Below are 113,223 nucleotides of genomic sequence, written 5' to 3'. Positions count from 1 at the left end.
TGCGATGACGATCAGCAGAAGGGCGTTGTTTGGTTCGGCCGCCGGGGCGGTGATCTACGCCGTCGGCGCGCGGATAGTCACGCCTGTCGCGGCGGCAGCGGCGACGTATCCGGCACACCCGGTCAAGTGGATCGTGCCCTACGCGGCCGGCGGTGCGACCGACGTGTTGTCGCGCCTGATTTGTCAGCATCTGTCGGAAAAGCTCGGTCAGAGCTTCGTCGTCGAGAACAAACCTGGCGCCGGCAGCACCATCGGCACCCAGGTCGTGATCAACTCGCCGCCCGACGGGTACACGCTGCTGCTCACCAGCACGGCGAATGCGATCAACGCCTCGTTCGACCGCGCGCTGCCGTTCGATTTCGCCAAGAGCATCACGCCGGTCGCGGGCGTCGCCCGGATTCCGCTGGTGCTGGTGATCAACAACGACATTCCGGCGACCAATGTCGCCGAGTTCATCGCCTATGCCAAAGCGCATCCGGGCAAGATCAGCGTCGGCTCGTCCGGCGTCGGCACCTCGCTGCATCTCTCGGGAGAGCTGTTCAAGTCGATGGCCGGGATCGAGATGGTGCATGTGCCGTATCGCGGCTCGGCGCCGGGGCTGACCGATCTGATGAGCGGTCAGATCCAGGCGATGTTCGACAACGTCACCTCGTCGTTCGCGCTGGCGCAGGCCGGCAAGATCCGCGCGCTCGGCGTCACCAGCCGCGAGCGCTCGGCGGTACTGCCGCAAGTGCCGCCGATTGCCGATACGCTTCCAGGCTACGACACCAGCTCGTTCTACGGCGTCGGCGCGCCGCATGGCACGCCGCAGCCGGTCGTGGATCTGCTCAACCGTGAGATCAACGCCGCGCTGGACGAGCCGACGATCAAGCAGCGGATCGCTGATCTCGGCGCCATCCCGCTGCACGGCGACGCCAAGCAGTTCGGCGCAATGCTGGCGGCGGAGACCGAAAGCTGGCGCAAAATCGTGGAAGGGGCGGACGTTCACAAGCAGGGCTGAGACCGAATTGGTCGGCGTTCTCCACCGCGCTGCCTGCGGCGGGGTGCCGCCGGCTTGCAAATCGCGACTGAGGCCCCGATATTTCCGGTTGCACGCGGTGTTGCGCAACAGGAGACGCCGGATGCCTTCACTCCCCGAATGGAACGTCCCGGCCGCGATCCGGCCGCGCTCGGCCGATTTCGGTTTTGATCTCGATCGCGCGCTGTCGGCAGTGGTCGGGCTGCATGCGATCATTCCAGCAGATGCTTACACGGCGGGTACGCTCGGTACAGAGCGCGCCGGCAACGGCGTGCTGATCGACGATGGCCTGGTACTGACGATCGGCTATCTGATCACCGAAGCCGAGACGGTATGGCTGCATCTCGGCGATGGCCGTGTCGTCGAAGGCCATGCGCTCGGTTTCGATCAGGAGAGTGGTTTCGGTCTGGTGCAGGCGCTCGGCCCGATCGACTTGCCGCCGCTCACGCTCGGCCGCTCTGCCTTTGCCAAAGCGGGCGAGCGCGTGATCATCGGCGGCGTCGGCGGTCGCACCCGCTCGGTCGCCGGCCGCATCGCGACGCGTCAGGAATTCGCCGGCTATTGGGAGTATCTGCTCGACGACGCGATTTTCACGGAGCCGTCGCATCCGAATTGGGGTGGCACCGCGCTGTTGTCGGCGTCCGGCGAACTGATCGGCGTTGGCTCGCTGCAGATCGAGCGCAGCGGCTCGAACGATCACTACAATATGAGCGTGCCGATTGATCTGCTGCCGCCGGTGCTCGACGATCTCCGCAAGTTCGGTCGGCCCAACAGGCCGGCGCGGCCGTGGCTCGGGCTGTATTCGACCGAGATCGAGGACAAGGTCGTGGTCGTGGGGATTGCCCCGAAAGGCCCGGCGGCGCGCGCCGAGCTGAAGACCGGCGATGTCGTCCTCGCAGTCGCTGGCGACAAGGTGAGGAGCGAAGCCGAATTTTATCGCAAGGTCTGGTCGCTCGGCGAGGCCGGGGTCGAAGTACCGTTGACGCTGTTCAGCGGCGGCGCCACCTTCGACGTAGTGCTGCATTCGTCCGACCGCGCCAAGTTCCTCAAAGCCCCGCGGCTGCATTGATCTCGCCGGGCCCGCGGTCTGATGCTTCGACATCAAGAGGATTGCCGGGCTTGATCCGGCAATCCATCGTCTTGAAGCGAGTAAGCGCGCTTTCCGCGCGGAATGGATACGCGGGTCAAGCCCGCGTATGACGCCAATATCAGGGCGAGTGCTATGCTCTGTACACCTACGCCTCTGCGCCGTTACTTCCCGGGGATCTTGTCGTCGATGCCTTTGACGTAGAAGTTCATGCCACGGATCTGGGCGTCGTCGAGGTGATCGCCGCCTTTGCATTCGACGTCCTTGCCGTCCTGATCGAGGATCGGGCAGGCGAACGGCTTGATGGTGCCGGCGATGATGCCGGCTTCGGTGTCAGCGGCGAGCTTCTTCACGTCGTCCGGCATGTTGGTGTAGGGCGCCATCTCGATCATCTTGTCTTTCAGGCCTTCCCAGACATCCTGCGACGACCACTTGCCGTCCATCACTGCCTTGACGCGTGAGACGTAGTACGGCGTCCAGTTGTTGACGATGGCGGTGAGCTGCGCCTTCGGGCCGAACTTGATCATGTCGGAATCCTGGCCGAATGCGTGGATGCCGCGCTCGTTGGCGATCTGCATTGCCGCGGCGCTGTCCGTGTGCTGCATGATCACATCGGCGCCCTGGTCGATCAGCGCCTTTGCGGCGTCGGCTTCCTTGCCGGGGTTGAACCAGGAGTTCACCCAGACGATCTTCACCTTGATGTTCGGGTTGATCTTCTGCGCCGCCAGCATGGTGGCGTTGATGCCGGAGATCACTTCGGGCACAGGGAACGAGCCGATATAGCCGATCACGCCCTTCTTGGAGATCTTCGCCGCGATGGTGCCCTCGATGGTGCGGCCTTCGTAGAACCGGCCCGCATAGGTCGACACATTCGGTTCGCGCTTGTAGCCGGTGGCGTGTTCGAACTTCACATCCGGATATTTCTTGGCGACCTTGATCACCGAATCCATGTAGCCGAACGAGGTGGCGAAGATCAGCTTGTTGCCGGCGCGGGCGAGCTGTTCGATCGAGCGCTCGGCGTCCGGTCCTTCGCCGACCTTCTCGAGGAAGGTCGTCTCGACCTTGTCGCCGAATTCCTTGACGATCGCCTGGCGCGCCTGATCGTGCTGATACGACCAGCCGAAGTCACCGACCGGTCCGACATAGACGAAGCCGATCTTCAGCTTGTCCGGCTTGGTCTCCGGCTTGTCCTGGGCGTTGGCCGCCGACAGTGCCGCGCAGCTCGCCGTCAGTACCAGCGTCGCCGCCATGATCGCCTTGTTCATCCGATTCTCCGCTTCGTCGTTCGGGGATCGTCGTGGTTGCGAGCCCCGCGCCCCCGCCGCGCGGCTCCCGACTTAGATCTGGTTCAGCGCTCCGGCACGAAGGTGGTTCCGAGCGCCGCCGGCGCCACCGACCCACCGCGGCGGACGCGCGAGATCAGCACCAACACCAGCACCGTGGCAAGATAGGGCAGAGCCGACATCAATTGCGACGGCACGCCGAGTCCGAACGCCTGGGCGTGCAATTGCAGGATCGACACCGCGCCGAACAGCGCCGCGCCGGCGACCAGTCGGCCCGGCCGCCACGAGGCGAACACCACCAGCGCCAGCGCGATCCAGCCGCGGCCGGCGGTCATGCCCGGCGCGTAGAACGGCGTGTAGGCCAGCGTCAGATAGGCACCGGCGAGGCCGGCACAGCCGCCGCCGAACAGCACCGCCAGCGTCCGGATCGCCGCCACGTTGTAGCCGAGCGCATGCGCCGAGGCCGGATCGTCACCGACTGCGCGCAGGATCAGTCCTGTTCGGGTGCGGGCAAGCACGAAGGCGATTCCGCCGATCAGCCCGATCGCCAGATAGACCAGCGCGTCCTGACCGAACAGCAGCTTGCCGACCAACGGCAGATCCGTGAGCCATGGCAGCCACAGATGCGGCGCGGCGCTGATGTTCTCGCCGACCAGCGGCGCCCCGATCAGGCCGGCCAGACCGGTGCCGAGGATCGTCAGCGCCAGGCCGGCCGCCACCTGATTGATGGCGAATCCGATCGCGGCGAGCGCGAACAGCGCAGCAAGCGCGACGCCGGCCACGATCCCGCAAAGTGCGCCGATCGCGGTCGAGCCGGTCGCCCAGGCGCCGGCAAAACCGCACACCGCGCCGATCAGCATCATGCCTTCGACACCCAGATTGAGCACCCCGGCGCGCTCGGCGACGAGTTCGCCGCTCGCCGCCAGCAGCAGCGGCGTCGAGGCGGTGATGATCGACAGCAGGATGGCTTCAACGAGGCCCATGAACCGCCCTTCGTTGCGGGATGCGCCAGCGGATCCGGTACAGGATCAGCGAGTCGCAGGCGAGCACGTAGAACAGCAGGATGCCCTGGATCACGCCGGTGATGTCCTGCGGCAGTTTCAGGGCGATCTGCGCCTGCTCGCCGCCGATGAAAGTCATCGCCACGAACAGACCGCTGGCAAGGATGCCGAGTGGATTGAGCCGGCCGAGGAACGCCACGATGATCGCGGTGAAGCCATAGCCCGGCGAGATGTCCGGCTGCAGGTGTCCGATCGGTCCGGCGACCTCGATGATGCCGGCGAGGCCGGCCAGCGCGCCGGAGATCGCGAAGGTCGTCAACACCAGACGATCGCCGTCGAAGCCGGCGAACCGTGCTGCGCGTGGGGCGGTACCGACCACCCGGATCTCGAAGCCCTTCAGCGTCCGCCCGAGCAGGATCGCCGCTGCGGCGACCGCGACCAGCGTCAGGATCAGGCCGGCATGGACGCGGCTGCCGGCGATCAGCAGCGGCAATGTCGCGGCCGGATCGAATTCGGCGGTGGTCGGAAAGTTGAAGCCGGCCGGATCGCGCCAGGGCCCGCGCACCAGATAGTCGAGCAGCAGGCCGGCGACATAGACCAGCATCAGGCTGACCAGGATTTCGGAGGCTCCGAACTTCACTTTGCACAGCGCCGGGATCAGCGCGTAGGCGGCGCCGGCCAGCGCGCCCGCCAGCAGCATTGCGGGCAGCAGCCACGGTCCGGGATCGGTGCCGTGCGTCATCACCGCGAGGCCGCTGCCGGCGATCGCGCCGATCAGCAACTGGCCCTCGGCGCCGATGTTCCAGGCGTTGGCACGATAGCACAGCGCCAGCCCCACCGCGATCATCACCAGCGGCGAAGCCTTCACGGCGATTTCCTGCAGCGAATAGCCATCGGTCAACGGCGTGATGAAATACACCGCCAATGCGGTCGCTGGATTCTGGCCGAGCGCAGCGAACACCACTGTCATCGTCACCAGCGTCAGCGCGATCGCCAACAGCGGCGAGGCCAGCGCGATCGCTACCGATCGCTCGCTGCGCCTCTCAAGCACCAGCGCCATCGCGCGCCTCCGTGGTCGGCCATCCGCTGCCGCCCATCAGCAGCCCGAGTTGATCGCGGCCGATCTCGCTGACGGGACGCGGCGGCGACAGCCGGCCGTGAAACATCACTGCGATCCGGTCTGCGATTTCGATCAGCTCGTCGAGATCCTGACTGATCACCAGCACCGCAGAGCCGCGTGCAGCGAGGTCGAGCAGCGCCTGGCGAATCGCGCTGGCGGCCCCAGCGTCGAGCCCCCAGCTCGGCTGATCGACGATCAGCAGCTTGGGCCGCCGCAGGATCTCGCGGCCGACGATGAATTTCTGCAAATTGCCGCCGGACAATCGCGCCGCCTCCGGGTCACGCTTGGCTTTGCGAACGTCGAAGGTTTCGCTGACCCGATCGACCAACGCCAGCGTGGCGCCGCGGTCGACCAGGCCGAAGCGCACCAGCCTGCCTGTGGCGTGGTCGGTGAGGAGTGCGTTGTCGGACAAGCTCATCGTCGGCACGGTGGCGTGGCCGAGCCGCTGCTCCGGCACGAACGCGGCGCCGAGCCGGCGCCGCTGATTGATCGTCAGTCCGCCCGCCGCCGTGCCGACGATGGCGACGGCGTCCTCGCGGTCGATAGCCGTCTCGCCGGATAGCGCCGCGAACAGTTCGTCCTGTCCGTTGCCGGCAACGCCGGCGATGCCGACGATTTCGCCGCCCCGCACCTGGAGTGCGACGTCGCGCAGCGTGACGCCATGCGGATCGTTCGGCCGCAGCGTAAGTCCTGTCACGGTCAGCAGCGGTGCACCGATCGTATGACTCGATTGCTTCGGTGCGATCACGTCGCTGCCGACCATCATGCGGGCCAGCGTGGCGGTGCTTTCCAGGCGCGGATCGCAGCGTCCGACGACGCGGCCTCCGCGCAGAACGGTGGCGGTGCCGGCGAGACGCTTCACCTCGTCCAGCTTGTGCGAGATGTACAGCAGCGCCCTTCCGTCGGCCCGGAGCTGCTCCAGCACCTCGAACAGCCGGTCGGCTTCGGCCGGCGTCAGCACCGCGGTTGGCTCGTCGAGGATCAAAAGCTGCGGGTCTTGCAGCAGCGCGCGGACGATCTCGATCCGTTGCCGCTCACCGACCGACAGCCGCCATACCTCGCGCTTGGGATCGAGCGGCAGGCCGTAGCGCTGTGCGATCTGCTCGAGTTCATCGGACAGCTTCCGCACCGGCGCGCGGGCATCGAGCCCGAGCGCGACGTTCTCCGCGACGGTCAGATTATCGAACAGCGCGAAGTGCTGCGACACCGCGGCGATGCCGCGTGTCCGGGCTTCGGCGGGGCCTGCGAATGCGACGGGCGCGCCGCGCCATCTCATCTGTCCGCTGTCGGGTTGCAGCAGTCCGGTGATCAGCTTCACCAGCGTCGATTTGCCGGCGCCGTTCTCGCCGAGCAGCGCGTGGACTTCGCCGCCGGCGAGGTCGAGATCGATCGCCTCGTTGGCGGTGAAGCCGCCGAATCGCTTGGTCAGCCCGCGGCCCTGGAACAGCGGGGGTAACGGCTCGGTCTGGCCGGGGTCAGAAGGGGGAGCCATTCACCATCACATCGGCGGCGGGTAATTTCGTAAGGCAGCAGGCTGGGTGAAGACGCCCAGGCGCCGATAATGTAGTGGAAATTTCCTGCGGCGGCGATCCGTCATCCGTTCGTCGACTGCACGGCTTAGGTCGTATTCTGTACCTTGGAAACCATCATGGCCGTTCGTTTGATCATTGCGTGGATGCTGCTCGCCGCCGCCGCCGGATGGGGAGCCTGGTTCGTCGCGCGCGCGTCGCGGCGGGCGCTGTGGTTCAGAGTCGCGATCGCCGCCCTCGCTTTGATCGGATTCGCCGCGTCGTTCTGGATGTACGGCGATCATCTCGACAAGACGCTCGGCGCGGTGATTGGCTATTTTCTGTTGTGGGGCTCCGTCTTCGTACTGTCCGGCGTGTGTGCCGGGGTGGTGGTCGGCACGTTGATCGCGCTGCTGCTGGGGTAGGCCGGCGGCGCCGCGGGCCGATGAAACCGATTGCCGCGACGATCGTTATGCCAGACCCCCGCGGCAGGGCTCTGCGCCGCAGGCTGTCGCTCGCCCTTTTCGGAGACCCGTCATGATCGCTCGTCTTGCTGCTCCTGTTCTCGCCGCCGGCTTTGCCGGTGCTCTCCTGCTCGCTCCGACCGCGGGCGTTGCCGCGGGTGCATTCGACGGTCTTGCCGGCTATTGGGCAGGGTCGGGGCGGGTGCAGATGTCCGACGGGTCCGCCGAGCGAATTCGGTGTCAGGCGTCCTATGCGGTCGGCGGCGGCGGCCGGCTGATGCAGCAGAAGCTGACCTGCGCCAGCGACAGCCACAAGTTCGATATCTCGAGCAACGTCGAGGAAACCGGCGGTCGCCTGTCGGGCACCTGGAGCGAATCGACGCGCAACGTCACCGGCAACGTCTCGGGCACGGTGCGGGGCGGCGGCATCTCGGCGCAAGTGGCGGGCCCGGGATTCAATGCGTCATTGTCGGTCGCGACCCGCGGCACGTCGCAATCGGTGACGATCGTGCCGCAAGGCAGCGACGTCCGGCAGATTTCGGTGTCGATGAAGCGGCGCTGATACACGAAAGACGGCGCGTACCGCTGCATGCGCCGTCTGCTCCCTCCTGCCGCCATTTCCATTTGCTGCAGCCAGCGCTCGGCCGCTCGCAGTCGCGTGATAGCATCTTGCCGAACATTAATATCCGGCACAGCTCCCCGTAAGGTCGCCCTCCTATACTTGGTCTCATCGCTTCACGCTCACGACGACCAAATGGAGACCATGTCATGGAAGGCGATCACACCGACCACGTATCAGTTCAAGACGAAGCTCGCATTCGGAAAGTGTTGAGGCCGCGGCGGCTTTCGCTGATGGCTTCCGCTGCGGGTTTGAGCATGGTGGTGGCGCTCGGCGGTGCCGGATTCCTCACCCGCGAGATGCCGTCGCTGACGTCACCGGCCTATGCGGCCGAGAGCGGCACACCGGCGCCGGCCGGATTCGGTGATCTGGTCGCCAGGGTGAAACCCGCGGTGATTTCGGTGCGGGTCAAGATCGACGAGGATCGACAGGTGACGCCGCTGGTGCGCGACGACGGCGAGCAGATGCAGTTGCCGCCTGGCTTCCAGCAGTTCGAGCGTCAGTTCGGTTTCCGTGGCCCTGAAGGCATGCCGAAGCGGCATCAGACGATCACCGGCGAGGGCTCCGGTTTCTTCATCACCGCGGACGGCTACGCGGTCACCAACAATCACGTCGTCGATCACGCCAAATCCGTGCAGGTCACCACCGATGACGGCACCATCTACACCGCCAAGGTCGTCGGGACAGACCCCAAGACCGATCTGGCGCTGATCAAGGTGGACGGCAAGACCGATTTCCCGCACGTCAACTTCGCCGATGCGCCGGCGCGGGTCGGCGATTGGGTGGTCGCGGTCGGCAACCCATTCGGTCTCGGCGGCACGGTGACGGCCGGCATCGTCTCGGCGCGCGGCCGTGATATCGGCTCCGGCCCCTACGACGACTACGTGCAGATCGATGCGCCGATCAACAAGGGTAATTCCGGCGGCCCCGCGTTTGATACCAGCGGCAATGTGATCGGCGTCAACACCGCGATCTACTCGCCGTCGGGTGGCTCGGTCGGCATCGGCTTCGACATTCCGGCCGCCACGGCGAAACTCGTGGTGTCTCAGCTCAAGGACAAGGGCTACGTCACCCGTGGCTGGCTCGGCGTCCAGGTTCAGCCGGTCACGGCGGAAATCGCCGACAGCCTCGGCATGAAGCAGGCGCGCGGTGCGCTGGTCGACACGCCGCAGGACGGCAGCCCGGCCGCAAAGGCGGGTATCCAGGCAGGAGACGTAATCGCGGCCGTCAACGGCAAGGAGGTCAAGGACTCGCGCGCACTGGCGCGGACCATCAGCACGATGGCGCCGGGCTCCTCGGTCAAGCTCGATGTCCTGCACAATGGCGAGTCCAAGACGATCGATCTGACGCTCGCTGAAATGCCGGGTGATCATCAGAAGGTCGCCGACAACAGCGGCGATCACGATGCCAGCCGGCCCTATCTCGGCCTGCGCGTCGCGCCGGCGAGCGACGTCGACGGCGCCGGTCAGAAGGGCGTCGTCGTGACTGGCGTCGATCCGGACGGTCCGGCCGCCGACAAGGGCGTGCGCACCGGCGACGTAATCCTCGCGGTCGGCGGCAAGTCGGTATCGAACACCGGCGATGTCCGCAGTGCGCTGGCCGCGGCCAGCAAGGACGGCAAGAAGACCGTCCTGATGCGGGTCAAGACCGCGGACTCGGCGGCACGCTTCGTCGCGGTCCCGATCGCCAAGGGCTGAGCCGATCTGCTCGTAACTGTCTGCCTTCGACGAGGGACGGCCTGGCGCCGTCCCTCTATTTCTGTGTGTCGGGCTGTGTGACCGAGAATTCATCTTGCGTCCGGCAACCTGAACCACCATCGCCGCGTTGACGACCCAGACGGCTTCGTCCGTTAGCTCCATCTGCTCAGCAAAGGGATCGTTATGATCAGGCGCGACCTCATCGAAACCGTCGTGGTGACCGGCGCCAGCGCCGGTGTCGGCCGGGCCATCGCGGTCGCATTCGGCAGTCGCGGTTGCCGGGTTGGATTAATCGCGCGTGGGCGCGACGGACTGGAAAGTACCAGGCGCGAGATCGTGCGGCTCGGCGGCGAGGCGCTTGTGATCGAGGCCGATGTTGCCGACGCGCAGGCGATGGTTGCGGCTGCGGCGCGTGTGGAGGCCGAACTCGGCCCGATCGATCTATGGGTCAACAATGCGATGGTCACGGTCTACGGCGCGAGCGTCGACCTGTCGCCGGAGGAATTCCTCCAGGTCACGCGTGTGAGCTATCTCGGCCAGGTGCACGGTACGCTGGCTGCGCTGCGCCATATGCGGCCGCGCAATCGCGGCGCCATCATCTCGATCGGATCTGCGCTGGCGTATCGCTCGATCCCGTATCAGGCTCCGTACTGCGCCGCCAAGGCGGCGACACGCGGGTTCATCGATTCGCTGCGCAGCGAGCTCGAAGCCGAGAACAGTGCGATCGCCCTCACCATCGTGCATCTGCCGGCAGTCAACACGCCGCAATTCGATTGGGCCCGCAACAAATTCGACCATAAGCCGGCGCCGGTGGCGCCGATCTACCAGCCGGAAGCGATCGCCGCGGCGGTGGTACGCGCCGCCGAGCGCGCGCCACGAGAATACTGGGTCGGAACCTCAGCGGTGAAGGCGATCGTCGGTCAGATGCTGATGCCTTCCGTCGTGGACCGGATGCTCGCAAATGCCGGGGTTGGTAACGAGACCGGCGACGAGCCGGACGATCCGAATCGCGCCGACAATCTGTTCGCTGCCGGCCACGGCGATCCAGGCGCGCACGGCCGGTTCGATCGATGTTCTTCCGCGGCTGCGTTTCCGTTCAACCCGACGCTGCTGCGCGCCGGCGTCGCATTGGGTGCGGTCGCGGCCGGGATCGCATTGCTGGCCGCGGCCGTTCGCACCGAGCGGCGAGGCTCCGCGCGTCGGTCGTCACCTCGGCTGCTCACGTCTAGCGCACGCTGACGTACCGTTCCCAATCCGGAACCTTTTCGGTGGGCTCGGCTTGTGCTCCCGAGCCGGCCGCCTGCGGACCGGGCTCGGAATGAGGAGCCGGAGTGACCGCACGCCTTCGCAAACTGATCGACGATCTCGCCGAGTCGTTCTGGCTGTTGCCGGCGCTGGTGGTGATTGTCGGCATTGTCGGGGCTTGGGGCCTGGTCGTGGTCGATAGCCGAGAGCTCGTGCCCGCGTGGCTGAACGGCTGGATCTACAATGGCGGCGCCACGGGTGCACGCACCCTGCTCGGGGCGGTCGCCTCCTCGACCATCGGAGTGGCCGGCACCGTATTCTCGATCACCATCGCGGCGTTGTCGCTGGCGGCGGGACAAATGGGGCCGCGGCTCCTCCGCAACTTCACCCGCGACCGCGGTAATCAGATCACGCTCGGCATTTTTCTCGGCACGTTCTGCTACGCTCTGGTGGTTCTGCGCAGCGTCCGAATGCCGGACGAGGGCGCGTTCATCCCGCATCTTGCGGTCAGCGTCGGTATCGCACTGGCCTTCGTCTGCGTCGCCACGCTGGTATATTTCGTCGGCCACATGTCGGGGCGGATCAATGTCGATACGGTGATCGGCCTGGTCAGCGAGGACGTCCGCGATGTAATGCGGACACTAGCGACCGATGAGCAGCAGTCGTCGGCGCCCCCGCCCGCCTTCTGGCACGGCGCAGAACCGGTCGCGGACGATCGTCGCGGCTATCTGCATCAGTTCGACGAGGGCGGGCTTGCGAATTGGGCCTGTGAGCACGACACCTCGATCCGGATGCTGGTGCGGCCGGGTGATTACGTGTTTCCCGGGGCGCCGATCGCGATGATCAAGCCGCCGCGCGAGGGCGCTGCCGAGGCGATCCGTAACGCCACTGCGCTGAGCCCGCAGCGTAACAGCTCGACCGATCTGCTGTTCGCGATCCGGCAATTGGTCGAGGTCGGTGTGCGCGCGCTGTCGCCCGGCATCAATGACCCGCACACCGCGATCAGCGTGCTCGATCGGCTCGGCTCAGCGCTGTGCGAGATGGAGCCGCTCCGGCTGCAGACCGGCGTATCGGTCAGGGACGATCGCATCGTTCTGGTGGTGCCGCACGTCCGCTACGACGAACTTATCGGCGCGATGTTTCACATGATCCGCCAGAATGCGTCGGGCAAGCCGTCGGTGCTGATCCGGATGATCGAAGTGATGACCTGGGTGGTGAGCTGCGAGCGCGATCCCGAGCGGATGGAAGCGGTGCGCAAGCACGCCGATCTGGTGATGCGCGACGCCGAGCGGGACGTCGGTTCGCCGAGCGACCTGGCCGACATTCGCGTCCGGCATGCCGCCTTCGTCGACATGATCGCCGAAGGCGCGGGGGGACTCCCGAAGGCTTAGCGCGCCCCTCCTGCGAGGTCCAGGATCCGCTGGCGGCGGCGGGAAGCCGCGGCATCGATCAGCATCCGCGCCGCCCAGCGATACACGTTCCACTCCCGGATCTGCTGGCGCATCGCCCGCATCCGTTCCTGCTGCTCGCGGTCGGGCATGCGCAGCGCGGTGTCGAGCGCGGTGGCCATTTCGTGCAGATGATACGGGTTGACGATCAGCGCCGCGGCAAGCTCACGCGAAGCGCCGGTGAAGCTCGACAGCACCAGCACGCCGCGCTCGTCGTCGCGCGCGGCGGCGAATTCCTTAGCCACCAGATTCATGCCGTCGTGCAGGCTGGAGACCACGCAGCAATCGGCGGCCCGGAACAGCTTGAACACTTCGGCCGCGCCGTGATGCCGGATCAGCAGCCGGATCGGCGTGTAGTCGGCCGAGCCGTGGCGGGTGTTGATTTCGTCGGCGAGCGCGACCGCGTCGTCCTGCAGCGACGAATAGCTCGACAGCTTACTGCGGGTCGGCGCCGCGACCTGGACGAACACCAGCCGTCCCTTCCAATATGGCTGCCGCGTGAGCAGATCGTCGACCGCGCGCATCCGGTCCAGGATGCCCTTGGTGTAGTCGAACCGTTCGATGCCGACAGCGATCCGCGTGTCGGGAGTGAGGCCCAGCGTCTCGCGCACCTCGATGCGGCAGGTGTCGACCGGCGGCTGGCCTTCGAGCGCGGCCGGTGGCCATTCGATCGAGATCGGATAGGCGCGGACCATGGTCTCGTGGCCGCCGAGCGTGACGGTGGCGTGCTCGCGATCGATCCGGCTCTCGATGAAACGGTCGACCGTCTCGAAGAAGTTGTTGCAGTGGAACTGGGTGTGGAAGCCCAGTATGGTCGAGCCGAGCATACCGTCGATGATCTGCTCCTTCCACGGACAGATGCTGAAGGTCTCGGCGTTCGGCCACGGAATATGCCAGAAGGTGATGATCGTCGCCTTCGGCAGCTTGTTGCGGATCATTCGCGGCGCGAGCGCGAAATGATAGTCCTGCACCAGCACGATCGGATCGTCAGTCTTGGCCTCCTGCACTACGGCATCGGCGAACCGCTCGTTGATCGCCTGATACAAGCGCCAGTCGTTTTCGCGGAAGGTGGGGCGCACGAAGGCGATATGGCACAGTGGCCAGAGCCCCTCATTGGCAAAGCCGTAATAGAAACCCTCCTGCTCCTCGTCGGTGATCCAGATCCGCCGCAGGCTGTAGGCAGGGCGATCCGGCGGAACCTCGATCCGGTCGTGGCGGTCGACCGTCTCGCGATCGGCGCTGCCGCTGCCGTGCGCGATCCAGGTGCCGCCGCAAGCGCGGATCACCGGCTCCAGCGCCGACACCAGACCGCTGGCCGGCACCTGCACCGAGACGGTGTCGCCGTCGCGATTGTGGATGTAGGGCTCGCGGTTGGAGACGATCAGCACCTCCGCTTCGGGCAGCGAGTCGCGCAGCAATTGCTGCAGCGTCGTCGGTGACCATTCGATCTGCGTCGCGTTGATCGCGCTACGGCCGACCTCGACCTCGCTGAGCAGCTTCTTGATCTGCAGATCGATCGCGCTCTGGTCGCGAGCCGCGGCGAGCGAGCCTGTGCCGGTGCGGACGTCTTCGACGGCGCGGCGCAGCGATTCCATCCAGCCGCGCAGCGTCACGAGCACGAAGATAATTGCGCCGCCCGCCATGGCGACGGCGACGCCGAGCAGCGCCGCGATGATGAAGGCGCGCGCCTCGCCGGAGCGTTTGTCGATGAAGCTCAGATCGTGCAGAATGACCAGATAGGATTTCGTGTCGCCGTGCGAGATCGGAAACGCGCCGACCATGATGCGGTGACCGTCGATCGCGATCGTCGAGAAGCTCTCGGCATCCGAGCGCGCGACCTTCTCACATGAGAAGGTCGAGGGCATCATTTTGGTCGGTGCAATCAGCCGCCCTTGCGGCGCGCACAGGCCGACCGCCAGAATACGCTGATCCAGCGCGATGGCGCTGAACAATAGGGAGAGCTGCACGTCGTCGTGCTCGGCCATCGCGGTGACTACCTGGGACTGCACCGCGTTGTAGACCAGCCGCGAGCGCGCCTCGACGTCGTTGCGCGACCATTGTTCGATCAGCCGCTTCGAGAACGGCGCGATCGCCAGCCCGAGCATCACGGTCACGGCGATTCCGAGGCCGAGATATTTGAGGGCTGCTTTGGTACGCTGCATCTGCGGCCGATCTCCCCTTGCGGTCCGCAGGCTGTTTACACCACTGGGCGCGATGCGTCAGGCCGTTTCTGCACGAAGAGGGAAGCGCCGATTCGCGCCGTGGTCGAGGAGAATGAAGGAGCGCCGCGAATCACTCTGCGGCATGCTGCGGAATCGCCGAGATGCTGACCCCGGCATCGGCCGCGCGAATCGCGACCGGCTTGGTTTCCACCACCTGTTGCCGGCTGCGCGGCAGCGCGCGTGTCATCTCTTCTCTCACAAAGGTGATCAGTTGCTCGCGAACTGCGCAACGCAGGTCCCACAGCGCCGACGCGGTTGCGGCGCTGACCAGCGCACGCAATTCGATCGACCGATCGGTGGCATCGGTCACCTGCATGCTCACGACCTTTTTGTCCCACAACGGATGATCCTGGACGATCTGCTCCAGCTTGCTCCGAATTCGCTCGACATCGGCGGAATAGTCGACGTTGAACGTGACCGCGCCGATCAGCTCCGAGCTGTCGCGCGTCCAGTTCTGAAACGGCTTTTCGATGAAGTAGCTGAGCGGAATCACCATCCGCCGCCAATCCCACAGCTTGACCACCACGTAGGTCGAGGTGATTTCTTCCACCGTGCCGTACTCGCCCTCCACAATCACCACGTCCTGCAGTCGGATCGGCTGGGTCAGCGCGATCTGGATGCCGGCGATCATGCTCGATAGCAGAGGGCGCGCCGCGAGGCCGATCGCGAGGCCGGCGACGCCGGCGGAGGCGAACAGGCTGACGCCATACTGCCGCACCGATTCGAACGTCATCAGCGCCGCGGCGACGCCGATCACCGTGATCACGGTGGCGGCGGCGCGTTTGAGGATGCGGATCTGCGTCACCTGCTTGCGAGCGGTGAAGTTGTCCGTGGTGTCCTTCTGGAAGTTGCGCAAATACACCGCGCCGAGAATGTCCGTCACGCGTGTCGCGATCCAGGTCAGCAGCGCGATCACGGTGATCTGCAGAATGCGAATTAGGGTTTGGGCGAGGTCGGCTTCCAGCGGCATCAGCCGCAACACCGCGACGGCCGCGAACAAGACCACGGCAAGCGCCGAGGGGCCGCGTGATTTCTGCAGGATCAGCAGCCATGCGAACCGCTCCGAGCGCTTCAGACGGCGTTCGAGAAGCGCATAGACCAGCCGATGCAGCAGCAGCGCGACGAACGCAACTGCGGTGACGATCAGCGTCACCGTGAGCCAGGGAGGCATGACATTCAGCCGGGCGGAGAGGTCGGAAATCACGCGCTGAAACAACGGAGCCTCGAATGCTGTGACGACATCGTGCGCGTTGCACACGTGGTGCTGATGCGTTGCGGCGTGATTGGTTCCGTACCTCGCGCATTTCCGTTCTGCTCGAATCAGGACGCAACTCCACGACGTCGTGCCTGCGGCGGACGCCTCCGAATCCCGGTGATAAGAGAGTTTGTACGATAGCCGACGGAATATTGGTCGCACCCGGTCGTGCGGAACGCTCGATGGTATTTCCCGTTGTCGCAGCAGATCGTCCGGCGGCGCGCGTGTGCCGTGGACGGCGTCGATCGAAACAACAAGGAGAATGTCGATGATGATTTCGCGTGCGCTACCTGCCGCTGCGTTGCTGATGGGCTCGCTGGCGCTGGCGTCGACCCCGGCTGCAGCAGCGCCGATGATGGCTGGTGCGGCGACTCAGCAGGCGCCGTCTGCCGTGCAGCAGGTGCAATGGCGTCATCACGGTTATCACGGCCACCACGGCTGGCACGGCCACCGTGGCTGGGGTCACCGCGGTTACTATCGCCACGGCGGGGGCTATGGCTGGGGTCCGGCGATCGGCGGGCTCGCGGCCGGCGCGATCATCGGTGGCGCGATCGCCAACAGCCAGGCGCAGGCTCGCGGGGCTGATGCCGACGCCTACTGCTCGCAGCGCTTCAAGTCCTACGATCCGTCCTCGGGCACCTACCTCGGCTACGACGGCCGACGGCATGCTTGCCCGTAACGGCAGCCTGATCTGGGAGAACGAGCCGCGCGGTCCTGCCGTGCGGCTCTTTTTGTTGGTCCGCTAGCGCGCTGCCGGACTCCGCGGTCGCCTCGCACTGAGGCGGTTGCTACTCCGGCGACGGCTTGGATCGCCCGACGCCGAGCCGGCGCGTGACCCAGCCCAGGCTCAGCCCCTGCACCACGATCGTGAACAGCGCCACCGTGTAGGTGGCCGCGGCGAGCGCCGGTCTGTACTCGTTGGGGGAGATCGCCAGCACCAGCGCCACCGAAATGCCGCCGCGCACCCCGCCCCAAGTCAGAATCGCGACCGTTCCGCGCTCGAAGTGGTGGCGGAGGCTCAGCAGCCCGATCGGAGCCGCGACCGAGATCAGCCGTCCCACCATCACGATCGGGATCGCTACGAGAGCCAACGGAGCCAGCGATCGGTCGAAGCCGAGCACCAGCACTTCGATGCCGATCAGCAAGAACAGCACCGAGTTGAGAATCTCGTCGATCAACGTCCAGAACCCGAACAGATAGCGCCGGGTCTGTTCGCTCATCGCCAAAGCGGCGCCGCGATTGCCGATCAGCACGCCGGAGACCACCACCGCGATCGGGCCGCTGACGTGGAGGCGCAAGGCCAGGGCGTAGGTGCCGGTCGCCAGCGCGATCGAGATCAGAACTTCGATCGGATAGTCGTCGATGGCGCGCATCGCCCGATAGGCGACGTAGCCGGTGAGCAGTCCGAGCAGCGCGCCGCCGCCGGCCTCCACCGCGAACAATTCGCCGAAATGCACGAGCTCGAATTCGCCGCTCGCCGTCGTTGCCGCGGTCAGCAGCAACGTGAACAGGACGACGCCGACACCGTCGTTGAACAGCGACTCGCCGGAGATGTCCATCTCCAGGGTCTCCGGGATGCTGATCATTTTCAGCGTCGACAGCACCGCGATCGGGTCGGTCGGACTGATCAGCGCGCCGAACACCAGTGCCCAGGCGAACGGCATCGGCACGTTGAACAGCTGTGCCGCGTACCAAAATCCGGCTGCGATCAGAATTGTGGAGATGAATACGCCGATCGTTGCCATGGTGGCGACGATCCATTTGCGGGCACGCAGCCGCGACAGATCGATCTGCAGCGCGCCGGCGAACAGCAGAAAGCCGAGCATACCGTTGAGCAGCGTCTCGGAGAAGTCGATACGCCGCAACAGGTCGGAGATCTCGTGGAAGATCGGCGCGTTCGGAAACAGCAGTTCAGATCCGACCAGCACCAGCGAGGCGGCTAGCGCCATGACCAGCAGGCCGATCTGGTTGGGCAGACCGAACAGCACATGGTTGAGCCACGCGAATGTGGCGGTCAGCGCCAGCAGGACCGCGACGATTTCGAACAGAGACAGCATCGCAGCTCCCAACACCCCTAGCCGGACGGGGACCGCCGGCTTTGCGGCCTAAACGTCTACATCTTCTCTTTGATGCCCCGGCGCAACAGCCACCAGTTGACCGGATAGCTGGTGGCGAATCCCCGGGCGCGTTCCAGGCAGGGACGTCTGCTGGTCCGGGCCGGGAACAAGCGGCGGCCTGCTTCGTCATTCCTGGCGCCCTGTGGGCACGGACGAAGGCAACGAGGGAAGCGGACAACGGTATGTCGCACGCGTCGTCGAAGAAAGTGATCTATGCGGCGCTCGTCGGCAACCTCGCGATCGCCGTTACCAAGATGGCCGCGGCGGCATGGACCGGCAGTTCGGCCATGCTCAGCGAAGCGGTTCACTCGCTCGTCGATACCGGCAACGAAATGTTGCTGTTGTACGGATTGCATCGTGCCGCCAAGCCGGCCGATGCCGCCCATCCGCTCGGTCACGGACGCGAGCTGTATTTCTGGAGCTTCATCGTGGCGCTGCTGATCTTCTCGATCGGCGCCGGCGTCTCGTTCTATGAGGGCGTGGTGCATGTGCTCGATCCGAAGCCGATCAGCGACGTGCGGGTCAGCTATATCGTGCTCGGACTCGCTTTCGTGTTCGAGCTGGGCTCCTGGTACGTCGCCTGGAAGGGATTTCGTGAGGTCGCCCCGGCGCTGGGATACGTGCCAGATGCTGAATATGTCGAGGCGGCGATCCGCAGCAAGGACCCGACGTCGTTCATGGTGCTGTTCGAGGACACCGCGGCGCTGCTCGGCATCCTGATCGCATTGGCCGGCACCGCGGCTGCGGACTGGCTTCAGATGCCGGTGCTCGACGGCGTCGCCTCGATCGCGATCGGACTATTGCTCGGGCTGACCGGCGCATTCCTGGCGCGCGAGAGCAAGGGGCTCTTGATGGGTGAGCCAGCCGATCCCGCGCTCCGGGACCGGATCTTGCAGATCGCCCGGAGCCATGGGCGCATCGCTGGCGTCGAGCCGGTGTTCACGGTGCACCTCGCGCCCTGGCAGATCGTGGTGGCGCTGACATTGGATTTTCCGGACGACAGCCGCGCAGTCGACGTCGAACGCAGCTTCGCTTCGCTGGAGGCCGAGATCAAACGCCGTTGCCCGCAAGTGGTCGGCGTTTTCATCCGGCCTCAATTGCAGCGATAGAGCGTATTCGAGCGAAGTGGAAAACCGGTTCGCGTGAAGAAGACGCTTCAAGACCGAATGCAGGACCTCCGATCTGATTCAATCAGAACGGAGCGGTCGTGCTGGAGGATCTCAGTTCGCGGTATCGTCGTCGGTTCCGCGGCGGCCGTTCCTGAGATACGCGACCGCGGCGATCATTGCCGTGAAGGTCGCGATCCATACGATCCGCGATCCATAGCGATCGTGCGGACCGGAGATAATGCCGCAGACCATGGCGTTGCCGAGCAGCGCCAGCGTCACAGTGCCGGCGAGCAGGGTGACGTCGTCGAGCCGGCGCCGCCATGCCGCCGAGCCGAGGATCGCCAGCATCAGCACCATCGACCCCAGCGCCACCGGGACGTGGACCACATTCACCGCGTCGAAATTGATGTCCCAATGCTGCTGCTTGGCGGCCCGCATCGCCTTGCTCTGCTCGGGCAGATAGCGCTCGATGATGCCGTAGGTGTGCGGCAGCCAGCCATTGGTGCCTTCGCCGGTGGCGACGTGGACGAGCTGGTCCCAGGTCGCCTTGGCGGCGGCCTTGGCCTGTATCCACGGATAGGCGATCAAGGCCTGCTTCGAGATGAACTCCATCTCGTCGCTCATGCCGTCGAAGCGGCCGAGCTTGTCGAACATGTTGTTGCCACCCCACAGGAAGTCGTCGCCGGTCGGCGGCAGTTCGTCCTTGTAGGGGCACAGCTTGAGCTGTTGCTGCGGGCAATGATCGTCGAGATAGCGCTTGACGATGCCGTCCTGCAGCATCCGGCCGAATGCGACGCCGGAGCCGCCCGGCGTCCAGGTCAGCTTGCCGGACAGCGCGTAGTTGCAGCCCAGCACCAGCAGTGCACCGAGCACCAGCGCCGAGCTGGCCTGGGTCAGGCCGGAGGCCGTGATCCGGCCGCGCAGCCAGGGCAGCAGTACCCAGCCGGCGGCGCACACACCGGAGAGAACGATCATGGTGGCGCTGTGGGTCGAGGCCGCGAAGGCGGTGAAGGCGAACAGCAGGATCTTTTCCAGCGTCGTGGTCTGGTTGCGATAGGCGATCAGCAGGAACAGCGTCAGCACCGACAGACCGGCGAAGATGTCGGTCAGCAACATGCTGGTAATCCAGGGCAGCGCCGTGATGGCGATCAGGCCGACGCCGATTGCGGCGAGCCGGAACGGACCCGTGATACCGAACACCCGCAAGGTCAGCTGGATGATCCACAGCGAGACGATCGCCTGGAACGCGAGGTTGAGCCAGAACTGGGTCTGCTCGCCGAGATGCAGGTAGATGCCGTAGGAGGTCGACCGGTTGATGACCAGATAGCCCTCGTACCAGCGGGCGAGGTAACCGCCAGTGTCGTATTGCAGCAGCGGGTAGCCGTTCCAGATCGCCGGCGCCAGCATCAGCAGCGGCAAAACGAACAGCGCGATCCGCGCCGCATTGCTTCGGCGCGCCTGCGCGACGAGAACCTTACCGGGAATAGAAGTTTCCATCTCGACCGCTCTTACCCGCGCTGGGACCGTCGGAGCCGACGGGGCCTCTCGAAAAGGCCACCGAGGCCGTCCGAGGCGGCCTGCACCATAGTGATTTCCGTTGACTACACAAGCGCTTCGCGCCGCCAGGTAAGCCCGGCGGCCGGGCGCAGATGAAGTACAAATGAGGTTGCTTTATGTCGGTTGTGCACCTTGCGGCGCCCATGCCCGACCGGCTGCAACTCTAAGGCGCCGATGATGAACGAAGCCTGACTGAGTTCAGGGTTCGGGAGGGGCGGTGGTGGCGCCGCCCCGGAGGTGGTTATAATTCCCCTGATGAGCGGGAGACGGCCGGGCGGCGGCCGGCCGGTCCCGCGGTCACGACCCCGAAAGGACGGATATGAAGATCAAGACCAAGCAGTTTCGGGTCGAGGAGGGCGAAAAAGTCGACCTCGGCAAACGGCCCACCAAGGTCGATCCGTTCTACGAATCCAAGGAGCACTATCACGAGCTGCTCCGCAGCCAGGTCGAGCGGCTCAGCGATCTGCAGCAACTGCTCTACGCCAGTAATCGCCACGCCGTGCTGCTGATCTTCCAGGCAATGGACGCCGCCGGCAAGGACGGGGTGATCCGGCATGTGATGTCGGGGGTCAATCCGCAGGGCTGCCAGGTGTTCAGCTTCAAGCACCCCAGCGCCACCGAGTTGCAGCACGATTTCTTGTGGCGGACCACCCGGGACCTGCCGGAGCGCGGCCGGATCGGTGTCTTCAACCGCTCTTACTATGAAGAGGTGCTGATCGTCCGGGTTCACCCGGACATCCTTCAGAGCGAGGCCGTGCCGAACGGCGAAAATTTCGGCAAATCGTTCTGGCACAAACGCTACCGCTCGATCCGCGATCTGGAGCAGCATCTGCACGCCAACGGCACCCGGATCGTCAAATTCTTCCTGCACCTGTCGAAGGATGAGCAGCGCAAGCGTTTCCTGGCGCGGATCGACGAGCCGGAGAAGAACTGGAAGTTCAGCTCAGCCGACCTCGAAGAGCGTCAATATTGGGACGACTATATGGAGGCCTATGAGAAGTGCCTCAGCGAGACCTCCAGCGAAGACTCGCCGTGGTACGCCGTTCCGGCCGATGACAAGGAGAATGCGCGGCTGATCGTCTCGCAGGTGATCGCCGAGACCATGGAATCGCTCAAAATGAGCTATCCGGAAACCACGCCCGCTCGGCGCAAAGAACTGCTACGAATGCGTGACCAACTGCTGAAGTGAAGCGACGGCGTCCGGCAACGCCCGGAGGTGGGTCGCAGGCGCCTGTCATGGTGATGACACGGTGCTGAGGTTACGGAGACCACATGACATTGCAAGGTAAGAAGGGCCTGGTCGTCGGCATCGCCAACGACCAGAGCATCGCATTTGGTTGCGCGCGCGCGTTTCGCGACGCCGGAGCCGAACTCGCCGTCACCTATCTCAACGACAAGGCTGCGCCGCACGTCGTACCGCTCGCCGAGCAGCTCGGCTGTCCGATCGTGGTGCCGTGCGACGTGCGCGAGCCCGGCCAGCTCGAAGCCGTGTTCGAACGGATCACCCAGCAATGGGGAAGGCTCGACTTCCTGCTGCATTCGATCGCGTTCGCGCCGAAGGAAGATCTGCACGGTCGCGTGGTCGACTGCTCCCAGGCCGGCTTTGCGATGGCGATGGACGTGTCGTGCCACTCCTTTATTCGCATGGCGAAGCTGGCCGAGCCGCTGATGCCGGATGGCGGCTGCCTGCTCACCGTGTCGTTCTACGGCTCGGAGAAAGTGGTCGAAGACTACAATCTGATGGGGCCGGTAAAGGCGGCGCTGGAAAGCTCGGTGCGCTACATGGCGGCCGAACTGGCGCCGAAGCAGATCCGAGTCCACGCGCTGTCACCGGGGCCGTTGATGACCCGTGCGGCTTCCGGCATCGCGCGGTTCGACGAACTTCTGGAGCGCACCCGCGCCCGGCTGCCGGCGCATCAGCTCGTCAGCATCGAGGACGTCGGCGCCGTCGCCGCATTCCTGGTCGGTGACGGCGCAAGGTCACTGACCGGCAACATCGAATACATCGACGCCGGCTATCATGTGATCGGCTGACGTCGTTCCTGCTGGAGTACGAGATGGAACAGATTCAGAACCGCACCTTCGACGAGATCGAGGTCGGTGACAGCGCCAGTCTGGCGCGCACGCTGACCTATCGCGACATCGAGGTGTTCGCGGTGATGTCGGGCGACGTCAATCCGATGCACGTCGATGCCGCCTTCGCCAAGAGCGACATGTTCCATCAGGTGGTGGCGCACGGGATGTGGGGCGGGGCCCTGATCTCGACCCTGCTCGGCACGCAACTGCCGGGCCCGGGCACGATCTATCTCGATCAGTCGCTGCGCTTCACCAGGCCGGTCCTGCTCGGTGACACGGTGACCGTCACCGTCACGGTCAAGGAAAAGAACGCCGCCAAGAAGCGGCTGCTGCTGGATTGCCGTGCCACCAATCAGCGCGGCGAAGACGTCATCACCGGTCTCGCCGAAGTGATCGCGCCGGTCGAGAAGATTTCGCGGCCGCGGGTTCTGCTGCCGGAAATCGATCTGCATCCCACCGCGCGCCGCTACGAGCGGATGATCGAGATGACGCGCGGGCTGGAGCCGATCCGCACCGCGGTGGTGCATCCGGTCGACTCCGCCTCGCTGCTCGGCGCCGTCGAAGCGGCGCGCGAGCGGCTGATCGTACCGGTCCTGGTCGGGCCGGAAGCGAAGATCCGCGCTGCCGCCGCACAGGCTGCGCTCGACCTGACGGGCTACGAGATCGTCGCCGTCGAGCACAGCGCCGCTGCCGCCGAAGCTGCGGTGGCGATGGCGCGGTCCGGTGAGGTGGAGGCGCTGATGAAGGGCGCGCTGCACACCGACGAACTGATGCACGCGGTGGTCGACGGCGCCCATGGCTTGCGCACCGCGCGGCGGATCAGTCACGTCTATGCGATCGACGCGCCGAACTATCCGCGCGCGCTGCTGGTCACCGACGCGGCGATCAACATCTATCCGTCGCTCGCCGATAAGCGCGACATCATCCAGAACGCGATCGATCTGGCGCACGCGCTCGGTATCGGCGAGCCGCGGGTGGCGATCCTGTCGGCGGTCGAGACCGTCACCGAGAGCATCCGCTCCACGCTCGATGCCGCGGCGCTGTGCAAGATGGCCGAACGCGGCCAGATCACCGGCGGCATCCTCGACGGGCCGCTGGCGTTCGACAACGCAGTGTCGGCGGAGGCCGCCAAGACCAAGGGCATCGTCTCGCCGGTCGCCGGCCGCGCCGACATCTTCGTGGTGCCGGATCTCGAAGCCGGCAACATGCTGGCCAAGCAGCTCGAATATCTCGCCCACGCCCACGTCGCCGGGATCGTGCTCGGGGCGCGGGTTCCGATCATCCTCACCAGCCGGGCCGACAAAACGCTGGCGCGGCTCGGCTCCTGCGCGATCGCGCTGCTGCTCGCCCGGCACAAGGCCGCGGCGCTGACGAATTTTTCCGGAGGTGCTGCGTGAGCGATGTGCTGCTGGTCCTCAATGCCGGTTCCTCGAGCATCAAATTCGCCCTTTATGAAGCCCACACCGAACCGACGGCCGAACATCTGATCTGCGAAGGCGGCATCGGCAGTCTCGGCCATCGCCCACATTTCAAGGTTGTGAATCCCGACGGCGCGACGCGGCCCGACGACTATCTGCCCGAGGGTGCCAGTCACGATGATGCGATGGCGGTGCTGATCGGCTGGATCGAAAGCTCGTTCCCGGACCAGCGGCTGAGCGCGGTCGGCCATCGCGTCGTCCATGGCGGCGCATTGTTCGACGGCCCGGTGCATGTCACTTCGGAGGTGATCGTCCAGCTTCGTTCCTTCGACAGGTTGGCGCCGCTGCATCAGCCGCACAATGTTGCGGCGATCGAAGCGCTGGCGAAGCTGCACCCGAAGCTGCCGCAGATCGCGTGTTTCGACACGGCTTTTCATCATCGCCTGCCGGAGGTGGCCACCGCTTTCGCGCTGCCGCGCAAGCTGACCGAACAGGGCGTTCGCCGTTACGGCTTTCACGGCCTGTCCTACGAATACATCGCAGGCCGCCTGCCGGACGTTGCCGGACAGGCGGTCGCCGATGGCCGGGTGGTGGTGGCGCATCTCGGCGCCGGCGCCAGCATGTGCGCGATGCTGAGTTGCCGCAGCATCGCCACCACGATGGGCTTCACCGCGCTCGACGGTCTGATGATGGGTAGCCGCTGCGGCGAGCTCGACCCCGGCGTGGTGCTGTATCTGCTCGAAGAGAAGGGCATGGCTCCGCGCGAGATCGAAGATCTGCTGTATCGCGAGTCCGGCCTGCTCGGCGTCTCCGGCATCAGTGACGACATGCGCACGTTGCTGGCGAGCGACGATCCGCGCGCCTGCGAGGCGATCGAGCTGTTCGTGTACCGGATCGCCCGCGAACTCGGCTCGCTCGCCGCAGCGCTCAGCGGGCTCGACGCGCTGGTATTCACCGGCGGCATCGGCGAACACGCCGCCGAAATCCGGCGGCGGGTTTGTGCTCAGGCAACCTGGCTCGGTGTCGTGCTCGATCCCGACGCCAATGCGAATCTATCCGGGGCGGGGCGGATCAGCGCGCCGGACAGCAAAGTTTCGGTCTGGGCGATCCCCACTGACGAAGATCTGATGATCGCACGGCATGTGTGGCGACTCGCGGACGGCGGCAGTTCGACGAAGGGATAAGGAACCGTTCGGGCCTCCGATCGATTGCGATAGCGGGTCGGGGGCGCTGCACCCAAGTGGTGAGAGACTGACATGCAGAGCTGCCTGCGCGAGGCAGGCGACAGCAATTCACGACGGGGACCGCGGGGCGGCGAGATCTCTCGACAATCGGAGGGCACGCGATGCCCGACACCACGACTTCGTCCTCTTCCTCCCTGCAGCCAACGATCGATCACGCGATCCCATCAGGTCCCGGTGCGTTGCCGCCGGGTGATCCCGGTGGCCTCACCGAGCAGGAGGCCGCCGAGCGGCTGAAGCGCGACGGCGACAACGCGCTCGCCGAACATCATGTCGGCGTGATGGAGCGGCTGCTGCACTTCTTCTGGGGGCCGATCCCGTGGATGATCGAGATCGCCGCCATTCTATCGGCGGCGCTGCGGCACTGGGCCGATCTCGCCATCATTCTGACCATGCTGATCATCAATGCCGGCGTCGGGTTTTGGCAGGAGTTCAAGGCCGACAACGCCGTGGCGCTGCTCAAGCAAAGGCTGGCGCTGAAGGCGCGGGTCCGCCGCGGTGGCGTGTGGAAGGACGTCGAGGCGCGGACGCTGGTGCCCGGCGATCTGGTCCTGGTCAAGCTCGGCAACATCGTGCCGGCCGACCTCGAGCTGACGCAGGGGGCCTATCTCACCGTCGATCAGTCGGCGCTGACCGGTGAATCCCTGCCGGTCGACAAGAAAGTCGGCGACGAGGTGTATTCCGGCTCGATCGCCCGGCAGGGGGAAATGAGCGGCATCGTCACCGCCACCGGGATGAACACTTATTTCGGCAAGACCGCAGGGCTGGTGCAGCAGGCCAGTTCGGTGTCGCACTTTCAGCGCGCCGTGCTGCGGATCGGCAATTTCCTGATCCTGACCACGATCGGCCTAGTCCTGGTGATCGCGCTGGCCGCGCTGTTCCGGCGCGACCCCTGGGTCGAGACGCTGGAATTCGCACTCATCCTCACCATCGCGTCGATCCCCGTGGCGCTGCCGGCGGTACTGTCGGTGACGATGGCGGTCGGCGCCGAGCGGCTGGCGCGATTGAAAGCGATCGTGTCGCGGCTGGTGTCGATCGAAGAAATGGCCGGCATGAACGTGCTGTGCAGCGACAAGACCGGCACCATGACCAAGAACGAGCTCACGCTCGGCGATCCCGAACCGACGCCGGGCGTCACCCGCGACGAATTGCTGCTCGCTGCGGCGCTGGCGTCGCGGCGCGATGCGCCCGACGCGATCGACACCGCGATTCTGGCGGCGGCACCGACGGCCGAGCAGCTCGCGGGCTATCGCGTCGTGGATTTCCACCCGTTCGATCCGGTTGCCAAGCGAGCCGAGGCCGAGATCGAACACGACGGCCAGCGCTTCCGCGTCGCCAAGGGCGCGCCGCAGGCGATCGCCGCGCTGTGCACGCCGAGCGAGTCCCAGGCCGACACGGTTGCGGCGGCGGTCGAGCGCGACGCTGCTCGCGGCTATCGCACGCTGGCCGCGGCTCGCCGCGATGCCGAAGGCCACTGGCGCTTCCTCGGGCTGCTGCCGATGTTCGATCCGCCGCGCGACGATTGCGCCGCGACCATCGCGGCGATCCGGAACATGGGCGTCGATGTCAAGATGGTCACCGGCGACCACGAGGCGATCGCGCGTGAGATCGCCGGACAACTGAATCTGGGCCGCAACATCGTCGTCGCCGACAGCGTCTTTGCGAAAGGTGATGGGCCGGAGCAATCGGCGCGGATCGTCGCCGCCGACGGTTTCGCGCGGGTGTTTCCCGAACATAAGTTCAAGATCGTCAAGGCGCTGCAAGACGCCGGGGCGATCGTGGGCATGACCGGCGACGGCGTCAACGACGCCCCGGCGCTGAAGCAGGCCGACGCCGGCATCGCCGTCAGCGGCGCCACCGATGCGGCGCGCGCCGCTGCCGATCTGGTGCTGACCGCGCCCGGCCTGTCGGTGATCGCGACCGCGATCGAGGAGGCGCGGCAGATCTTCGAACGGATGAACAGCTACGCGATCTACCGGATCGCCGAGACCATCCGGTTGCTGCTGTTCATGACCGCCAGCATCCTGGTGTTTAACTTCTACCCCGTCACCGCGGTGATGGTGGTGCTGTTGGCGCTGCTCAACGACCTGCCGATCATGATGATCGCCTACGACAACGCCCCGATCGCGGCGAAGCCGGTGCGCTGGGACATGACGCGGGTGCTGACGGTCGCTTCGGTGCTCGGCGTCTACGGCGTGATCGAGAGTTTCGGCCTGTTCTGGATCGCCCGCGATTATCTGAAGCTCGAACCGTCACTGATCCAGCCGCTGATCTTCCTCAAACTGCTGGTGTCCGGCCATATGACGATCTACCTCACCCGCAACACCGGCGCGGTGTGGCAGCGGCCATGGCCGAGCTGGAAGCTGGTGGTGCCCGCCGAGGCGACGCAACTGATCGGCACGCTGGTCGTGGTCTACGGCTGGGCGATGACCCCGACCGGGTGGCAACTCGCCCTGATGGTGTGGGCCTATGCGCTGACCTCGTTCGCGGTGGCGAGCATCGTCAAGGTCGCGACCTATCGGTTGCTCGACCATCGCGGCGCGCGCCAGGCCCGGCATCTGCGCCGTGTCGAAGCTCACGTCACATCGGCCTGATAGACGGATCATTTCTCGGGAGACAGCAGATGCAACAGGAATCACCGGTCAAGTCCGAGGAGCTGTCGCTCGCCAGCGTGCCGGCGCTGTGGCCGATGGCGATGGCGGCGAAGCTGATGCAGAGCGGCGGCGAGTTGTACGCCCGCAATCTGAAATTCCTCGAAGAGGAGGTTCGTATCCACGGCAATCTCCGACCGGAGCTGGCGACGTCCAATCAGGTCCGGATCGAGCTGCGCACCATGGCGTTGCGCGACTACGGAACGGCGGGCGGGATTCCGACGCTGGTTAACGCGCCTTTTGCCGGCCACACCGCGATGATCGCCGACTATCACCGTGGCCAGAGCCTGGTCGAAACGCTCCTCGACGCCGGCATTGCCCATGTCGCGTTGACCGACTGGAAATCGGCGACAGAGGATATGAAAGACCTCGAGGTCGACAACTACCTCGCCGACATGGTGGTGGCGATCGACGACCTCGGCGGCAAGGTCGATCTGGTCGGACTGTGCCAGGGCGGCTGGGTGTCGGCGATGATTGCGGCGCGGTTTCCGGACAAGGTGAATTCGCTGGTGCTGGCTGGCGCGCCGATCGACACCGATGCAGGCGACGGCCCCATCAAGCGGATGGCCCATCGCTCTCCGCTGTCGTTCTACCAGGAATTGGTCGGGCTCGGCGGCGGGCTGATGAAAGGCCGCTTCATGCTGAGCGGTTGGAAGAATATGCATCCGGAGCAGCATTACATCCAGGATCACGTCGATCTCTACGAGCACATCGACGATCCGGCCTATATCGCCAAGGAGGAGACGTTCGAGCGCTGGTACGAGAACCCGATCGATCTGCCGGGGCGCTGGTATCTTCAGGTGATCGAGCAGTTGTTCAAGCAGAACCGGCTTGCCAAGGGTGAGTTCGTGGGACTCGGCCGCAAGCTCGACCTGCGCGCGATCACCTGTCCGGTGTATCTGCTCGCCGGTGCGCAGGATGATATCACCACGCCGGAACAGGTGCTGGACGCGGCGAAATATATCGGAACGCCGCAGGACAAGATCGTCAAGCAGACGGTGCCCGGCGGCCATATCGGCCTGTTCATGGGCGCACGGACGCTGAAGGACTATTGGCCGGGGATCGGCCGCTGGATCGCGGCGCAATCGCGCTGACCGGATGCCGCCGCGCTATTCGTCCGGCGTTGCGGTCGAGCGCAGCTTGAAGTGACCGTAGCACGACGCGATCGGCTCGGCCGGATCACGCTGATAGGCCTGTGCTTCGAACGCCACCACGCGTCGGCCCTGCTTGACGATCGAGACCTTGGCGAAAGTGTCGAGCGGACGGCCGGAGCGCAGGTAGTTCACCGTCAGCCCGATCGGCTTCGGCGCAGTGGCGAGCCCCATCTCGCGGCGCACGCTGACGATTGCGGCAGTCTCCAGGAACGCGCCGATCACCCCGCCGTGCAGCGCCGGCAGGATCGGATTGCCGACCAGCTTCGGATCGTAAGGCATCATCGCCTGCGCCTCGTCGTCGACGCGGATGCCGAGGAAGCGCGGATAGGGGCTGATCGCCAGCGGTCCGTCCGGGTCGTCCGGCGCGACCAGCGCGGGGACGGAGTCCATCGTCACTTTGGGCTTCTGCCGCAGCATGTCGCTCCGGTTCGCACCGAGCATGAACATCGCGGTGGCGGTGGCGATCGGGACGTCTTCGGCATCCTGATAGGCGGTGGCGCGGACGAATGCGATCGAGCGAGTGAGGTGATAGCAATGCGCGTGCGCCCGCATCACCTGTCCGGGCGTCGCCGGCCGCAAATAGTCGATCCGCAAATCGAGCGTGGCGATCGCGGTGGTGCCGGGCAGTGCGAGCTGCACCGCCATGCCGCAGCTTTCGTCGAGCATCGCGGTGACGACGCCGCCGTGGATCACGCCGGTCGAAACGTCGCCGACGAACACCGGGTGATAGGGCAGGCTGCTCCATGCCTCCGCGGGGGCGTAGCGGTCGAGCTGCAAACCGATGATGGCGCCGTGGATCGAGCGGCGGTTCTTGATCATCCGCACTTTGTCGTCGAACGACGGCGCCGGATCGGGAGTGGTTTGATCGGACATGGCGGTGGTTCTAGCAAGCGTATCCGCGCTCGCAAAGCGATCCAGCCTCGCAGAGGGCGGGCGGCAGCCCTGCACCGCCGGTCCTTCCTATGCGGCGCGGACCTGGTGCAGGAATTTCGCAGGAAGCTAACGAATTTGTGCCATGCGGCTCGGACGGCCGAGACAGAGGCCGCGCGGCGGCATCACGGCTGGCTTTCTGACGATTTTCGCATGACTTTCCGGATCACGGGGAGGCGCAGATGCTCGACGGCGGGTCAATTTCAGGGCTTGTATGAATATCAGCCGGCTTTGACGGCCGGAGAAGCAGCGGACGGAAGGTGACGGAATGCGTCTGGTGATTGCGGTGATGATGGCGCTCGCGGCGGCGCCGGCCTTGGCGGCGGAAGCGGTGGTGAAGGACGGCGACACGCTACAGCTCGGCGGCAAGACCTTTCGGCTGGAGGGCATCGATGCGCCCGAGCTTGATCAGCGCTGCGTGAGCCAGTTCGCGGATCCGTCGGCCTGCGGCCTCGAAGCCCGCGACGCGCTGGTCAAGCTGGTCGGCGGGCGCAGCGTCACCTGTCGCGATCTCGGCCCCGATCCCGTGTTCAAGGGACGCCGGCTCGGCACCTGCACGGTCGCCGGCGAGACCGAGAGCCTCAGCCGCCGCCTCGTCCAGGACGGGTTTGCACTCAATGCCGCTGCCGGTGGCAAGGACCGTTTCGCCGGCGACGAGGCCAAGGCCAAGGACGAACGCAAGGGCCTGTGGCAAGGCTGCTTCGTCGCGCCGAACGATTTCCGGCGCTGGAACAAGGATGCCCCGCTGCGTGGCGCGGCCTGCCGGGACGACAAGCACGCCGAGCTGGCCGAGGTGATGTTTCCGGACACGCCGGCAATGCTGCCGGGCTGCAGCATCAAGGGCAAGCTGGCGCGCCGCGCCCGCCTCACCGGGAATGTCGGGGTGTATCAGCTCCGCGGCTGCCCGAGCTATGCCAGCCTGACCAAGCCGAACCGCTGGTTCTGCTCGGAGGACGATGCTCGCGCCGCCGGCTTCCGCAAGGCCTACAACTGCCGCATCAAGCTGACGCCTTAACTCCCGATCTGCCGACGCCGCGGCGGCTCTCGATCAGCTTGACCATCACGGTCAGCGCCAGATTGGTCGGGGTCGGCACACCATGGGCGGCGCCGAGCCGCGCGACCGTGCCGTTGAGAAAGTCGATCTCGCTCGGCTTGCCGCGCGCCAGATCCTGTGCGGTCGACGACTTCTGGCTTGGCATCGCTCCCGGCAGCGCCAGCGTCTTGGCCATCGCGTCGTCCGGAATGCCGACGCCGCAGGCGCGCGCCACCGCGATGCATTCGTCGATCACGTTGCGGACGACCTGCTCGGTGCCGCCGACCGCCAGCAGCGCGCCGTAAGGCAGGTCGGCGACGGCCGACAGCGCGTTGTAGGCGCAGTTCAGCATCAGCTTCGACCACAGCGCCTGATCGATATCGGCCGCAACCGTGGTCGGAATCCTAGCGGCGATCAGAGCCGACGCGATCGCCTCGCTTTGCGCCGAGGCGCCGATCAGCAATTCGCCGCGGCCGTGATGGCGGACATGGCCCGGTCCCGCCATCTCGGTGCCGACATAGACCACCGATGCGATCACCGGATGGTCGATCGCTGCCTGCAGCCGGGAGGCGTTGTCGACTCCGTTCTGCAGGCTGAGGATCACGCTGTCCGGCTTCAGCCGCGCTTGCAGCGCGCGTCCTGCGCTCTCGGTGTCGGCCGACTTGACGCAGAACAGCACCAGATCGGGAGGGGCGATTGCGCTCGGTTCGGTGACGGCCCGCACCGGGACCGGCTGGATACCGTCCTTGGTGTCGAGCAGCAGGCCGTTCGCTTCGATCGCATCGACGTGGGTCTGCCGCCCGATCAGCGTCACGTCGTGGCCGGCCAGCGACAGCAGTCCGCCGAAATAGCATCCGACCGCGCCGGCCCCCATCACTGCCACTTGCATATCGATCTCCCTTCCCGTGCGCCAACCAATGCGCAATGTTTCCTTTTTAAGGTCGGCGTTCGGCCGATGAAACCGGGAGTGGCGTGCGTGCACATCGATTTGAACCCCAAGCTCGACTTTCGCGATGTGCTGATCCGGCCCAAGCGCTCGGTGCTGTCGTCGCGGTTCGAGGCCAACATCAAGCGCAGCTTCCGCTTCCGCCATTCCAGCCGCGCCTGGACAGGATTTCCGCTGATCGCGTCCAATATGGACACTGTCGGTACGCTGGAGATGGCCCGCGCGTTCAAGCCGTTCGGCGCGCTGGTCGCCCTGCACAAGTTCCATCATCCGGACCGGCTGGCCGAGTATCTCGCCGGCGACGAGGAGGCCAACGTGTTCGTCACGGTCGGCACCGGCGCGGCCGATTGGGAGCGGCTCGCCGCGGTGAAGGCCAAGGTCAAGGTGCCGATGCTGAACATCGATGTCGCCAACGGCTACACTGAAGCCTTCGTGCGCGCGGTGGCCAAGCTGCGCGACGAGAATCCGGACGCGATCATCATGGCCGGCACCGTGGTGACCGCCGAGATGACCGAAGCGCTGGTGATCGCCGGCGCCGACATCGTCCGCGTCGGCATCGGCTCCGGCTCGGTGTGTACGACGCGCGATCTCACCGGCGTCGGCTATCCGCAGCTCTCGGCCGTGATCGAATGCGCCGACGCGGCACACGGGCTCAAGGGCCATGTCTGTTCGGATGGCGGCTGCGTCGTGCCGGGCGATCTCGCCAAGGCGTATGGCGGCGGTGCCGATTTTGTCATGCTCGGCGGCATGCTGGCCGGCCACGACGAATGCGGCGGCGAACGGAAATACGTGGAGCAGGACGGACAAAAGACACCGACCAGCATGGTGTTCTACGGCATGTCGTCGGAGACCGCGATGAACAAGTACCACGGCGGCGTCGCGGACTATCGCGCGGCCGAAGGCAAGACCGTCGAGGTGCCGTATCGCGGCGACGTGCGTGGCACGGTCGAGAAGATCGCCGGCGGCCTGCGTTCGGCGATGACTTATATCGGTGCGGAGAACCTGAAGGAGATCCCGAAACGGACCACCTTCATTCTGGTCAATGCTCAGCGCAACACGGTGTTCGACCGCTGAGTTTCGTTGTGCATTTTGCCGTGGCTCGGAATACGCGCCGCGGCGAGGTTGGATTGCGCTTGCGCGCGTGAGCGCAGATGGCATTGTGCGGCCCGCGCGCGTGCGTTCACGCGAGCGCGCGGGGAAACGCGCCACCGCCAACCAACAAGAGCCAATCCATGGACTTCGCACTTACCGATCAGCAGGAAGCCATTCGCGACGCGATCGCCAAGATTTGCGCCGGCTTCGATGACGCCTATTGGCTGAAGAAGGATCGCGAGGGCGGCTTTCCGCACGACTTCCACAAGGCGCTCGCCGACGCCGGCTGGCTCGGCATCTGCGTGCCGGAGGCCTATGGCGGTTCCGGTCTCGGCATCACCGAGGCGGCGATCATGATGCGCACGATCTCGGAGTCCGGTGGTGGCATGTCGGGCGCCTCGGCGGTGCACATCAACGTGTTCGGACTCAATCCCGTCGTCGTCTTCGGCACCGACGAGCAGCGCCAGCGGATGCTGCCGCCGATGGTCGACGGTCGCGACAAGGCCTGCTTCGCGGTGACCGAGCCCAACACCGGCCTCAACACCACGCAGCTCAAGACCCGCGCGGTGCGCAAGGGTGACCGCTACGTCGTCAACGGTCAGAAAGTGTGGATCTCGACCGCGCAGGTCGCCAACAAGATCCTGCTGCTCGCGCGCACCACTCCGCTGGAGGAGGTGAAGTCACCGACTCACGGACTCAGCCTGTTCTATGCGGATCTCGATCGCACCAAGATCAAGGTGCACGAGATCGAGAAGATGGGGCGCAAGATCGTCGACTCCAACGAATTGTTCTTCGAGGATTTCGAGATCCCGGTCGACGATCGGATCGGCGAGGAAGGCAAGGGCTTTCACTACATCCTCGAAGGCATGAACCCGGAACGCATCCTGATCGCCGCCGAAGCGGTCGGGCTCGGCAAGCTGGCGCTGTCGCGCGCGGCCGACTACGCCAAGACCCGGATCGTGTTCAACCGCCCGATCGGCCAGAACCAGGCGATCCAGCATCCCTTGGCGAAGAACTGGGTCGAGCTCGAAGCGGCGTGGCTGATGGTGATGTCGGCCGCCTGGCAATACGATCAGGGCATGGCCTGCGGCGCCGCCGCCAATGCGGCGAAGTATCTGGCCGGCGAGGCCGGCTTTCAGGCGTGCGAGCAGGCGGTCATGACCCATGGCGGCTTCGGTTACGCCAAGGAGTATCATGTCGAGCGCTATTTGCGCGAAGTGATGATCCCGCGGATCGCGCCGGTCAGCCCGCAGCTCGCGCTCAGCTTCATCGCCGAAAAAGTGCTCGGACTGGCGAAATCGTACTGACCGTCTAGCACCAGGCGGGGTGGGGCACGGCACTGACGAGATCGGCCTGATCGCGCAGGCATAGCCTTCGGGACCAGCAGTCCGCCGGCCGCGCTGATAAGGCTACAAGGCGTCTATTTGGTGGCCCCGTGGCCGAGCGCGATGCCGATGGTGCGGGCGGCTTCCACGACGTGGACGGAGTATTCCTTGATCTGCTTGCGCTTGACGCGGATGTCCGGGCCGGACATCCCGATCGCGCCGATCAGTTCGCCGGAGCGGCCGATGATGGCGCAGGCGCAGGCGGCGATGCCTTCGCGCCATTCGCCGTGCAGCACCGACGCATAGCCCTGCGCCCGAATGGTGCGGATGTCCTCGCGCAGATCCTCGATCGTGGTGCGGGTCGAATCCGTATAGCGCTTCAGATGCGGGCGCAGGATCTCGAGATAGTCGTCGGGCATCCGCGCCAGCATCGCCTTGCCGGTCGCGACCGTGAAAGCCGGCGCGCGCATCCCGACACTGGTGTGGGCGCGGATGTGATGGGCGCTTTCGATCTTGTCGACGTACAGAACCTCGGTGCCGTCGAGCACCGACAGATGAACAGTCTCGCCGGTGACCTCGGCGAGCCTGGTCATTGCCGGACGCGCGATCCGGACCAGATCCATGCGCTGGATGACGTGATGGCCGAGCTCCCACAGCTTGGTGGTCAGCTCGTAGGTGCTGTGCGGTGGGATCTGGCGGACGTAACCCTGAGATTGCAAGGTCACGAGTAGCCGGTGCACGTTGCTCTTGGTGAATTGGAGCTGGTTGGCGAGGTCGGTGACGCCGCGCGGCTGCTCGCTGAGCGCAAGGGTCTCGAGCAGTCGAAGTCCCTTGATGAAAGCTTTGTCCATTCAGGCGGCCGGGCAATATCTCTTTGCTGGAAATGACGACCGGCAGTCGTAACTGCCGGTCCGAGTTTGCAGTGCGCCGGCTTACTGGGCCAGCATCGCGTTCAGCTTTTCTTGTCCGTATTCTTCATTGGTGGAATTCCCCGCCGGTGACTTCGCACCCCAGAAGTCCGGGCTCCATTCGATCGCCTTGGCGACGTTGTCGGGGTTGTTGGCCCAATATCGCGCGATGTTCTTGTCGGTCGCCGCATCGAACACGACCTTCGACGGCAGCGCCACCGGGAAGGTGGAGGTCAGTTGCGCGGCGCGCTTCGGATCGAGCCGCCACGACAGCAGCTTCAGCGCATTGTCGTAGTTCGGCGCGCCCTTGGGAATCGAGAAAAAGTCGTAATAGACAAAGCCCTGGTTGAAGGTGAGGTCGATCGGCGCGCCTTCGAGCGCCAGCTTGCTCATCGAGCCGGTGTAGGCCAGGCACATATCGGCTTCACCGTCGAGCAGGAGCTGTGGCGGCTGCGCGGCAGTGGTCCACCACTTGACGACGTAGGGCTTGATTTCCTTCAGCTTCTTCAGCGCCCGATCCATGTCGATCGGGTACAGCTTGTCCTTGCTGACGCCGTCGGCCATCAGCGCGGCCTCGAAGGTGAAGCGCGGCCACGCCGGCATGCAGCGGCGGCCCGGAAACTTCTTCACGTCCCAGAAGTCGGCCCAGGTCTGCGGAGCTTTGTCGCCCTTGAACTTGTCCTTGTTGTAGACGAGGCCGACGCCGATCACCTGCAGCGCGACGCCCTTCTTGCGCTTCAGATTGTCCGGCATCGCAGCCAGAGTCTTGTGGGCGGATTCCGACAGCTTCGAGTAGTCGATGTCGGCCAGGCAGCAATCGCCGAGCAGCTTGGTTTCCTGGTCGAAGATGAAGGTCAGGTCCCACTGCGCCTTGCCGGCTTCGGCCTGGGCCTTGATGCGCGGGCCGCTGCGGGCCTCCTGCACGGTGACGACCTTGATGCCGGTTTCCTTCTCGAACGGATCGTACATCACCTTGCGCAGCGCATCGCCGTAGCCGCCGCCCGGATCCTGCATGATCACGACATTGCTCTGGGCCGTGGCGGTCGCCGCCCCCAGGGCGATGACGGCCGCCGAAGCCAAGGCCGGCAGCGTGAATCGTTTCAATCCCAACATTCTGCGTTTCCCTCGTGGTTTGATTTGTCGTCAGCTCGCTTTTTGCGAGGTTGCAAGCACCGGCCGGGCGAGGAACAGCCCTCCCACGACCAGCAGCACTTCCAGCGTCGAGACCACCGCCAGCACCGGATTGAGTCGGTAGTTGATGTCGCCCCACAGCATCAGCGGCAGCGTCTTGAGCTGCGCGCTCGACAGAAACAGCGTGAGCACCAGTTCGTCGAACGAATGCAGGAAGGCGAAGAACGTCGCCGCCGCGAGACCCGGCGCGATTGCCGGCAGCGTCACCAGCCGCAGCACGGTCAGCGATGAGGCTCCGTGCACCGCGGCGGCCTGTTCGAGCCGCTTGTCGACGCCCTGCAGCGCGGCCGCCAGGATCACCACCACGATCGGCAGGCCGCCGATCGCGTGGGCGGCGGCGAGGCCGAACACCGAGCCGATCAGATCGAACTTCAGGAACAGCGTGTACAGCGACAGGCCGAGCACCACCGGCGGCACGATGATCGGGCTGACCAGCAGCAGCATGATGGCGGACTTGCCGCGGACATCGCCGCGGACGATGCCGAGCGCCGCACAGGTGCCGAGACCGACCGCGATGATGGCCGAGACCGAGGCGATCATCGCCGAAGTCCAGAACGCCCGCATCCAGTTGGTGTCGGAGAAGAACTGCTCGTACCAGCGCAGCGAAAAGCCGGGCGGCGGGAAGGTCAGGTAGCTGGCGCTGCTGAACGAGATCACCATCACCACGACAATGGGGAGGATCAGCACGGCGACGACGAGGCCGCCCATCAGTCGCACCGTCCAGGTGCCGAAACTGGCCGGCAGCATGCCGAGCAGCCGCAGCAGCGGCCAACCGATCGCGTCCGCGACGCTGCTGCCGATGGTGCGGCGGGCCGGATCGTTCGCTGCCTTCCGCGTCGCGCCCGCGGCGGTCGACTCGGTCAGCTTGCGTCCGCCCCAGATGAATTCCAGGCCGAGGAAGCGTCCGGCGATCGCCACTACCGCCAGGGTGATCAGCAGCAGCACCACGCCGAGCGCCTGCAGGAAGCCTTCGGACGTCACCGAATCCGCCTGCTGGGTGATGTGCATGGCGAACATCTGATCGCCCGGCCCGCCGAGCAGGGTGGGGGTGATGAAGAAGCCGATCGCCGCGACGAACACCAGCAGGAAGCCGGCGCCGATGCCGGGCAGCGTCAGCGGCAGCAGCACCCGCCAGAACACCGCAATCGGGCCGGCGCCGGAGGCGAGCGCCGCGCGGGTCAGGCCGGGATCGAGCCGCGACACGCTGGAATAGATCGTCAGCACCATCAGCGGCAGCAGCACCGCGGTCATGCCGAGCAGCACGGTGCCGCGATGAAACAGCAGTTGCACCGGCTCGCCCAGCACGCCGATCGCCACCAGCAGCTTGTTGATCGGTCCGGTGCGGCCGAGCAGCACCATCCAGGCGTAGGTGCGGATCAGGATCGCGATGAAGTAGGGTAGCACGATCGCGGTGGCGATCAGCGCACGCGTCAGACCACGGGTGCGATGAATCAGCAGCGCGGTCGGATAGCCGAACAGCAGGCACAGGAACGCCACCGTGACCGAGATCTGCATGGTCCGGACCAGCGATTCCCAGTACAGCGGCACGGCGAACACGCGCTCGAAATAGGTCAGCCAGCTCGGGCCGCTGATGCTGATGCGGATCAGGTCGATCAACGGCAGCAGATAGATGAAGCCCAAAAATGCCACCGCCGGCAGCAGCAGCAGCGCCGGGTTCTTCAGCTTCATCGCCAGGCTGGAGGTCGGCTGCCGCCGTGGCTCGTCGGTCAGCGAAAGCGTCGTCATGCCAGCACCCAGCAGTCTTCCGGGCCCCAGCTGACGTGCAGACGATCGCCGATATTCGGCAGCGGCCGCTTGGCGCTGTCGGGGCAGCGCACCAGCAGCGTCTCGCCGCTTTCCATCTCCGCCTCGATGCGTAGGGTCTCGCCGAGAAAGATCGCCGAGGTCACCGTCACCGGCGTCGAATTCGCGGTGGCTTCGTCCGCAATCGCGATCCGCTCCGGCCGCACCAGCACGGTGACGCGGCCGACGTCGATGGCGTCGCGGCTTTCGGCATCGAACACGTAGCCGGACCGGTTCTTGAGCGTCACCGTGGTGCCGCGCTTCTGCATGATCTCGGCTTCGATCAGATTGCTCTCGCCGACGAACGAGGCCACGAAGCGATTGGCGGGATGACGATAGATGTCGAGCGGCCGGCCGATCTGCACGATCTTGCCGGCATCGAGCACAGCAATGCGATCGCTCATGGTCAGCGCCTCGCCCTGATCATGCGTGACGAACAGGATGGTGCTGCCGATGGTCTGATGCAGATCGCGGATTTCGATCTGGATCGATTCGCGCAGGCGGCGGTCGAGCGCGCTGAGCGGCTCGTCCATCAGCACCACCTTCGGCCGCATCACGATGGCGCGCGCGATCGCGACGCGCTGCTGTTGGCCGCCGGACATTTCCGACGGCGCCTTGTCGGCGTGCGCCGACAGCCGCATGATTTCCAGCGTCTCGGCGACGCGACGTGCGGTGGTGGCGCGATCGACGCCGGCCATCCGCATCGGAAACGCGACGTTCTGCGTCACCGTCATGTTGGGGAACAGCGCGTAGCTCTGAAACACCATGCCGAAGCCGCGCTTGTGCGTGGGCACGTTGTGCACCGGCTTGCCGTCGACGAGGATTTCGCCGCCGTCGAGAGACTGAAAGCCGGCGAGCAGATTGAGCAGCGTGGTCTTGCCGCTGCCGGAGGGGCCGAGCAGGGTGATGAATTCGCCGGGCTCGATGTCGAGATTGATGCGGTCGACCGCGTGAAACTGGCCGTAGCGCTTCTCGGCCTCGCGCACCGCGATGCTGGAGCCGATGACCTGCCGCGTCTGCGCGGCCTGCAATGCTGCACCTCGCGCGCCGAAACTCCCTGCGCGCAGAGCCACTGGCTCGGCCATCGTTCCCTCCCTGATCAGTTCCGACTTCGTCGTTCTATATTATGAAACGCTATTCCAATTATTCTTGGCGGCCGTCTCCGCGTTGTCAAGTCGGGGGACCGCGTGCTGTGACGCGGTGGTGCGAGCCGGCGGCCGCATCCTGCAGCGCGGCGGCACGATCGGCATTGACAGACGCTCGGCAGCGCGACTAATTTTATTTGGAAAGACGTTCTACAATATAGAACAACAAATCGGGAGGTGGATCGTGGCGAGCGATCTTCGCGGACTGGCGAAGTATGTGGAGCCGGGAATCCGGCTGGGGCTGCCGGTCGATTATGCCGGCGTCTCGATGGCGATGACCCGCCCGATCATCGAACGTAACACCGGCAACCTCCATCTCATCTGCGTGCCGACCGGCGGCCTTCAGGTCGATCAGCTGATCGGCTCCGGCCTGGTCCGCACCGTCGAGACCAGCGCGGTGACGCTCGGCGAGGCCGGCGGCGCGCCGCGGTTCAACGCCGCCGTCAAGGACGGCTCGATCAAGCTGATGGACGCGACCTGCCCGGCGATCCACGCCGGTCTGATGGCGGCGCAGAAGGGCAGCCCGTTCATGCCGATGCGCGGGCTGATCGGCAGCGACATCCTGCGGCATCGCAAGGACTGGCGCGTGATCGACAATCCGCTGGCGGATGGCGGCGATCCGGTGGTGCTGATCCCCGCGATCAAGCCGGACGTCACCATTTTCCACGCCCCGATGGCCGACCGCTTCGGCAATGTCTGGATCGGCCGGCGCCGCGAGCTTGCCGCGATGGCCTATGCGTCGGCGATCACGCTGGTGACCGTCGAGCGAATCGTGGACGAGAGCCTGCTCGCCAACGAGATCACCGCAGCCGGCGTGCTGCCGGCGATTTACGTCACCGAAGTTGCGCACGCTCCGAAGGGCGCCCGGCCCTACGGGCTGTGGGGCGAATATCCGGCCGACACCCAAGAACTCGTCCGCTACGCCCGCGCGGCGCGCACCGCCGAAGGTTTTGCCGACTATATGGCGACGACGCAGATGGAGCCCGCCTGATGACCGACATTCATCCGCGCGAGATCCTGATCTGCACCATCGCCAAACTGCTCGACGGCGTCCGCCACGTTGCGGTCGGCGCCTCCTCGCCGATCCCGGCCTCGGGCGCAATGCTGCTGCGGGCGCTGAAGCAGCAGGCCGGCGAGACCGGACCACGGATCTCGATCCTCGGTTCGGTCGAGCACAACTTCTTCACCAACGGCTCGGCCGAACTGTTCGACTGCGCCGGCCAGGGCCGCATCGACGCGTTCTTCCTCGGCGGCGGCCAGATCGACGGCCAGGGCAACATCAACCTGGTCGGGGCCGGCGAGTATCCGCAGTCGCAGGTGCGCTGGCCGGGCTCGTTCGGGTCGGCCTATCTGTACTACGTGGTGCCGCGGGTGATCCTGTTCCGCGAGGAGCATACCCCGCGCGCAATGGTCGAGAAGGTCGACTTCATCAGCGCGCCCGGCCTCAGCGACGAGGGCGTGTATCGCCCCGGCGGCCCGATCGCGCTGCTCACCAGCAAGGCGCTGTTCCGTTTCGACAAGGACCGCCGCGGCTTCGACCTACAGAGCGTTCACCCCGGCTATGATCTTGCTGCGATCAAAGAGGCGACCGGATTCAAGTTCGCCCACGATGAGACGCCGGCGCAGACCGCGCTGCCGGATCCGCAGGTCCTGAAGCTGCTGCGCGAGCGCGTCTATGACGAGGTCGCGGAGACCTATCCGGACTTCGCCGCCCAGATGCGGCGCGAGATCGCTCAGCCGCTGTCCCATGCGTCCTGAGCCGATCGGCGAGCAATCCCACGGAGATGGCGTGTGAGTGAGATCAAGCGTATCCCGCATTGCAGCCACTGGGGCGCCTATACGCTGCTGGTGCAGGACGGGAGCATCGTCGGCGTCGAGCCGTTCGCGCACGATCCGGCGCCGTCGCCGATCATTCATTCGGTGCCGGAATGGGCCAATCCGAAGCGCCGGGTGCCGCGGCCGCTGGTGCGCGCCGGCTGGCTCGACAAGCGCGAGCACAGCGACCGGCGCAAGCGCGGCGCCGAGAAGTTCGTACCAGTCAGTTGGGACGAAGCCACCACGCTGGTGGCGGATGAAATCCGCCGTGTCTCGACGACTTACGGCAACGCCTCGATTTTCGCCGGCTCCTATGGCTGGACCAATTCGGGCCGGCTGCATCACGCTTCGTCGCTCTTGAAGCGAATGCTCAATCTGGTCGGCGGCTTCACCCGCCACGTCGATACCTATTCGATCGCCGCCGGCCCGGTGATCCTGCGCCATACGCTCGGCAGTTCGGATGCCTGCGACGGCCGCGCCAACACGCTCGACACCATCGCCGACCACACCGAAACGCTGGTGGTGTTCGGCGCGCTGTCGCCGCGCACCGCGCAGACCGAAGCCGGCGGCATCGGGGTGCATCGGGTCGAGTCGTATTTGCGCAAGATCGTCGATCGCGGCATCCGCATCGTGCACGTCTCGCCGCTGAAGGACGATATGCCGGAGTGGGTTGGCGCCGAGTGGTGGCCGATCCGTCCGAACACCGATGCGGCGCTGATGCTCGGCCTCGCCGGCGAGATCGTGCTGGCGGACCGCCACGCCCGCGCCTTTCTCGATCGCTGCACCAGCGGCGCCGAACAACTGCTGGCCTATCTCGACGGCTCGGCCGACGGCGTCCGCAAGGACGCGGCCTGGGCAGCGGAGATCTGCGGCCTCGATGCCGAGGCCATCCGCAAGCTGGCGCGCCGTCTGGTCGAGACCCGCAGCATGCTGACCGCGAGCTGGAGCTTGCAGCGCGCCCATCATGGCGAACAGCCCTTTTGGGCGGCGATCGGGCTCGCCTCGATCATCGGCCAGATCGGCCTGCCGGGCGGCGGGGTCGGCTTCGGTTACGGATCGCTCGGGGGCGTCGGTTCGCCGTTCAACATCGGCAAGTCGCCGGCGATCTCGCAACTGACGCGGCCGATCGACAGCTTCATCCCGGTGGCGCGGATCAGCGACATGCTGCTCAATCCGGGCGGCACCTTCACCTACGAAGGCAAGACGCAGACCTATCCGGATACGCGGCTGGTGTATTGGGCCGGCGGCAATCCGTATCACCACCATCAGGATCTGAACCGGCTCGCCGAAGCGTGGACGCGGCCGGAAACCATCATCGTCCAGGATCCGATGTTCACCGCGACGGCGCAGCGCGCCGACATCGTGCTGCCGGCGACGACGTCGATCGAACGCAACGATCTCGCCGGCAACCGCCGCTCCGACTTCGTCATCGCGATGAAGCGGGCGATCGCGCCGGTCGGCGAGTCGCTGCCGGATTTCGAGATCTTCGATCGCATCGCCGACAAGCTCGGCGTCGCCGACAGCTTCAACGAAGGCCGCGACGAGATCGGCTGGGTGCGGCATCTCTACGAAGAGGTGCGGCAGGACGCGGTCGGACGCCACGGATTTGAGATGCCCGACTTCGACAGCTTCTGGGAGCGCGGCTACGCCCGCTGCCCGGTGCGCGCCGAGCACACCTTCCTGGCCGAGTTCCGCGCCAACCCTGCGGCTCACCCGCTCGCCACCGAGAGCGGCAAGATCGTGCTCGGCAGCCGCACGCTCGCCGGGCTCGGCTATGACGATTGCCCGCCGCACCCGGCGTGGCTCGAGCCGGCCGAATGGCTCGGCAAGGGCGAAGCTCCGGACCTGCATTTGATTTCGCATCAGCCGGTCGGACGGCTGCACAGCCAGATCGAAACCGGCGTCGCCAGCGTGGCGGCCAAGCGCAACGGCCGTGAACAGGCTAAGCTCAATCCGCAGGACGCGGCGGAGCGGGGCATCGAGGACGGCCAGACCATCCGGATCTGGAACGCCCGCGGCGCCTGTCTGGCGACCGCGACCGTCACCGACGCGGTCCGCCCCGGCGTACTTGTGCTGCCGACCGGCGCCTGGTTCACGCCGCGCGACGAGAACGGCCTCGAAGTCGCCGGCAATCCCAACGTGCTGACGCTCGACATCGGCACATCGCAATTCGGCCAGGGCTGCTCGGCACATACTTGCCTGGTCCGCGCCGAGCCGCACATCGCAGATCAACGCGACGCTTTCGACGAATATCAGGACAAGCTGGTCGCCCTCGCGACCGCCTAAAGAGAGACAGCGCCATGACCAAGCCCGCCATCAGCCGCTTCCCGGTTCCGGAGATCGCCAGCCTGCCGGAGGACATCCGCACCCGCATTCTGGCGGTGCAGGAGAAGTCCGGCTTCGTGCCCAACGTGTTTCTCACGCTGGCGCATCGCCCCGACGAATTCCGCGCCTTCTTCGCCTATCACGATGCGCTGATGGACAAGCCGGGCCCGATCACCAAGGCCGAGCGCGAGATGATCGTGGTCGCCACCAGCAACGCCAACCAGTGCCAGTATTGCGTGATCGCGCACGGCGCCATCCTGCGCATCCGCGCCAAGAACCCGCTGCTCGCCGACCAGATCGCGGTGAACTATCGGAAAGCCGATATCACCCCGCGGCAGCGCGCGATGCTCGACTTTGCCATGAAGGTCTCGGCTCAGGCCTACGAAGTCGGCGATGCAGATATCGAAGCGCTGAAGCGCCACGACTTCACCGAGGAAGACATCTGGGACATTGCGGCGATCGCCGCGTTCTTCGGCATGTCGAACCGCCTCGCCAACGTCACCAGCATGCGGCCGAACGACGAGTTCTATGCGATGGGGCGCTGAGGCGCCTCGTTCGAGCTTCCGCGACGATGCGCAGCGGCCGGCAAGAGCCGCAGCGGCCAACCTTTGAGGAACCCCCCCATGACGCTTCCCGGCGCTGCAGACGTTGCGACCCGGCAATCCATCATCGACGCCTGCCGCGAGATGACGGCCCTCGGTATCAACCAGGGCACCTCCGGCAATATCAGCGTCCGCACCGAGGACGGCATCCTGGTGACGCCGTCCGGCGTGCCCTACGAGTTGATGCAGCCCGAAGACATCGTGGCGATGAAGTGGGACGGCTCGTGGACCGCGCCGGAGGGGCGGGTGCCCTCGACCGAGTGGCGCTTCCATCTCGACATTCTGCGCGAGAAGCCGGAAGCCCATGCGGTGGTGCACGCGCATCCGATCTTCTGCACCATCATCGCGATCATGAACCGGGCGATTCCGGCGATCCACTACATGATCGCAGCCGGCGGCGGCAACGACATCCCCTGCGCGCCTTACGCGCAGTACGGCACCGCCGAGCTGTCGCAGACCGTGCTGGAAGCGCTGCGCTATCGCCGCGCCTGCCTGATGGCGCATCACGGCCTGATCGCGATCGGTCCGAACCTGCGCCGGGCGCTGTGGCTCGCCGGCACCGTCGAGGTGCTGGCCAAGCAGTATCACGGCTGCCTGCAGATCGGCACGCCGCCGCTGCTCTCCGACGACGAGGTCGACAGCATCCTGAAGCGTTGGGGCCAGTACGGCCTGCGCGACAGCGACCGCGCTCCGAAGACCTCCAACTGACAACAACCAAACCTGCGCAAGGCTTGCTCCATGGCCCATCCCCACGACGTCAGCGTCTGCGGCACCTACATCCTCGACATTCTCGGCGTGCCGGTCACCGAAATCCCGGTCGGCGGCGGCCGCGCGCTGATCGATGAAATACGTCTCACCGTCGCCGGCACGGCGGGCGGCACGGTGGTGCCTTGCGCCCGGCTTGGCCTGAAGGCCCTCGCAGTCGGCGCGGTCGGCACCGACGAGAAGGCCGATTGGGTGCTGGACGCGATGGCGCGCGAGGGCATCGACATCTCGGTGATGGAGAAGATCGCCGGCGCGCCGACCTCGGCCACCATCCTGCCGATCCGGCCCGATGGCTCGCGGCCGGTGCTGCACGCGCGCGGCGCTTCGGCGCGCTGGAAGATTTCGCCCGAAGCCCAGAAGGTCGCCTGCGGCAGCAAAGTGCTGCATCTCGGCGGCGTCGGCTCGCTGCTGGCGATGGACGGGGAACCGACGGTGTCGCTGCTGCGCGACGCCAAGGCGGCCGGCTGCATCACCACGGTCGATCTGATTCAGGCGCGCAGCGAAACTCTGCCTCTGCTCGAGCCGCTGATGCCCTATACCGACTTCTTCATGCCGAGCATCGACGAAACCCACGCGCTGATCGGCAGCGACGATCCTGCGACCTGCGCGGGCTACTTCATCGGCAAGGGCGCCGGCGCCTGCGCGATCTCGCTCGGCGAGCACGGCTCGTTCGTGATGACGCGCGACGGCCGGCAGTTCACCGTGCCGGCGTTCGACATCACCGTGCGCGACACTTCGGGCTGCGGCGATTCTTACACCGGCGGCTTCATCGCCGGCCTGGTCCGCGACTGGGATCTCGAGGACTGCGCCAGGCTGGCGACCGCCACGGCCGCGATCGTCGCCACCGGCCTCGGCTCCGGCGCCAACCTCGTGTCGTTCGAGGAGACCGTGAAGGCGATGAACACGCTGCCGGTGCGCGGCGCCCGCGCCCACTGACAATCAATCCGGATCGGAACGTTTCGAGGACCCCTCATGACCAGACATGCCATCGTCACCGGAGCCAGCCGCGGCATCGGCCGCGCCATCGCGCTCGGCCTTGCTCAGCGCGGCTACGATCTTGCGCTCACCGATATCGCCGCACAAGAAAGCGTGCTGCGCGAGACCGTCGAGGAGGTGAAGCAGCTCGGCCGCAAGTGCCTTCCGATCCTTGCCGACGTCAGCAAGATCGAAGATTGCCAGCGCTCGGTGACTGAGGCGGTCGCCGGACTCGGCCATGTCGACGTGCTGGTCAACAATGCCGGCATCCTGCGCCTCGCCATGATCGACGACACCACGCCGGAGCATTGGGATCAGACCTTTGCGGTGAACGTCCGCGGCGTGTTCCAGATGACTCAGGCGGTGGTGGTGCACATGAAGGAGCGGCGCTACGGCCGCATCGTCAACATCGCGTCGCTGGCGGCGCGCACCGGCGGCCCCGGCCAGTCGCACTACGCGGCGTCGAAATCGGCGGTGGTCGGCTTCACCCGCGTCTCGTCGATGGAATTCGGCGGCCACGGCATCACTGTGAACGCGGTCTGCCCCGGCATCATCCAGACCGAGATGGGCCGCAACAATTTGCGCGATCCGGAGCGGGTGACGTATTTCGAGAAGATCACCGACCTGCACCGTCTCGGCGAGCCGGAAGACGTCGTCGGCCCGGTGGCCTTCTTCGCCTCCGACGATTCCGCCTTCGTCACCGGCCAGGCGCTGAACGTCGACGGCGGCATTTTCTATAGCTGATGGCTCAACAGACTTGCGCTGCGCGGCCCCCGCGCAGCGTTGAGCATCCTGCGGGCGGCGCGACGACCAGAGTACTGTGCCTCGCGTGTTCGACGGCGCGTCGCGACAGCTTGCGCGCCTCCGCGCGGCAACTGTCCGCACACTGCAGCTGGGCGATATTATCGTCGCGAACTGCCCGGCTTCCGCAACCCGACCAGCATCTCCGGTATCCGATTGATCTTGGCCGCGACGCGCCCGCCGTGATGCGCAGGTGAGGCATGATGATGGACCGCGACAGCACTCGAGGCCAACGAGTTGAACTCGTGCGCAACCGCTTGCGTTTTCGGGCAGTCTTGCGGAAAGATACGCTGGTGCTGCCGGACAGGATCGAACCGGCGACCTTTCCCTGGGTTGGTCAGCGGACGAGCAAGGCATTACGCTCCCATAGCGGTCGCAAGGATGCTCGGAGAACTTTGAACACCACCAGTAGCCAACAAGGCTAAAATTCTTCCCCCCTCTATCTCTGATTAGGTGACCAGATGGCAAATCAGGAGCCATCCAGTTCCGGAATGTTCGACGATAAATTGAAGGGTCTTGTGATTGATTACCCGGAGGCGGTCGTCAGAATTGCTTCATTGCGGGTAGACCAGGTGCAATATTTTCTATTCGGCCTGGTCGAACTCTACCCTTTTGATATGAAGGCCCCTGGAAGCTGGACGGCCGGAAAACAGCCGTGGTCCGTCCCAGGTCGCTCCGGCTGGTCATGCGGGTTTTCGGCATCTCGGGTGCCCACAGAGCGGGCGCTGAACTGGTACGCTCAAGTCGCTGCGGGCAAAGTGAATATCGCCCCCGAAAATCCTACACCTGTTTGGGCAATGTCACCGAATTTGGCTCCGGAGCCGGCATGGGGTCGTTTCGCAACCTCAGTGGAGGCACCGTTTGCGTTCTGTTGGCACGACGGCCCTAGAGTTCATCGACTCGTACCTATGCGACGGCCACGCCGAGCAATCCACGAACTCAGCGCTATCGAGCCCGCGAGAAACTGGTTACGAGACAATCTCGGCTTTGATTTGTTTCAGTATAATGAATGGTTATGTGCCGCAGCACTACTCGCGCCGGACCCCATCTGCGCATCATTCGAATTATTTCCTTGCGCAAGAACTGTGGCCGGTTCTGAGACACTTGCGATCCATTTAACTCCGAGGCGAACTGCTCAACATACGGCAGACCTTAAGACACTAACTGTCTACGTTGCCGAAAGACGTTCACAAGCCTGGACGGATTTCCGAGCTGTCGCCGTTACTCAAGATGGATTTGCCGCACTTGAGATGCCGCAACCCACCGCTGAGATTGGTTGGGCTTTGGTTTGTCGAGATCGCGGTTTGCTGAGAACTTCGGAGCCTGCCCCGTGGCTCAACCAGACCAAAATCGATATGGCACTTAGCGGCGCCATTGTTGAGGTCCATGTCCCACCCGGTGGTCGACGCAAGCCATTTCAATCTTACAAGGTGCCACAATATAGCTCTTCTCAGATATCGACGATCGGTGACCCCGTTGACGATCGGGGACATGCACGCCTGCTGCGACTAGCTAGGCGACGTCATGCACGAGAACGTATTGTCTCAGCACCGCAATACGTCTTTGGGCTCTGTTCCGCGGCCACGCAGCCGTCCCAGGCCACAGTAGACAAAAAAAGGAAGGAAGCTCAAGAATATGTCGTGAGTCTTATTAGCCGGGCGCGTCGGCGGCTGATATTCGTCGATCCATATTTTGGGCCTCGAGAGATGCGGCTTTTCGCCTTGAGGAACTCTCATCAAGAAGTTGTCCCACGCATCCTTACAGGTCTCCCGTCACTCAAGATGCTGACCGGCAACGTTCTAGGATTTCAGATCCAACAAGGATTTCAATTTGCGCGCGATTTGAAGTACCTCGAAAAGCAGATGGGAGTGCGTACTCCGATTGTCCGTGTCATGCCCGGTCAAGATCAGCCAGCGATACATGATCGTCTTCTGGTCGTCGACGATGAGGTCTGGCATTGTGGCCCAAGCTTCAATGAAATAGGCGAGCGACTTGGGCTCATCACTCGACTGCCAAACCCTATTGAATTACGCGTTATGGTAGCGCGGGTCTGGCTCCGATCGGAATTGCTGGTCGATATGCTCCCGACGCAAGAAGGAGCACCCTAATGGCCGAGTGGGCCGAGGTGAAAGCGGCCGGACTCGCCAGCGCTTCGCAAGTTCTCGAAAGTCGCGCCGATGCAGGCGAGCTTTGCAAACTCGTGGCTGACTGGTTGGTCAAGATCGACGCGCTAGACAAATCCAGTGCCGATAATATCGCGCGTCATCCTGCTACTTTGGCTCTAGTGAAAGAGTTCGAACACAGAGACCTTCCGCAAGTGGCAGAAGCATTGGGCCTGCTAAACCGGAAGGAAGGTGCCATTCCGAAGGGGCGTTGGCTTATTGCCCGCTTGGTCGGTGTTGCGGCCGCCGAGCGCTTTCTGAGCAGTTTGGCCGCAGGCGAGCGCGGCTCGACTTATCTTTCGGGATTAGAGAGTTTTGGGGCGTGGGATACCTTTGAATTGGAAGTTACCAATTGCCTACGTTTGAATGTAGCTGCTCAGAGTGGCTTTTGGAATGAACTAAAAAATCTGGTCGAGAACATCCGAAACGATCCAGGCCGGAGTGCACTAAAGGCTTACGCCGATAGCGCCCGCGCAGGCGCTGATGAATACCAAAAAAAGCCGAATGCCAGCGAGGCTTGGGAAACCCGACTCAATTGCCATGTGCTGTTTGAACAGAGTTTTCTTTTTCACTTTGCCCGGAGGGTTGAACCTGCGCAGTTTCTTGCTCAGCTGGGCCGGTTGCCGCACCCGGTGTTCGTCGAGCAGTGCATTCGTGAGAAGCCCAATGACGATCTTCCAAATCTGATCCGGCTCGCACCTATCGCGTTTGATGAATCTGGAGGTTTCCGGCCCGAGGGTATGGTTCTCTTAGCACTTCTTCGGGCGGCCGGAGCCGAGTGCCGGCGTCGAGCCTGGAACGGCCACGATACAGCCCAACCAGTGGCTGAACCAGATAAAGCAGAACTGGAGCCGGCACTAGCGCATCTTCAGTCGTTCGTGGACGCAATAATGAACGCCGTGTTCGAGCGACCCGATTGCGTTGCTGCTGGCTGGCTCTGGCTTGAGCGCCTCATCTTCGAAGGCGACCACAGAGGCCTTTGGCGCCTCGACCGGAACCAAGCGACGGGTTGGTTCCTCGATCCGCTGATGATGCTGATCAGCAGCCTTTCCATCAAGCTCGAACCGCGTGAAGATGCGGTCTCCTGGATTTTCGGGATTGATGATTTATGGCGAGTTGACCGCATGGCGGCCGTTCTTGCGGTTGCAGCGGCAGAATTTCGCGAAGATGGAGATCATGCGTCAGAAGCCCTGGTAAAGGAGCTCCTGAGAAGAGTGGCGCCACCCTACGCTGGAGCCATCAGCGCCATTCAGCGGTCAGATTCTGTCATTGGGCGGATTGCCGCCCTACACGTATTGGGCGCAGCGGAGCCGGGGCGATTTATTCGAGAGCTGTGGGATGAGCTTCGACCGATCCGAGAGCGTGCTTGGCGAACAGACATTGCCGACTCGGGCAACAACGTTGCGGAATTCTTGGTGCTCTGTGGTATCTGCGCGTTGGAACTTGCCAGTGGCGACACTAAACTCATGCTCTGGTCTTCGCTTCGATCCATTTTAGAGTCTGCTATCCAGACGGATTTTCAATGTACCCGGTCTGAGTTCTGGCCAGCGGCACTTCGACGGCACAGCCGATCGACATGCAAAATCTTGCCCGAGGGCGACCTCGGTCGCCGATTAGACATCCTGTCGGAAGTCGTACGGCCGTACGCTCGCGCAAATCGAGTGCTCTTTGAAATCGTGTTCGCACTTCAGAGTTCTGGAATAGATCTTCGGTCGATAGAGCTGGCCGTTGCACGATGGGGGACCGATTCATCAGTTCTCGCCCGGCGGTACCTAAAGCTAGAGGAGCTCGGCATTAGCCGGGGCCGTCTACCGAGATATTTGCTTGAGCAGGTCCAGTCGTTCGCTCAGCCTAATCCGTCTCTCCCTTTCCATGACGGATCCCCTGAGCAGATCAGGTCCAGCCCGTCCCAAGGATAAGGCGAACATAGGGGTCGAGTTCAGCGCAGATTTGCGCGCTTTGGCCGCATCATCGTGCTTTGTTCTGTCGATTCGAACCTATTGGCCGTCGAGGAGCAAGCTGAGCGACGCGCCCAAGTAGCTGATTTCTCGAAAGATCGCTGGTGCTGCCGGACAGGATTGAACTGTCGACCTCTCCCTTACCAAGGGAGTGCTCTACCACTGAGCTACGGCAGCATCGACCGGGCGGGGAATCGGCCAGTGGGCTCCCGCGCGGCGCGGCCGTTCCTTGCCACAGGGCATCCGCCGGCGCAAGCGCATCGCGCCGGAAGGGCGGGAAAAACCGGCGAAACGCGCGAACGGGTCGCAGCGCGCGGTGACCAATGGTCCTGGGCGCTCTCAAATCTCCTTCGGTCGGGACACGAAGGCGCCGGTCCGCTTGATCTGCATCAGGCGCGGGCCGATTCGGCGGCCGATCTCCTCGCCCAGCGCCGAAAGTGCGCGGAGCGGGCGGACCAGCACCTCGAATTCGACGATCTCGCCGTGGTCGTTGAAGCGCATCAGGTCGACGCCCTTCAGCTCCCAGCCGTCGATCACGGCGCTGAATTCCAGCGCGACGTCGAGCCGGCTGCCGACATAGGTGCGGCGATATTGGAACCGGCGGAAGACGTCGGCCACGGTGGTGAGAACCAGCAGCGTGCCTGGTGCCCCGTGGATCGGCGATTGCACCACCGGGGAGTACAGCACGACATCGCCGGCGAGCAGCTCGCGCATCCGGTCCTGGTTCTTGCCGACGAACACCTCGTGCCAGACGGCCAGCGTCCGCTGGGGTCCCGGAGCCAATGCCGAAGCAATATGGGTCATTGATCTGTCACTCGCGGTGCCATGCCGAAACCATTATGTCGGACGAGGACATCAAGAGTTCAGCGGAATTCACATGGCCGAGATCGATAATCCGCCGCCACCCCGTTCCCGCCGAGATCAACGGCTGGCCGAAGCGCTGCGCGCCAATCTGAAGCGCCGAAAGGCGCAGTCCCGGGGACGTGCCGCACCCGATGCGGGCGGGCCCCAGGAACAAGCGCAAGGCGCGGCGGATCGTTCCGGGGATCAGTCGCCGGCGTCGCGACCGGGCAACGACGAGTGACGCTGGACGGTGTCCCAACGAGAGGCGGTGGATCGTGGCTGACAGAGGCGCTGCAGACGATCGGCCGGGCGATGCCCCGGTCGGGCTGGGGGATCCCCGCCACGACCAGACCTTCCCCGAGCTGACACCGGCCGAAATCGACCGCATCCGCCGGTTCGGCGAGCTCCGGCGCTATGCCGATGGCGCCCGGCTGTTCGAAACCGGCCAGCCGGGGCCCGGGATGTTCGTGGTGTTGTCCGGTCTGGTGGCGATCAGCCAGCGCGATGGGCTCGGCCACATCGCCCCGGTGGCCGAGCAGGGGCCCGGCCAGTTCCTGGCCGAGATCGGCCAATTGTCCGGCCGTGTCGCGATGGTCGATGGTGTTGCCGAGGGCCCGGTCTAATGCCTGCTGATTCCGCCGGACCGGCTCCGCGCCCTCTTGGTCGCGGAGGCTGATCTCGGCGAGCGGATCATGCGGGCGCTGATCCTGCGCCGGGTCAATCTGATCCAGGGCGGCACCGGCGGCCCTGTGCTGATCGGCTCGGCGGTCGCCTCCGATGCGGTGCGGCTGATGGGCTTTCTCACCCGCAACGGCTGGCCGCACCATCTGCTCGATCCGGCGACCGATCACGACGCCGCCGAGTTGGTGGCGCGCTATTCGCCGGCCCCGCGCGAGCTGCCGCTGGTGGTGACGCCGGACGGCACCGTGCTGCGCAACCCGAGCGAGCGGGAACTGGCGCGGGCGATGCGGATGAACGGCCACATCGATCGTTCCAAGCTCTACGACGTCGCGATCGTCGGCTCCGGCCCCGCAGGGCTGGCGACGGCCGTCTATGCCGCGTCCGAAGGGCTGACGGTGGCGGTGTGCGATCAGCGCGCGTTCGGCGGCCAGGCCGGGGCCAGCGCCCGCATCGAGAACTATCTCGGCTCTCCGACCGGCATCTCCGGCATGGCGCTGACCGCGCGCGCCTACAATCAGGCGCAGAAGTTCGGCGCCGACATCCTGATCCCGACCGAAGTGAAGGCGCTGGCCTGCGGCTGCGACGACGGTCCGTTCAAGCTGACGCTCGACGATGGCGGCGAGCTACGTGCGCGCGCCGTCGTGGTTGCCAGCGGCGCGCGCTATCGCCGGCCGCAGATCGACCGGCTCGCCGAGTTCGAGGGCCGCGGCGTGTATTATTGGGCCTCCCCGATCGAAGCGCGGTTGTGCAAGGAGCAGGAGGTGATCCTGGTCGGCGGCGGCAATTCGGCCGGGCAGGCCGCGGTGTTCCTGTCGGGGCATGCGGCGCGGGTGCACATGGTCGTGCGCGGCGGCGGGCTCGCCGCCAGCATGTCGCGCTATCTGATCGAGCGGATCGAATCGACGCCGAACATCGAACTGGTGTTCAACACCGAGATCGCCGCGCTGGATGGTTCACCCGACGCCGGTCTGCAGCAGGTGACGCTACGTAGCCGGCTGTCCGGCGACGACCGGATCATGACGGTCGGCAATCTGTTTCTGTTCGTCGGCGCCGATCCGGCTACCGGCTGGCTCGACGGCTGCGGGGTCACGCTGGATCGCGCCGGCTTCGTCGTCACCGGCGCGCCGTCGGCCGATGAAGCCTTGCGCCCGGCGCAGGCGCTGCAAACCTCGGTGCCGGGCGTGTTCGCGGTCGGCGATGTCCGCTCCGGCTCGGTCAAGCGGGTCGGCGGCGCGATCGGCGAGGGCGCCCAGGTGGTGGCCGCGCTGCACAGCTATCTGGCCGGCTGAAGCTCTGCGCAAAAAAGAGCCCCGGCCGAAGCCAGGGCTCTCGTCGTCCAATCGGTCGTTCCTCAGCGGCCGACGCTGCCGCTCGGCGCACCGGTGGGGTTGGCGCTGCCGCCCGTTCCGACTTCACCCTGGTTTGCGGACGGCGCCGGATGGGTGGGGCTGTTCATGCGCTTGCCGCCCATGCCGGTGGTGGTGCCGGGCGCCATCTTGTTGCCGGGGGCCATCGTGCCCGTGTGCGGCGCGCCGTTGCCGACTTTCTTGGAGCCCATCGCGTTGCCGTGGGAATCGGTCTGGCTTTGCGCGGCGGCCGCCATCGTGGTGGCCAGCAGCGCGGCGGTGGCAAGTCCGGTCAGTCGGGTTACTCGGGATGTCATGGATTCTCCATCGGGTGAATGGTGCGATCGCACCGATGCTGCCCCAACGGACGTCTGCGATGCCCGTTCCGGAATGGCGCGCCGCAGGCCGATAACTTCCGCTGAGCTCCGGTAGCAAATCGTGATCGGTGTCGTTCGGTCCCCAGCGCTGCATGAGTCCCGTGGCACTACGAACCATGTGCGCGAGCGGAACGACCAACCGGACGGCGGGTTGTCGCAACGGATCAAGGAGGAACTAGCAATGCGATCGATGTTGAACAGCTTCGCGACGCCGCGGATCGCCGCGATGGCGCTCGCGTCGGCAGTGGCTGCGGCCGGGCTGCTCGCAGCCGGGTCGGCCGAGGCGCGGGTCTCTTCTTATTGCCTGACCTCGCCGGGCTACGGCTACCCGGGCGATTGCAGCTATGCGTCGTACCGGCAGTGCCGTGTCGCGGCCTCGGGCCGGCAGGCCGACTGCATCGTCAATCCGCGCGCGGCGTTTCGCGAGCCGCGGCATCGCGACTATCGCACCTACGGTCAGGGTTGGTAGCCTAAAGTCGTGATCGTGGGCGGCGGTCACGCCGCCTGCAGCCGCCCGCGTTGCCGCCGTAGCCCTTGAAATCGCCTCAAATTCCACGCTTTTGCCATGGACGGCGCTCCTGCCGTATAATTCCACGGCAAATCAGCGGGAATCGGCATGGATCGCATCAGGATTATCGGCGGCAACGAGCTGCGGGGCACGATCCCGATTTCGGGGGCCAAGAACGCGGCGCTGCCCCTGATGATCGCGGCGCTGCTCACCGACGAAACCCTGATCCTCGACAACGTGCCGCGGCTCGCCGACGTCGCGCTGCTGCAGCGGATTCTCGGCAACCACGGCGTCGACATCATGTCCGCCGGCAAGCGGCCGGGCGACCACGAATATCAGGGCCAGACCCTGCACATCTCCGCCAAGACCATCGTCGACACCACCGCGCCGTATGACCTGGTGTCGAAGATGCGCGCCAGCTTTTGGGTGATCGCGCCGCTGATCGCCCGGATGCACGAGGCCACGGTGTCGCTGCCGGGCGGCTGCGCGATCGGCACCCGTCCGGTCGATCTGCTCATCATGGCGCTGGAAAAGCTCGGCGCCGAGATCTCGATCGACGGCGGCTATGTGATCGCCAAGGCGCCCGGCGGGCTGAAGGGGGCGACGATCGCATTCCCCAAGGTCACCGTCAGCGGCACGCACGTCGCGCTGATGGCGGCGACGCTCGCCAAGGGCACCACCATCATCGACAACGCGGCCTGCGAGCCGGAGATCGTCGATGTCGCCGATTGTCTGGTGAAGATGGGGGCCAAGATCAGCGGCGCCGGTACGCCGCGTATCACCATCGAGGGCGTCGCCAGGCTGCACGGCGCCCGCCACACCGTGCTGCCGGACCGGATCGAGACCGGCACCTATGCGATGGCGGTGGCGATGGCCGGCGGCGAGGTCCAGCTCTCCGGCGCTCGTCCCGAGCTGCTGCAGGCGGCGCTCGACGTGCTGACCGAGGCCGGTGCGACCATCACGGTCAACAACGACGGTATCAAGGTCGCGCGCAACGGCGCCGGCATCAGCCCGGTCACCGTGACCACTGCGCCGTTCCCGGGTTTCCCCACCGATCTGCAGGCGCAGTTGATGGCGCTGATGACCCGCGCCAAGGGCGCCTCGCACATCACCGAGACGATCTTCGAAAACCGTTTCATGCACGTCCAGGAGCTGGCGCGGTTCGGCGCCAAGATCTCGCTCGACGGCGAGACCGCGACCATCGACGGCGTGTCCAAGCTGCGCGGCGCGCCGGTGATGGCGACCGACCTGCGCGCCTCGGTGTCGCTGGTGATCGCCGCGCTCGCGGCCGAAGGCGAGACCATGGTCAACCGCATCTATCATCTCGACCGCGGCTTCGAGCGGCTCGAGGAGAAGCTGTCGGCCTGCGGCGCCAACATCGAGCGCATCAGCGGCTGATGCCGCGAAGGGACCGGCCGTGGGTGATCTCAAGCTGCTTGCCTTCGATGCCGACGATCTTTCGGTGATCTCGGCGCACGTCCAGGACGCTCGCGTCGGGATCGGCGACATCGTCTGGCGCCAGGCCGAGAAGCGCCTGGTGATCGGTCTGCACCGGCTGGATTGGGAGCAGACGCTGTCGGGCGAGCCGGTGCCGGGCCGATTGATCGCGGCGCTGCGGTTCGATCGGGTGCTCGCCTGCAAGTCGCGCGCGATCGACATGACCGCCAAGGACGAGGCGCTCGAATTGATCGGCCTCGAGTTCTATGCCGCGCCGGAGCCGCCCGGCGGCAGCGTGGTGCTGATGTTCTCCCGTGGCGGCATGCTGCGCCTCGACGTCGAATGTCTGGAATGCGCGCTGACCGATCTCGGCCCCGACCCGATCGGCGAAGCCGGTGCGCCGCCGGACGATCTCGGCGGGCTCGGCTGAACCTGCGGCGGGCGCCGCGCTGGCCGTCCGAACCGCGCGGGTTATGAGGGTTGACGGCGGTAAGGCGCCGCGCCATTGAGCAGAGACCGTCCCGCCGCAGCCGCCTGCCGGATCAAATCGATATGCCCATTCGTCTCGATAACACCGCTCCCGATTTCGCTTCCAAGTTCAAAGCCTTCCTGGCGATGAAGCGGGAGGTCGCGGCGGATATCGAGGCCGCCACCCGTGCCATCGTCGACGACGTCGCGCGCCGCGGTGACGCTGCGCTGCTCGAAGCCACCGAGAAATTCGACCGCCTGACGCTGGATGCCGCCGGGATGCGGATCGGCGAGGCCGAAGTCGAGGCTGCGGTCAAGGCGTGCGATTCCGAGACCATCGACGCGCTGAAGCTGGCGCGCGACCGCATCGAGTTCTTCCATCGCCGGCAATTGCCGAAGGACGATCGCTTCACCGATCCGCTCGGCGTCGAGCTGGGCTGGCGCTGGAGCCCGATCGAAGCCGTCGGCCTGTACGTGCCCGGCGGCACCGCGGCCTACCCGTCGTCGGTGCTGATGAACGCCATTCCGGCCAAGGTCGCCGGTGTCGAGCGCGTGGTGATGGTGGTGCCGTCGCCCGGCGGCACGCTCAATCCGCTGGTGCTGGCGGCGGCGCAGCTCGCCGGCGCCACCGAGATCTACCGCATCGGCGGTGCCCAGGCGGTGGCGGCGCTGGCCTATGGTACCGCGACGATTGCGCCGGTCGCCAAGATCGTCGGCCCCGGCAACGCCTACGTCGCCGCCGCCAAACGCCTGGTGTTCGGCCGCGTCGGCATCGACATGATCGCCGGTCCGTCGGAAGTCGTGGTCGTCGCCGACAGGACTGCCAATCCGGATTGGATCGCCGCCGATCTTCTGGCCCAGGCCGAGCACGACGCCAATGCGCAATCGATTCTGATTACCGATAGCGCCGTGCTTGCCGCCGACGTCGAGCGCGCGGTGGCGGCGCAGCTCACCACGCTGCCGCGGGTCAAGATCGCGCGCGCCTCGTGGGACGAGTTCGGCGCCATCATCAAGGTGGCGAAGCTGGAGGAGGCGGTGCCGCTCGCCAACGCGATCGCGGCCGAACATCTCGAGATCATGACCGCCGATCCGGAGGCGTTCGCCGCCGAAATCCGCAATGCCGGTGCGATTTTCCTCGGCGGCCACACGCCGGAAGCGATCGGCGACTATGTCGGTGGCTCCAACCACGTCTTGCCGACCGCGCGGTCGGCACGGTTCTCGTCCGGCCTCGGCGTGCTCGACTTCATGAAGCGGACCTCGATCCTAAAATGCGGCCCCGAGCAGCTCGCCGCGCTCGGGCCGGCCGCGATGGCGCTCGGCAAGGCAGAAGGCTTGGACGCGCATGCGCGATCGGTGGGACTGCGTCTGAATCAGCGATGAGCAACCCGGAACCAGACGATTCCAACAATCGCATCGTCGCGGTGACGCTCGACGAGGAGTCGATCGGGCGCTCGGGACCGGACATCGAACACGAGCGCGCCATCGCGATCTACGATCTGGTCGAGAAGAACCTGTTCGCCCCCGAGGGCGCGGGCGAGGGGCCGTTCACGCTGCATATCGGCATCACCGGCAACCGGCTGATGTTCGACATCCGCCGCGAGGACGGCTCGCCGGTGATCACGCATCTGTTGTCGCTGACGCCGTTCCGCCGCATCGTGAAGGACTACTTCATGATCTGCGACAGCTACTATCAGGCGATCCGCACCGCCACGCCCGACAAGATCGAGGCGATCGACATGGGGCGCCGGGGTATCCACGACGAAGGCTCGCGCACGCTGCAGGAGCGGCTCGCCGGCAAGGTGCGGATCGATTTCGACACCGCGCGGCGGCTGTTCACGCTGATCTCCGTGCTGCACTGGAAGGGCTGACGATGCGCGGCGCGCGCGGGGCAACCTGGCGTGGGCCGAGCGGCGGCGGTGGGCGGCGATGATTGCGCCGTCGCGCACCGGCCTGCCGCACGCCGTGCTGTTCGCCTGCGGTATGAACAGCGTTCGCTCGCCGATGGCGGAAGCTCTGCTCAAGCAGATCGCGCCGCGCACGATGTACGTCCGCTCTGCCGGAGTGAAGACCCAGGAGCTCGATCCGTTCGCAGTGGCGGCGATGGCCGAGCGCGGCCTCGACATCTCCAAGCACAAGCCGACGACGTTCGAAGAGCTCGACGATTACGAAGGGCTGAACTTCGACCTGATCGTCACGCTGTCGCCGGAGGCGCACCACAAGGCGCTGGAGCTCACCCGCACCCACGCGATCGACGTCGAATACTGGCCGACCTTCGACCCCACCGGCGCCGAAGGCAACCGCGAGCAGAAGCTCGACGCCTACCGCGAAGTCGCCGACTCCCTGATGCACCGCATCCGCAAACGCTTCGGTAGGCATGGCGGCGGGAACGAGTAGTCGATAGTTGCCAGGCGCAGCGCAACCTCTCCCCGCGCGCGGGGAGAGGTCGGATCGTCGCGCAGCGATGATCCGGGTGAGGGGGCGTGTCAGCAAGGTCGAGACGCAGTACCCGCGTCTGCCCCTCACCCCAATCCTCTCCCCGCAACGGCGGGGCGAGGGAGCTCGCTGCCGATGGCGTGGGCTCAGTCACCCCGGTCATGTGCATCCATCGCATGCGATGACGCTTCGGTCGTCACGGCGGCGGGAACGAGTAGTTGAGAGCTGGTAATCTGTTTCGGAAAAACGTGACTTGCCTTGCACGCCTTCCCACGGAACGTCATTCCGGGGCGCACCGCTAGGCGCGAGCCCGGAATCCCGAGCTTGTGGAGCGCGCCCCCTTAACATCGAGATTCCGGGTTTGCTCGCTGCGCGAGCGCCCCGGAATGACGTCCCGTGGGAGCGGACGTGAGCATGCAAGAGAGGAGCCCCCACTTCGCAGGCCGCGGCTCCATACTTTGGCCGTTCGCTCCGCATCTGCTATCCATCAAGCGTTAGGACACCGCGAGAATCGCAATGATCACGCGACTTGCTGTTTCGGGCTACCGATCATTGCGCGATGTGCGGCTGTCGCTCGGGCCGCTGAATGTCGTCACCGGTGCCAACGGCGCCGGCAAGTCGAGCCTGTATCGCGCGTTGCGGCTGCTGGCCGAGATCGCGCAGGGGCGGGTGATTCAGTCGCTCGCTGGCGAGGGCGGGTTGCAGTCGACGCTGTGGGCGGGGCCGGAGACGCTGTCACGCGCGATGAAGCGCGGTGTGCAGCCGGTGCAGGGCACGACGCGCAGCAATCGCGTCGCGCTCAAGCTCGGTTTCGCCGGGCCTGATTACGGCTACGCGATCGATCTCGGGCTGCCGCTGCCGGATGCGACCTCGCTGTTCGGACGCGACCCGGAGATCAAGGTCGAGAGCGTGTGGACCGGCGAATTGCTCGGCCGCGCCAATGCGTTTGCCGAACGGCGCGGTCCGCTGGTGCGGGTGCGCGACGACGGCGGGCAGTGGCGCGAGGTGTATCGGTCTCTCAGCGCCTCCGACAGCATGATGACCCATGGCGCCGATCCGCGCGACGCGCTCGAACTGTTGCTGCTGCGCGACCGGATGCGGGACTGGCGATTTTACGATCAGCTCCGCACCGATCGCGACGCCCCGGCGCGGCGGCCGCAGATCGGCACGCACACGCCGGTGCTCGGCGGCGACGGCGCCGATCTGGCGGCGGCGATCCAGACCATCCTGGAGATCGGCGACCGCGAGGCACTCGCGGCCACGATCGATGATGCGTTTCCGCGTGCGCGCCTGGAGGTGGCTGAGGCCGACGGTTATTTCGAACTGGCGATGCAGCAGCACGGCCTGCTGCGTCCGCTGAAGACCGCGGAATTGTCGGACGGCACGCTGCGCTATCTGCTGCTGGTCGCCGCGCTGCTGTCGCCGCGGCCGCCGGAATTGATGATCCTCAACGAGCCCGAGGCCAGCCTGCATCCGGATCTGCTGGCGCCACTCGCCCGGCTGATCGCGGCCGCCGCGACGCGCTCGCAGATCGTCGTGGTTTCGCACGCCGACGGATTGGTGTCGGCGCTGCGCCGGCAGGCCGACAGCCGCGAGATCGTGCTCGAGAAGGAGCTGAGCGAGACACTGGTCCGCGACAGCGAGCAGCCGTCCTGGAACTGGCCGGCGCGTTGAGTGTCCTGCTCTGTGCCGGGCGCCTGTTGTCCCGGCACTCGCCTTCCGATAGGTTCCGCGCGCTCTCCCGCCACCCCGTCGAATCAAAAGTTCCGCATGCTCGGCCGTCCCAAACTCGTTCTCGCCTCCGGCTCGCCGCGACGGCTCGCGCTGCTCAATCAGGCCGGTATCGAGCCAGATGCGCTGCGGCCGGCGGACGTCGATGAGACCCCGATTCGTGGCGAGCTGCCGCGCGCCTGTGCCAACCGGCTGGCCCGCGCCAAGGCCGAGGCGGCGCTGCAGTCGATCCAGCTCGACGACGACCTGCGCGGCTCCTATCTGCTCACCGCCGACACGGTGGTGGCGGTCGGCCGCCGCATCCTGCCGAAGGCCGAGCTGACCGACGAAGCCGCGCAGTGCCTGCGGCTGCTGTCGGGCCGCAACCACCGCGTATACACCGCCGTCTGCCTGGTCACGCCGAAGGAGGCGTTCCGCCAGCGCCTGGTCGAGACGCGGGTGCGGTTCAAGCGCCTGACCGAGGAGGACATCTCCGGCTACGTCGACTCGGGCGAATGGCGCGGCAAGGCCGGAGGTTACGCGGTGCAGGGCATCGCCGGCTCGTTCGTGGTCAAGCTGGTCGGTTCCTACACCAATGTGGTCGGACTGCCGCTGTACGAGACGATCTCACTGCTCGGCGGCGAGGGCTTCCCGATCCGCCAAGGATGGCTCAATGCCGGCTGAATCGGCCCAGCCCAAGCTGCGCGGCGCCAAACCCTGCCCGGTGTGCGGCAAGCCGGCGACCGCCGAATCGCACCCGTTCTGCAGCGAGCGCTGCCGCGACGTCGACCTCAATCGCTGGCTGTCCGGCTCTTATGCCATTCCGGGGCGCCCCGCCGACGACGAAGAGGACTGAGCCGCCCTTCCCGGCGGCAGCCCTGCGACGATCCGGTGAACTTTTCCCCGGCAAAACACCGTCACGACGGGTGGACAGCGCCGTTTTGGCTGACTATAACCCGGCGCTCCCCCGGTTTCGAACCGGGCGGACGACGCCCAGGTAGCTCAGTTGGTAGAGCATGCGACTGAAAATCGCAGTGTCGGTGGTTCGATCCCGCCCCTGGGCACCATTGCTCTGAAGACTTCTTTCCTCTCAATAACTTAAGCCCTTGCATGGAGCTTTGCGCGGCGCACTGTTTAACAACGGTGCACGACAATGCTGTTTTGGGTGGCGTGCAGGATGAAGCGTGAGGGGCTCGCTTCCCCATTAGTCTAGGTACCCCGCATTCCGGTAGGTGTGCGGGGCCAATGGCTCGGTCGGACGCTTCGTCTTCTTGCTGGGCGACTGCAAGTACTGATTCGATATCATGAGCTATCCTCTGTGCTTCATTGAAGACTCCTCGTCTTTGAGAAGATTGAGCGATCAGTCTGATGCGCTTGCCCGACGTTCCCAGGAAGGTGGCTGTTAGTTGCCGCGCGCAAGGCTCGACCATCAGTCGATGGGCAACTCGCGAAGTTGATTACCGCTGGCTTCGTTTCCCTTCCGGAATAAGCAATGTGACAGCCATGCAGGTGGTGAACCAGAGAATTAGATAAGGCGGCAACTGAAAGCCGTCGTAGGTGGCTGACTGGCTGGACACGGCCCAGAAGAGAACGATGAGAAAAGGAGGGACCGCGACGATTCGGCTCTTATATGTCGGCAGAAGCAACGCTGACATGATGAGGGCGGGAGCTCCAAAGATCACTGCCATCAATGCCGCTGTGATGAAGATCCACACGAGATCCTCGCTTTGCCAGACCCCTGCGATAAGCCCTGCAACAGGCCAGCCGGAGCCGACGCAGAGGATAACTTTCCGGGCAGCGCCCCATGGGTCGTGCGGAAAAACGCTCATGCTCTCATTATTCCGTTCAGTGGCTTGAGCAGCATAGTCCGCCCTGATCGAAATGCTCTGTCGGCAATCTTCCGATGTGAAGATATCGAATTCTCAACGCAAAATTGAATCAATCGTCTGTTCGTCGCCAGGAAGCTCCGCGGGTGGTGACGGAAGCTAGCTATTGGATCTCCCGTTATCCGGCGGTCACTTTCTACGCGCCCCTTCAAGCCAACAACGCTGACTGTCGTGCATCGTGGCCCGCGCTCGTAGCGTTACCAGTTGCGCTCGTTTCGTAAACTGCGGCAGTCTGACACCGTCACAGCCGGTCTTTGTTCCGCGTCGCGGCACTCACGGTCCTTACGCCTGCCACGAGATGGTGATGGAGGTCCTGGTCGTCGACGACGAGCCCGCGGTCCGTACCGTGCTTAATCTGTCGCTGGGAAAAGCCGGCCACCGCGTGACGGTGTGCGATAACGGCTCGGCGGCGCTCGATCTTCTGTCCCAGAGCACGCCGGCCATCGCGCTGATCGACCTCAGCCTGCCCAAGGTGCACGGCATGACCGTGCTCGCGGCGGTGCGGGCCGCCAAGCCCGATCTGCCGATCATCGTGATCAGCGGCATGCTGCCGGAATTCGATGCGACGATGCTGGAGCGCGACGGCATGACGGCGGAGAACGGCGTGTACTGCCTGGCCAAACCGTTCAGCGGCAAGCAATTGCAGCGGCTGATGCAGGACGCTCTGGCATGGCGGGGGTGAACGGTTCGACCAGCATCGCAACACGCAGCCCAGCATCGCAACACGCAGCGATGCCCGGACCGGGCAAGGCGGGATGCCTTACTCCTGGACGACGTTATCGCATCCGGCGCAGCGGAACACGGTGCGAGCGGGATGTTGCAGCCGTCGTGGCAACCTGCCGATCAGCTTCATCTCGCCACCGCATTTTTCGCATTTGCGCTTGGCAGAGTAGTCGTGTTCGATTTCAGACATCAGAGCGCTTGATGGTCATTGTAAAGTTTGCTTTACACCCTGCCTAAGTCATTGTCAGGTCCATTTTCTGTCCACTTGCAGGACGACGGGCACGGTATCGGAGCAAATAGGTTTGATGCTACCATCCGCTCTGATCTTCGACGTCGATGGCACCCTTGCTGAGACCGAAGAGCTGCATCGTCAGGCGTTCAACGCCGCCTTCGCCGACGATGGATTACCCTGGCATTGGGATGCGCCGCTGTATCGCCAGCTGCTCGACGTTGCCGGCGGCAAAGAACGGATCGCGCATTTCCTGACTTCGGATCCGCAGGGGGGCGCGCGTGCCGCCGGGCGGATCGCCGAGCTCCACGCCGCCAAGACCGCGCGTTACACCGCCTTGGTCGCGGCCGGTGCGACGCTGCGTCCCGGCGTTGCGCGGCTGATCCATGAGGCCAAAGCGGCTGGGATCAGGCTGGCGATCGCCACCACCACCAGCCTGCCGAATGTCGAGGCGCTGTTGCAATCCTCGCTCGGGCCTGAGGCGATGGCGTTGTTCGACGCGATCGGCGCCGGCGATGTGGTCCCGGCCAAGAAGCCGGCACCGGACGTCTATCTCCATGTGCTCGAGCTGTTGAAGCTGCCGCCCGCCGCTTGCGTCGCGTTCGAGGATTCCACCAACGGCCTTCACGCTGCGCGCGCAGCGGGCTTGCCGACCATCGTGACGCCGGGAATCTACACCGAGGGCGACGACTTTGCCGGCGCGCTTGCGGTGCTCAGTAATCTCGGCGAACCGGACGCGCCGTATCGGCATCTCGCTGGCGCTGGCGCAGATGATCGTCTGGTCACGCTGGAGGCGCTGGCGCGGTGGTGCCGCGCCGGCTGAGCCGCAGCGGCGCCGTCAGCGCGGACGCACGATCTTGAACACGCCGTGCGCCAGGATAATGCAGCGGCGATCGACGCTGACCTCGGTCGAGGTGAAGATCAGGCTGCGCGTACTTCGCACCACCCGCGGCCGTGAGATCAGCACCTCGCCGATCTCGGCGGCATCGACGAAATGGGTGTCCATCTGCACCGTGGCCAAATGCGGAGCGCCGGTCTGATCGCGAGCCGCGATGCCGGAGGTGCGATCGGCCAGCGTCATCATCAGCCCGCCCTGCACCAGTCCGCGCTTGTTGCGGTGCTTGGCCGCGGTCGCAATCGCATATTCGTTGGTGCCGTCGACGCAGCGGTGCCACAGCGGCCCGACCAGATCGATGAAGCCGTCGTCGTGGATCACGCTCCAGCCATCGGCCTTCATGCTGCGGGCGGTGGTGGTCTCGGTCATCGATCGCGTCTCCGTGCGCGCCCGTTCGCTCGGCGCTGCGACGGTTTCCTCAGTCAGGCACGCGGTGTAGTCAAGAACCATGAGCAATGTCCACGACGACACCACCCGCGCCCTGATCGCCGCGCGCTGCGCCGCATTCCCGCGCCACGACGACGGGCTGACGCCGTCCGGCCTGAAGCGCGCCGCCGTCGCAATCGCGCTGGTCGCGGCGGACGATGGCAGCGCGGCGTTCCTGCTGACGCGGCGCTCGCCGCGGCTGCGTTCCCACGCGTACCAATGGGCGCTGCCCGGCGGGCGCTGCGACGACGGCGAGACTGCGCCTGAAACCGCGCTGCGGGAATTGCACGAAGAGCTCGGCCTGGCGTTGGATGCCGGCGACGTGCTCGGCATCCTCGACGACTATCCGACCCGCTCCGGCTATCTGGTGACGCCGGTGGTGGCCTGGGCCGCGGCTGGCGGGGCGCTGGCGCCGAATCCGGACGAGGTCGCGTCGGTGCATCATATTCCGCTGCGCGACATCGCGCCTCCCGACGCGTTCGACTTCACCTCGATTCCGGAGAGCGACCGCCGCGTGGTCCGGTTCCGCTATGATGACGACTTCATCCACGCGCCGACCGCGGCGCTGATCTATCAGTTCCGTGAAGTGCTGGCCGGCCGGGTCACCCGCGTCGCCGATCTCGAACAGCCCGTCTTCGCCTGGAAGTAGTTCCGTTCCGCCCGACGGCGCACGGCTTGGTTAGCCTGTTCGAACAAACAATCGCCGGGTTCACAGCTTGTGATGCCCGGCTCAAGCAGTGAGGAAACGGTTCATTCACCCTATCGGGCGAGGATGCGGCATGGCTTATTCGATCATCCATCTCGCCCGGCTCGCACCGGTCGCGCTGCTCGCCTTCGGATCCCACGCGCTCGCCCAGACCGCGGCGCCGCTGCCGTCGTCGGTGGCGAACGCGATGGCGCAAGCGGCCTCGCCGCAGGCGATCGCCGAATATCGCTATCGGCTGCAACAATATCAGGCCGCGCGCGCCGAATTCGAGCGCGACGCCGGCGCCTATTGGGACGCGATCGCCGACCGGCGCCGCGTCCGCAACGCCAAGCGCCGCACCGGCGAGCAGATCACGCTCGACGATTACGTGCTGGCGCAACCGCCGGTCTATGACGGCCCGAAGCGGCCGATCGATCCGGAGCCGTCGACCGAGCCGCCGCGCGAGCGCAAGTCGCTTCCCGTGGTCGCCGACTTCGTCCGCGCCGCTGCCCAATACTATCAGTTCTCGCCGCAGCGTCCGTCGAGCGAGGCCGAGTTCAAGCGCGCCTACGCCCGCGCCGCCCGCGAGGCCGGGCTTACGCGCGACCAGGCCGTGCGGGTCTATGCGTTCGAGACCGGCGGCAACGGCGATCACGACATGCAGTCCGGGCTCAGCAAGAAGCGGCCCGGGTCGCGGCCGATCTCGACCGCGATCGGTTACAATCAGCTTCTGACCACCAACACCTTGGTGCTGCTCGCCGAGCAGGGCAACCAGATCATCAGGTCGCTGAACGAGCAGGCCGCGACGTTGTCCGGGCCGCGGCGGCACGCGCTTGAACGCAAGATCGCGGTGGTGAAGCGGATGGTGGCGTTCGCACGCTCGATTCCGGGCACCTGGAGCGAGCACGAGAAGCTCGGCCGCACCCCGCAAGGCTGGGGTGTGCACGCTTTGGTGCTGGACGTCGATGTCGGCCCGCTGCTGCAGACCCACAAGCTCTTGACCTCGGTGGTGTTCGCGCAGCGCAAGGGCTATCGCGAGCGGCTCACCGCCGCAGAACTCGAGATGATGAATCTCACCGGCGACAGCACCGGCCTCGACATGGTGACGATGCCGCAGGAGATGCGCGAAGTGGTGCCGACCGCGAACTTCTTCCAGCGTTCCGGCTATGAGCGCAATCCGGTGGCGATCCGCCACAACACGGTGGCGAAGCTGCTCGCCGTCACCGACGCGCGGATGGACGCCAACAGCAACAATCCCGGCGCGCGCGAACTGTTCGCCGCGTTCGAGACCACCGCGCAGCGCTGATCGCGGTCGCGTTCGGCGCTACTGATCGGCGCCGAACTTGAAGTTGCCGTCGCTTTCCAGGAACGGCCCCGAGCGCATGTAGAGCTGGCCGTTGGCGCCGACGAAGAACAGCGTCTCGCGCGGCACTTTCTTGGCGCCCTTGAACAGCTCCTTGGCGTTGCTGGTGCCCATCTTGAACGCCAGCGTCTTGCCGTCGCGGGTGTAGCCGTAGCCCATGTCCGGCGACAGCACCCAGGGTTCGCCGCCGCCTGCGTGGGCCATCGAGGTCAGCGCGGCGAGGGCGGCGACCGTCAGCAGGGTGATAGGAGAGGCCGTCATCGCGAGGGCTCCGAAGGAAGGGATGGCGACGGCGCAAGCGATTCGAACGAAAGCCATCTCGGCGCCGCGGTGCTTGAACAAATCACGAACGTGAATCGCGCGTCAACAATGCCGCGGTCAGATGTCGGTCGCGTGTCAGGGGCGATCGGTTCGACTTTGTGATTTTACCCGATTGTCCTCGCCGCTATGGTTCGGCCGCCGAGTCGCCGTTCACGCAGGGGCGGCCGCAGCGGGAGGACGACGATGCACAAGCGCGCGATGCAGGCCTGTTGGATCGGCGCGATGGTGGCGACCGGACTGGGCGCGCTCGCCGCATCGGCGCCGGCCGCGGCCGACGAATACCGGCTCAGCAACAATCAGCGCATCGCCTGCAGCCGCGGCATGAGCCCGGGCAGGCTGGTGACCGCCACCTGCAGGTCCTACGCGTATCTGTTCAACGTCAAGACCTCCGAATATTTCCGCTGCGTCGTCAGCCTCGCGATGACGCGGGACAACAAGGAAGTCATCAACGTCCAGACCGACGGCGGCTGCTTTCGCCGTCCGCGGATCTTCGATACCGACGGCGATTATCAGTTCGATGGCGCCGAGACCGAGCCGGCCAACACCAACGCGTTCTTCGGTCCCGGCGGCTATGTGGTCTGGGCTGCCGACACCAAGCAGCGCCGGGTGCGCGGCTGCGTCACCATTGCCTCGGGACTCGGCGACGACGTCTCCAAATGCGTGGACATGACGTTCGATTAGGGCAATGCGGTCCTGATGGAGTCAGGCTGCGCTCCGGCGCTCACACCAGGCACAACCTTATGGTGAGCAACCATTAGATTTCGACGTTGGTGGAGGTCGAGCCGTTGCGCCAGATCGAGGTGCTGGCGGATGGTAGCCAGGGGAAGGTAAGGCGGTTGATCGGGTAGGCGAGCCGTTCGATGACCAGTTCAGCCAGTCGGTTGCTCAGGTTCCAATTTGAAGTGGTGCTTCCATTTTGCGCAGCAACGCAATGGCCGACAGTGCGGTGATCATTCCAGTCTTTGGATTGTCCGAGGGCACGTTCTCGATGGCCATCGAGAACCGTGCGGAATCAGCCTCCACATCAATTCGGTGAGTATTGTGGGTGACGCCTGGATCGGCCCAGATTTCCACCATCGTGCGATCAGGACCGATCCCGGCCAATGACAGCGCCACCGCTACGTTCAGGTTCGCCGGAAATCCTTTGCCGGCCTCGCGGGCTGTGCCTTCGAACAGCTTCAGTGGCGCGTCGACCCGGTCGAGGTCGATGCCGTTGTCGATGATGAACGGGGCGCCGCGGAAGCCGTCGACCGGCTTGCGGGTGATCATGCGCACCGAGTGGATGGTACCGACCGCGGCCGCGGTGACGGCGTCGAGGCCGATCAGCGCGCCGGTTGGCACGATGATCTGGCCGCCACGCGCCTTCGCGATGTCGATCAGGTCCGGATTGTTGAGAAGCGCGGCGGCGCTCATCACGATCGCGGTCTTGCCGCGGCTGACGAATGGCTCGACGATCTCACGCAGCAGCCGGCTCGGTGCGGCCTCGATCACGAGGTCGGCCTCCTCCCACAGCCGGTCGAGCGTCCGCACCCGCGGCAGCGTCTGCAGCGACTGCAGGAAACCGCGGTGCTTGGCCGGTTCGGCGGAGGCGACTGCCTCCAGCGCCATGCCGTCGATGCCGCCTCGATCGAGCTCGCGCGCGATCGCCTTGCCGATCGCGCCGAGCCCGGCAATGGCGACACGCCGACGCGGACGAGGCTGAGTGGTCACGCGGCTCTCCCTATACTACCCGCTCGCGATGCACGCAGCGGCAATCCATCTCGTAGTCGAGACCTTCGACCGGCGGGCGGTTGAAGTGCCAGGTCAGGCCGTGGCGGAACACGCCGCGCTGGCCGAGTTCGCTCTCCAGGAACGGGTGGACATCGTGCACGGTGTAGAGCTGCGCGCCGGTGATGTCGGCCCAGGTGCCGCCGAACGCACTCATCCGCCGCTCCATCTCACCGAGCACGAACTGCGCCTTCTTCTGCAGGCCGGCCGCGCTGGTGTCGCCGAGCGCCACGGTGTGGTCGCGATAATTGCCTTTGCCCTCGGGCGCCTCGCCGCTGCCGGCGATCACGAAGGAGGGCGGCGCGTTCTCGGTCGGCACCGTGTAGGAGAACGCGTAGAAGCTCGGCTCCGCTGGCGGATCGATCTGCGGGCAGACGTTGCTGCGGGCGATCGGGTTGACGCCGTCCTTCATGATGCCCCAGTCGACCAGCGTCTTGATGTAGATCTCGTTGAACGCCTTGAAGCCGTCCTCGGTGAACGGCGCGGGCGAGCGCAGCTCGCAGGCGCCGAATGCGGTCAGCGGCCGGCCGGCTTCCTTCAGGATCTCGTCGATCTTCGCAAAGCCCTGCTTCAGCGGCACCAGATTGGCGAAGCGCACGCGCTCGATCGCGAAGCCCGGCAGCGCGGCGATGCCGCAGGAATACTGGAACACGCCCGGCATGTAGCGGTAGCCGCTGTTCGGGGCTTCGACGGTCTCGATCATGATTCCTCTTTCGATCAGGCAGTGAAATTGGGGGGTGTTATTCCTGCAGCACGCCCAGATAGGCGTCGCGGACGATCGGGTCGGCGAGCAGCTCCTCGCCGGAGCCCTCGCGGACGATGCGGCCCATATCCATCACGAAGGCGCGGTCGCACAGGTCGAGCGCGATGGTGACGTCCTGCTCGACCAGCAGAATGGACGTGCCGTCCTTGTTGAGCACGCGCAGCGCGTCGACCAGCTGCTCGACCAGCAGCGGCGACAGGCCGAGCGACAGTTCGTCGATCATCAAGAGCAGCGGCGCGCTCATCAGGCCGCGGCCGATCGCGCACATCTGCTGCTCGCCGCCCGACAGCGTCGCGGCCTGCTGGTTGCGGCGCTCGCGCAGCCGTGGGAACGTGGTGTAGATCTGGTCGAGAGCCTGCTTGATCTCGGCGCGGCTAGCGCTGCGCAAGTAAGCACCCATCAGCAAATTCTCTTCGACGCTCATCGCGCCGAACAGCCGCCGGCCTTCCGGGACATGGACGATGCCGTGCGACAGGATCTCGGCGGCGCTGCGGCCGGCGAGGTCGTGGCCCTCCGAGCGATAGGCGCCGCCGCGCACCGCGACGAGGCCGGACAGCGTCCGCATCAGCGTGGTCTTGCCGGCGCCGTTGGAGCCGATCAGCGCGGTGATCTCGCCGCGGCGCACCGCGAGGTCGACGCCCCATAGCACCTGGATCTCGCCGTAGCCGGCGTCCAGCTCCTTGGCTTCGAGGATCAGGTTCTCAACCATGACGGGCAGTCCGTTGCGCGTATTGCTGGCCGAGATAGGCCTCGACCACGGCCGGATTGCTGATCACCTCGCGCGGCGCGCCGTCGGCGATCGGATGGCCGTTGTGCAGCACGACGATGCGGGTGCAGACGTTCAGCACCACCTTCATCAGATGTTCGATCATCACGATGGTGATGCCGTCGGCGGCGAGCTGATGGATCAGTTTGGTGGCACGCTCGACCTCGGCGCTGTTGAGGCCGGCATTGACCTCGTCGAGGAACAACAGCTTCGGCTTCATCGCCAGGGCTTTGGCGAGTTCGAGTCGCTTGCGCATTGCCAACGTCAGCGTCGCGGCGGACTGTTCGGCCTGCGCCTCGAGGCCGACGAACACGAGATGCTCTCGTGCGGCCTCGCGCGCCGATTTCAGGCTGGCGCCCGGCTGCGAGAACAGCGCCGCGGCCGCGACGTTGTCGAGCGCCGAGAATTCGGCGAACGGCTGCACGATCTGGAAGGTGCGCGACAGGCCGAGCCGGGCAGCCTGGTAGGTCCTGATCCGGGTGATGTCACGGCCGTCGAACACGACGCTACCGGTGTTCGCTGGGGTGACGCCGCAGATGGTGTTCACAAGGGTGGTCTTGCCGGCGCCGTTCGGCCCGATCAGGCCGAGCACTTCGCCGCGCGCGACCGACAAATTGACGTCGCGCAGCGCCTGCAGGCCGGAGAAGCGGCGCGATACGCCGGTGAGGTGGAGCAGCTCAGACATGCTTGGTCCTCCGCCACAGCCGGTCGGCGCGCAGCGAGGTCAGCCCGTGCGGCAGGAACAAGAGCAGCAGCACGATCAGCACGCCGAGCACGCCGGTGTGGATGTGGGTGTAGTTGCGCCACACCACTTCCTCGAGGCCGAGATACAGGAACGCGCCGCAGGCCACCCCGAGCGGCGAGCCGAGCCCGCCCATCAGCGCCATCACGATCGGCTTCACCGAGTACAGAATGTCGAACACGTCCGACGGATCGATGTAGTGCACCCAGGCGGCGTAGATGCCGCCGGCGACCGCCACGAAGCAGGCCGACAGGCCGAACGCCGCCGCCTTGGCCAGCGTGGTGTTGAGGCCGACCATGCTGGAGGCGGTTTCGTTCTGGCGGATGCAGTTCAGCGCGAAGCCGAGCTTGGAATTGGCCACCGCGATCACCATCAGGGCGGTGAGCAGCATCACGCCCCACATCGTGTAGAAGTAGTACGTCGCTTCCGCCATCACGCCGGCGCCGGAAGCGAGCGGGATGTTCAGCCCCATGCCGCCGCCGGTGAGGTCGGTGGCGTTGTTGACCAGTTCGCGCAGCACTTCGGCGAGCGACAGGCTGGCGATCGCGAAGTAATGCCCGCGCAGCCGCAGCAGGATCGCCCCGAGCAGGCTCGCGGCGGTCAGCGCCAGCACGCCGGCGATGATCAGCGCCAGCCACATCGGAAAGCCCTTGCCCATCAGCACGCCGGTGCAATAGGCGCCGAAGCCGAAGAACGCCGCGGTGGCGAAGGACGGATAGCCGGCGAAGCCGCCGACGATGTTCCAGGACAGCGCCAGCACTGCATACATGCAGGCGATGGTGCCGAGCCGCAGTGCGTAGGCGCCGCCGAACAGCGGCAACGCCGCCACGCACGCGATCAGGATCAGGAGAGCGAAATGGCTACGGGTCATTCGAAGCCCTTTCGGCCAAGCAGGCCCTGTGGGCGCAGGATCAGGAACACAATCAGCAACAGGAACGACAGCGTGGTGGCGTGCGCCGGTCCGAGATAGGTGGCGCCGACGCTCTCGACCAGCGCCAGCAGCAGCCCGCCCGCCAGTGCGCCCGATACGCTGCCGAGGCCGCCGAGCACGCAGACCACGAAGGCCTTGCCGAGGAAAGTCGAAGACGTCAGCGGCGAGATCGGGAAGATCAGCGCCATCAGCACGCCGGCGCAGCCGGCGAGCGCGGCGCCGAGGCCGAACGCCACCGCGTAGATCGACGGCACATGCACGCCCATCAGCACCGCGGCGTCACGGTCGAGCCGCACCGCCACGATGGCGCGGCCGACCTTGGAGCGGCGCAGCAACAGATACAGCAGCCCGGTCAGCGCCAGCGCGGTCGCGGTGGCGATCAGCCGGTCGACCGGCACCACCACGCCGCCGAACGCCAGCGAGCCGAGCGGCGGGGTCAGGATCAGCTTGCGATAGTCGGCGGTGAAGAAATAGATCATCGCGTTGTTCAGGATCAGATCGAGCCCGAAGGTCAGCGTCAGCGTCACCAGCACTGGCGCGGTGATCACCCGGTTGAGGATCAGCCGCTGGATCACATAGCCGAACGCGAAGAACAGCGGCGCCGCGACGAAGATCGCGTACCACGGCGACAGATGCAGCGACTGGTACAGCATGAACGCCAGATAGCCGCCGAGCACGATGAACGAGCCGTGGATCAGGTTGATGACGTTGAGCACGCCCCAGACCAGCGAGAACCCGATCGCGATGCAGGCATAGAGACTGCCCAGCACCAGCGCGTTGATCAGGATCTGGATGGCTTGCATGAGCGCGGCTTTGCTTGGTTGGAGGCGAGGGGCGGTCGCTAGGAAGAAGCGGCGCCAGGGCGCCGGGTCAGTTGGTTTAACGAGGCATTTGCCCCGTCATTGCGAGCGTAGCGAATCAATCCAGAGAACCCCATGCGTGGCATGGATTGCTTCGTCGCTTCGCTCCTCGCAATGACGGGGGGAGGCAGTGGATGGACGGGCTACTTACTCGACGCCGATCTTGAGGTCGCCCTGCTTGATCGCTTGCGGGAACAGCACCACCGGCTTGCCGCCCTGGATCTGGAAGACCGGCGGATCGAGCGAGTTGATCTGGCCGTTGGCGCCGAACTTCACCGGACCGAAGAAGGTGACGACGTCCATCTTGGCGAGTTCGTCGCGGACCTTCTCGCGGTCGGTCGAGCCGGCCTTCTCGATGGCGGTCTGGAACAGCGCGCCGCACAGCGCCGCCGAGGCGTGCGCGTAGTCCGGCTCGCTGTTGTATTTCTCCCTGAACAGCTTCACGAAATTCGCGGTCGAGCCGAAGATGTCCTTGCCTTCATATTGCGTGGCCGGGTGCCACCAAGCGGCGGACGAGACGTTCTCGGCGCCCTTGCCGAGCGCGTCGATGAACTCCTGATAGGCCGGGCCGGCGATCATCGACACCACCGGTGCCTTGATCTGCTGGTCGGACATCTGCTTGCGCACCAGCAGAAGGTCGTTGGTGTAGCCGGTGACGAAGATCCACTGCGGCGCCAGCGCCTTGATCGACGACAGCGTCGCCGAATGGTCGAGCGTGCCGATTGCGTATTTCTCGAAATACGCCACCTCGAAGCCGGCGGCCTTGGCGGACTTTTCCATTTCCTGCGCGATCGCCAGCGGGAACAGATCGTTGCGGGCGAGGATGGCGATCTTCTTCACTTCCGGCACCTTGGCCTTGACCATCTCGGTCAGCGGCGTGGTCAGGGTGTCGTTGGGCGTGAAGGTGCCGAACAGATATTTGTAGTTCTGGTCGTAGACCTGCACCGACGACGCGGTCGCCGCCAGCGTCGGCATCTTGTACTTCTCCGACACGGTGCTCGCGGCCTTGGCGGCGCCGGAGCCGAACGGCGCGAACAGGAAGTTGACGTTGTTCTGGGTGATCAGTTGCTCGCTCGCCTGCACGGCGCGCGGCGTGTTCGACTGATAGTCGGTGTAGACGATCTCGACCTTGTATTTCTTGCCGCCGACATTGATGCCACCGGCCTTGTTGGCCTGCTCGGCCCACAGATTGTAGCCCTGCTGCTGCTTGATCGCTTCGGGCGCCAACGGCCCGGTGATCGGCAGCGGGGCGCCGATCTTGATCACGTCGTCGGCCGACGCTGCGGCGATATGAGCTCCGGACGCCAGCGCGGCGAGGCCGAGCGGGACGGAGAGGCGAACGCAGCGAGCAACCCACGTGTGAAGCATGCGGAAGTCTCCAAGGGTGATGGCTGGTCACAACAGTGCCAAACCACCTGTTCGAATAAAAGCATTGAATTTCGAGGTCTCAGATCGAATAATTCGAACACTAGCCAATCGCTGCCGGAATCTTCGGCAGGCGAAAGACAAGGAAATACAGCGATGATCGAGTCCGCGGCGATCCGCTATTTCCGCGAGGTGACAGAAGCCGGCTCGATCAAACAGGCCGCCGCGGCGCTGCGGATCGCGCCGAGCGCGATCAGCCGCCAGGTGCAGGCGATCGAGGAGGAACTTTCGGTGAAGCTGTTCGATCGGGGCGCCCGCGGCATGGTGCTGACAGACGCCGGGCGGCTGCTGTATCGCTATGCAGTCGACAACCGCAGCCAGCTCGACGGCATCCGCGCCAAGGTGCAGGAATTCGAGACCATGCGCCGCGGCCAGATCAAGTTCGCGACCGTGGAGGGCATGCTCTCGAACTTCCTGTCGAATTTTCTGATCGGGCTGTCGCGCGACTACCCGGGGATTTCGGTGTCGACCACTGTGATGGGCTCGCGTGCGGTCGCCGAGATGGTGGGCCGCAACGAGGTCGATCTCGGCCTGGTGTTCGGCCGAGCACCGCGCCGCGACCTGATCGAGCTGGCGCGGATGCGGCAGTCGCTGTGCCTGATCGTGTCGCCGCGCCATCCGTTGGCGGACCACCGCAGTTGCGCCGTCAAGGAACTCGCCGGTCTTCGGACGGTGATGCCCGATCCGTCGTTCGGCATTCGCCAGGAGATCGACCGCGCCTGCGCCAACGCCAAGGTCCGGCTCGAGATCTGCAGCGAGACGAATTCGCTGGCGTTCGCGCAGATGATGGCGTCGCGCACCGATCTGGCGACGTTCCTGCCGCGCGACACCACGATGCCGGCTATCGAGGCCGGCAGGCTGGTTGCAGTGCCGCTGCGGGACAAGCGGCTGGAAGCGACCCAGGTGACGCTGGTGCGGCTCGCGTCTCGCAATATGTCGCCGTCATGCCGAATGGTCGCCGACCTGCTCGTCACGCGGATGAAGGCACGGATGGACTGAAGATCCGGTTGGGCTCCGGAGCTGATATATCAATCGTGCATCGCCACCGGTCGCGCATGCGAAGCGCGGGCGAACTTCTTCAGCCCCATCGGTCTGCCGAACAGATAGCCCTGCATTTTGTCGAAGCCGAGTTCGTGCGCGGCCTGGAAGTCGGCTCGGGTTTCGATCCCGGTCGCGGTGCAGCGCGCGCCGTAATCGCCGGCCAGTTCGACGATCCGTTTGCACACCGAGCGCTTCAACCGATCGTCGGCGCAGCCGGTGACGAACGAGCGGTCGACCTTCAATTCGACGAAAGGAAAATTGTCGAGATACATCAGGGCTGGCCAATCGGCGCCGACCTTGTCGATTGCGATCGCGATGTTGCGCAGCCGCAGCCGGCGGCCGACTTCCGCCATCTCGGGCAGATGATCGACTATTTCCGAGGCGTTGACCTCGACGATCAGGCCCCCGAATGCCGGATGCTGCGGAATCCAGCCGGCGAGGTCGTCGAGTGCGTCGTCGTGGTGGAGAAATCTCACCGGCAGGTTGATCGACAGATCGATCGGGCCCTGATGGTCGAGCAGATAGTGCCAGTCGGCGACCGCGCGCCGCACCACGAATTCCGACAGCGCGCGGAAATGCGGATCGTTGCCGTCCGGCGCGAAGGCCGACGGCGATACCACGCCCCAGTTCGGATGCCGCATCCGCAACAGAGCCTCGGCGCCGTGCGGAGTCAGCGAATGCGCGTCGACGCAGCGCTGATACCAGAGCTCGAGCCAGCCGGCCTTCAGCGCCTCGGCAACGTCGATCTCCGGCTCCGGCGCCGGTTCCTGCGGCAGCAGCGGCGTCAGGCTCAGGTTCAGCGTCTGGGCGCTGAACGGCGTCGCCAGCGGCGGCAGCATCTTCAATCCGCGCTCTGCGCCGTGGCGGCGGATCGCGTCCGACATGATCGTCTCGCGCGGCGCGATCGTCAGCACGCAGCCCGCAAAGCCGGCCGCAGCCAGCGCGTCGAGAATCGCTTCGGCTTCAATGCCGTCGACGGACGAGCCGATCACCAGCAGGTCGGGCTGATGCTCGGCGAGCCGCGCCGGCAGTTCCAGCGCCCCGGCGCATTCGCTGGTGACGAAGCGATGTTCCTCCAGCGCGTCGGCCAGGAAAGCCCGCAAATGCGGTTTGCGATCGACGATGCACGCGCGTGGCGCCACCTTGCGGCGGCCGAAGCCTCCCGCAGGCACGCACGCTTCGGCTTCCGTCGTTGCTCTCATTGATCCACCCCCCGAAATAACGCACCAAACTTTAGGGGTTGGAGAGAGATCAAAATGTGGAATTAATCCGTAACCCACACTAAGTCCCCGGTAGGGTTAAACGGATGCCTATGATTCAAATGCGATGTTTTGAAACGCGCGAGATTTGATGAGTTTAAGGTTCCATGCAATCGTCGTGATCGGATCCGTAAACGGACTGATCAGTGGACGATTCTGCGCCGAGGACCGCGCTCGCTGCGGTTACAGCGGCACCAGTCCGGCGGTCTTCGCCACTTTCTCCCACCGCTCGGTCTCGGCGCGGATGTGATTCCGCATCTCCTCTGGCGAGCCGCCGCCGGGTTCGGCGCCGATCCGACGTAGTTGCGCAGCGCCGCTCTCGCTGCCGAGAAACGCTGCGACGGTGGTGTTGAGGCTGCTCACGATCTCAGGCGGCGTCGCGCGCGGAGCAGCGATGGTGAACCAGGATGCGGTGTCGTAGCCGGGCAGGCCGGATTCGGCGATGGTCGGCAGTTGGCGCATCGGTGCCCAGCGCTTCGCCGTCGTGAGCGCCAGCGCACGGATCGCGCCGGCTTCGACGAACGGCTTGGAGGCCGGCAGATTGTCGATGGTGAGATGCACGCGGCCGTCGGCGAGATCGCGCAGCATCGGCGCCGATCCCTTGAACGGCAGCGGCGTGATCTCGATGCCGGTCATCGCTTTGAACATCTCGGTCGACAGATGGCCGGTCGAGCCCAGCGCCGAGACGCCGTAGACCAGTTCGCGTGGACGCTGGCGCGCGTAGTCGATCAGCTCGGAGACGCTGGTCACCGGCAGCGTCTTGGTCACCGACAGCAGATTGGGAACGCGGGCGATCAGGATCACCGGTGCGAAGTCGGCGGCCGGGTCGTAGTCCATGCTGCGATAGACGAGCCGGTTGGTGGCGTGAATGCCGGGCGTGCCGATGAGAAAGGTGTATCCGTCGGGCGGGGCGTTCGCCACGAAGGCTGCGGCGATGTTGCCGCTCGCGCCGGTCGTGTTGGCGATGAGAAAGGGCTGTCGGTAGTGCTTGGTCAGCGCCTCGGCGAGGAGGCGGGCGAGCATGTCGGTGGTGCCGCCGGGCGCGAACGGTACGACCAGCGTCACGGGACGGTCGGGCCAGTCGCCCGCGCGTGCGACACGCGTCAACAGCGGCAGCGCGAGCGCCGCGGCGGCGCCGCGCAGCAGGCTGCGCCGGCCGATGCGCGACCGCGGATGGACGGGTTCGATCATCGATTCCCTTGGGCGTTATCGGCGCTGCCGGGCAGCGCGGCCAGCTTCGTCGAGCGACCAGCATGATCCTATGCGGGCGATTCGGCGAGGACCAGCGCTGCGGTCGGTGGCCTGGGCGCCTTGTCCGATCGTCGTTAGCGAGTGATGAGTCCGGGACGGCCGGATTCAATCGCGAACGATCGGATGGTGTGCGCCGGATGACCGGGGGCGGCGATGCTGTCGACCGCCCGATAATCGGCTTGCCAGTGCTGCGGTGTCACGGTGTGGCGGGTGTAACCGCGCTGATCGCTGAAAAACTTGAGCTGCGGATTGTTGCGATACATCTCGGCCAGCGCCGCGTCGCTCGCCGGTGCACCGCCGACCGACGAAATCGAGGTCGAGAGAAATTCCACGCCGACGCACGGCGAGTTGGGATTGCGCCCGTCGCGATGCAGCTCGAGCGCCAACGCCCGGTGCAGATCGCCGCTCAGCACCACCGCGTTGATGGCCTTGGCCTCGTCCAGCATCGCGATCACCCGGTCGCGTGCCGCGGTCGCGCCGCTCCAGGTATCGACATCGAAGACCGGAGCACCGGCATCTTCGACCCAGGGGAAGCCGCGCCAGTCGAACGGCGCGAACAGCACCTGCTGCGCCAGCACCCGCCAGGTGGCGTCGCTTTGCTTCAGCCTTGCGGCGAGCCATTGCTCCTGCGCGGCGCCGAGCATGGTGCGGTCGGCCGCGTCGGCTTCAGCGCAGCCCGCCAGGAAGCCGTCGCCGCAAGGCTGGCGCGACCGGTATTGCCGGGTGTCGAGCACCGTAAGGTCGGCCAGGGCGCCGAACCGGAAGCCGCGATACGCCGTCACGTCTGGTCCGCGCGGCCGCTGCGCGCGGCGCACCGGCATGTGTTCGTACCAGGCCTGCAGCGCCATCGCCCGGCGAAACAGGAACGCATCCGGCGGGGTGTGCTTCGGGTCGCTGTCGCCGGCCCAGTTGTTGGCGATCTCGTGATCGTCGAAGCTCGGCAGGAACGGGCAGGCGGCGTGCGCAGCCTTGAGATCTGGGTCGGATTTGTACAGCGCATAGCGTCGCCGATAGTCGGTCAGCGTGTAGCAGGTCGGAAAGTCCTTCGGCATCGTTCGCGGCCACGCTGTCCCGTCCTTATCGGCGGTGACGAAGCCGTATTCGTAGATGTAATCGCCGTAGTGGAACACGAAATCGAGCTGATCCTCGGCGATCGCACGCCATGCCGAATAGTAGCCGCCCTCCCAGCGCTGGCAGCCGGCCGCGGCGAAGCGGAGTTGCGGCGGCTGCGCGTCGGGCGCCGGCAGGGTGCGGGCGCGGCCGATCGGGCTGTCGGCGCCTCCGGCGCGGAAGCGGTAGAAGTAATCGCGCCCGGACTCCAGCCCTTCGATTTCGACGTGCACCGAATGCGCCAGCTCGAGATGGGCGGTTGTCCGCTCGCTGCGCAGGATGCGGGTCATTGCCGGATCGTCGGCGATCTCGACCGTTACCTCGACCGGCTGGGCGCTCATACCGCCGCGGGCCTTCAGCGGCTCCGGCGCCAGCCGGGTCCACAGCACGAAGCCGTCCGGCGCAGGTTCGCCGGACGCGACTCCGAGCGTGAACGGATCGGAGCTGAATGAGACGGGGGCGGTCGCGCCGGTACTGACCGGCACGATGCCGGCCAGCCTCGCGCCGAGCGCGCCGCGCATCAGGGTCCGGCGATCGAGCCAGTGCGAGGTTGGTGAGGAGGGCATCGATTTCTAACCATAGCCGGCACGGCCAAGCCGCCGCGGGCTGTATTTTGGTCGAGATTAGCGCAGTTGTGTGACGTCCGGCAAAGCGCTGTCGCGCGCCCTCGATCGGCGTGGCGCAGGGGCGAGGGCGCGTTCAGTTGGCCGGGGTGGGGGAAACAGGTGCTGAAACCCGCGCGGGGGCTGTGTCGGGCCGCGTCTCCGGCATCAGCAGCGCAAACAATACGAGCCCGACTGCCGCGATCGCCGCCAATGCGAGGAAGGCGGCGCTGTAGCCGGCGCTGACCACGATCAACCCTGCAAAGCCGGTCGACAGCGCCGCACCGAAGCCGGCCGCGGTCGCGATCGCGCCCTGGCTGACGTTGAAGTGGCCGGTGCCGTGGGTCAGGTCGGCCACCACGAGCGGAAACAGCGCGCCGAAAATGCCGGCGCCGACGCCGTCGAGCAGTTGCACTCCGACCAGCCAATACGGATCGTCGGACAGCGGATACAGCGCGCCGCGCAGCGCCAGCACGCCGAGCGCCACCGCGAAGATCGGTTTACGGCCCCAGACGTCGGCCTTGTGGCCGACCAGTGCCGCCACCGGCACCATCACCACCTGGGCGGCGACGATGCACACCGACATCAGGGTGGTGCCGAGATTCTTGTTCACGAGGGCCAGCTTCTGCCCGACCAGCGGCAGCATCGCGGCATTGGCGAAGTGAAACAGCACGGTAGCGCCGGCGAAGATCAACAGCGGTCGGCAGGTCAGCAGCACCTTGAAGCCGGACGGCTGGTCGTGGTGCGCGCCGGGGTCGCGGTCATCGCCGAGGCCGCGCGCGACGTGGTCGTCGATGGCTGCCGCGGGGATCGACAGCGTGGCGAGGATGCTGGCGAGAGCCATCGCGGCCATCAGCCAGAACACCACGCCCGGACCGAACGCATAGGCGAACGCGCCGGCGAGCATCGCCGCCACCGCATTGCCGGCGTGGTTGAAGGCTTCGTTGCGGCCGGTCCGGCGCGCAAAGGCGCGGGGGCCGACGATGCCGAGCGTCAGCGCCGCCACCGCAGGCGCAAAGATCGCGCCGGCCGCCGCCGCCACCGCCTGGGTCGCCGCGACCAGCACGAAGCTGTCCAGCCACGGCAGAACCACCGACGCGAGCGTTACCAGCAGTGCCGCCGCAATGATCAGCCCGCGCTTGGCGGTGGAGCGATCGATCAGCGCGCCGGCCGGGGTCTGCGCCAGGATGCCGGCCGCCGCCGCGATCGACATCACCAGGCCGATCGAGGCCTCGTTCCAGTTCTGCACCGCCAGCAGATAGATCGCCAGATACGGCCCGAGGCCGTCGCGGACGTCTGCAAGGAAAAAATTCAGTGCGTCGAGCGGCCGGGCCAACGGCTGGGCAGGGCTGGGCGGCACGCGGACCTCGTCGGCTCGTCGGAACGGAAACGTACAATTCGGCCACCGCCCGCCGGTTCCGTGGCTCCGGCCGAGATCGCCGATTTGACGGGTTGACCGCGGCGTTCCGGCCGGTCAGTTTCTCATTAATAACTTAAGGGAGAGAACTGTTCATGAAGGCCAGATTGTTCGGTGTCGCCGCTGCTGCGGTGGTTTTCCTAGCGGCGCCGCAGGCTCGCGCTCAGCAATTCGTCAACGTGCTGACCGGCGGTACCTCCGGGGTGTACTACCCGCTCGGCGTCGCGATCGCCAAGATCTATGGCGAGAAGATTCCCAACGTGAAGGCGCAGGTGCAGGCCACCAAGGCGTCGGTCGAGAACCTCAATCTGCTGCAGCAGGGCCGCGGCGAGATCGCGTTCAGCCTCGGCGATTCGCTGAAAGCCGCCTGGGATGGCGACACCGAAGCCGGCTTCAAGTCCAAGCTGGACAAGCTGCGGGTGATCGGCGCGATCTATCCGAACTACATCCAGATCGTCGCCACCGCCGATTCCGGGATCAAGACGCTGGCCGATCTGAAGGGCAAGAGCCTGTCGGTCGGCGCGCCGAAATCCGGCACCGAGCTGAACTCGCGCGCGATCCTGAAAGCGGCCGGGATGGACTACAAGGATCTCGGCAAGGTCGAATATCTGCCGTTCGCCGAATCCGTCGACCTGATGAAGAACCGCCAGCTCGCCGCCACCCTGCAGTCGGCGGGGCTCGGGGTCGCGTCGCTGAAGGATCTGTCGAACTCCACCGAGATCAACGTCGTCTCGGTGCCGAAGGAGGTCGTCGACAAGATCGGCCCTCCGTTCGTGGCCGAGACGATCCCGGCCGGCACCTACAAGGGCCAGGACAAGGACGTGCCCACCGCCGCGGTGATCAACTATCTGGTGACCTCGAGCGCGGTGTCGGACGATCTGGCCTATCAGATGACCAAGCTGGTCTATGAATCGCTGCCCGAGCTGGCCACCGCCCATGCCGCCGGCAAGGGCATCAAGCTCGAAACCGCCGCCACCGGCAGCCCGGTCCCGCTGCATCCCGGCGCCGCCAAGTACTTCAAGGAAAAGGGCTTGCTGAAGTAAACGCGACGTCGAATATCGCGTGATAGCGTCATGCGCGGGCTTGACCCGCGCATCCATCGCTCTTCGAAGAAGATGGATGGCCGGGTCGAGCCCGGCCATGACGCGGGGATAACGAACGACAAAACAAACCACGCGGCGGAAACGGTCATCCATGCTGAAGGCTGAGGTTGCGGTCGAACAGGCTCCCGGAGCCGTCAAGGTCGAGTTCGACAATTTCGAGCACGGCTTTCCCGCCGGCTTCGGACCGCGCGGCTGGCGCTATCTGGCCTATGCGGTGGCGATCGCGTTCGCCAGCTTTCAGCTCGTCATCGCCGCCTGGAACGTGCTGCCGAGCCAGGTGGTGCGCGGCGTCCATGTCGGCTTCCTGCTGCTGCTGACCTTCGGGCTGATCGGCAATTTCACCGCTCGCACCAATTTCGGTCGCACCTTCGCCTGGCTCACCGGTGCGCTCGGCTTCTTCTGCGGCCTGTATCAGTGGATCTTCTACGCCGACCTGATCCAGCGCGACGGCGATCCGACCCATCTCGATCTCGCGGTCGGCACGCTGCTGGCGGTGCTGATCTTCGAGGGCACGCGGCGGCTGATGGGCCCGGCGCTGCCGATCATGTGCGGTGTTTGCCTGCTGTACTGGTTCTTCGGTCAGTATCTGCCGGCCCCGTTCAATCACCGCGGCTATGATTTCGATCAGGTCGTCACCCATCTGTCGTTCGGCACCGAGGGCTTCTACGGCGTGCCGATCTACGTGTCGGCGACCTACATTTTCCTGTTCATCCTGTTCGGCTCGTTCCTCGAGCGCGCCGGCATGATCCAACTCTTCACCGACGTCTCGCTCGGCCTGTTCGGCCGCAGCCGCGGCGGTCCCGCCAAGGTCGCGGTGTTCGCCTCGGGCATGATGGGGACGATCTCCGGCTCCGGCGTCGCCAATGTCGTCACCGTCGGCCAGTTCACCATTCCGCTGATGATCAAGTTCGGCTACCGCCGGGCGTTTGCGGCCGGCGTCGAGGCCACCGCCTCGATGGGTGGCCAGATCATGCCGCCGGTGATGGGCGCGGTCGCGTTCATCATGGCCGAGACGCTCGGCGTCGATTACGCGGTGGTCGTCAAGGCCGCGGTGATCCCGGCGATTTTGTACTTCGCGTCCGCGTTCTGGATGGTGCATCTCGAGGCCGGCAAGCACGGTCTGGTCGGGATGAAGGCATCCGAGATCCCGAGCGCGTGGCGCGCGGCGGTCGATCGCTGGTACTTGATCCTGCCGCTGGCGGCGCTGGTGTTCATGCTGTTCGAGGGCTTCACGCCGCTCTATGCCGGCTCGATGGGGCTGGCGCTGACGGTGGCGCTGATTCTCGGCGCCAGCATCGTCCACGGCTTCTCCAACGCCGCGCTGCGCTACGTGTTCTGGATTGGGCTGGCACTGGTGGTCGGCGCGGTGTCCCACGACGGCCTCGACATCATGCGGATCGTGATCATCGTCGCGGCGCTGGTTGCGATCGCGGCGATCACCCGCGGCGGCCGCGCCACGCTGCACGCCTGCCGGGATTCGCTCGCCGACAGCGCCAAGTCTGCGCTCACCGTCGGCATGGCCTGCGCCATCGTCGGCACCATCATCGGCATGATGACCCAGACCGGCGTCGGCACCGTGTTCGGCACCTGGGTGATTGGGCTCGGCGAGCACAGCCTGTTCCTGGCGCTGGTGATGACCATGCTGTTGTCGATCCTGCTCGGCACCGGCATCCCGACGATCCCGACCTACATCATCACCGCGGCGCTGGCGGCGCCGGCGCTCGCCAATCTCGGCGTGCCACTGATCGTCAGCCACATGTTCGCGTTCTACTACGGCATCATGGCCGACCTGTCGCCGCCGGTGGCGCTGGCGGCGCTCGCCGCCGCCCCGATCGCGCGCGAGAACCCCGACAAGATCGGCTGGGAGGCGATGCGGATCGCGCTCGCAGGCTACGTCATTCCGTTCATCGCGGTGTATTCGCCGGCCTTGATGCTGCAGCCCGGCGACGCGATGGCGGCCGAACTCGGCTTCTATGGTGCAGTGGTGTACGCCACGTTGAAGGCGCTGATCGCGATCGGCCTGTTCGGCATGGTGTCGATCGGCTTCCTGTTCACGCGAATGACCGTCATCGAGCGGCTGGTGGCGTTCGCCGCCGCGGTGTGCCTGCTCGGCGAGTTTCCCTACAGTGACTACGTCGGCTTCGTCGTCGCGGCGTTGATCCTGGCGTGGCAATGGCGGCAACGCCCGCGCACTGCGGCGGCGGCGGCGTGAGTCTGTGCCTGGCGTCGGCGGGGGTGATCAAGACGCTGGCGATCGCGGCCTTCACGCTGGCCTGGACCCATTCGATCGAGAAGGTCGAGTGGCAGGAAGACTGGAAGGTGACGCCGCAAGGGCTGCAACTGACCGCCGCGCGGGTGAAGGGGAGCGGCGCCGGCATGGAGCCGGCCCCGGAGGCGCGGCTGATCAACGGCTGGTTCGAATGGCAGGTGAAACGCATCCCGCAGCACGATTTGGTGCTGGGCAATTCGGGCCTCGCCGGCGAGTGGCGGCTGTGTAGCGAAGGAACCTGCCGCAGCCTGTCCGACATCATCGGTCATCGCATCGGCGCGCAGCCGACGACGCTCAGTCGCTGCGACGGATAGTGCTTACCGGCCCTCAGCGCATTGCTGCCGGTTGAATATCAGCCCGCTGCTTCCGATTAATCGCTTGCGGTCGCAACCGAAGCACGGGCACACTGCGCCGCAATGCAGATCGTCCGCTCGACGGGCGTTCGGCCGGTCCCAGGGAAGGGTGTCGCCAATGGTTCCGGTCGCGCACGCGAAGCGGAAGTTTATCTTGTTGCTGATCAAGCCGTCACATTACGACGATGACGGCTATGTGCTGCGCTGGTGGCGCGGGATCATTCCTTCCAACTCACTCGCTACGCTCTACGGCATTGCCGCCGATGTCGCCGAGCGTCAGGTGCTCGGTGCGGACGTCGAGTTCGAGATCGAGGCGATGGACGAGTTCAACACCCGGATCGATATTCCGGCGTTGCTCGATCGCTTCACCCGCAACGGCAGTTTCGGTCTGGTGGCGCTGGTCGGTGTGCAATCCAATCAGTATCCGCGCGCGCTCGACATCGCCCGGCCGTTCCGGGAGAACGGCGTGCCGGTGGTGATGGGCGGCTTTCACGTCTCCGGCTGCCTGGCGATGCTCGACGGCAAGGCGATCGGTCTCGACGACTGTCGCGAGATGGGCGTCGCGATGTTCGCCGGCGAAGCCGAGGGCGGCCGGTTCGACGGCGTGCTGCAGGACGCCGCGGCGGGGCAGTTGCAGCCGGTCTACAACTTCCTCAATGATCTGCCGGGGATCGAAGGCGTGCCGGCGCCGTATCTGCCGCTCGCCACCGTGAAGCGGACGCTCGGCCTGTCGACCAGCGTCGATGCCGGCCGCGGCTGTCCGTACCAGTGCTCGTTCTGCACCATCATCAACGTGCAGGGCCGCAAGTCGCGCTACCGCACCCCGGACGACATCGAGGCGATGGTGCGCCGAAACTGGGCGCAAGGCATCAGCAAGTACTTCATCACCGACGACAACTTCGCCCGCAACAAGGATTGGGAGGCGATCCTCGATCGGCTGATCCAGATCCGCGAGAGCGAGGACATTCCGCTCGGCTTCATGATCCAGGTCGATACGCTGTGTCACAAGATTCCGCGCTTCATCGAGAAGTCCAAGCGCGCCGGTGTGACGCGGGTGTTCATCGGGCTCGAGAACATCAATCCGGCCAATCTGCTCACCGCCAACAAGCGGCAGAACAAGATCACCGAGTATCGCGCGATGCTGCTGGCCTGGAAGGATCACGGCATCATCACCCTGGCCGGCTACATCCTCGGCTTTCCAGCCGATACGCCGGAGTCGATCCGCGCCGACATCGACATCATCAAGCGTGAACTGCCGATCGACGTCATGGAGTTCTTCTGCCTGACGCCGCTGCCCGGCTCGGAGGATCACCAGACGCTGTGGCGCGCCGGCGTGGCGATGGATCCGGACCTGAACAATTACGACGTCGAGCACGTCTGCACCGCGCATCCGTTGATGTCGCGGCCCGAATGGGAGGGGATCTATCGCGAGGCGTGGAGCCGTTACTACACGCCCGATCATATCGAGACGCTGCTCCGGCGCGCGGCGGCGACCGGGATCAAGATCAGCAGCCTGGTCAAGTTGCTGGCAATCTTCTCCACCGCGATCCGGGTGGAGAACGTGCATCCGCTACAATGCGGCCTGTTCCGGCAGCGTCATCCGTCGGAGCGGCGGCCGGGCCTCGCGGCGCCGCACGCGTTGTCGTTCTGGCCACGCTTCGCGTTCGATAGCGTACAAAAAACAGCGGCGATTCTGACCGCGTTCGCGAAAGTCGCGGCGATCGGCGTCCGCGTCGCGCGCGATCCGCAGCGCCATGCCTACACCGACGAGGCGCTGACGCCGGTGTCCGACGACGATGCCGACTCGCTCGGTCTGTTCACCCAGAGCGCCAGCGCCAAGCAAGCCGTGGCCCACCAGAAGAAGGTGTTTGATCTCACGCATGGGACGCCGTAAGCACGCGCTCGTTGCGGGTCCTGCCGCCGGTCGGCCACGTGTCGGCGCGGGTCTGCGCTCGCGACCGGCGTAACGTGTAGTGGAACCAGAAGTATGCAACGTCTGAACGGCAAAACCGCGCTGGTGGTCGGCGCAGGTTCGATCGGTCCCGGCTGGGGCAACGGCAAGGCGACAGCGGTGACCTTTGCGCGCGAGGGTGCGCAGGTGTTTTGCGTCGATCGCAACATCGAGGCCGCCGAGGAAACCGTCGACATCATCAAGGCCGAAGGCGGGCGCGGCATCGCGTTCGCCGCCGACGTCAGCCGCGCCGCCGACGTCGAGGCGATGATCGCGGCCTGCGTCAAGGCGTGGGACGGCATCGACGTGCTCGACAACAATGTCGGCATCGCCGAAACCGGCGGAGTCGTCGATGTCGCGGAGGCCGATTGGGATCGCGTATTCGCGGTCAACCTCAAGAGTGCCTATCTGGCGATGAAGTATGTGATCCCGGTGATGCAGCGGCAGGGCGGCGGATCGATTATCAACATCTCGTCGATCGCGTCGATCCGGCACCTCGGCATCGCTTATGTCAGCTACGCGGCCTCGAAGGCGGCGATGAATGCGCTGACGCGCAATACCGCGGTGGAGTACGCCAAGGACCACATCCGGGTGAACGCGATTCTGCCGGGGCTGATGAAGACGCCGATGGTGGCGCACTCCGCCGGCCTCGCCGCCAGCTATTCGGGCGGCGACGTCGACGCGATGTGGCGCGCCCGCGACGCGCAGGTGCCGATGGGCCACATGGGCGAAGCCTGGGACGTCGCCAACGCCGCACTGTTCCTCGCCAGCGACGAGTCGAAATACGTCACCGGCGTCGAGCTGGTGGTCGACGGCGGCCTGACGCTGAAGGTGAACTGAGCGCAAGCGATTGATTGCGCTGTGCGCTTGCCTCAAGGTCGTCATTGCGAGGAGCACTCGGATCGGCGCTTCACGCCGTCCGAGCACAAGCTCCGCGACGAAGCAATCCAGCGCCGCATTCGGGGCCTCTGGATTGGACCGGGGTCTGACGATACGCCGAGGCCGTTTGCTACGAGACATTTCGATGCGCGCTGTTCTCATTGCCGCGAGTTTACTGATCGCCGTGTCGCCCGCCTTCGCGACCGGCGGTGAGCCGCTGGACGATCCGACCGCCGATCCGGGCGCGTGCCTGGCCGCGGCGAACATGCCCGACGATCGCCGCACCATCGCGCTGTGCAGCCGGGTGATCGACAGTCGCGAGGCTGAAAAGAAGGAGCGCTGCAAGGCGCTGCTGGCGCGGGCCGCAGCCTATGCCCGGGGCGGTCAGGTCGATCGGGCGATCGCGGATTACGACGATGCGCTCCAGGTCGATCCGAAGCGGCCGGATGCGCTCAATGCCCGCGGCGAGCTGTGGCGCGGCAAGGGCGACGCGCGCAAGGCACTGGCCGATTTCGCAGCCGCGCTGAGACTGAATCCCGACCACGTCGCCGCGCGTGCCAATCACAAGGCCCTGGCCCTCGAGGTCGAACGTGCCGGCGTGCAGAAGGCGCTGGCCGGCAAGCCCAGCTTCGACTGCAGCCGTGCCCGCAAGCCTGTGGACAAGGCGATCTGCGCCGATCCGGCGCTGGCGGATCTCGATCGCCGCATCGATGCGCTGTACCGCCGGGCGCTACGGGACAGCGCCGGCCAGGCGGCGGCGCTCCGGACGCTGAAGAAGGCGCATAGCGCGTTCGTGGCCACGCGCGATACCGGCTTTGGCCGCCCCGGATACGATCTGCGCGCCGTGCTGGAGGCGCGGCTGCGGCAATTGTCCGGCGGCTAGACGCGGCTGGTTCTCTCTTGCAACCCGCCGGCCCTCGCCACAATGTCCGCCCGGGCCGGACCAGACCAATGGACGCGGCTTGATTAGGAACAAAGGCGGGGTTGCATGCCGCGCCTAAAAGCCGGACATGGCGGGCAAACCGCCTGAGATCCACGGGAGCGTGACGCCATGACTATCCATGACAAAAGCCGTTACCGCGAGGTTCATGCCCGCTCGCTGGCCGACCCGGAGGGCTTCTGGGGAGAGGTCGCGAAGGAAATCGATTGGATCGAACCGCCGACCAAGGTGTTCGATGCCTCGCTCGGCCTGTACGGCCGCTGGTTTCCCGGCGCCAAGGTCAACACCTGCTACAACGCGCTCGATCGCCACGTCGCGAACGGCCGTGCCGATCAGCTCGCGCTGATCCACGACTCGCCGCTGACCGGCACCACAGCCAAATTCACCTACGCCGAGATGCTGCGCGAAGTGCAGACGCTCGCCGCGATCATGCAGGACTTCGGGGTGCAGAAGGGCGACCGCGTCCTGCTGTACATGCCGATGGTCCCGGAATCGATGGTGGCGATGCTGGCCTGCGCCCGGATCGGCGCGGTGCACTCGGTGGTGTTCGGCGGCTTTGCGGCGAAAGAGCTCGCCACCCGCATCGACGACGCCAAGCCGAAGCTGATCGTATCGGCGAGCTGCGGCATCGAGCCTGGCCGGATCGTCAAGTACAAGCCGCTGCTCGACGAAGCGATCGATCTCGCCTCGATCAAGCCGGAAGCCTGCATCATTCTGAAGCGGCCGCAGCAGGATTGCGAGCTGAAGCCGGGCCGCGATCACGACTGGGCGAGCTTGCGCGAGCAGGCGCTCGCCGCCGGTAAGAAGGCCGACTGCGTCGCGGTCGATGCCACCGATCCGCTCTACATCCTCTACACCTCCGGTACGACCGGCAAGCCGAAGGGCGTGGTCCGCGACAATGGCGGCCACCTCGTCGCGCTGAAATGGTCGATGGAGAATCTCTACGGCGTCAAGCCGGGCGAGGTGTGGTGGTGCGCCTCCGACATCGGCTGGGTGGTCGGTCACAGCTACATCATCTACGGCCCGCTGATCCACGGCGCGACCTCGATCATGTACGAAGGCAAGCCGGTCGGCACCCCGGACGCCGGGGCGTTCTGGCGGGTGATCGCCGAGCACGGCGCGGTGGCGCTGTTCACCGCCCCGACCGCGTTCCGCGCCATCCGCAAGGAGGACGGCAACGGCGACTTCATCCGCAAATACGATCTGTCGAAATTCCGCACCCTGTTCCTGGCCGGCGAGCGTGCCGATCCGCCGACGGTGGAGTGGGCCGAACAGCAGCTCAAGGTGCCGGTGATCGATCACTGGTGGCAGACCGAAACCGGCTGGTGCATCGCCGGCAACCCGGTCGGCCTCGGGCTGTTGCCGGTCAAGCACGGCTCGCCGACGGTGCCGATGCCCGGCTACAAGCTCGAAGTCGTCGATGAAGGCGCCAAGCCGGTGCCGGCCGGAACGATGGGCTCGATCGTGATCAAGCTGCCGCTGCCGCCCGGCAATCTGCCGACGCTGTGGCAGCAGGACGAGCGCTGCCGCGAGAGCTACTTCGCCGACTTCCCCGGCTATTACAAAACCTCCGACGCCGGCTATGTCGACGAAGACGGCTACGTCTTCGTGATGGGCCGCACCGACGACATCATCAACGTCGCCGGTCACCGGCTGTCCACCGGCGGCATGGAAGAGATTCTCGCCTCGCATCCGGACGTCGCCGAATGCGCCGTGCTCGGCATCAACGATCCGATCAAGGGCGAGGTGCCGTGCGGCCTGATCGTGCTGAAGAGCGGCGTCACCCGCGACCCGGCCGAGATCGAAAAGGAGATCGTCAAGCTGGTGCGCGACAAGCTCGGCCCGGTGGCGGCGTTCAAGCTGGCGGTCACCGTGCCGCGGCTGCCCAAGACCCGCTCCGGCAAGATCCTGCGTGGCACCATCAAGAAGATCGCCGACGGCGATGCCTGGACGATGCCGGCCACGATCGAGGATCCGACCGCCCTCGACGACATCTCCTCGGCGCTGAAGAGCCATAGCTGAGGGCGGACCTGACTTGCGGACTTACAAACTCCGCAATTCAGGTTAGACAGAGCCCCGCAACGTCATTCCGGGGCGCTCGCGAAGCGAGCGAACCCGGAATCCCGATGTTGTTGCGACGAGATTCCGGGTTCGCTCGCTTCGCGAGCGCCCCGGAATGACCCGTGCTCTGGGGACCTTGGATGCCGTCAACCTCGAAACGTCTGATCGTCCTGTCGCTCGCCGCGTTCGCGCTAGCCGGCTGCGCCAGCCGCAACGATGCGCCGGCCGATCTCGGCGACGACGATGCCTATTGCCGGCAGAACAGCGGTGCGGTCGGCTCGACCGAATACGTCGCCTGCCGCAAGGACCGCGACGTGCAGCGTTCCAATGCGATCAGCCGCGCCAACCGCGCCCAGCGCAATCTGGGCGAGTATATGATGCGGAATCCGGAGCGGCCGTAGCGGGTTGCATCGGCCGGCGGGTCTGTAGAACGGCGGCTGTGTCGCGGGAATCGGCAGAGCCCTTCGCGCGGCGGTACACAAATCCGTGACCGAAAAGTCACGCGCGTCGCAATGCCGCAGCGGCCTACCTTCGATTTGATCCAAGTCAAACCGCCGCGCCCCGCGGCGGCATCTGTGCACCTTGAGCGTGGGTTTCCCGCTCACGCGACCGAGCTTCAAAAGGGGCACTTATGACCAAGTTTCTGACTGCAGTGTCGGCGCTGGCTTTGGCGGCGGCATTCAATCTCGCGCCGGCGTCCGCCGACGCTGCCGATCTCGCCACCCGGCCGATCTACAAGGCGCCGGTGGTGGCTGAGTCCAGCCCGTGGATGATCCGCTTGCGTGCCCTCGGCGTGGTGCCGCGCGATTCCGGCTATGTCGACCAGGTGCCCGGCTCGTCGCTGAAGACCTCCGATGCGATCGTCCCCGAGCTCGACATCACCTACTTCTTCACCAAGAACATCGCCGCCGAATTGATCCTCGGCGTCACTCGCCACACCGTTGCATTCTCCAGCGCCCCTGGCGTGGATGTCGGCAAGGCTTGGCTGCTGCCGCCGACCCTGACGCTGCAGTATCACTTCACCGACTTCGGCGCGTTCAAGCCCTACGTCGGCGCCGGCGTGAACTACACCTTCTTCTTCAGCCAGAGCGCCGCGGGCGGCGTAGTTACCGAAAGCCATCTCAAGGACGCGTTTGCGCCTGTTGTGCAAATCGGCTTCGACTACATGATCGACCAGCATTGGGGCTGGAACGTCGACGTCAAGAAGCTGTGGCTGCGCCCCGAGTGGAGCGGCGTCGCCGGCGGCACCGCCGTGACCGGCAAGGTCAATCTCGATCCGTGGCTGATCGGCACCGGCATCACCTACCGGTTCTGATCTTTTCAGCCTGCAACACAGCGCGGGGCGGAGCGATCCGCCTCGCGCTTTTCATTTGGATGCGGCCCGCCGCAGCATTGCGCGGGCGCGGCATTCCTGCTTTGGCTTTGCGCCACCGAACAAGGAACCGACCCATGAGCATCGAAGTCAGGGACTGCAACGGCGCGCTGCTCGCCGACGGCGACAACGTCTCCCTCATCAAGGACCTGAAGCTGAAGGGCTCGTCCACCGTGCTGAAGCGCGGCACGATGATCCGCGGCATCCGTCTCACCGACAGCGAAGACGAGATCGAAGGCCGTACCGACAAGATCAAGGGCCTGGTGCTGCGCACCGAGTTTCTGAAAAAGGCGTGAGCCCGGACCGGCGCAACCCGCCGGCCGCTCAGTGCAACGAGCCGGATTCGGCGCTCGGCCGATCGCCGACCGACACGGCGCGCAGCCGCTCCAGCTCGGCCTCGAGACATTCGTTGACCCGCATCAGCGCCCGCAGCGCATCGTGCAGGCTGTCGCCGTTCTCGGCGACGATCCGGTCGATCTTTTGATCAAGTCTGTTGGCCATCGGGTTACTCGCAGATCAGTCCACGCGTCGTAGAACCGAAATCCGATGCCCTGATTGGGGCGGAAATTCTGTTCGAATATGGCGTCTGTGCGATGGCCGATGAGTTGTCTCCGCTGTCCCCAATGCGGAACCCGGGCCGCGGATGATGCATGCCGGGAACGGGTTAGGCGTCAGCGCGTACCGATGCGTTGGTGTCGTGGCCAGAAACCGGCAAAATGAGCCACGTCCGCCATCTCCGTTGCGGCCGGTTGTCACCCGGCATGCGCAGCGACAATGCGCGAGCCGCGTGGGCGTTCCGCTGCGATCCCAACCCGCCTCGACGGCGTTGCGGTCGGGGATGACGTCGGGCGTGACATGGTCACAGACGCTGCCGCGTCACCCGCGTTAGCAAGATGTCAGCGACAGGGGTGGACCCTGTCTTGCTCGCCCCGCGTCATCCCATCCATTGTCGCCTGGTGCCGCCCTTCGAAGGAGCCACGATGCCGCATCGGAAGATCGAGAGCAGAGCCGTCGCGGTGCCGAGTTCGCGGCTGTCGCGGCTCGCCAAGCTCGGCGGACTGGCCTCGTCGATCGCCGGCAACGTCGCCGCCGATGTGGCTGGCCAGCTCGTGCGCGGCCAGCGCCCACGGCTCGACGAACTGCTGCTGACGCCGGCCAATGCGCTGAAGGTCGCCGACCGGCTGGCGCAGATGCGCGGCGCGGCGATGAAGGTCGGCCAACTGATCTCGATGGACGCCGGCGACATGCTGCCGCCCGAACTGGCCGAGATCCTCGGCCGGCTCCGTCAGGAAGCGCATCACATGCCGGTGCCGCAGCTCAGGCGGGTGCTGACCGAGGCGTGGGGCCGCAACTGGCAGCAGCGCTTCGCCGAATTCGACGCCGCGCCGATCGCGGCGGCCTCGATCGGCCAGGTGCATCGGGCGCGGACCAAGGACGGCCGCGATCTGGCGATCAAGGTGCAGTATCCCGGCGTCCGCCGCAGCATCAATTCCGACGTCGACAATGTCGCGGCGCTGATGCGCGTCGCCGGCCTGGTGCCGGGCGGCGTCGATATCGCGCCGATGGTCGTAGAGGCCAAGCGCCAGTTGCACGAAGAGGCCGATTACGAGCGCGAGGGTCGATGCCTGTCGAGATTCGGCGCGCTGCTCGCCGACCGGCCGGAATTCCGCGTGCCCGAGCTTCACGCCGATCTGACGACGCCGAACGTGCTGGCGATGAGCTATGTCGACGGCCGCCCGATCGACGGCCTCGCGGCGGCGGCGCAGCCGGAGCGCGACCGCGTGCTTACGCTGCTGATCGGCCTCTTGTTCCGCGAGCTGTTCGCATTCCGGCTGATGCAGACCGATCCGAACTTCGCCAATTATCGCTACGCGCCGGCGACCGGGCAGGTGTTGCTGCTCGATTTCGGCGCCACCCGCGCCTTTCCGCCGGAGTTCGCCGAGCTGTATCGCCGCCTGCTGCGCGCCGGCCTGAACGGCGATCGCGCCGGCATCCGCGCCGCGGCGCGTGACATCGGCTTCCTCGCCGACGATGGGCCGGCGCGGCTGGAGCAGGCGATGCTCGAGATGTTCGAGATGTCGCTGCAGCCGCTGCGGCAGGATACGCCGTTCGATTTCGGCGGCAGCGATCTGGCGATGCGGATGCGCGACGCCGGCATGGCGATGGCGTCGGACCGCGCGCATTTCCGCATCCCGCCGATGGACACGCTGTTCCTGCAGCGCAAGTTCGGCGGGATCTACATGCTGGCGACGCGGATGCGGGCGCGGGTCGATCTGCGCCGCATCATCGAGCCGTATCTGTAACGACTGGTCGGGAGGAGCCGCCCATGGCCGAGGCCGCCAACGCCAAATTCTGGGACAAGGTCGCCGACCGCTACGCGGCGCGGCCGATCAAGGATCCGGCCGCGTTCGACGCCATGCTGGCCGATGCGGCGGGCCGGCTGCGGCCGACCGACCGGGTGCTGGAGATCGGCTGCGGCACCGGCTCCGCCGCGATCCGGCTGGCGCCGCATGCCGCCGAATGGATCGCCACCGATTTCTCGGCCGAGATGCTGCGGATCGCCCGCGCTAAGCCGGCGCCGGACAATCTGCGCTTCGTCCAGGCCGATGCCGCCACCGCCTTCGACGGCGGCCCGTTCGATGCGATCTGCGCCTTTCAGGTGCTGCATCTGGTGCCGGACATGCCGGGCACGCTGGCGCAGATCCACGCCCACCTGAAGCCCGGCGGCCTGTTGATCAGCAAGACCTGGTGCTTCGCAGAGATGAGTTTCAAGCTGCGCGCGCTGTTCTTCGTCCTCCGCGGCATCGGCCTGTTTCCCCGCGCCCAGGCGCTGACCCGCAACGCGCTACGCCAGGCGATCCGCGACGCCGGCTTCGAGATCGCCGACGAACGGGTATTCGGCACCAACCCCCACGGCCCCTACATCGTGGCGCGCAAGCCGGGGTAACGGGGACGGCTCGCGTGAGTAAGCCGCGCCGACCTGCCAATTAAGCGCCTATGTTCTAATTCAGCCGGAACCCGAAATGATCTAGTCTCCGCGAGACCGAGGCAGGGGGGCGGCTTTGGAGATCGAATTTCCGATCGAGTTCATTGTGGCAGATACGCCGGTTTCGCTGCAGGCCAAACGGCGCCAGTCGCTCGATCAATGGAAGAGCCAGGTGATCGGCGCGAGCCGGGTGGCGCTGCCGGAAGGTCATTTCGCGACCGCCCGCCCGATCTCGGCGACGCTCTTCTACTTTCCTCCGACCGAGATGCCAGGAGACATCGACAATATCGTCAAGCCGATCCTGGATGCTCTCGGAGGCCATATTTACTTGGATGACCGGCAGGTCCATCGCGTCGTCGTCCAGAAATTCGAGCCGGAGGGCATCTTCCCCTTCGCGGCCCCAAGCCCTACCTTAGAAGCGGCGTTACGGGGCGAGAAGCCTGTTCTTTATGTCCGGTTGTCCGACGATCCGTTCGAAGAGTTGAACTGATGACGAGCACAGACGTCGCCGAGCGGGAAGTGATCGAACTGGTGCTCCCTCGCTATCGAGACGAGGGCTACGAGGTCTATGTGCATCCTTCGCCATCTCTGTTGCCGGCATTCATGAAGTCGTATCAGCCTGATGCGATCGCCATGAGAGACGGCAGGAAGGTCGCGATTGAGGTCGTCCGAGGCGATGATGGTGGCCGAAAGGCAGAGAGCCTTCAGTCGCTGTTCGCGGATCAGGACGATTGGGAGCTGCGGATAATCTATGCGCCTCCGCTGTCGCCTCGATCCAATCTGTTGATAGCATCGCGGCCGCTCATCCTCGACGCAATACGCAAGGTCGATTCTCTCAGAGCGGCGGGCGACCGGTTGCCTTCATTGATGATGGCTTGGGCAACGTTCGAAGCGATCGGCAGAGCATTGCTCCCGACGCAGCTCGGCCGGCCCCAGCCCCCGGCGCGCTTGGTCGAAGTGCTGGCGTCTGAAGGGATTGTGACACCGGATGAGGCGCGGATTCTTCGTCGCGCAAGCTCGATCAGAAACGACGTCGCGCATGGCGCGATCGACGCCGTGGTTGATGATGAACTGCTGCAGCAGGTGATCACAATCCTCTCGACATTGGCAGAGATGGCACCGGTCGATGCGTAATCGTCCCCCTTTAGTCTTGGTTGCCTCCTGCCGACCGCCCCTTGACTCCGCCCGGCCGGAGTGATCGTCTGCCGCCCATGCGCACGTTCCGCCCGACCCCTCAGCTCAGACGTCGTTGGTGGCGCACCTCGTAACCAGAGGTGGCCGTGCGATCCCGTTAATTTCCGATCGTCCTGAGGCCGCCACGCGAGGCGGCTTTCGTTTGTCCTGTGTGGCGTTCCTCCGGCAAGTTGCTTAAGAGGATGCCATGAACAGGACCGTTTTTTCGCTTCCCGCGACCAGCGACTACAAGACCGCCGCGGGCCTCGCGGTGACGCGCAGCGCCGAGCCCTTTGCCGGCGGCCAGGCGCTCGACGAGCTGATCGACCTGCTCGATCACCGCCGCGGCGTGATACTGTCGTCCGGCACAACCGTGCCGGGCCGTTACGAGAGTTTCGACCTCGGCTTCGCCGATCCTCCGCTGGCGCTGACCACGAAGGCCGACACCTTCACCATCGAGGCGCTGAATCCGCGCGGCCGGGTGCTGATCGCGTTCCTGTCCGACAGGCTGGAAGAGCCCTGCGTGGTGGTGGAGCAGGCCTGCGCCACCAAGATCAGGGGCCATATCGTCCGCGGCGAGGCGCCGGTCGACGAGGAGCAGCGCACCCGCCGTGCCAGCGCGATCTCGCTGGTGCGCGCCGTCATCGCCGCGTTCGCTTCGCCGGCCGATCCGATGCTCGGCCTGTATGGCGCCTTCGCCTACGATCTGGTGTTCCAGTTCGAGGACCTGAAGCAGAAGCGCGCCCGCGAAGCCGACCAGCGCGACATCGTGCTGTACGTGCCGGATCGCCTTCTGGCCTATGACCGCGCGACCGGCCGCGGTGTCAGCATCGCCTACGAATTCGCCTGGAAGGGGCAGTTCACCGCCGGGCTGCCGAACGAGACCGCCGAGAGCGTCTACACCCAGACCGGCCGGCAGGGCTTCGCCGACCACGCGCCCGGCGACTACCCCAAGGTGGTCGAGAAGGCGCGCGCGGCGTTCGCCCGCGGTGACCTGTTCGAGGCGGTGCCGGGCCAGTTGTTCGGCGAGCCGTGCGAGCGTTCGCCGGCCGAAGTGTTCAAGCGACTGTGCCGGATCAATCCGTCGCCCTATGGCGGTCTGCTCAATCTCGGCGACGGCGAATTCCTGGTGTCGGCCTCGCCCGAGATGTTCGTCCGCTCCGATGGCCGCCGGATCGAGACCTGCCCGATCTCGGGCACCATCGCCCGCGGCGTCGATGCCATCAGCGACGCCGAACAGATCCAGAAGCTCCTGAACTCGGAGAAGGACGAGTTCGAGCTCAACATGTGCACCGACGTCGACCGTAACGACAAGGCGCGGGTCTGCGTCCCGGGCACCATCAAGGTCTTGGCGCGGCGGCAGATTGAGACCTATTCGAAGCTGTTCCACACCGTCGACCACGTCGAGGGCATGCTGCGGCCGGGTTTCGACGCGCTCGACGCCTTCCTCACCCACGCTTGGGCGGTGACGGTCACCGGCGCGCCGAAGCTGTGGGCGATGCAGTTCGTCGAGGACAATGAGCGCAGCCCGCGGCGGTGGTATGCCGGCGCATTCGGGGCGGTCGGGTTCGACGGTTCGATCAACACCGGTCTGACCATCCGCACCATCCGGATGAAGGACGGCCTCGCCGAGGTGCGCGTCGGCGCCACCTGCCTGTTCGATTCCGATCCGGTCGCCGAGGACAAGGAATGCCAGGTCAAGGCCGCGGCGCTGTTCCAGGCGCTGCGCGGCGATCCGGCCAAGCCGTTGTCGGCGGTGGCGCCGGACGCCACCGGCTCGGGCAAGAAGGTGCTGCTGGTCGATCACGACGACAGCTTCGTGCACATGCTGGCGGATTATTTCCGCCAGGTCGGCGCCCAGGTCACCGTGGTGCGCTATATCCACGGCCTGAAGATGCTGGCCGAGAACGCCTACGATCTCTTGGTGCTGTCGCCCGGCCCCGGCCGGCCGGAGGACTTCAAGATCAAGGACACGATCGACGCCGCGCTCGCCAAGAAGCTGCCGATCTTCGGCGTCTGCCTTGGCGTCCAGGCGATGGGCGAATATTTCGGCGGCACGCTCGGCCAGCTCGCGCAGCCGGCGCACGGCCGTCCGTCGCGGATCCAGGTGCGCGGCGGCACGCTGATGCGTGGCCTGCCGAACGAGGTCACCATCGGCCGCTATCACTCGCTCTATGTCGACATGCGCGACATGCCCAAGGATCTGACCGTCACCGCCTCCACCGACGACGGCATCGCGATGGCGATCGAGCACAAGACCCTGCCGGTCGGCGGCGTCCAGTTCCACCCCGAGTCGCTGATGTCGCTCGGCGGCGAGGTCGGGCTGCGGATCGTCGAAAATGCCTTTCGTCTCGGCCAGCCGGCCTAAGCCCAATGGCCGGCATCCGCGATTGATCCAGATCGAAGGCCCGCCGGGGGAGCTCTGCTACCACCCCCGGCGGTAACTCAGCCGAATTGCCCGATTGCGCCGCCCGCCCGCCAATGACGAATTGCGCCATCCGTAACGAAAGACCCGCGCCGATGACCCCCGAGTTCGCCCAAGATTTGAAGGCCAGTGTCCGGGCCATTCCGGACTATCCCAAGCCCGGCATCATTTTCCGCGACATCACCACGCTGCTCGGCGAACCGCGCGCGTTCCGCCGCGCCATCGACGAGCTGGTGCAGCCTTGGGCGGGTTCGAAGATCGACAAGGTGGCGGGCATCGAGGCGCGCGGCTTCATCATCGGCGGCGCGATCGCCCATCAGGTGTCGAGCGGCTTCGTGCCGATCCGCAAGAAGGGCAAGCTGCCGCATACCTGCGTGTCGATGGAGTACGCGCTGGAATACGGTACCGACAAGATCGAGATCCACGTCGACGCCATCGCCCCGGGCGAGCGAGTGGTGCTGGTCGACGACCTGATCGCCACCGGCGGCACCGCCGAGGGCGCCATCAAGCTGCTGCGCCAGATCGGCGCCGAAGTCGTCGCCGCCTGCTTCGTCATCGACCTGCCCGAGCTCGGCGGCGCCGACAAGATCCGCGCCATGGGCGTCCCGGTCCGCACCCTGATCGCGTTCGAAGGGCATTGACTATTTCTACAGCCTTGATCGGGGAGCGGACGTCATGCCTGGCGTTAGACCGGGAAATAGCTGCTCGGAATCCTGTGGTCGGGCGGGGACCGAACCCTCGATTGAAGCACTCGGGGAGGCCTTGAGCTGCGTCTTCGACATCGCGCTCGATATGCAGCCCGCCCGCGGCGTATGACCGCCGAAGACTTCGTAGAGACGATGCGAGAGGCTGAAGAGCGAAGCTTCCTTGATGCCCTTGTCGTCGGTGGATCGCACGGTGACGGTCGCCGTCATCCCGGCGATCAGGGGAATCTCCGGGGGAAGCTCGGTAATCTTGATCCTGACCGGAACACGCTGCGCAAGCCTTACCCAGGTGTAGACCGGGTCGACCCCGGGAAGGCCTTGCGTGCCCGGTGTCGCATTGGTCGTGCTGATTCCGCGCGTGATCGTATCGACGCGTCCGATGATCGGATTGTGGTAGCCCATCAGGCGAGCCTCCACCCGGTCGCCGACGCATATCCGGGACATTTTGGTTTCTTCGAAATAGCCATCGATCCAGTAGCTGTCCGAGTCGATGATCGAAAGTTGGGGCTTGCCCGCCGTCGCGTAGTCGCCGACGCGTAGCAGCAGGTTGGTAACGTAACCGTTGACGGGGCTTTTTACTTCGGTGCGTTGAAGGTTCACGTCCGCCTGGGCGACCTGTACCTGTGCGGCCTCGAACGATGCCTGCGCCTGCTCCGCATTACCCACGTAGATCTGCTTGTTCTCCACGGATGCGGCAAGATCGGAAAGCGATTGCCGACGTTCCGCCTGGACTTTCTTGACCTGAAGGTCTGCGGCTCTGATCTTCTCCTGCGCCTTCGCGGCATTGAGCGCCGCTTTGTAGTCGAAGGGGTCGATCACATAGAGGACGTCGCCTTTCCTGACGAATTGATTGTCCACTACTCGCACCTCGATGATCTGCCCGGAAACTTGTGGAGCGATGCTGGCGACCTGAACGCGGATGCGGCCGTTGCGAGTCCATGGCGACGTCACGTAGTAGTTCCAAATCAGGAGCGCGGCGACGATGGCGACTCCGAAGACCGCCAGCGTTGCCGTCAACTGCGCCGCTCGCCTGATTTTGCCGGATCCGGCCGGGTCGGCCTCGGTGTCGATGTCCAGAACATCATCGTTTTTGTAGGACGCTGCGGCCGGGGGCGGTGAGGCATCGCTCACGGCTGGCTGCTCTGTCTTGCGCGCGGCGCCTTCGTTGCGCTGTTCGTCGTCGCGGCGGGGCGATGCGGATTTTGGTGAAGGCCGATCGATCATGGGATGTTTCCAGGCTCTCAGAAGAACGCGATCAGGGATGCGAGAATGATGATGAAAAGACTGCATTCCGCGACGGGCGGATGGCTGAATACGAGTTCGAAGCCTACCCGGCGTGCGAGCGGCCTGATCAGCAGAAACACGATCAGCGCGACCACAAGGTAGGACACGAAGGGTGCGATCATCACGTCGTCGATGACGAGTTCCTGGAAGGTGCGAGTCATGACAGAGCATCCCTCAGCTTCGCGGTTTCTCCGGGGCTGCGTTCGATGAGACCCGCCAGCCAGACAAGAGCGAGGCCCAGTCTGAGAACGCCGGAGTGATCGCGACTTCGATCGTCCGGACGTCCGCGTATGAAATGATCTCCGGCTAGGCGCAGCGCGGTCGCGTCGAGGCGACCGATCGCGCGTCGCACATCAATAGGGAGTTCGTCATGAGGGCGTTGCCCGATCTGCGCGATCAGTGCTCTGCACCGTCTGGCCGCATAGGATAGGTCCGCAAGACGGCACAGTTTGCCCATGTCGGCTTCCCGTCTGGCGGGGTCCGGCAATTTGAGCCGGCCGAACTGCGCGATCCGGCTAGCGTCCCTAAACGACATCTCCGGGGAGTTGTCGGACTTTCCGCGGCCGGCGAAGGCATCTCGGCAATCTGTTTCCGCAGACTCCAGGAGCCAGCGCCGACGATGACGATCGGTCGTCGGAAGCAGCAACGAAAGCGCGGGCAGCAGAATGAAAAATCCGCCGAGGGTCAGCATGGTGTTCACCAGAAATCCCAGGGCGCTATAGTCCTCAGGATTTTGGGGATTCATCAGGCCCGGCGAGAGGGCGACGGTCAGAAAGCCCAACAGGAAGGCCGACGGCTTGGGGATCGTCAACAACAGCGCACCGGCCATCACCAATGGCGCCATACTGATAGCCAGAAGGGGGAATGCGTCGGCCCCGCTGAGAAGTACGAACTTCGTGATGCCAACGAGCACGGCGGCAAGGACAGCCATGATACAGGCGCCCTTCACGAAGCCCAGGGGATCAGGCGTGCTGCTGGACATGGCCGCCAATGCGGTCGCAGGGATCAGCACTGCGGAAACCGCGGGCCAGTTCGTCAAGGATAGCAATGCTCCGACAACGAGAACGACGCAAAAGACTCTCAAGGCGTTGCGAAGAGCCGACGCTCGGCAGCGGAAGATCGGCAGGTCCGAAGATTCTCTCCGTCCCCGGCCGCTCCGAAGGTCGCTGATCGTCAGTGCGCCTTGCCGCTCACACTCCAGCAGGAGCGTGACGCCGCTGGCTGCAAGCAGATGGCCCGTGGGACTGTCGGGCGCACGCTCGACCGATCTCAGCTTGTTGCGCAGCTCCGTTGCCGCCTGGTGGTCGCTACCCTTCATCGAGGCGACGAGTTTCTCCCGCTGCTCGGCTCCGATGTTGCCGAGATCATCGATGGCTACCGCCACCGCGCGAGCCATGTTCGTTTGCTGAACCAGTGCGGAGACAGCGGCAGCAGCAGCTGCTGCCCGACGCCCGCCTGAGAGTCCTTCGGCGGCGACCGCGTCGATGTCGGTTCGGATGGCTGTCACGGTTTGAAGAAGGTTGCCCACGTCCGAGGCCGTCGTCGTCCCCTTCGTGATGGTGGTCGCGGCGAATTCCGTTACCTGCATCCGCGCGCGCGCCAGTTTCTCGCCAACCAGCGTCGACAGATCCGGCGCGGCCAGGATGTCGTTGATCACCGTCACGACGACGATCGCGACGAAGATGGCCGCGCCGCGGTTCATGCCGGCCATGAACACCTTATCGGGAGCGTCGATCTGTGCGATGGCGACGATCGCAACCGTGTAGCCGCTGAGAACCGCTCCGTAGGCCCGGTTTCCTTCGAAGTGACTGGCGATATAGGTGCAGATGCCGAGCCAAATCGCGTAGGACAGGAACATCAGTTCCCTGATCTCGTTGAACGCACCCGTGATCGCAATCGACACGACCACCCCTACGGCCGTTCCGAACAGCCGCCAGAACGCCTTCTCCAGTGCATGCCCTCGGGTTGGCAAGGCGAGGATTCCGACGCAGGTCGCGGCGGATGCGGCGCCCTCTAGCTGCAGCCAGAATGCGATGTAGAGAGAGATCATCATCGCTGCCCAGATGCGCAGGGCGAATCCCCAGTCACGCAACGCAAATCCTGCGATACGGAACGGCTTGGCAGGCGACATCGTGACGAGCATCGAGGGGAACTCCTGTGTGAAGGGCGCGCGCACGCTCGCCGGACACTTGAGGCCGCTGATAAGCCGTATATGATACGATGCCGTATCTTTTCAAGGGTAGTTTTGACGGCGCGGCCGATGCCCGCCAAATAGCCGGGGCAGGACGATGAAGAACAAAGACCAGAAAGCGCCGCCACGCCGTGGGCGACCACCCAAGGGAACTGAGGACGAGTCGCTCGAGCGCATTCTCGACGCGGCGGCGGCCTCGTTCCTCGAGTACGGCTATGCGGCCACGAGCGTCGACGGTGTCACCGCGTCGGCCGGAGTTTCGAAAACGACGTTCTACGGTCGTTTCGAGAGCAAGGCCGCGTTGTTCGCGGAGGTCGCTCGGCGGTGGATCGGACGCGGGGCGGAAATTCCGGAGCTCGGTGAGGGGAATGACAGCGCAGCCGTCCGGGAGCGCCTGCACGCGATTGCCCTCTCCATGCTCGGCACGGCACTGAAGCCGGAGGTCATCGCATTCGATCGGATCATCTCAACCGAGACGGTGAGGTTTCCCGAACTTGCGCGCATCCATAAGGGGCTCGGGACGGTACACGGCGCGCGGGCGATCGAGGATTGTCTGCGAGCGGGCGTTGAACGCGGCGAACTTGCCCTCGACGACATCGGGTTCGCGGCCGATTTCTTTCTCACTGTGGCAATCCGAGGACCGTTGCGAAAGGCTGTCCTGTCGGTCGAGAATGCCGGACTTTCCCCAAAGCACCGCCGGGACCTCCAGAAGACGATTGAGTTGTTTCTCAACGGTGCCCGAAAGCGCGAAGCAACGTAGCGGCATCGGAGCGCGCAGATGTGAGCGCAGGCTCGGCAATCGGAAATTCGGAAAGGACCTTGTCGGATCAGAGCAGGCCGAGGACTGCTCCTGGCTTGCAGGGACTACCCGCTGGCTTGTCGTCTCCTGATTGAGATCGCTCATCTGGCACTGCCCAACCTCTCCCCACCCTTTTGCGGGGAGAGGTCGGATTGCGCAGCAATCCGGGTGAGGGGCCAGGCACTGCGGACGAGCGAGCCACGGCATTCGGTGAGAGGTCGCGGCCGAGCGAGGGAGCCCGCCGCCTGCAAGGCGAGATCGCGGATGAGCGCTCTAGCTGCAACACTGTCCGCGGTGCGATAGCAGCGCTACCGCCCTTGCGTCAGCTCCAGCTCCAGCGCGCGGAAGGTCGTGTAGTTGGCGCGGATCCACTGGTTGAGTTCGGTGGAGGCGTCGGGCTCGGCGCGCAGGTAGCCGGTGAACGAGAAGCTGACGCGGTCGATGTAGGTTTTCAGGAATGGCGGCAGCCCGCGGATTCGCATCACGCGGCCGTGGGCGTACACCGCCGGCAGTTCGCCGAGCAGGATGTGCTCGTTGTCGATGGTGATGAGTTGCCGCGGTGGCACGATGTCCTGCAGGCGGTCGTAGGCGCGCGCCGAGTTACGGTCGGTGTCGGCGAGGAACAGCACCACCGGCGCTACCCGCCGCCGCGCCGCTTCCTTGATGAAGCCGATCTCTGCAAAGGTGTCGAAGAACTCGTCGAAGGCGTGGAAGCCGAGGTCGACCACCTTGGCGAGGTCGTCGTGGAGGATCAGCCGGTCCATCAGCGCCATCTTGCCGAAGGTGTCGTCGACCTGCGCGGTCTCGGTGACGCGCGGCAGATAGTCGAGCAGCGACGGTTCTTTGACGTTGATGTCGAACGCCAGCACCGCGCCGCGCTGCAGCAGCAGATATTCGGTGAGCACGCGGGCGATCATGGTCTTGCCGACGAACGGCCGCGGCGAACAGACGATGTAAATCGGGGTGCGCGACATCATGCTGTATCGGACGGGGAATGCCGTCCGATATAGCCTGATTTTGCAGCGATGCGAGCTATTTCTCGCCCGGCTCGTCGGTCACCGGGGTGCCGCGGCCGTTCTTGTCCTTGCCGACGATGTCGGTCAGCTTGATCCGGTCGAACTCGCTCCAGACATTGGCGAGCCAGTGCCGGACATAGCCGCGCAGCACGAACGAGTAGTTGGCCGGCTCGCCGCTGACGCCCTTGTTGGCGACGAACTTCAAAAACGGCACCGACGACACTTCGACCTGCTCATAGGCCATTTCGTTGAGCTTCGGGATCGTCAGCTCGGTGGCGTCCTTGATGCGGTGGAAGTACGAGTTGTAGGTCGCCTGGTCCCACTCGAAGAAGCTGGTATTGTTGATGAAGTTCTTCGTCAGGAAGTACTTCGCGCCGATCATGAAGTTGGCGGTCTCGGCGATTTCGTCCAATGAGGCGATCGACGGACCGAGGATGTGGAACACCGCGAAGGTGATCTGGCCGGAGCGCGCCGCGTCGAGGAAGCCGATGTCGCGGAGCGAAGCCAGCGCGGGCGACAACAGGCCGGCGCGGACGTCGATCACGGTGACCGACGGCACCGCCGAGTTCAGCGTGTCGAAGATCTTCATCTGGTCGGCCGTCGACGTCATGTCGACGATCTCGGTGATGTCGGGATGGAAGCGCTTCAGCGTGCCGCGCGGCGACTCGGTGTCGAAGGCGCGGGTCGGGACGTTGTTGGCGCTGAAATAGTCGAGCAGGGTGCGCGACACCGTGGTTTTGCCGACGCCGCCCTTGTCTGCGCCGACGACGATCACTGCTGGCTTCGCCATGAGATTCCTTTTCGGGCCGGTTCGATCCCCCACCGCGGCCGAAGGGCCAAGGTGCAGACCTCTGCTTTGGGCGAGAACATGGCAGAAACAAGGGATAATTCAATCGGGCGGGCGGTGACACCCGGCAATCTCAACAAAATCATTCAGATGCGAAGCGATAGCGCGTGCGCGGCGTCCGATCAGCTCCGCCGGCCCCACGGCCCGCGCAGGAATCCGCCGCGCGGCGCCGGTGGTGGTGTATCGCCCCACGGGCCGTGGTGCGGTTCGGCAGGCACGGTATCGGCGTCGTCATTGCCGTCCGTTGCCGCACCTTCGGCTCCGTTGGACTCGGTTGCGGGCGCCGGCAGCGGCGGCAGATAATGCCCGCCGGCGAACTTCACCAGCGCGTCGACCCGCGACTCCACGGACGGATGGGTGGCGAACAGATCGGCAAAGCCCGAGCGCGGATTGTCCAGGCACATTTCCATTACCGCCGAGGTCGCGCCCGGCAGTTCGCCGCGGTTCTCGATCTTGCGCAGCGCCGAGATCATCGCGTCGGGGTTCTTGGTCAGTTCAACCGAGCCGGCGTCGGCGAGATATTCGCGCGACCGCGACAGCGCCAGCTTCACCACCTGCGACAGCAGCCAGGCCAGCAGGATCAGCACGATCGCCAGGATCACCACGACGATGGCGCCGCCGCCGCTCTTGCGGTCGCCCGACGACGAGGAGGAAGAGGACGACGAGCCGCCGCCGATCCGGATTCCGCCCTGGAAGAACAGCCGGAACATCAGCTCGCCGAAGAACCCGACCACGCCGGCGATGATCACCGCGATCACCATCATCTGCACGTCGCCGTTCTTGATGTGGGTCAGCTCGTGGCCGAGCACCGCCTCGATCTCGGCATCATCGAGCCGCTCGACCAGCCCGGTCGTTACCGTGATGGCGTATTGCCTCGGATTGAGCCCGCTGGCGAAGGCGTTCAGCGCTTCGCTGTCCATGATCTTCAGCTTCGGCATCGGAATGCCGCGCGAGATGCACAGGTTCTCGAGCAGATTGTACAGCCGCGGTTGTTCGGCCCGCGTCACCGCATGGCCGCCCGTGACGGCGTCGATCAGCTTCTGGTGGAAGAAATAGGCGATCACGATCCACAGCGCCGCGCCGATCGTGGCGAACGGCGCCGCCTTGATCAGATCGGCACCCGCCGCGCGCAGATAGTCCGGCACCGCGCGACCGCCGTCGATCATCACCTCGGCGATCAGCGCGCCGGCATAGACCAGCACATACACCAGCAAGAACAGCCCGATCAGCAGCAGCACCGATCGGGTCTTGTTGGCGGCGATGTGGGTGTAGAGACCGTAGGCGGCCATGATGGGTGTCCAATCCTCGCAGCGCCGGCCTGAACCTCCCTCCCCCTTGCGGGGAGGGCGGCCGGCCGTAAGGCCGGTCGGGTGGGGATGGACACGAGTACTGTGCTCGTGGCCCCCCACCCCCGACCCCTCCCCGCAAGGGGGAGGGGAGCGAGAGGCGTTCGAACTAGAACTTCACCTGCGGCACCTGCTCGACCTGGGTGCGGGTTTCGCCGAGGTCGAAGTAATCCTTATGGGTGAAGCCGAGCGGGGCGGCGAACAGCGCGGCGGGCATCTGCTGGATGCCGGTGTTGTATTCCTGCACGGCGTTGTTGAAGAATCGGCGGCTCGCCGCGATCTTGTTCTCGATGTCGGCCAGCTCGCTCTGGAGCTGCTGGAAATTGGCGTTGGCCTTCAGATCCGGATACGCCTCGCCGAGCGCGATCAGCCGGCCGAGCGAGGCGGTGAGCGCGTTTTCGGCCGCGGCCATCTGGCCCGGCCCCTGCGCCGAGATCGCGGCATTGCGCGCCTTGACGACGTCCTCCAGCGTCGAGCGCTCGTGCGTCGCGTAGCCCTTCACGGTCTCGACCAGGTTCGGCACCAGATCGTGCCGCTGCTTGAGCTGCACGTCGATATCGGCGAACGCCTGCCCGACGCGCTGCCGCAGCGCCACCAGGCGGTTGTAGGTCACGAGCGCATACAGCGCGACCGCGGCGACGATGCCGAGAAAAATCCACATACTGGCGGCTCCCATCCAACCAAGACCCTGTGCCGGCGCGCCGACTTGCACGCACGCAGCCAAAGCCGCGCACCCCGCGCGGCGTCTGTTGGTCGTTGCTGCAGGCGCGAATGTTCAATCGATCGTGTCGCCCCAGCCCAGCCGCCGAAACCGCGCATAGGCCGGCTTGTCGCGGCGCGCGGCGACTGCGAGCTCGAGCTTGCCGGCCGGCGTGCAGAGTTTGGCGGTGATCGCCGCTTTGGTCTGTTCGGGCTGGCTCAGCACTCGTGCCGGCCGCTCCGGCAATGCGGTCCGTGTCAGCGCCACGTAGCTGAACTTCTCGTCTTCGAACGGCACGTCGGCGGATTTAAGCTGCAGATGCAGCTTCGAGCGCGGCAGCCGCTGCACGAAGTGGCACCAGTCCGGCGCGGTCACCGGGCAGGCGGCATCGTGCGGGCATGGCGCGATCACGCGGGCGCCTTGGGCGATCAGCCGGTCGCGCAGGTCGAGGATGCGCCGATACCCGGCGGGCGTGCCGGGCTCGACCACCAGCAGCGTATCGGTGGTCTTGCGCCACAGCATGTCGGCGAACGAGGCGCGCGCGGCGTCGCTGAGTTCGTTGATGACGTAGCTGGCGATCACCAGCGCCGCCTCCGGCGCATCGGCCAGCGCCTTGCCGGCGTCGCCGAGCCGGTAGTCGATCGCGGGCAAACGCGTCGCTTCGGCAAGGTGCAGCGCCAGCTTGCGCAGCGCCGGATTGGCGTCGAGCAGGGTGAAGCTTTGCAGCGTCTCGAATGCTTGAGCCGCGGCCCAGCTCGCGGTGCCGGGGCCGGCACCGACGTCGAGCAGCGTCGCCGGCGCGAAGCCGGGGCGGATCGCGGCCATCGCGTTGAGGCAGGCGATCACCGCCGCGTAGGTCGCCGGCATCCGCGCGCCCGCATAGGCCAGCGCATCGGCTTCGCTGGTGATCGGCGCCGAGGTGCCGCCGCCGCGATAGGTGAGCGAAATCCGCTCCGCCCGCGCCGCCGCGTCTCCGCGCGCGAGCCCATGCAGCTTGTGCTCCAGCACGGCTTTGAGTTCGGCGGGGAGGGATGGGGGGATCATGGCAAAGCCGCGCAGCGAGCCGAGTTTCCCCTCCCCCTTGTGGGGAGGGTGCATAGGCGGCCCTCGGCCGCCGTCTTCAAAACAGACGCCGATGCTCTGCATCGGCTTTGCCGTAAGGCCGGTCGGGTGGGGGAGAGCCCCACACTCAGTGCCCGGGGTACCCCCACCCCGGCCTCCGCTTCGCTCGGCCGACCCTCCCCGCAAGGGGGAGGAGGGGGCTAGCAGCGCATCGCGCGATAACAAGAAAGCTCGGTCTCAGCGCGCGTGTTGTCCGCCCAGCGCTCACGCCACGTTCTGATCCAGAATATCCACCGCGCCCTGGAGGTCGACCGAGACGAGCTGGGAGACGCCGCGTTCGGCCATGGTCACGCCGAACAGGCGGTTCATGCGGGCCATGGTGATCGGGTTGTGGGTGATGGTGATGAACCGCGTTTCCGTGGTCTTCGCCATGTCGGTGAGCAGGTCGCAGAACCGTTCGACGTTGTGGTCGTCGAGCGGCGCGTCGACTTCGTCCAGCACGCAGATCGGCGACGGATTGGTCAAGAACACCGCGAAGATCAGCGCCATCGCGGTCAGCGCCTGCTCGCCGCCCGACAGCAGCGACAGCGACTGCGGTTTCTTGCCCGGCGGCTTGGCGATGATGTCGAGGCCGGCTTCAAGCGGGTCGTCGCTTTCGATCAGCTTCAATTCGGCCTCGCCGCCGCCGAACAGCGTGGTGAATAGCCGCTTGAAGTGGCCGTTGACGACGTCGAACGAGGCCAGCAGCCGCTCGCGCGCTTCCTTGTTCAGGCTCTGGATGCCGGTGCGCAGCTTCTTGATCGCCTCGACCAGATCGTCGCGCTCGGCCGCCAGCGAGCCGTGCTGGGTCTCGACCTCGTTGAGCTCTTCTTCGGCGCGCAGGTTGACGGCGCCGAGCCGCTCGCGGTCGCGGCGCAGTTTTTCCAGGCTCTCTTCGATCTCGGCGAGCGGGGGCAGTTCGGTGCCCTCGACGATTTCGGCGAGCTGGGCCGCAGCCTGCGGCTCGACCTCGAGCATGTCGCGGATCTCGCGCTCGACATCTTCGAGCCGGCGGCGCGCGGCTTCCATCCGCTCCTCGGCGCGGGCGCAGGCTTCGCGGGCGCTGGAGAGCTGTTCGAGCGAGGCTTTCGCCAGGCGGTCGGTCTCGCTCATCGCCTGTTCGGCGGCGGCCAGCGCGTCGGCGGCGGCGCGGCGATCGGCCTCGGCGAATTCGATCTCGGTGATCACCGCGCTGCGCTTCTCGGCGAACACTTCCGGTGCGTTGTCGAGTTCGGCGCGTTCGGCGGTGAGTTCGGCGACGCGCTCTTCGACGGTGGCGATCTGCGACGCCGCGCCGGCCTTGCGCTTCTGCCAGTCCATCCGCTCGGCGGCGATCGCCTGCAGCCGCTTGTCGGCGAGCTCGGCTTCGCGCGCCAGCGCCTGGGCTTCGGCGCGGATCTGCGCGGCGATGCGGCGGCGGCCGTCGATGTCGCCGCGCACCGCGGCGAGGCGGCTCTCGGCCTCGGTGTTCGGCTCCAGCTCGGCGATCTGCGCTTCGGCGTTCTCCAGTGCGGCTTCGGCTTCGGCGCGGTCGGTGGCGAGGCGCGACTGCGCTTCGGCCAGCGCCGATTTGCGTGCGGCGTGGCGGTTGACCTCGCGCTCGGCGGCGGAGAAGCGCTCGCGCGCGGCGTCGACTTCGCGGCGGGCGCCGCGCAGGCTCTCGCGAGAGGCGGTCTCGGCGGCGGCCGCCAACTTCAAATCGGCTTCGGCGGTTTCCAGCGCCTGGCGCTTGGCGGTGGCCTCGATCCGGGCCTGCTCCAGCTCGTTCTCGATGTCGATCAGCCGCGCCCGTTCGGCGAGCCGGCGGGCGGCGCCGGTCGGCGCGTGCGCCGAGGCGACAAAGCCGTCCCAGCGCCAGACGTCGCCGTCGAGCGACACCAGCCGCTGGCCGGTCTTGAGCTGTTCGCACAGCTCATTGCCGCGTTCCTTGGTGACGACGCCGATCTGGGCGAGGCGGCGCGCCAGCTCCGGCGGCGCGGTGACGTGCTGGGCCAGCGCCTCGACGCCTTCGGGCAGCGCCGGGTCTTCCGGCTGCACGCCGACATCGGTCCAGCGCATCGGCGCCGAGGGATCGACCGGCGCGTCGAGATCGTCGCCGAGCACGGCGCCGATCGCTTTTTCATAGCCCTTGGCGACGGTGATGCCGTCGATGATCGGCGGCCACAGATTCTTGGTTTCGCCGTTGAGAATCTTGCTGATCGTCTTGGCTTCGGTCTCGAGCCGCTGCACCTTCTTTTCGGCGTCGACCAGCGGGGCGCGCGAGCCGTCCAGCGTCTGCCGCGCGGCGATCTGAGCGGCTTCCGCGGCCTGCACCGCGGCTTCCTGCTCGGCGAGCAGCTCCTGGGCGATCTCGACCGCTTCGGCGAGTTCAGTGAGGTCGCCGGCACCGGAGGTTTCGGCGGCAAGCCGGTCGATCTCGCTCTCGACGTTCTTGATCTCGGTGTCGAGCCGCGCCAGCCGGTCGCGATGGGTGCGGACGCTCTGCTCGAACTGGTTGCGCCGCGCGGTCAGCTCGGCGAGCTGGGTGGTGAGTTCGGCGAACAGCTGCTCGGCCTCGCTCAGCGAGGCATCGGCCTCGGCGACGCGCTCGTCGACGCCGCTGCGTTTCTCGACCCGCTCCAGGATCTCCTCGCGCAGCTCGACGTCTTCGGTGTCGAGCCGTTCCAGCGCGGCGTCGGCGTCGATCGCCAGCCGCTGCTCGCGCTCGACGTCGGAAGAAAACTGCGCCAGCCGCCGCTCCAGTTCGACCACGCGCTCCTTGGCGCGGACCTCTTCGCGGTCGAGCTGCTCGCGGGCGTTGATCAGCCGCTGCAGGCCGGCGGCGGCGCGGGCTTCGGCCTCGCGCAGGCCGGGCAACGTGGAGGCGCGGTCGGCCTGGATGCGGGAAGCTTCGGCCTGCACGCGGGTGCATTCGGCGAGCTGGCGCACGCCGAGATCGTGCACCTCGGCGGCCGCGCCGACCTCGGCCTGCGCGTCGCACCAGCGCAGGTGGTACAGCATCGCCTCGGTCTTGCGGACCTTGGCGGCGACCTCGCGGAACCGGATCGCCTGGCGCGCCTGTTTCTTCAGGCCGTCGACCTGGGTCGAGAGCTGACCGATCACGTCCTCGACGCGGGTGAGGTTGGTTTCGGCCGCCTTCAGCCGCAGCTCCGCTTCATGGCGGCGGGCGTGCAGGCCGGCGACGCCCGCGGCGTCCTCCAGCACGCGGCGGCGCTGCTCGGGCTTGGCCTGGATGATTTCACCGATCTTGCCCTGGTGGACCAGCGCCGGCGAGCGCGCGCCGGTGGCGGCGTCGGCGAACAGCAGTTGCACGTCGCGGGCGCGCACTTCGCGGCCGTTGATGCGATACTGCGAGCCGGCCTCGCGTTCGATCCGGCGCGAGATGTCCAGGGTGTCGGCATCGTTCAGCGCCGCCGGCGCGGTGCGATCGGAATTGTCGATCGACATCACCACTTCGGCGTGGTTGCGCGCCGGGCGGTTGCCGGAGCCGGCGAAGATCACCGCGTCCATGTCGGTCGCGCGCAGCGATTTGTGCGAGGTCTCGCCCATCGCCCAGCGCAGCGCTTCCACCAGATTGGACTTGCCGCAGCCGTTCGGCCCGACCACGCCGGTCAGACCCGGCTCGATCATGAAGTCGGTGGGCTCGACAAACGACTTGAAGCCGTGGAGGCGGAGACGCGTGAGTTTCATCTGGTCCGATGCTCTATGGGCCGCAGGTTCCCGCGGCTGTAGCGAATCTCTCAAGCAGGACAATACCATAGGTTGTCCCGCCCGGTCGCAACTCGCTCGCAGCCATTGGCGGCGTTAGCCGGCGACAATGGCGGCCGATTAAGGCATGAGCAACCACGCCAGCGGGCTTTTCCACGGCGGGATTCGCAGGAAATGCGCGATAAATCTGGGGATTTCGGAACGCCGCCGACTGTGTCGGTCGCAACCAGGTATTGCCCATTCTCTGAAAGGACTTGCTGACGCAACGTTCGTCATTCCGGATTGCGCGCTTTTGCGCGCAATCCGGAATCCATACGCCGTGAGGTCTCGGTTGCGATGATCAGCGGGACGTAAGTTAGGTCGATCAGTAGCGCAGGGGATATGGATTCCGGGCTTGCGCTACGCGCGCCCCGGAATGACGATCTGCTCATTGGCGGCGTTCTGAGTCAGCTTTGCCATGGATGCCACTTACTCCCCTGGGGAGGAGGCGATCAGCATCTCGATAGCGTCGCGTTCAATACTCGCGTGAAAATTGCAAGGATGAGGCTCCGGCTTTTGGTATGCCTCACCTCCCGCGGTCATCGCCCGGCTTGTTGTTCAGCCCGGAGACATAGTCGACACGTGTTCGGAGACATGACCGACACTTTCCCCGCCGGTCAAGTCGTTGGTGGGGAGTGGGGGGCG

Annotated in this window: 100 protein-coding genes, 2 tRNA genes and 1 pseudogene; 62 read left to right on the top strand and 41 right to left on the bottom strand. The window is 65.7% G+C overall.

Going from position 1 to position 113,223, the window contains the following annotated elements; genetic code table 11:
- Positions 1–4 precede the first annotated feature (4 nt).
- Entirely contained in the window at positions 5–1,000 is a 996-nt protein-coding gene (locus M9H71_RS05395) for a Bug family tripartite tricarboxylate transporter substrate binding protein (RefSeq protein WP_455404053.1), read from the top strand.
- Between the two features lie 121 nt (positions 1,001–1,121).
- Entirely contained in the window at positions 1,122–2,087 is a 966-nt protein-coding gene (locus M9H71_RS05390; RefSeq protein ID WP_455404052.1) for a S1C family serine protease, read from the top strand.
- A 182-nt stretch (positions 2,088–2,269) separates the two neighbouring features.
- On the opposite strand, the gene M9H71_RS05385 is transcribed toward M9H71_RS05390, so the two are convergent.
- The 4 genes from M9H71_RS05385 to M9H71_RS05370 all read right to left on the bottom strand — a co-directional run bounded on the left by M9H71_RS05385 (position 2,270) and on the right by M9H71_RS05370 (position 7,001).
- Complete coding sequence (locus M9H71_RS05385; protein WP_455404051.1) at positions 2,270–3,370, bottom strand: BMP family ABC transporter substrate-binding protein; 1,101 nt, start codon at positions 3,368–3,370, stop codon at positions 2,270–2,272.
- 83 nt (positions 3,371–3,453) lie between these two features.
- Positions 3,454–4,371, bottom strand: a complete 918-nt coding sequence (locus M9H71_RS05380; RefSeq protein WP_455404050.1) for an ABC transporter permease — start codon at positions 4,369–4,371, stop codon at positions 3,454–3,456.
- Positions 4,358–5,449 carry an ABC transporter permease gene (locus M9H71_RS05375; protein ID WP_455404049.1) on the bottom strand — a complete coding sequence of 364 codons (1,092 nt, stop codon included), beginning with the start codon at positions 5,447–5,449 and terminating at the stop codon, positions 4,358–4,360. The genes M9H71_RS05380 and M9H71_RS05375 overlap by 14 nt, the downstream gene beginning before the upstream one ends.
- Entirely contained in the window at positions 5,433–7,001 is a 1,569-nt protein-coding gene (locus M9H71_RS05370) for an ABC transporter ATP-binding protein (protein ID WP_455404048.1), read from the bottom strand. The genes M9H71_RS05375 and M9H71_RS05370 overlap by 17 nt, the downstream gene beginning before the upstream one ends.
- 156 nt (positions 7,002–7,157) lie before the next feature.
- Between M9H71_RS05370 and M9H71_RS05365 the strand changes: the two genes are divergently transcribed.
- The 5 genes from M9H71_RS05365 (at position 7,158) to M9H71_RS05345 (ending at position 12,433) form a co-directional block, all read left to right on the top strand.
- Positions 7,158–7,442, top strand: a complete 285-nt coding sequence (locus M9H71_RS05365) for a hypothetical protein (protein WP_455404047.1) — start codon at positions 7,158–7,160, stop codon at positions 7,440–7,442.
- Positions 7,443–7,554: 112 nt separating this feature from the next.
- On the top strand, positions 7,555–8,043 hold the full coding sequence (locus M9H71_RS05360) for a hypothetical protein (RefSeq protein ID WP_455404046.1): 489 nt from the start codon (positions 7,555–7,557) through the stop codon (positions 8,041–8,043).
- A 206-nt stretch (positions 8,044–8,249) separates the two neighbouring features.
- Positions 8,250–9,797, top strand: a complete 1,548-nt coding sequence (locus M9H71_RS05355) for a Do family serine endopeptidase (protein WP_455404045.1) — start codon at positions 8,250–8,252, stop codon at positions 9,795–9,797.
- A gap of 183 nt (positions 9,798–9,980) precedes the next feature.
- Complete coding sequence (locus M9H71_RS05350) at positions 9,981–11,036, top strand: SDR family oxidoreductase (RefSeq protein ID WP_455404044.1); 1,056 nt, start codon at positions 9,981–9,983, stop codon at positions 11,034–11,036.
- A 92-nt stretch (positions 11,037–11,128) separates the two neighbouring features.
- Complete coding sequence (locus M9H71_RS05345) at positions 11,129–12,433, top strand: DUF2254 domain-containing protein (protein ID WP_455404043.1); 1,305 nt, start codon at positions 11,129–11,131, stop codon at positions 12,431–12,433.
- Here M9H71_RS05345 and M9H71_RS05340 read toward each other — a convergent pair.
- Both M9H71_RS05340 and M9H71_RS05335 read right to left on the bottom strand, forming a co-directional pair.
- A complete protein-coding gene (locus M9H71_RS05340; protein WP_455404042.1) occupies positions 12,430–14,652 on the bottom strand; it encodes an alpha,alpha-trehalose-phosphate synthase (UDP-forming) in 2,223 nt (740 codons plus the stop codon). The genes M9H71_RS05345 and M9H71_RS05340 overlap by 4 nt on opposite strands.
- A gap of 130 nt (positions 14,653–14,782) precedes the next feature.
- Positions 14,783–15,883 carry a mechanosensitive ion channel family protein gene (locus M9H71_RS05335; protein ID WP_455404041.1) on the bottom strand — a complete coding sequence of 367 codons (1,101 nt, stop codon included), beginning with the start codon at positions 15,881–15,883 and terminating at the stop codon, positions 14,783–14,785.
- Positions 15,884–16,235: 352 nt separating this feature from the next.
- Here M9H71_RS05335 and M9H71_RS05330 point away from each other — a divergent pair, with 352 nt between their 5' ends.
- A complete protein-coding gene (locus M9H71_RS05330; RefSeq protein ID WP_455404040.1) occupies positions 16,236–16,646 on the top strand; it encodes a BA14K family protein in 411 nt (136 codons plus the stop codon).
- A gap of 109 nt (positions 16,647–16,755) precedes the next feature.
- Here M9H71_RS05330 and M9H71_RS05325 read toward each other — a convergent pair whose 3' ends face one another.
- Positions 16,756–18,024 (bottom strand): cation:proton antiporter, encoded by a 1,269-nt coding sequence (locus M9H71_RS05325; RefSeq protein WP_455404039.1) that lies wholly within the window; start codon positions 18,022–18,024, stop codon positions 16,756–16,758.
- 242 nt (positions 18,025–18,266) lie between these two features.
- Here M9H71_RS05325 and M9H71_RS05320 point away from each other — a divergent pair, with 242 nt between their 5' ends.
- Complete coding sequence (locus tag M9H71_RS05320) at positions 18,267–19,193, top strand: cation diffusion facilitator family transporter (RefSeq protein ID WP_455404038.1); 927 nt, start codon at positions 18,267–18,269, stop codon at positions 19,191–19,193.
- 111 nt (positions 19,194–19,304) lie between these two features.
- Here the strand turns inward: M9H71_RS05320 and M9H71_RS05315 are convergent, their stop codons facing one another.
- The gene (locus tag M9H71_RS05315) at positions 19,305–20,690 is read right to left on the bottom strand and encodes a hypothetical protein (RefSeq protein WP_455404037.1); all 1,386 of its coding nucleotides are present in this window, start codon (positions 20,688–20,690) and stop codon (positions 19,305–19,307) included.
- Positions 20,691–21,069: 379 nt separating this feature from the next.
- Here M9H71_RS05315 and M9H71_RS05310 point away from each other — a divergent pair, with 379 nt between their 5' ends.
- From M9H71_RS05310 to M9H71_RS05285, 6 genes are all read left to right on the top strand, one after another.
- Positions 21,070–21,939, top strand: a complete 870-nt coding sequence (locus M9H71_RS05310; protein WP_455404036.1) for an ADP-polyphosphate phosphotransferase — start codon at positions 21,070–21,072, stop codon at positions 21,937–21,939.
- An 83-nt stretch (positions 21,940–22,022) separates the two neighbouring features.
- A complete protein-coding gene (gene fabI, locus M9H71_RS05305) occupies positions 22,023–22,784 on the top strand; it encodes an enoyl-ACP reductase FabI (protein WP_455404035.1) in 762 nt (253 codons plus the stop codon).
- A 23-nt stretch (positions 22,785–22,807) separates the two neighbouring features.
- Positions 22,808–24,223 carry a bifunctional enoyl-CoA hydratase/phosphate acetyltransferase gene (locus tag M9H71_RS05300; RefSeq protein ID WP_455404034.1) on the top strand — a complete coding sequence of 472 codons (1,416 nt, stop codon included), beginning with the start codon at positions 22,808–22,810 and terminating at the stop codon, positions 24,221–24,223.
- On the top strand, positions 24,220–25,428 hold the full coding sequence (locus M9H71_RS05295; protein WP_455404033.1) for an acetate/propionate family kinase: 1,209 nt from the start codon (positions 24,220–24,222) through the stop codon (positions 25,426–25,428). Before M9H71_RS05300 ends, M9H71_RS05295 begins: the two co-directional genes overlap by 4 nt.
- 161 nt (positions 25,429–25,589) lie before the next feature.
- Positions 25,590–28,079: a plasma-membrane proton-efflux P-type ATPase gene (locus M9H71_RS05290; protein ID WP_455404032.1), complete on the top strand. Its 2,490-nt coding sequence runs from the start codon at positions 25,590–25,592 to the stop codon at positions 28,077–28,079.
- Positions 28,080–28,108: 29 nt separating this feature from the next.
- Complete coding sequence (locus tag M9H71_RS05285) at positions 28,109–29,230, top strand: alpha/beta fold hydrolase (RefSeq protein ID WP_455404031.1); 1,122 nt, start codon at positions 28,109–28,111, stop codon at positions 29,228–29,230.
- A gap of 15 nt (positions 29,231–29,245) precedes the next feature.
- Here the strand turns inward: M9H71_RS05285 and M9H71_RS05280 are convergent, their stop codons facing one another.
- Positions 29,246–30,163, bottom strand: coding sequence for a PaaI family thioesterase (locus tag M9H71_RS05280; protein ID WP_455404030.1), 918 nt, complete (start codon positions 30,161–30,163; stop codon positions 29,246–29,248).
- A 325-nt stretch (positions 30,164–30,488) separates the two neighbouring features.
- Between M9H71_RS05280 and M9H71_RS05275 the strand changes: the two genes are divergently transcribed.
- Positions 30,489–31,235 (top strand): thermonuclease family protein, encoded by a 747-nt coding sequence (locus tag M9H71_RS05275; protein WP_455404029.1) that lies wholly within the window; start codon positions 30,489–30,491, stop codon positions 31,233–31,235.
- Here M9H71_RS05275 and M9H71_RS05270 read toward each other — a convergent pair.
- On the bottom strand, positions 31,219–32,142 hold the full coding sequence (locus M9H71_RS05270) for a ketopantoate reductase family protein (RefSeq protein WP_455404028.1): 924 nt from the start codon (positions 32,140–32,142) through the stop codon (positions 31,219–31,221). The two genes, M9H71_RS05275 and M9H71_RS05270, sit on opposite strands and share 17 nt — an antisense overlap.
- An 87-nt stretch (positions 32,143–32,229) precedes the next feature.
- On the opposite strand from M9H71_RS05270, the gene M9H71_RS05265 reads away from it, so the two are divergent.
- Complete coding sequence (locus tag M9H71_RS05265; RefSeq protein ID WP_455404027.1) at positions 32,230–33,273, top strand: GMP reductase; 1,044 nt, start codon at positions 32,230–32,232, stop codon at positions 33,271–33,273.
- A gap of 158 nt (positions 33,274–33,431) precedes the next feature.
- Positions 33,432–34,598 carry an acyl-CoA dehydrogenase family protein gene (locus M9H71_RS05260; RefSeq protein ID WP_455404026.1) on the top strand — a complete coding sequence of 389 codons (1,167 nt, stop codon included), beginning with the start codon at positions 33,432–33,434 and terminating at the stop codon, positions 34,596–34,598.
- A gap of 113 nt (positions 34,599–34,711) precedes the next feature.
- Here M9H71_RS05260 and M9H71_RS05255 read toward each other — a convergent pair whose 3' ends face one another.
- The 4 genes from M9H71_RS05255 to M9H71_RS05240 all read right to left on the bottom strand — a co-directional run bounded on the left by M9H71_RS05255 (position 34,712) and on the right by M9H71_RS05240 (position 39,603).
- The gene (locus M9H71_RS05255; protein ID WP_455404025.1) at positions 34,712–35,467 is read right to left on the bottom strand and encodes an IclR family transcriptional regulator; all 756 of its coding nucleotides are present in this window, start codon (positions 35,465–35,467) and stop codon (positions 34,712–34,714) included.
- Between the two features lie 81 nt (positions 35,468–35,548).
- Positions 35,549–36,637: an extracellular solute-binding protein gene (locus tag M9H71_RS05250; RefSeq protein ID WP_455404024.1), complete on the bottom strand. Its 1,089-nt coding sequence runs from the start codon at positions 36,635–36,637 to the stop codon at positions 35,549–35,551.
- A 30-nt stretch (positions 36,638–36,667) separates the two neighbouring features.
- Positions 36,668–38,461, bottom strand: a complete 1,794-nt coding sequence (locus M9H71_RS05245; protein ID WP_455404023.1) for an ABC transporter permease subunit — start codon at positions 38,459–38,461, stop codon at positions 36,668–36,670.
- Positions 38,458–39,603: an ABC transporter ATP-binding protein gene (locus tag M9H71_RS05240; RefSeq protein ID WP_455404022.1), complete on the bottom strand. Its 1,146-nt coding sequence runs from the start codon at positions 39,601–39,603 to the stop codon at positions 38,458–38,460. The genes M9H71_RS05245 and M9H71_RS05240 overlap by 4 nt, the downstream gene beginning before the upstream one ends.
- A 244-nt stretch (positions 39,604–39,847) precedes the next feature.
- Between M9H71_RS05240 and M9H71_RS05235 the strand changes: the two genes are divergently transcribed.
- The 9 genes from M9H71_RS05235 to M9H71_RS05195 all read left to right on the top strand — a co-directional run bounded on the left by M9H71_RS05235 (position 39,848) and on the right by M9H71_RS05195 (position 51,027).
- Complete coding sequence (locus M9H71_RS05235) at positions 39,848–40,654, top strand: CoA transferase subunit A (RefSeq protein ID WP_455404021.1); 807 nt, start codon at positions 39,848–39,850, stop codon at positions 40,652–40,654.
- Positions 40,654–41,421 carry a CoA transferase gene (locus M9H71_RS05230; protein ID WP_164606102.1) on the top strand — a complete coding sequence of 256 codons (768 nt, stop codon included), beginning with the start codon at positions 40,654–40,656 and terminating at the stop codon, positions 41,419–41,421. Before M9H71_RS05235 ends, M9H71_RS05230 begins: the two co-directional genes overlap by 1 nt.
- 33 nt (positions 41,422–41,454) lie before the next feature.
- Positions 41,455–43,764, top strand: a complete 2,310-nt coding sequence (locus M9H71_RS05225) for a molybdopterin-dependent oxidoreductase (RefSeq protein WP_455404020.1) — start codon at positions 41,455–41,457, stop codon at positions 43,762–43,764.
- A gap of 14 nt (positions 43,765–43,778) precedes the next feature.
- The gene (locus tag M9H71_RS05220; RefSeq protein WP_455404019.1) at positions 43,779–44,348 is read left to right on the top strand and encodes a peroxidase-related enzyme; all 570 of its coding nucleotides are present in this window, start codon (positions 43,779–43,781) and stop codon (positions 44,346–44,348) included.
- Positions 44,349–44,426: 78 nt separating this feature from the next.
- Positions 44,427–45,113, top strand: coding sequence for an L-fuculose-phosphate aldolase (locus tag M9H71_RS05215; protein WP_110786455.1), 687 nt, complete (start codon positions 44,427–44,429; stop codon positions 45,111–45,113).
- 30 nt (positions 45,114–45,143) lie between these two features.
- Positions 45,144–46,106 (top strand): sugar kinase, encoded by a 963-nt coding sequence (locus M9H71_RS05210; RefSeq protein ID WP_455404018.1) that lies wholly within the window; start codon positions 45,144–45,146, stop codon positions 46,104–46,106.
- Between the two features lie 36 nt (positions 46,107–46,142).
- The gene (locus tag M9H71_RS05205) at positions 46,143–46,889 is read left to right on the top strand and encodes an SDR family NAD(P)-dependent oxidoreductase (RefSeq protein WP_455404017.1); all 747 of its coding nucleotides are present in this window, start codon (positions 46,143–46,145) and stop codon (positions 46,887–46,889) included.
- A gap of 518 nt (positions 46,890–47,407) precedes the next feature.
- Positions 47,408–49,054 carry a VPA1262 family N-terminal domain-containing protein gene (locus M9H71_RS05200; protein ID WP_455404016.1) on the top strand — a complete coding sequence of 549 codons (1,647 nt, stop codon included), beginning with the start codon at positions 47,408–47,410 and terminating at the stop codon, positions 49,052–49,054.
- Entirely contained in the window at positions 49,054–51,027 is a 1,974-nt protein-coding gene (locus M9H71_RS05195) for a hypothetical protein (RefSeq protein WP_455404015.1), read from the top strand. Before M9H71_RS05200 ends, M9H71_RS05195 begins: the two co-directional genes overlap by 1 nt.
- Positions 51,028–51,168: 141 nt before the next feature.
- On the opposite strand, the gene M9H71_RS05190 is transcribed toward M9H71_RS05195, so the two are convergent.
- Positions 51,169–51,243, bottom strand: a tRNA-Thr gene (locus tag M9H71_RS05190).
- Positions 51,244–51,405: 162 nt separating this feature from the next.
- Complete coding sequence (locus M9H71_RS05185) at positions 51,406–51,870, bottom strand: nuclear transport factor 2 family protein (RefSeq protein WP_455404014.1); 465 nt, start codon at positions 51,868–51,870, stop codon at positions 51,406–51,408.
- Between the two features lie 73 nt (positions 51,871–51,943).
- Here M9H71_RS05185 and M9H71_RS05180 point away from each other — a divergent pair, with 73 nt between their 5' ends.
- Entirely contained in the window at positions 51,944–52,150 is a 207-nt protein-coding gene (locus M9H71_RS05180; protein ID WP_455404013.1) for a hypothetical protein, read from the top strand.
- A gap of 85 nt (positions 52,151–52,235) precedes the next feature.
- Positions 52,236–53,879: pseudogene (locus M9H71_RS05175) on the top strand (FAD-dependent oxidoreductase).
- A gap of 62 nt (positions 53,880–53,941) precedes the next feature.
- On the opposite strand, the gene M9H71_RS05170 reads toward M9H71_RS05175, so the two are convergent.
- A complete protein-coding gene (locus M9H71_RS05170) occupies positions 53,942–54,253 on the bottom strand; it encodes a hypothetical protein (RefSeq protein WP_455404012.1) in 312 nt (103 codons plus the stop codon).
- Positions 54,254–54,494: 241 nt separating this feature from the next.
- Here M9H71_RS05170 and M9H71_RS05165 point away from each other — a divergent pair, with 241 nt between their 5' ends.
- The 10 genes from M9H71_RS05165 to M9H71_RS05120 all read left to right on the top strand — a co-directional run bounded on the left by M9H71_RS05165 (position 54,495) and on the right by M9H71_RS05120 (position 61,936).
- Positions 54,495–54,782, top strand: coding sequence for a DUF3551 domain-containing protein (locus tag M9H71_RS05165; protein ID WP_415219129.1), 288 nt, complete (start codon positions 54,495–54,497; stop codon positions 54,780–54,782).
- 147 nt (positions 54,783–54,929) lie between these two features.
- Positions 54,930–56,219 (top strand): UDP-N-acetylglucosamine 1-carboxyvinyltransferase, encoded by a 1,290-nt coding sequence (gene murA / locus M9H71_RS05160; protein ID WP_455404011.1) that lies wholly within the window; start codon positions 54,930–54,932, stop codon positions 56,217–56,219.
- A gap of 19 nt (positions 56,220–56,238) precedes the next feature.
- Positions 56,239–56,688, top strand: coding sequence for a DUF2948 family protein (locus M9H71_RS05155; protein ID WP_455404010.1), 450 nt, complete (start codon positions 56,239–56,241; stop codon positions 56,686–56,688).
- A 122-nt stretch (positions 56,689–56,810) separates the two neighbouring features.
- Positions 56,811–58,106: a histidinol dehydrogenase gene (gene hisD, locus M9H71_RS05150; protein ID WP_455404009.1), complete on the top strand. Its 1,296-nt coding sequence runs from the start codon at positions 56,811–56,813 to the stop codon at positions 58,104–58,106.
- The gene (locus M9H71_RS05145) at positions 58,103–58,594 is read left to right on the top strand and encodes a UPF0262 family protein (protein ID WP_110786444.1); all 492 of its coding nucleotides are present in this window, start codon (positions 58,103–58,105) and stop codon (positions 58,592–58,594) included. The genes hisD and M9H71_RS05145 overlap by 4 nt, the downstream gene beginning before the upstream one ends.
- A 58-nt stretch (positions 58,595–58,652) precedes the next feature.
- The gene (locus tag M9H71_RS05140; RefSeq protein WP_455404008.1) at positions 58,653–59,120 is read left to right on the top strand and encodes an arsenate-mycothiol transferase ArsC; all 468 of its coding nucleotides are present in this window, start codon (positions 58,653–58,655) and stop codon (positions 59,118–59,120) included.
- A gap of 555 nt (positions 59,121–59,675) precedes the next feature.
- Entirely contained in the window at positions 59,676–60,833 is a 1,158-nt protein-coding gene (locus M9H71_RS05135; RefSeq protein ID WP_455404007.1) for an AAA family ATPase, read from the top strand.
- Between the two features lie 96 nt (positions 60,834–60,929).
- Positions 60,930–61,553: a Maf-like protein gene (locus M9H71_RS05130; protein ID WP_455404006.1), complete on the top strand. Its 624-nt coding sequence runs from the start codon at positions 60,930–60,932 to the stop codon at positions 61,551–61,553.
- Positions 61,543–61,725: a DNA gyrase inhibitor YacG gene (gene yacG, locus M9H71_RS05125; protein WP_455404005.1), complete on the top strand. Its 183-nt coding sequence runs from the start codon at positions 61,543–61,545 to the stop codon at positions 61,723–61,725. The genes M9H71_RS05130 and yacG overlap by 11 nt, the downstream gene beginning before the upstream one ends.
- Before the next feature lie 135 nt (positions 61,726–61,860).
- Positions 61,861–61,936, top strand: a tRNA-Phe gene (locus M9H71_RS05120).
- Positions 61,937–62,326: 390 nt separating this feature from the next.
- Here the strand turns inward: M9H71_RS05120 and M9H71_RS05115 are convergent.
- On the bottom strand, positions 62,327–62,698 hold the full coding sequence (locus M9H71_RS05115) for a hypothetical protein (RefSeq protein WP_455404004.1): 372 nt from the start codon (positions 62,696–62,698) through the stop codon (positions 62,327–62,329).
- A 361-nt stretch (positions 62,699–63,059) separates the two neighbouring features.
- Between M9H71_RS05115 and M9H71_RS05110 the strand changes: the two genes are divergently transcribed.
- Both M9H71_RS05110 and M9H71_RS05105 read left to right on the top strand, forming a co-directional pair.
- A complete protein-coding gene (locus M9H71_RS05110; RefSeq protein WP_455404003.1) occupies positions 63,060–63,437 on the top strand; it encodes a response regulator in 378 nt (125 codons plus the stop codon).
- A 346-nt stretch (positions 63,438–63,783) separates the two neighbouring features.
- Positions 63,784–64,530 (top strand): HAD family hydrolase, encoded by a 747-nt coding sequence (locus M9H71_RS05105; protein WP_455404002.1) that lies wholly within the window; start codon positions 63,784–63,786, stop codon positions 64,528–64,530.
- Between the two features lie 15 nt (positions 64,531–64,545).
- Here M9H71_RS05105 and M9H71_RS05100 read toward each other — a convergent pair whose 3' ends face one another.
- Positions 64,546–64,971 carry a PaaI family thioesterase gene (locus M9H71_RS05100; protein ID WP_230762421.1) on the bottom strand — a complete coding sequence of 142 codons (426 nt, stop codon included), beginning with the start codon at positions 64,969–64,971 and terminating at the stop codon, positions 64,546–64,548.
- A 79-nt stretch (positions 64,972–65,050) separates the two neighbouring features.
- Here M9H71_RS05100 and M9H71_RS05095 point away from each other — a divergent pair, with 79 nt between their 5' ends.
- Positions 65,051–65,677, top strand: coding sequence for an NUDIX hydrolase (locus tag M9H71_RS05095; RefSeq protein ID WP_455404001.1), 627 nt, complete (start codon positions 65,051–65,053; stop codon positions 65,675–65,677).
- 130 nt (positions 65,678–65,807) lie between these two features.
- A complete protein-coding gene (locus M9H71_RS05090) occupies positions 65,808–67,019 on the top strand; it encodes a hypothetical protein (RefSeq protein ID WP_455404000.1) in 1,212 nt (403 codons plus the stop codon).
- An 18-nt stretch (positions 67,020–67,037) separates the two neighbouring features.
- On the opposite strand, the gene M9H71_RS05085 is transcribed toward M9H71_RS05090, so the two are convergent.
- Positions 67,038–67,337, bottom strand: coding sequence for a hypothetical protein (locus tag M9H71_RS05085; RefSeq protein WP_455403999.1), 300 nt, complete (start codon positions 67,335–67,337; stop codon positions 67,038–67,040).
- A 282-nt stretch (positions 67,338–67,619) separates the two neighbouring features.
- Here M9H71_RS05085 and M9H71_RS05080 point away from each other — a divergent pair, with 282 nt between their 5' ends.
- Positions 67,620–68,078 (top strand): hypothetical protein, encoded by a 459-nt coding sequence (locus tag M9H71_RS05080; protein WP_455404200.1) that lies wholly within the window; start codon positions 67,620–67,622, stop codon positions 68,076–68,078.
- 204 nt (positions 68,079–68,282) lie between these two features.
- Here the strand turns inward: M9H71_RS05080 and M9H71_RS05075 are convergent, their stop codons facing one another.
- From M9H71_RS05075 to M9H71_RS05045, 7 genes are all read right to left on the bottom strand, one after another.
- The gene (locus M9H71_RS05075; protein ID WP_455403998.1) at positions 68,283–69,107 is read right to left on the bottom strand and encodes an aspartate dehydrogenase; all 825 of its coding nucleotides are present in this window, start codon (positions 69,105–69,107) and stop codon (positions 68,283–68,285) included.
- Positions 69,108–69,117: 10 nt separating this feature from the next.
- On the bottom strand, positions 69,118–69,867 hold the full coding sequence (gene cnbZ, locus M9H71_RS05070) for a 2-amino-5-chloromuconate deaminase CnbZ (protein ID WP_455403997.1): 750 nt from the start codon (positions 69,865–69,867) through the stop codon (positions 69,118–69,120).
- Positions 69,868–69,904: 37 nt separating this feature from the next.
- Positions 69,905–70,636, bottom strand: a complete 732-nt coding sequence (locus M9H71_RS05065) for an ABC transporter ATP-binding protein (RefSeq protein WP_455403996.1) — start codon at positions 70,634–70,636, stop codon at positions 69,905–69,907.
- Positions 70,629–71,378 (bottom strand): ABC transporter ATP-binding protein, encoded by a 750-nt coding sequence (locus tag M9H71_RS05060; protein ID WP_455403995.1) that lies wholly within the window; start codon positions 71,376–71,378, stop codon positions 70,629–70,631. Before M9H71_RS05060 ends, M9H71_RS05065 begins: the two co-directional genes overlap by 8 nt.
- A complete protein-coding gene (locus M9H71_RS05055) occupies positions 71,371–72,306 on the bottom strand; it encodes a branched-chain amino acid ABC transporter permease (protein ID WP_455403994.1) in 936 nt (311 codons plus the stop codon). The genes M9H71_RS05060 and M9H71_RS05055 overlap by 8 nt, the downstream gene beginning before the upstream one ends.
- Positions 72,303–73,169 carry a branched-chain amino acid ABC transporter permease gene (locus M9H71_RS05050; RefSeq protein ID WP_455403993.1) on the bottom strand — a complete coding sequence of 289 codons (867 nt, stop codon included), beginning with the start codon at positions 73,167–73,169 and terminating at the stop codon, positions 72,303–72,305. The genes M9H71_RS05055 and M9H71_RS05050 overlap by 4 nt, the downstream gene beginning before the upstream one ends.
- A 204-nt stretch (positions 73,170–73,373) precedes the next feature.
- Positions 73,374–74,594, bottom strand: coding sequence for an amino acid ABC transporter substrate-binding protein (locus M9H71_RS05045; RefSeq protein WP_455403992.1), 1,221 nt, complete (start codon positions 74,592–74,594; stop codon positions 73,374–73,376).
- Positions 74,595–74,747: 153 nt separating this feature from the next.
- Here M9H71_RS05045 and M9H71_RS05040 point away from each other — a divergent pair, with 153 nt between their 5' ends.
- Positions 74,748–75,650: a LysR family transcriptional regulator gene (locus M9H71_RS05040; protein ID WP_455403991.1), complete on the top strand. Its 903-nt coding sequence runs from the start codon at positions 74,748–74,750 to the stop codon at positions 75,648–75,650.
- 29 nt (positions 75,651–75,679) lie between these two features.
- On the opposite strand, the gene M9H71_RS05035 is transcribed toward M9H71_RS05040, so the two are convergent.
- The 4 genes from M9H71_RS05035 to M9H71_RS05020 all read right to left on the bottom strand — a co-directional run bounded on the left by M9H71_RS05035 (position 75,680) and on the right by M9H71_RS05020 (position 81,274).
- Positions 75,680–76,894: an EAL domain-containing protein gene (locus tag M9H71_RS05035; protein ID WP_455403990.1), complete on the bottom strand. Its 1,215-nt coding sequence runs from the start codon at positions 76,892–76,894 to the stop codon at positions 75,680–75,682.
- Positions 76,895–77,134: 240 nt separating this feature from the next.
- A complete protein-coding gene (locus M9H71_RS05030; protein WP_455403989.1) occupies positions 77,135–78,142 on the bottom strand; it encodes a Bug family tripartite tricarboxylate transporter substrate binding protein in 1,008 nt (335 codons plus the stop codon).
- Between the two features lie 134 nt (positions 78,143–78,276).
- The gene (locus tag M9H71_RS05025; RefSeq protein WP_455403988.1) at positions 78,277–79,878 is read right to left on the bottom strand and encodes an alkaline phosphatase D family protein; all 1,602 of its coding nucleotides are present in this window, start codon (positions 79,876–79,878) and stop codon (positions 78,277–78,279) included.
- A gap of 133 nt (positions 79,879–80,011) precedes the next feature.
- Entirely contained in the window at positions 80,012–81,274 is a 1,263-nt protein-coding gene (locus M9H71_RS05020; RefSeq protein ID WP_455403987.1) for an MFS transporter, read from the bottom strand.
- A 152-nt stretch (positions 81,275–81,426) separates the two neighbouring features.
- Between M9H71_RS05020 and M9H71_RS05015 the strand changes: the two genes are divergently transcribed.
- The 10 genes from M9H71_RS05015 to M9H71_RS04970 all read left to right on the top strand — a co-directional run bounded on the left by M9H71_RS05015 (position 81,427) and on the right by M9H71_RS04970 (position 92,555).
- The gene (locus M9H71_RS05015) at positions 81,427–82,374 is read left to right on the top strand and encodes a TAXI family TRAP transporter solute-binding subunit (protein ID WP_455403986.1); all 948 of its coding nucleotides are present in this window, start codon (positions 81,427–81,429) and stop codon (positions 82,372–82,374) included.
- A gap of 151 nt (positions 82,375–82,525) precedes the next feature.
- On the top strand, positions 82,526–84,646 hold the full coding sequence (locus M9H71_RS05010) for a TRAP transporter permease (protein ID WP_455403985.1): 2,121 nt from the start codon (positions 82,526–82,528) through the stop codon (positions 84,644–84,646).
- The gene (locus tag M9H71_RS05005; RefSeq protein ID WP_455403984.1) at positions 84,607–85,017 is read left to right on the top strand and encodes a DUF1850 domain-containing protein; all 411 of its coding nucleotides are present in this window, start codon (positions 84,607–84,609) and stop codon (positions 85,015–85,017) included. The genes M9H71_RS05010 and M9H71_RS05005 overlap by 40 nt, the downstream gene beginning before the upstream one ends.
- Positions 85,018–85,174: 157 nt before the next feature.
- The gene (locus M9H71_RS05000) at positions 85,175–86,950 is read left to right on the top strand and encodes a B12-binding domain-containing radical SAM protein (RefSeq protein WP_455403983.1); all 1,776 of its coding nucleotides are present in this window, start codon (positions 85,175–85,177) and stop codon (positions 86,948–86,950) included.
- Between the two features lie 93 nt (positions 86,951–87,043).
- Complete coding sequence (locus M9H71_RS04995; protein WP_455403982.1) at positions 87,044–87,847, top strand: SDR family NAD(P)-dependent oxidoreductase; 804 nt, start codon at positions 87,044–87,046, stop codon at positions 87,845–87,847.
- A gap of 184 nt (positions 87,848–88,031) precedes the next feature.
- On the top strand, positions 88,032–88,769 hold the full coding sequence (locus M9H71_RS04990; protein WP_455403981.1) for a tetratricopeptide repeat protein: 738 nt from the start codon (positions 88,032–88,034) through the stop codon (positions 88,767–88,769).
- Between the two features lie 168 nt (positions 88,770–88,937).
- On the top strand, positions 88,938–90,848 hold the full coding sequence (locus M9H71_RS04985) for a propionyl-CoA synthetase (protein WP_164606491.1): 1,911 nt from the start codon (positions 88,938–88,940) through the stop codon (positions 90,846–90,848).
- A 179-nt stretch (positions 90,849–91,027) separates the two neighbouring features.
- Positions 91,028–91,288 (top strand): hypothetical protein, encoded by a 261-nt coding sequence (locus M9H71_RS04980; RefSeq protein WP_455403980.1) that lies wholly within the window; start codon positions 91,028–91,030, stop codon positions 91,286–91,288.
- 230 nt (positions 91,289–91,518) lie between these two features.
- Positions 91,519–92,202 (top strand): OmpW/AlkL family protein, encoded by a 684-nt coding sequence (locus M9H71_RS04975; protein WP_455403979.1) that lies wholly within the window; start codon positions 91,519–91,521, stop codon positions 92,200–92,202.
- 134 nt (positions 92,203–92,336) lie between these two features.
- Positions 92,337–92,555 carry an alkylphosphonate utilization protein gene (locus M9H71_RS04970; protein ID WP_011160033.1) on the top strand — a complete coding sequence of 73 codons (219 nt, stop codon included), beginning with the start codon at positions 92,337–92,339 and terminating at the stop codon, positions 92,553–92,555.
- 28 nt (positions 92,556–92,583) lie between these two features.
- Here M9H71_RS04970 and M9H71_RS04965 read toward each other — a convergent pair whose 3' ends face one another.
- The gene (locus M9H71_RS04965) at positions 92,584–92,760 is read right to left on the bottom strand and encodes a hypothetical protein (protein ID WP_455403978.1); all 177 of its coding nucleotides are present in this window, start codon (positions 92,758–92,760) and stop codon (positions 92,584–92,586) included.
- Between the two features lie 479 nt (positions 92,761–93,239).
- Between M9H71_RS04965 and M9H71_RS04960 the strand changes: the two genes are divergently transcribed.
- From M9H71_RS04960 to M9H71_RS04935, 6 genes are all read left to right on the top strand, one after another.
- The gene (locus tag M9H71_RS04960; RefSeq protein ID WP_455403977.1) at positions 93,240–94,562 is read left to right on the top strand and encodes an ABC1 kinase family protein; all 1,323 of its coding nucleotides are present in this window, start codon (positions 93,240–93,242) and stop codon (positions 94,560–94,562) included.
- 23 nt (positions 94,563–94,585) lie between these two features.
- Positions 94,586–95,206, top strand: a complete 621-nt coding sequence (locus tag M9H71_RS04955) for a class I SAM-dependent methyltransferase (RefSeq protein WP_455403976.1) — start codon at positions 94,586–94,588, stop codon at positions 95,204–95,206.
- A 115-nt stretch (positions 95,207–95,321) separates the two neighbouring features.
- The gene (locus tag M9H71_RS04950; RefSeq protein ID WP_230762406.1) at positions 95,322–95,735 is read left to right on the top strand and encodes a RusA family crossover junction endodeoxyribonuclease; all 414 of its coding nucleotides are present in this window, start codon (positions 95,322–95,324) and stop codon (positions 95,733–95,735) included.
- A complete protein-coding gene (locus M9H71_RS04945; protein WP_455403975.1) occupies positions 95,735–96,379 on the top strand; it encodes a hypothetical protein in 645 nt (214 codons plus the stop codon). The genes M9H71_RS04950 and M9H71_RS04945 overlap by 1 nt, the downstream gene beginning before the upstream one ends.
- A 247-nt stretch (positions 96,380–96,626) precedes the next feature.
- Complete coding sequence (locus M9H71_RS04940; RefSeq protein ID WP_455403974.1) at positions 96,627–98,786, top strand: anthranilate synthase component I; 2,160 nt, start codon at positions 96,627–96,629, stop codon at positions 98,784–98,786.
- A 152-nt stretch (positions 98,787–98,938) separates the two neighbouring features.
- Positions 98,939–99,484 (top strand): adenine phosphoribosyltransferase, encoded by a 546-nt coding sequence (locus M9H71_RS04935; protein ID WP_455403973.1) that lies wholly within the window; start codon positions 98,939–98,941, stop codon positions 99,482–99,484.
- Positions 99,485–99,490: 6 nt separating this feature from the next.
- On the opposite strand, the gene M9H71_RS04930 is transcribed toward M9H71_RS04935, so the two are convergent.
- The 3 genes from M9H71_RS04930 to M9H71_RS04920 are packed head-to-tail and all read right to left on the bottom strand — an operon-like array spanning position 99,491 to position 102,974.
- Positions 99,491–100,771 carry an efflux RND transporter periplasmic adaptor subunit gene (locus M9H71_RS04930; protein ID WP_455403972.1) on the bottom strand — a complete coding sequence of 427 codons (1,281 nt, stop codon included), beginning with the start codon at positions 100,769–100,771 and terminating at the stop codon, positions 99,491–99,493.
- Between the two features lie 17 nt (positions 100,772–100,788).
- Positions 100,789–100,992 carry a DUF1656 domain-containing protein gene (locus M9H71_RS04925; RefSeq protein ID WP_455403971.1) on the bottom strand — a complete coding sequence of 68 codons (204 nt, stop codon included), beginning with the start codon at positions 100,990–100,992 and terminating at the stop codon, positions 100,789–100,791.
- Complete coding sequence (locus M9H71_RS04920; protein ID WP_455403970.1) at positions 100,989–102,974, bottom strand: FUSC family protein; 1,986 nt, start codon at positions 102,972–102,974, stop codon at positions 100,989–100,991. Before M9H71_RS04920 ends, M9H71_RS04925 begins: the two co-directional genes overlap by 4 nt.
- A gap of 145 nt (positions 102,975–103,119) precedes the next feature.
- Between M9H71_RS04920 and M9H71_RS04915 the strand changes: the two genes are divergently transcribed.
- Complete coding sequence (locus M9H71_RS04915; protein ID WP_455403969.1) at positions 103,120–103,782, top strand: TetR/AcrR family transcriptional regulator; 663 nt, start codon at positions 103,120–103,122, stop codon at positions 103,780–103,782.
- Positions 103,783–104,129: 347 nt separating this feature from the next.
- Here M9H71_RS04915 and M9H71_RS04910 read toward each other — a convergent pair whose 3' ends face one another.
- The 6 genes from M9H71_RS04910 to smc all read right to left on the bottom strand — a co-directional run bounded on the left by M9H71_RS04910 (position 104,130) and on the right by smc (position 112,521).
- A complete protein-coding gene (locus tag M9H71_RS04910; RefSeq protein ID WP_455404199.1) occupies positions 104,130–104,795 on the bottom strand; it encodes a hypothetical protein in 666 nt (221 codons plus the stop codon).
- A 58-nt stretch (positions 104,796–104,853) separates the two neighbouring features.
- A complete protein-coding gene (locus tag M9H71_RS04905) occupies positions 104,854–105,627 on the bottom strand; it encodes a P-loop NTPase family protein (protein ID WP_011160028.1) in 774 nt (257 codons plus the stop codon).
- 179 nt (positions 105,628–105,806) lie between these two features.
- Positions 105,807–106,973, bottom strand: coding sequence for a M48 family metallopeptidase (locus tag M9H71_RS04900; RefSeq protein WP_455403968.1), 1,167 nt, complete (start codon positions 106,971–106,973; stop codon positions 105,807–105,809).
- Positions 106,974–107,139: 166 nt separating this feature from the next.
- On the bottom strand, positions 107,140–107,691 hold the full coding sequence (locus M9H71_RS04895; RefSeq protein ID WP_455403967.1) for a LemA family protein: 552 nt from the start codon (positions 107,689–107,691) through the stop codon (positions 107,140–107,142).
- Positions 107,692–107,805: 114 nt separating this feature from the next.
- Positions 107,806–108,774 (bottom strand): small ribosomal subunit Rsm22 family protein, encoded by a 969-nt coding sequence (locus M9H71_RS04890; protein ID WP_455403966.1) that lies wholly within the window; start codon positions 108,772–108,774, stop codon positions 107,806–107,808.
- 282 nt (positions 108,775–109,056) lie between these two features.
- A complete protein-coding gene (smc, locus tag M9H71_RS04885) occupies positions 109,057–112,521 on the bottom strand; it encodes a chromosome segregation protein SMC (RefSeq protein WP_455403965.1) in 3,465 nt (1,154 codons plus the stop codon).
- Between the last annotated feature and the right edge of the window lie 702 nt (positions 112,522–113,223).

Source organism: Rhodopseudomonas parapalustris (assembly GCF_053772255.1).
Note: the sequence above shows the minus strand (reverse complement) of the source record. Positions and strands in the feature narration are given on the sequence as shown.

Excerpts from the sequence above, each read along its gene's own strand:
- M9H71_RS05395 (WP_455404053.1), top strand. The coding sequence starts at position 5 with ATGACGATCAGCAGAAGGGCGTTGTTTGGTTCGGCCGCCGGGGCGGTG.
- M9H71_RS05390 (WP_455404052.1), top strand. The coding sequence starts at position 1,122 with ATGCCTTCACTCCCCGAATGGAACGTCCCGGCCGCGATCCGGCCGCGC.
- M9H71_RS05385 (WP_455404051.1), bottom strand. The coding sequence starts at position 3,370 with ATGAACAAGGCGATCATGGCGGCGACGCTGGTACTGACGGCGAGCTGC.
- M9H71_RS05380 (WP_455404050.1), bottom strand. The coding sequence starts at position 4,371 with ATGGGCCTCGTTGAAGCCATCCTGCTGTCGATCATCACCGCCTCGACG.
- M9H71_RS05375 (WP_455404049.1), bottom strand. The coding sequence starts at position 5,449 with ATGGCGCTGGTGCTTGAGAGGCGCAGCGAGCGATCGGTAGCGATCGCG.
- M9H71_RS05370 (WP_455404048.1), bottom strand. The coding sequence starts at position 7,001 with ATGGCTCCCCCTTCTGACCCCGGCCAGACCGAGCCGTTACCCCCGCTG.
- M9H71_RS05365 (WP_455404047.1), top strand. The coding sequence starts at position 7,158 with ATGGCCGTTCGTTTGATCATTGCGTGGATGCTGCTCGCCGCCGCCGCC.
- M9H71_RS05360 (WP_455404046.1), top strand. The coding sequence starts at position 7,555 with ATGATCGCTCGTCTTGCTGCTCCTGTTCTCGCCGCCGGCTTTGCCGGT.
- M9H71_RS05355 (WP_455404045.1), top strand. The coding sequence starts at position 8,250 with ATGGAAGGCGATCACACCGACCACGTATCAGTTCAAGACGAAGCTCGC.
- M9H71_RS05350 (WP_455404044.1), top strand. The coding sequence starts at position 9,981 with ATGATCAGGCGCGACCTCATCGAAACCGTCGTGGTGACCGGCGCCAGC.
- M9H71_RS05340 (WP_455404042.1), bottom strand. The coding sequence starts at position 14,652 with ATGCAGCGTACCAAAGCAGCCCTCAAATATCTCGGCCTCGGAATCGCC.
- M9H71_RS05335 (WP_455404041.1), bottom strand. The coding sequence starts at position 15,883 with ATGCCTCCCTGGCTCACGGTGACGCTGATCGTCACCGCAGTTGCGTTC.
- M9H71_RS05330 (WP_455404040.1), top strand. The coding sequence starts at position 16,236 with ATGATGATTTCGCGTGCGCTACCTGCCGCTGCGTTGCTGATGGGCTCG.
- M9H71_RS05325 (WP_455404039.1), bottom strand. The coding sequence starts at position 18,024 with ATGCTGTCTCTGTTCGAAATCGTCGCGGTCCTGCTGGCGCTGACCGCC.
- M9H71_RS05320 (WP_455404038.1), top strand. The coding sequence starts at position 18,267 with ATGTCGCACGCGTCGTCGAAGAAAGTGATCTATGCGGCGCTCGTCGGC.
- M9H71_RS05315 (WP_455404037.1), bottom strand. The coding sequence starts at position 20,690 with ATGGAAACTTCTATTCCCGGTAAGGTTCTCGTCGCGCAGGCGCGCCGA.
- M9H71_RS05310 (WP_455404036.1), top strand. The coding sequence starts at position 21,070 with ATGAAGATCAAGACCAAGCAGTTTCGGGTCGAGGAGGGCGAAAAAGTC.
- fabI (WP_455404035.1), top strand. The coding sequence starts at position 22,023 with ATGACATTGCAAGGTAAGAAGGGCCTGGTCGTCGGCATCGCCAACGAC.
- M9H71_RS05300 (WP_455404034.1), top strand. The coding sequence starts at position 22,808 with ATGGAACAGATTCAGAACCGCACCTTCGACGAGATCGAGGTCGGTGAC.
- M9H71_RS05290 (WP_455404032.1), top strand. The coding sequence starts at position 25,590 with ATGCCCGACACCACGACTTCGTCCTCTTCCTCCCTGCAGCCAACGATC.
- M9H71_RS05285 (WP_455404031.1), top strand. The coding sequence starts at position 28,109 with ATGCAACAGGAATCACCGGTCAAGTCCGAGGAGCTGTCGCTCGCCAGC.
- M9H71_RS05280 (WP_455404030.1), bottom strand. The coding sequence starts at position 30,163 with ATGTCCGATCAAACCACTCCCGATCCGGCGCCGTCGTTCGACGACAAA.
- M9H71_RS05275 (WP_455404029.1), top strand. The coding sequence starts at position 30,489 with ATGCGTCTGGTGATTGCGGTGATGATGGCGCTCGCGGCGGCGCCGGCC.
- M9H71_RS05270 (WP_455404028.1), bottom strand. The coding sequence starts at position 32,142 with ATGCAAGTGGCAGTGATGGGGGCCGGCGCGGTCGGATGCTATTTCGGC.
- M9H71_RS05260 (WP_455404026.1), top strand. The coding sequence starts at position 33,432 with ATGGACTTCGCACTTACCGATCAGCAGGAAGCCATTCGCGACGCGATC.
- M9H71_RS05255 (WP_455404025.1), bottom strand. The coding sequence starts at position 35,467 with ATGGACAAAGCTTTCATCAAGGGACTTCGACTGCTCGAGACCCTTGCG.
- M9H71_RS05250 (WP_455404024.1), bottom strand. The coding sequence starts at position 36,637 with ATGTTGGGATTGAAACGATTCACGCTGCCGGCCTTGGCTTCGGCGGCC.
- M9H71_RS05245 (WP_455404023.1), bottom strand. The coding sequence starts at position 38,461 with ATGACGACGCTTTCGCTGACCGACGAGCCACGGCGGCAGCCGACCTCC.
- M9H71_RS05240 (WP_455404022.1), bottom strand. The coding sequence starts at position 39,603 with ATGGCCGAGCCAGTGGCTCTGCGCGCAGGGAGTTTCGGCGCGCGAGGT.
- M9H71_RS05230 (WP_164606102.1), top strand. The coding sequence starts at position 40,654 with ATGACCGACATTCATCCGCGCGAGATCCTGATCTGCACCATCGCCAAA.
- M9H71_RS05220 (WP_455404019.1), top strand. The coding sequence starts at position 43,779 with ATGACCAAGCCCGCCATCAGCCGCTTCCCGGTTCCGGAGATCGCCAGC.
- M9H71_RS05215 (WP_110786455.1), top strand. The coding sequence starts at position 44,427 with ATGACGCTTCCCGGCGCTGCAGACGTTGCGACCCGGCAATCCATCATC.
- M9H71_RS05210 (WP_455404018.1), top strand. The coding sequence starts at position 45,144 with ATGGCCCATCCCCACGACGTCAGCGTCTGCGGCACCTACATCCTCGAC.
- M9H71_RS05205 (WP_455404017.1), top strand. The coding sequence starts at position 46,143 with ATGACCAGACATGCCATCGTCACCGGAGCCAGCCGCGGCATCGGCCGC.
- M9H71_RS05200 (WP_455404016.1), top strand. The coding sequence starts at position 47,408 with ATGGCAAATCAGGAGCCATCCAGTTCCGGAATGTTCGACGATAAATTG.
- M9H71_RS05195 (WP_455404015.1), top strand. The coding sequence starts at position 49,054 with ATGGCCGAGTGGGCCGAGGTGAAAGCGGCCGGACTCGCCAGCGCTTCG.
- M9H71_RS05185 (WP_455404014.1), bottom strand. The coding sequence starts at position 51,870 with ATGACCCATATTGCTTCGGCATTGGCTCCGGGACCCCAGCGGACGCTG.
- M9H71_RS05180 (WP_455404013.1), top strand. The coding sequence starts at position 51,944 with ATGGCCGAGATCGATAATCCGCCGCCACCCCGTTCCCGCCGAGATCAA.
- M9H71_RS05170 (WP_455404012.1), bottom strand. The coding sequence starts at position 54,253 with ATGACATCCCGAGTAACCCGACTGACCGGACTTGCCACCGCCGCGCTG.
- M9H71_RS05165 (WP_415219129.1), top strand. The coding sequence starts at position 54,495 with ATGCGATCGATGTTGAACAGCTTCGCGACGCCGCGGATCGCCGCGATG.
- murA (WP_455404011.1), top strand. The coding sequence starts at position 54,930 with ATGGATCGCATCAGGATTATCGGCGGCAACGAGCTGCGGGGCACGATC.
- hisD (WP_455404009.1), top strand. The coding sequence starts at position 56,811 with ATGCCCATTCGTCTCGATAACACCGCTCCCGATTTCGCTTCCAAGTTC.
- M9H71_RS05145 (WP_110786444.1), top strand. The coding sequence starts at position 58,103 with ATGAGCAACCCGGAACCAGACGATTCCAACAATCGCATCGTCGCGGTG.
- M9H71_RS05140 (WP_455404008.1), top strand. The coding sequence starts at position 58,653 with ATGATTGCGCCGTCGCGCACCGGCCTGCCGCACGCCGTGCTGTTCGCC.
- M9H71_RS05135 (WP_455404007.1), top strand. The coding sequence starts at position 59,676 with ATGATCACGCGACTTGCTGTTTCGGGCTACCGATCATTGCGCGATGTG.
- M9H71_RS05130 (WP_455404006.1), top strand. The coding sequence starts at position 60,930 with ATGCTCGGCCGTCCCAAACTCGTTCTCGCCTCCGGCTCGCCGCGACGG.
- yacG (WP_455404005.1), top strand. The coding sequence starts at position 61,543 with ATGCCGGCTGAATCGGCCCAGCCCAAGCTGCGCGGCGCCAAACCCTGC.
- M9H71_RS05115 (WP_455404004.1), bottom strand. The coding sequence starts at position 62,698 with ATGAGCGTTTTTCCGCACGACCCATGGGGCGCTGCCCGGAAAGTTATC.
- M9H71_RS05110 (WP_455404003.1), top strand. The coding sequence starts at position 63,060 with ATGGAGGTCCTGGTCGTCGACGACGAGCCCGCGGTCCGTACCGTGCTT.
- M9H71_RS05105 (WP_455404002.1), top strand. The coding sequence starts at position 63,784 with ATGCTACCATCCGCTCTGATCTTCGACGTCGATGGCACCCTTGCTGAG.
- M9H71_RS05100 (WP_230762421.1), bottom strand. The coding sequence starts at position 64,971 with ATGACCGAGACCACCACCGCCCGCAGCATGAAGGCCGATGGCTGGAGC.
- M9H71_RS05095 (WP_455404001.1), top strand. The coding sequence starts at position 65,051 with ATGAGCAATGTCCACGACGACACCACCCGCGCCCTGATCGCCGCGCGC.
- M9H71_RS05090 (WP_455404000.1), top strand. The coding sequence starts at position 65,808 with ATGGCTTATTCGATCATCCATCTCGCCCGGCTCGCACCGGTCGCGCTG.
- M9H71_RS05085 (WP_455403999.1), bottom strand. The coding sequence starts at position 67,337 with ATGACGGCCTCTCCTATCACCCTGCTGACGGTCGCCGCCCTCGCCGCG.
- M9H71_RS05080 (WP_455404200.1), top strand. The coding sequence starts at position 67,620 with ATGGTGGCGACCGGACTGGGCGCGCTCGCCGCATCGGCGCCGGCCGCG.
- cnbZ (WP_455403997.1), bottom strand. The coding sequence starts at position 69,867 with ATGATCGAGACCGTCGAAGCCCCGAACAGCGGCTACCGCTACATGCCG.
- M9H71_RS05065 (WP_455403996.1), bottom strand. The coding sequence starts at position 70,636 with ATGGTTGAGAACCTGATCCTCGAAGCCAAGGAGCTGGACGCCGGCTAC.
- M9H71_RS05060 (WP_455403995.1), bottom strand. The coding sequence starts at position 71,378 with ATGTCTGAGCTGCTCCACCTCACCGGCGTATCGCGCCGCTTCTCCGGC.
- M9H71_RS05055 (WP_455403994.1), bottom strand. The coding sequence starts at position 72,306 with ATGACCCGTAGCCATTTCGCTCTCCTGATCCTGATCGCGTGCGTGGCG.
- M9H71_RS05050 (WP_455403993.1), bottom strand. The coding sequence starts at position 73,169 with ATGCAAGCCATCCAGATCCTGATCAACGCGCTGGTGCTGGGCAGTCTC.
- M9H71_RS05045 (WP_455403992.1), bottom strand. The coding sequence starts at position 74,594 with ATGCTTCACACGTGGGTTGCTCGCTGCGTTCGCCTCTCCGTCCCGCTC.
- M9H71_RS05040 (WP_455403991.1), top strand. The coding sequence starts at position 74,748 with ATGATCGAGTCCGCGGCGATCCGCTATTTCCGCGAGGTGACAGAAGCC.
- M9H71_RS05035 (WP_455403990.1), bottom strand. The coding sequence starts at position 76,894 with ATGAGAGCAACGACGGAAGCCGAAGCGTGCGTGCCTGCGGGAGGCTTC.
- M9H71_RS05030 (WP_455403989.1), bottom strand. The coding sequence starts at position 78,142 with ATGATCGAACCCGTCCATCCGCGGTCGCGCATCGGCCGGCGCAGCCTG.
- M9H71_RS05025 (WP_455403988.1), bottom strand. The coding sequence starts at position 79,878 with ATGCCCTCCTCACCAACCTCGCACTGGCTCGATCGCCGGACCCTGATG.
- M9H71_RS05015 (WP_455403986.1), top strand. The coding sequence starts at position 81,427 with ATGAAGGCCAGATTGTTCGGTGTCGCCGCTGCTGCGGTGGTTTTCCTA.
- M9H71_RS05010 (WP_455403985.1), top strand. The coding sequence starts at position 82,526 with ATGCTGAAGGCTGAGGTTGCGGTCGAACAGGCTCCCGGAGCCGTCAAG.
- M9H71_RS05005 (WP_455403984.1), top strand. The coding sequence starts at position 84,607 with ATGGCGGCAACGCCCGCGCACTGCGGCGGCGGCGGCGTGAGTCTGTGC.
- M9H71_RS05000 (WP_455403983.1), top strand. The coding sequence starts at position 85,175 with ATGGTTCCGGTCGCGCACGCGAAGCGGAAGTTTATCTTGTTGCTGATC.
- M9H71_RS04995 (WP_455403982.1), top strand. The coding sequence starts at position 87,044 with ATGCAACGTCTGAACGGCAAAACCGCGCTGGTGGTCGGCGCAGGTTCG.
- M9H71_RS04990 (WP_455403981.1), top strand. The coding sequence starts at position 88,032 with ATGCGCGCTGTTCTCATTGCCGCGAGTTTACTGATCGCCGTGTCGCCC.
- M9H71_RS04985 (WP_164606491.1), top strand. The coding sequence starts at position 88,938 with ATGACTATCCATGACAAAAGCCGTTACCGCGAGGTTCATGCCCGCTCG.
- M9H71_RS04980 (WP_455403980.1), top strand. The coding sequence starts at position 91,028 with ATGCCGTCAACCTCGAAACGTCTGATCGTCCTGTCGCTCGCCGCGTTC.
- M9H71_RS04975 (WP_455403979.1), top strand. The coding sequence starts at position 91,519 with ATGACCAAGTTTCTGACTGCAGTGTCGGCGCTGGCTTTGGCGGCGGCA.
- M9H71_RS04970 (WP_011160033.1), top strand. The coding sequence starts at position 92,337 with ATGAGCATCGAAGTCAGGGACTGCAACGGCGCGCTGCTCGCCGACGGC.
- M9H71_RS04965 (WP_455403978.1), bottom strand. The coding sequence starts at position 92,760 with ATGGCCAACAGACTTGATCAAAAGATCGACCGGATCGTCGCCGAGAAC.
- M9H71_RS04960 (WP_455403977.1), top strand. The coding sequence starts at position 93,240 with ATGCCGCATCGGAAGATCGAGAGCAGAGCCGTCGCGGTGCCGAGTTCG.
- M9H71_RS04955 (WP_455403976.1), top strand. The coding sequence starts at position 94,586 with ATGGCCGAGGCCGCCAACGCCAAATTCTGGGACAAGGTCGCCGACCGC.
- M9H71_RS04945 (WP_455403975.1), top strand. The coding sequence starts at position 95,735 with ATGACGAGCACAGACGTCGCCGAGCGGGAAGTGATCGAACTGGTGCTC.
- M9H71_RS04940 (WP_455403974.1), top strand. The coding sequence starts at position 96,627 with ATGAACAGGACCGTTTTTTCGCTTCCCGCGACCAGCGACTACAAGACC.
- M9H71_RS04935 (WP_455403973.1), top strand. The coding sequence starts at position 98,939 with ATGACCCCCGAGTTCGCCCAAGATTTGAAGGCCAGTGTCCGGGCCATT.
- M9H71_RS04930 (WP_455403972.1), bottom strand. The coding sequence starts at position 100,771 with ATGATCGATCGGCCTTCACCAAAATCCGCATCGCCCCGCCGCGACGAC.
- M9H71_RS04925 (WP_455403971.1), bottom strand. The coding sequence starts at position 100,992 with ATGACTCGCACCTTCCAGGAACTCGTCATCGACGACGTGATGATCGCA.
- M9H71_RS04920 (WP_455403970.1), bottom strand. The coding sequence starts at position 102,974 with ATGCTCGTCACGATGTCGCCTGCCAAGCCGTTCCGTATCGCAGGATTT.
- M9H71_RS04915 (WP_455403969.1), top strand. The coding sequence starts at position 103,120 with ATGAAGAACAAAGACCAGAAAGCGCCGCCACGCCGTGGGCGACCACCC.
- M9H71_RS04910 (WP_455404199.1), bottom strand. The coding sequence starts at position 104,795 with ATGTCGCGCACCCCGATTTACATCGTCTGTTCGCCGCGGCCGTTCGTC.
- M9H71_RS04905 (WP_011160028.1), bottom strand. The coding sequence starts at position 105,627 with ATGGCGAAGCCAGCAGTGATCGTCGTCGGCGCAGACAAGGGCGGCGTC.
- M9H71_RS04900 (WP_455403968.1), bottom strand. The coding sequence starts at position 106,973 with ATGGCCGCCTACGGTCTCTACACCCACATCGCCGCCAACAAGACCCGA.
- M9H71_RS04895 (WP_455403967.1), bottom strand. The coding sequence starts at position 107,691 with ATGTGGATTTTTCTCGGCATCGTCGCCGCGGTCGCGCTGTATGCGCTC.
- M9H71_RS04890 (WP_455403966.1), bottom strand. The coding sequence starts at position 108,774 with ATGATCCCCCCATCCCTCCCCGCCGAACTCAAAGCCGTGCTGGAGCAC.
- smc (WP_455403965.1), bottom strand. The coding sequence starts at position 112,521 with ATGAAACTCACGCGTCTCCGCCTCCACGGCTTCAAGTCGTTTGTCGAG.